This window comes from Nostoc sp., assembly GCF_036918245.1.
Classification (GTDB): Bacteria; Cyanobacteriota; Cyanobacteriia; order Cyanobacteriales; family Nostocaceae; genus Nostoc.
In genome coordinates this window covers 1-115343 of sequence record NZ_JBALEF010000080.1, presented here as the reverse complement: position 1 = coordinate 115343, position 115343 = coordinate 1, and the positions used below count along the sequence as shown (strand labels likewise).

General features: G+C 42.2%; 84 protein-coding genes and 3 pseudogenes (1 of these 87 running past the window's edge). 40 read left to right on the top strand and 47 right to left on the bottom strand.

Features of this window, described 5'->3' with window-relative positions; translation table 11 throughout:
* A pseudogene (locus tag V7L12_RS22430) lies at positions 1 to 950 on the bottom strand (calcium-binding protein); its annotated part reaches 694 nt to the left of the window's first position; the annotation flags it as partial.
* A 1000-nt stretch (positions 951 to 1950) separates the two neighbouring features.
* On the opposite strand from V7L12_RS22430, the gene V7L12_RS22425 reads away from it, so the two are divergent.
* Positions 1951 to 2196, top strand: a complete 246-nt coding sequence (locus V7L12_RS22425) for a hypothetical protein (RefSeq protein ID WP_335087623.1) — start codon at positions 1951 to 1953, stop codon at positions 2194 to 2196.
* On the opposite strand, the gene V7L12_RS22420 is transcribed toward V7L12_RS22425, so the two are convergent.
* Positions 2170 to 2307, bottom strand: a complete 138-nt coding sequence (locus V7L12_RS22420) for a hypothetical protein (protein WP_442947912.1) — start codon at positions 2305 to 2307, stop codon at positions 2170 to 2172. The genes V7L12_RS22425 and V7L12_RS22420 overlap by 27 nt on opposite strands.
* Positions 2308 to 2673: 366 nt before the next feature.
* On the opposite strand from V7L12_RS22420, the gene V7L12_RS22415 reads away from it, so the two are divergent.
* The gene (locus V7L12_RS22415) at positions 2674 to 3180 is read left to right on the top strand and encodes a DUF1993 domain-containing protein (protein WP_335087621.1); all 507 of its coding nucleotides are present in this window, start codon (positions 2674 to 2676) and stop codon (positions 3178 to 3180) included.
* Positions 3181 to 3623: 443 nt separating this feature from the next.
* Here the strand turns inward: V7L12_RS22415 and V7L12_RS22410 are convergent, their stop codons facing one another.
* Both V7L12_RS22410 and V7L12_RS22405 read right to left on the bottom strand, forming a co-directional pair.
* Positions 3624 to 4319, bottom strand: coding sequence for a pentapeptide repeat-containing protein (locus V7L12_RS22410; protein ID WP_335087619.1), 696 nt, complete (start codon positions 4317 to 4319; stop codon positions 3624 to 3626).
* 164 nt (positions 4320 to 4483) lie between these two features.
* A complete protein-coding gene (locus V7L12_RS22405; protein WP_335087618.1) occupies positions 4484 to 5272 on the bottom strand; it encodes a tryptophan-rich sensory protein in 789 nt (262 codons plus the stop codon).
* 331 nt (positions 5273 to 5603) lie between these two features.
* Here V7L12_RS22405 and hisD point away from each other — a divergent pair, with 331 nt between their 5' ends.
* Positions 5604 to 6884 carry a histidinol dehydrogenase gene (gene hisD, locus V7L12_RS22400; RefSeq protein ID WP_335087616.1) on the top strand — a complete coding sequence of 427 codons (1281 nt, stop codon included), beginning with the start codon at positions 5604 to 5606 and terminating at the stop codon, positions 6882 to 6884.
* A 27-nt stretch (positions 6885 to 6911) separates the two neighbouring features.
* On the opposite strand, the gene V7L12_RS22395 is transcribed toward hisD, so the two are convergent.
* Positions 6912 to 8438, bottom strand: coding sequence for an alpha-amylase family glycosyl hydrolase (locus tag V7L12_RS22395; protein WP_335087614.1), 1527 nt, complete (start codon positions 8436 to 8438; stop codon positions 6912 to 6914).
* 83 nt (positions 8439 to 8521) lie between these two features.
* On the opposite strand from V7L12_RS22395, the gene V7L12_RS22390 reads away from it, so the two are divergent.
* The 8 genes from V7L12_RS22390 to V7L12_RS22355 all read left to right on the top strand — a co-directional run bounded on the left by V7L12_RS22390 (position 8522) and on the right by V7L12_RS22355 (position 23169).
* Complete coding sequence (locus tag V7L12_RS22390) at positions 8522 to 8647, top strand: hypothetical protein (protein ID WP_335087612.1); 126 nt, start codon at positions 8522 to 8524, stop codon at positions 8645 to 8647.
* Positions 8648 to 9089: 442 nt separating this feature from the next.
* On the top strand, positions 9090 to 11396 hold the full coding sequence (locus V7L12_RS22385) for a TOMM precursor leader peptide-binding protein (protein WP_335087610.1): 2307 nt from the start codon (positions 9090 to 9092) through the stop codon (positions 11394 to 11396).
* Between the two features lie 148 nt (positions 11397 to 11544).
* A complete protein-coding gene (locus V7L12_RS22380) occupies positions 11545 to 11865 on the top strand; it encodes a hypothetical protein (RefSeq protein ID WP_335087608.1) in 321 nt (106 codons plus the stop codon).
* A 509-nt stretch (positions 11866 to 12374) separates the two neighbouring features.
* Entirely contained in the window at positions 12375 to 12851 is a 477-nt protein-coding gene (locus tag V7L12_RS22375; RefSeq protein WP_335087606.1) for a hypothetical protein, read from the top strand.
* A 693-nt stretch (positions 12852 to 13544) separates the two neighbouring features.
* Positions 13545 to 14636, top strand: coding sequence for an amidohydrolase family protein (locus tag V7L12_RS22370; protein WP_335087605.1), 1092 nt, complete (start codon positions 13545 to 13547; stop codon positions 14634 to 14636).
* A 28-nt stretch (positions 14637 to 14664) separates the two neighbouring features.
* Positions 14665 to 15720: a hypothetical protein gene (locus tag V7L12_RS22365; protein WP_335087602.1), complete on the top strand. Its 1056-nt coding sequence runs from the start codon at positions 14665 to 14667 to the stop codon at positions 15718 to 15720.
* Between the two features lie 106 nt (positions 15721 to 15826).
* Positions 15827 to 21625, top strand: a complete 5799-nt coding sequence (locus V7L12_RS22360; protein ID WP_335087600.1) for an AAA family ATPase — start codon at positions 15827 to 15829, stop codon at positions 21623 to 21625.
* Positions 21626 to 21786: 161 nt separating this feature from the next.
* Complete coding sequence (locus V7L12_RS22355) at positions 21787 to 23169, top strand: AAA-like domain-containing protein (protein ID WP_335087599.1); 1383 nt, start codon at positions 21787 to 21789, stop codon at positions 23167 to 23169.
* Positions 23170 to 23272: 103 nt separating this feature from the next.
* On the opposite strand, the gene V7L12_RS22350 is transcribed toward V7L12_RS22355, so the two are convergent.
* The 9 genes from V7L12_RS22350 to V7L12_RS22310 all read right to left on the bottom strand — a co-directional run bounded on the left by V7L12_RS22350 (position 23273) and on the right by V7L12_RS22310 (position 44448).
* Positions 23273 to 25936, bottom strand: a complete 2664-nt coding sequence (locus V7L12_RS22350) for a CHAT domain-containing protein (protein ID WP_442947911.1) — start codon at positions 25934 to 25936, stop codon at positions 23273 to 23275.
* A 33-nt stretch (positions 25937 to 25969) separates the two neighbouring features.
* Entirely contained in the window at positions 25970 to 29137 is a 3168-nt protein-coding gene (locus V7L12_RS22345; protein ID WP_335087598.1) for an S-layer family protein, read from the bottom strand.
* A gap of 249 nt (positions 29138 to 29386) precedes the next feature.
* Positions 29387 to 32773, bottom strand: a complete 3387-nt coding sequence (locus tag V7L12_RS22340; protein ID WP_335087596.1) for an S-layer family protein — start codon at positions 32771 to 32773, stop codon at positions 29387 to 29389.
* Positions 32774 to 33684: 911 nt separating this feature from the next.
* Positions 33685 to 38256: a two-partner secretion domain-containing protein gene (locus V7L12_RS22335; RefSeq protein WP_335087594.1), complete on the bottom strand. Its 4572-nt coding sequence runs from the start codon at positions 38254 to 38256 to the stop codon at positions 33685 to 33687.
* 200 nt (positions 38257 to 38456) lie between these two features.
* Entirely contained in the window at positions 38457 to 39959 is a 1503-nt protein-coding gene (locus tag V7L12_RS22330) for an HlyD family efflux transporter periplasmic adaptor subunit (protein ID WP_335087592.1), read from the bottom strand.
* A 25-nt stretch (positions 39960 to 39984) separates the two neighbouring features.
* On the bottom strand, positions 39985 to 42204 hold the full coding sequence (locus V7L12_RS22325; RefSeq protein WP_335087590.1) for a peptidase domain-containing ABC transporter: 2220 nt from the start codon (positions 42202 to 42204) through the stop codon (positions 39985 to 39987).
* 336 nt (positions 42205 to 42540) lie between these two features.
* Positions 42541 to 42975 (bottom strand): hypothetical protein, encoded by a 435-nt coding sequence (locus V7L12_RS22320; protein WP_335087589.1) that lies wholly within the window; start codon positions 42973 to 42975, stop codon positions 42541 to 42543.
* 345 nt (positions 42976 to 43320) lie between these two features.
* A complete protein-coding gene (locus V7L12_RS22315; protein WP_335087587.1) occupies positions 43321 to 43863 on the bottom strand; it encodes a hypothetical protein in 543 nt (180 codons plus the stop codon).
* Between the two features lie 240 nt (positions 43864 to 44103).
* On the bottom strand, positions 44104 to 44448 hold the full coding sequence (locus V7L12_RS22310) for a glycine zipper 2TM domain-containing protein (RefSeq protein WP_335087585.1): 345 nt from the start codon (positions 44446 to 44448) through the stop codon (positions 44104 to 44106).
* 337 nt (positions 44449 to 44785) lie between these two features.
* Between V7L12_RS22310 and V7L12_RS22305 the strand changes: the two genes are divergently transcribed.
* The 7 genes from V7L12_RS22305 to V7L12_RS22275 all read left to right on the top strand — a co-directional run bounded on the left by V7L12_RS22305 (position 44786) and on the right by V7L12_RS22275 (position 52210).
* The gene (locus V7L12_RS22305) at positions 44786 to 45988 is read left to right on the top strand and encodes a sigma-70 family RNA polymerase sigma factor (protein WP_335087583.1); all 1203 of its coding nucleotides are present in this window, start codon (positions 44786 to 44788) and stop codon (positions 45986 to 45988) included.
* A 58-nt stretch (positions 45989 to 46046) separates the two neighbouring features.
* Complete coding sequence (locus V7L12_RS22300) at positions 46047 to 47198, top strand: DUF1822 family protein (protein ID WP_335087581.1); 1152 nt, start codon at positions 46047 to 46049, stop codon at positions 47196 to 47198.
* A gap of 680 nt (positions 47199 to 47878) precedes the next feature.
* Complete coding sequence (locus V7L12_RS22295; protein WP_335087580.1) at positions 47879 to 50257, top strand: CHASE2 domain-containing protein; 2379 nt, start codon at positions 47879 to 47881, stop codon at positions 50255 to 50257.
* Positions 50258 to 50317: 60 nt separating this feature from the next.
* A complete protein-coding gene (locus V7L12_RS22290; protein WP_335087579.1) occupies positions 50318 to 51133 on the top strand; it encodes a DUF928 domain-containing protein in 816 nt (271 codons plus the stop codon).
* Between the two features lie 12 nt (positions 51134 to 51145).
* Positions 51146 to 51523 carry a hypothetical protein gene (locus V7L12_RS22285; RefSeq protein ID WP_335087577.1) on the top strand — a complete coding sequence of 126 codons (378 nt, stop codon included), beginning with the start codon at positions 51146 to 51148 and terminating at the stop codon, positions 51521 to 51523.
* Positions 51524 to 51607: 84 nt separating this feature from the next.
* The gene (locus V7L12_RS22280; protein WP_335087575.1) at positions 51608 to 52003 is read left to right on the top strand and encodes a hypothetical protein; all 396 of its coding nucleotides are present in this window, start codon (positions 51608 to 51610) and stop codon (positions 52001 to 52003) included.
* A gap of 45 nt (positions 52004 to 52048) precedes the next feature.
* Positions 52049 to 52210: a hypothetical protein gene (locus V7L12_RS22275; RefSeq protein ID WP_335087573.1), complete on the top strand. Its 162-nt coding sequence runs from the start codon at positions 52049 to 52051 to the stop codon at positions 52208 to 52210.
* Here the strand turns inward: V7L12_RS22275 and V7L12_RS22270 are convergent.
* From V7L12_RS22270 to V7L12_RS22260, 3 genes are all read right to left on the bottom strand, one after another.
* Positions 52207 to 52611 carry a type II toxin-antitoxin system VapC family toxin gene (locus V7L12_RS22270; protein WP_109007385.1) on the bottom strand — a complete coding sequence of 135 codons (405 nt, stop codon included), beginning with the start codon at positions 52609 to 52611 and terminating at the stop codon, positions 52207 to 52209. The genes V7L12_RS22275 and V7L12_RS22270 overlap by 4 nt on opposite strands.
* Positions 52612 to 52628: 17 nt before the next feature.
* Positions 52629 to 52910 (bottom strand): hypothetical protein, encoded by a 282-nt coding sequence (locus tag V7L12_RS22265; protein ID WP_322691165.1) that lies wholly within the window; start codon positions 52908 to 52910, stop codon positions 52629 to 52631.
* A 120-nt stretch (positions 52911 to 53030) separates the two neighbouring features.
* Positions 53031 to 53945 carry a PIN domain-containing protein gene (locus tag V7L12_RS22260; RefSeq protein WP_335087570.1) on the bottom strand — a complete coding sequence of 305 codons (915 nt, stop codon included), beginning with the start codon at positions 53943 to 53945 and terminating at the stop codon, positions 53031 to 53033.
* An 87-nt stretch (positions 53946 to 54032) separates the two neighbouring features.
* Here V7L12_RS22260 and V7L12_RS22255 point away from each other — a divergent pair, with 87 nt between their 5' ends.
* Positions 54033 to 54641 (top strand): Uma2 family endonuclease, encoded by a 609-nt coding sequence (locus V7L12_RS22255; RefSeq protein ID WP_335087569.1) that lies wholly within the window; start codon positions 54033 to 54035, stop codon positions 54639 to 54641.
* Positions 54642 to 54659: 18 nt separating this feature from the next.
* On the opposite strand, the gene urtD is transcribed toward V7L12_RS22255, so the two are convergent.
* From urtD to V7L12_RS22230, 5 genes are all read right to left on the bottom strand, one after another.
* Positions 54660 to 55406 (bottom strand): urea ABC transporter ATP-binding protein UrtD, encoded by a 747-nt coding sequence (urtD, locus tag V7L12_RS22250; RefSeq protein ID WP_335087567.1) that lies wholly within the window; start codon positions 55404 to 55406, stop codon positions 54660 to 54662.
* The gene (urtC, locus tag V7L12_RS22245) at positions 55381 to 56496 is read right to left on the bottom strand and encodes an urea ABC transporter permease subunit UrtC (protein ID WP_335087565.1); all 1116 of its coding nucleotides are present in this window, start codon (positions 56494 to 56496) and stop codon (positions 55381 to 55383) included. The genes urtD and urtC overlap by 26 nt, the downstream gene beginning before the upstream one ends.
* Before the next feature lie 27 nt (positions 56497 to 56523).
* Positions 56524 to 57684: an urea ABC transporter permease subunit UrtB gene (urtB, locus tag V7L12_RS22240; protein ID WP_335087563.1), complete on the bottom strand. Its 1161-nt coding sequence runs from the start codon at positions 57682 to 57684 to the stop codon at positions 56524 to 56526.
* A 102-nt stretch (positions 57685 to 57786) separates the two neighbouring features.
* The gene (urtA, locus tag V7L12_RS22235; protein ID WP_335087561.1) at positions 57787 to 59103 is read right to left on the bottom strand and encodes an urea ABC transporter substrate-binding protein; all 1317 of its coding nucleotides are present in this window, start codon (positions 59101 to 59103) and stop codon (positions 57787 to 57789) included.
* 367 nt (positions 59104 to 59470) lie between these two features.
* Entirely contained in the window at positions 59471 to 59893 is a 423-nt protein-coding gene (locus tag V7L12_RS22230; RefSeq protein WP_335087560.1) for an ester cyclase, read from the bottom strand.
* 190 nt (positions 59894 to 60083) lie between these two features.
* Between V7L12_RS22230 and V7L12_RS22225 the strand changes: the two are divergent.
* Positions 60084 to 60218, top strand: a pseudogene (locus V7L12_RS22225) (IS701 family transposase); the annotation flags it as partial.
* 3 nt (positions 60219 to 60221) lie between these two features.
* Here V7L12_RS22225 and V7L12_RS22220 read toward each other — a convergent pair.
* On the bottom strand, positions 60222 to 61124 hold the full coding sequence (locus V7L12_RS22220; RefSeq protein WP_335087558.1) for a LysR family transcriptional regulator: 903 nt from the start codon (positions 61122 to 61124) through the stop codon (positions 60222 to 60224).
* Positions 61125 to 61454: 330 nt separating this feature from the next.
* On the opposite strand from V7L12_RS22220, the gene V7L12_RS22215 reads away from it, so the two are divergent.
* The 5 genes from V7L12_RS22215 to V7L12_RS22190 all read left to right on the top strand — a co-directional run bounded on the left by V7L12_RS22215 (position 61455) and on the right by V7L12_RS22190 (position 65022).
* Positions 61455 to 61757 carry a muconolactone Delta-isomerase family protein gene (locus tag V7L12_RS22215; protein WP_335087556.1) on the top strand — a complete coding sequence of 101 codons (303 nt, stop codon included), beginning with the start codon at positions 61455 to 61457 and terminating at the stop codon, positions 61755 to 61757.
* Positions 61758 to 61812: 55 nt separating this feature from the next.
* Positions 61813 to 62436, top strand: coding sequence for an NAD(P)-dependent oxidoreductase (locus V7L12_RS22210; protein ID WP_335087554.1), 624 nt, complete (start codon positions 61813 to 61815; stop codon positions 62434 to 62436).
* Between the two features lie 131 nt (positions 62437 to 62567).
* On the top strand, positions 62568 to 62870 hold the full coding sequence (locus V7L12_RS22205) for a muconolactone Delta-isomerase family protein (RefSeq protein WP_335087552.1): 303 nt from the start codon (positions 62568 to 62570) through the stop codon (positions 62868 to 62870).
* A gap of 510 nt (positions 62871 to 63380) precedes the next feature.
* The gene (locus V7L12_RS33315) at positions 63381 to 64736 is read left to right on the top strand and encodes an alpha/beta hydrolase fold domain-containing protein (RefSeq protein ID WP_442947910.1); all 1356 of its coding nucleotides are present in this window, start codon (positions 63381 to 63383) and stop codon (positions 64734 to 64736) included.
* Between the two features lie 91 nt (positions 64737 to 64827).
* Positions 64828 to 65022, top strand: a complete 195-nt coding sequence (locus V7L12_RS22190; RefSeq protein WP_335087877.1) for a hypothetical protein — start codon at positions 64828 to 64830, stop codon at positions 65020 to 65022.
* Positions 65023 to 65716: 694 nt separating this feature from the next.
* Here the strand turns inward: V7L12_RS22190 and V7L12_RS22185 are convergent.
* From V7L12_RS22185 to V7L12_RS22145, 9 genes are all read right to left on the bottom strand, one after another.
* Entirely contained in the window at positions 65717 to 66856 is a 1140-nt protein-coding gene (locus V7L12_RS22185) for an NAD(P)/FAD-dependent oxidoreductase (protein ID WP_335087550.1), read from the bottom strand.
* Positions 66857 to 67741, bottom strand: a complete 885-nt coding sequence (locus V7L12_RS22180; protein ID WP_335087860.1) for an isopenicillin N synthase family dioxygenase — start codon at positions 67739 to 67741, stop codon at positions 66857 to 66859.
* Between the two features lie 4 nt (positions 67742 to 67745).
* A complete protein-coding gene (locus V7L12_RS22175; RefSeq protein ID WP_335087548.1) occupies positions 67746 to 69782 on the bottom strand; it encodes a bifunctional metallophosphatase/5'-nucleotidase in 2037 nt (678 codons plus the stop codon).
* A 52-nt stretch (positions 69783 to 69834) separates the two neighbouring features.
* The gene (locus tag V7L12_RS22170; RefSeq protein WP_335087547.1) at positions 69835 to 72828 is read right to left on the bottom strand and encodes a UPF0182 family protein; all 2994 of its coding nucleotides are present in this window, start codon (positions 72826 to 72828) and stop codon (positions 69835 to 69837) included.
* 11 nt (positions 72829 to 72839) lie between these two features.
* A complete protein-coding gene (locus tag V7L12_RS22165; protein ID WP_335087859.1) occupies positions 72840 to 73244 on the bottom strand; it encodes a type II toxin-antitoxin system VapC family toxin in 405 nt (134 codons plus the stop codon).
* A gap of 2 nt (positions 73245 to 73246) precedes the next feature.
* The gene (locus V7L12_RS22160) at positions 73247 to 73462 is read right to left on the bottom strand and encodes a hypothetical protein (RefSeq protein ID WP_335087545.1); all 216 of its coding nucleotides are present in this window, start codon (positions 73460 to 73462) and stop codon (positions 73247 to 73249) included.
* Positions 73463 to 73521: 59 nt separating this feature from the next.
* Complete coding sequence (locus V7L12_RS22155; RefSeq protein WP_442947909.1) at positions 73522 to 73716, bottom strand: DUF1902 domain-containing protein; 195 nt, start codon at positions 73714 to 73716, stop codon at positions 73522 to 73524.
* 128 nt (positions 73717 to 73844) lie between these two features.
* On the bottom strand, positions 73845 to 74303 hold the full coding sequence (locus tag V7L12_RS22150) for a transposase (RefSeq protein WP_442947908.1): 459 nt from the start codon (positions 74301 to 74303) through the stop codon (positions 73845 to 73847).
* A 637-nt stretch (positions 74304 to 74940) separates the two neighbouring features.
* Positions 74941 to 79143 (bottom strand): nSTAND1 domain-containing NTPase, encoded by a 4203-nt coding sequence (locus tag V7L12_RS22145; protein WP_335087543.1) that lies wholly within the window; start codon positions 79141 to 79143, stop codon positions 74941 to 74943.
* Between the two features lie 67 nt (positions 79144 to 79210).
* Between V7L12_RS22145 and V7L12_RS22140 the strand changes: the two genes are divergently transcribed.
* Together V7L12_RS22140 and V7L12_RS22135 are read left to right on the top strand one after the other, a co-directional pair.
* Entirely contained in the window at positions 79211 to 79588 is a 378-nt protein-coding gene (locus tag V7L12_RS22140; RefSeq protein ID WP_335087541.1) for a CU044_2847 family protein, read from the top strand.
* Positions 79589 to 79606: 18 nt separating this feature from the next.
* Positions 79607 to 79729: a hypothetical protein gene (locus tag V7L12_RS22135; RefSeq protein WP_335087539.1), complete on the top strand. Its 123-nt coding sequence runs from the start codon at positions 79607 to 79609 to the stop codon at positions 79727 to 79729.
* 248 nt (positions 79730 to 79977) lie between these two features.
* Here V7L12_RS22135 and V7L12_RS22130 read toward each other — a convergent pair whose 3' ends face one another.
* Positions 79978 to 80451: a hypothetical protein gene (locus V7L12_RS22130; RefSeq protein ID WP_335087537.1), complete on the bottom strand. Its 474-nt coding sequence runs from the start codon at positions 80449 to 80451 to the stop codon at positions 79978 to 79980.
* Between the two features lie 465 nt (positions 80452 to 80916).
* Positions 80917 to 84108, bottom strand: a complete 3192-nt coding sequence (locus V7L12_RS22125) for a WD40 repeat domain-containing protein (protein ID WP_335087535.1) — start codon at positions 84106 to 84108, stop codon at positions 80917 to 80919.
* 682 nt (positions 84109 to 84790) lie between these two features.
* On the opposite strand from V7L12_RS22125, the gene V7L12_RS22120 reads away from it, so the two are divergent.
* The 5 genes from V7L12_RS22120 to V7L12_RS22100 all read left to right on the top strand — a co-directional run bounded on the left by V7L12_RS22120 (position 84791) and on the right by V7L12_RS22100 (position 92279).
* On the top strand, positions 84791 to 86920 hold the full coding sequence (locus V7L12_RS22120) for an N-acetyltransferase (protein WP_335087533.1): 2130 nt from the start codon (positions 84791 to 84793) through the stop codon (positions 86918 to 86920).
* 11 nt (positions 86921 to 86931) lie between these two features.
* Positions 86932 to 87426, top strand: a complete 495-nt coding sequence (locus V7L12_RS22115) for an ASCH domain-containing protein (protein WP_335087531.1) — start codon at positions 86932 to 86934, stop codon at positions 87424 to 87426.
* A gap of 160 nt (positions 87427 to 87586) precedes the next feature.
* A complete protein-coding gene (locus tag V7L12_RS22110; RefSeq protein ID WP_335087529.1) occupies positions 87587 to 89995 on the top strand; it encodes a GH116 family glycosyl hydrolase in 2409 nt (802 codons plus the stop codon).
* 551 nt (positions 89996 to 90546) lie between these two features.
* The gene (locus tag V7L12_RS22105; RefSeq protein WP_335087527.1) at positions 90547 to 90666 is read left to right on the top strand and encodes a hypothetical protein; all 120 of its coding nucleotides are present in this window, start codon (positions 90547 to 90549) and stop codon (positions 90664 to 90666) included.
* A 1142-nt stretch (positions 90667 to 91808) separates the two neighbouring features.
* On the top strand, positions 91809 to 92279 hold the full coding sequence (locus tag V7L12_RS22100; RefSeq protein WP_335087855.1) for a HetP family heterocyst commitment protein: 471 nt from the start codon (positions 91809 to 91811) through the stop codon (positions 92277 to 92279).
* Positions 92280 to 93147: 868 nt separating this feature from the next.
* Here V7L12_RS22100 and rpe read toward each other — a convergent pair.
* Complete coding sequence (gene rpe / locus V7L12_RS22095; RefSeq protein WP_292863437.1) at positions 93148 to 93855, bottom strand: ribulose-phosphate 3-epimerase; 708 nt, start codon at positions 93853 to 93855, stop codon at positions 93148 to 93150.
* A 215-nt stretch (positions 93856 to 94070) separates the two neighbouring features.
* On the opposite strand from rpe, the gene V7L12_RS22090 reads away from it, so the two are divergent.
* Together V7L12_RS22090 and V7L12_RS22085 are read left to right on the top strand one after the other, a co-directional pair.
* On the top strand, positions 94071 to 95666 hold the full coding sequence (locus V7L12_RS22090) for a S8 family serine peptidase (RefSeq protein ID WP_335087525.1): 1596 nt from the start codon (positions 94071 to 94073) through the stop codon (positions 95664 to 95666).
* Between the two features lie 399 nt (positions 95667 to 96065).
* Positions 96066 to 97397 (top strand): serpin family protein, encoded by a 1332-nt coding sequence (locus V7L12_RS22085; protein ID WP_335087523.1) that lies wholly within the window; start codon positions 96066 to 96068, stop codon positions 97395 to 97397.
* 196 nt (positions 97398 to 97593) lie between these two features.
* On the opposite strand, the gene V7L12_RS22080 is transcribed toward V7L12_RS22085, so the two are convergent.
* Complete coding sequence (locus V7L12_RS22080) at positions 97594 to 98235, bottom strand: hypothetical protein (protein ID WP_335087521.1); 642 nt, start codon at positions 98233 to 98235, stop codon at positions 97594 to 97596.
* Between the two features lie 231 nt (positions 98236 to 98466).
* On the opposite strand from V7L12_RS22080, the gene V7L12_RS22075 reads away from it, so the two are divergent.
* Entirely contained in the window at positions 98467 to 99675 is a 1209-nt protein-coding gene (locus V7L12_RS22075) for a NupC/NupG family nucleoside CNT transporter (RefSeq protein WP_335087519.1), read from the top strand.
* 59 nt (positions 99676 to 99734) lie between these two features.
* Here V7L12_RS22075 and V7L12_RS22070 read toward each other — a convergent pair whose 3' ends face one another.
* The 4 genes from V7L12_RS22070 to V7L12_RS22055 form a co-directional block, all read right to left on the bottom strand.
* A complete protein-coding gene (locus tag V7L12_RS22070) occupies positions 99735 to 101471 on the bottom strand; it encodes an ABC transporter ATP-binding protein (RefSeq protein WP_335087517.1) in 1737 nt (578 codons plus the stop codon).
* A gap of 130 nt (positions 101472 to 101601) precedes the next feature.
* Positions 101602 to 102819, bottom strand: a complete 1218-nt coding sequence (locus V7L12_RS22065; protein ID WP_335087515.1) for a lipid-A-disaccharide synthase-related protein — start codon at positions 102817 to 102819, stop codon at positions 101602 to 101604.
* Positions 102820 to 103152: 333 nt separating this feature from the next.
* The gene (locus tag V7L12_RS22060; protein WP_335087513.1) at positions 103153 to 103698 is read right to left on the bottom strand and encodes an RNA 2'-phosphotransferase; all 546 of its coding nucleotides are present in this window, start codon (positions 103696 to 103698) and stop codon (positions 103153 to 103155) included.
* Between the two features lie 68 nt (positions 103699 to 103766).
* Entirely contained in the window at positions 103767 to 105083 is a 1317-nt protein-coding gene (locus V7L12_RS22055; RefSeq protein WP_335087511.1) for an amino acid permease, read from the bottom strand.
* 380 nt (positions 105084 to 105463) lie between these two features.
* On the opposite strand from V7L12_RS22055, the gene V7L12_RS22050 reads away from it, so the two are divergent.
* From V7L12_RS22050 to V7L12_RS22040, 3 genes are read left to right on the top strand one after another with little or no spacing between them, the layout of a single operon-like run.
* Positions 105464 to 105652, top strand: coding sequence for a hypothetical protein (locus tag V7L12_RS22050; protein ID WP_335087509.1), 189 nt, complete (start codon positions 105464 to 105466; stop codon positions 105650 to 105652).
* Between the two features lie 4 nt (positions 105653 to 105656).
* On the top strand, positions 105657 to 106079 hold the full coding sequence (locus V7L12_RS22045; protein WP_335087507.1) for a putative toxin-antitoxin system toxin component, PIN family: 423 nt from the start codon (positions 105657 to 105659) through the stop codon (positions 106077 to 106079).
* Positions 106080 to 106085: 6 nt separating this feature from the next.
* Positions 106086 to 106304: a toxin-antitoxin system HicB family antitoxin gene (locus V7L12_RS22040; protein WP_100897403.1), complete on the top strand. Its 219-nt coding sequence runs from the start codon at positions 106086 to 106088 to the stop codon at positions 106302 to 106304.
* Positions 106305 to 106586: 282 nt separating this feature from the next.
* Here V7L12_RS22040 and V7L12_RS22035 read toward each other — a convergent pair whose 3' ends face one another.
* A complete protein-coding gene (locus V7L12_RS22035) occupies positions 106587 to 107564 on the bottom strand; it encodes a threo-3-hydroxy-L-aspartate ammonia-lyase (protein ID WP_335087505.1) in 978 nt (325 codons plus the stop codon).
* 208 nt (positions 107565 to 107772) lie between these two features.
* Between V7L12_RS22035 and V7L12_RS22030 the strand changes: the two genes are divergently transcribed.
* Complete coding sequence (locus V7L12_RS22030; protein WP_335087503.1) at positions 107773 to 108585, top strand: SDR family NAD(P)-dependent oxidoreductase; 813 nt, start codon at positions 107773 to 107775, stop codon at positions 108583 to 108585.
* Positions 108586 to 108808: 223 nt separating this feature from the next.
* Here V7L12_RS22030 and aroF read toward each other — a convergent pair whose 3' ends face one another.
* On the bottom strand, positions 108809 to 109909 hold the full coding sequence (aroF, locus tag V7L12_RS22025) for a 3-deoxy-7-phosphoheptulonate synthase (RefSeq protein WP_335087501.1): 1101 nt from the start codon (positions 109907 to 109909) through the stop codon (positions 108809 to 108811).
* A 59-nt stretch (positions 109910 to 109968) separates the two neighbouring features.
* Here aroF and V7L12_RS22020 point away from each other — a divergent pair, with 59 nt between their 5' ends.
* A complete protein-coding gene (locus V7L12_RS22020) occupies positions 109969 to 110196 on the top strand; it encodes a hypothetical protein (protein WP_335087499.1) in 228 nt (75 codons plus the stop codon).
* 51 nt (positions 110197 to 110247) lie between these two features.
* Here V7L12_RS22020 and trpD read toward each other — a convergent pair whose 3' ends face one another.
* From trpD to V7L12_RS21995, 5 genes and pseudogenes are all read right to left on the bottom strand, one after another.
* Complete coding sequence (gene trpD / locus V7L12_RS22015; RefSeq protein ID WP_335087854.1) at positions 110248 to 111363, bottom strand: anthranilate phosphoribosyltransferase; 1116 nt, start codon at positions 111361 to 111363, stop codon at positions 110248 to 110250.
* A 191-nt stretch (positions 111364 to 111554) separates the two neighbouring features.
* Positions 111555 to 112784, bottom strand: a complete 1230-nt coding sequence (gene trpB, locus V7L12_RS22010) for a tryptophan synthase subunit beta (protein WP_335087497.1) — start codon at positions 112782 to 112784, stop codon at positions 111555 to 111557.
* Between the two features lie 71 nt (positions 112785 to 112855).
* Entirely contained in the window at positions 112856 to 114082 is a 1227-nt protein-coding gene (locus tag V7L12_RS22005; RefSeq protein ID WP_335087495.1) for a tyrosinase family protein, read from the bottom strand.
* 129 nt (positions 114083 to 114211) lie between these two features.
* Positions 114212 to 115045, bottom strand: coding sequence for a tryptophan synthase subunit alpha (gene trpA / locus V7L12_RS22000; protein ID WP_335087493.1), 834 nt, complete (start codon positions 115043 to 115045; stop codon positions 114212 to 114214).
* Between the two features lie 48 nt (positions 115046 to 115093).
* Positions 115094 to 115343: pseudogene (locus V7L12_RS21995) on the bottom strand (hypothetical protein); the annotation flags it as partial.

The window sequence follows — 115343 nt, the reverse complement described above, 5'->3', positions numbered from 1 at the left end:
TTACCAGATGACCGAGAGTCGTAGTCTTGGTAGTTACCTCCTTTGTAGTAGCCAGAGATGGAGAGATTATCATTGCCATCGTCCCCAGAGAGCAAATTATTGCCTGTTGAACCGCTAGCACTCAAGTTATCGTCACCTGCGCCACCGTTGAGGGTGTTCTTACCAGACGACCGAGAGTTGTATTCGTAGTCTGGGTAGCTAAAGCTCTCGTAGCCAGAGATGGAGAGATAATCATTGCCATAGCCCCCAGAAAGCAGATTATTGCCAACAAGGGAGTCATTACCCGTACCACCAATGAGGGTATCATTACCCGTACCACCAATGAGGGTATCATCACCCGCACCACCTCGCAGCAAATCGTTTCCACTCAAGCCATCGATTTTGTCATTACCGCCTTGACCATTAACTACATCATTTGAGTCCTCTAACCCCGTAATGTTATTGTTGAGGTCATTAAGAAAAGTTACTGTGTTCTTGATGCCCAGGCTAGTATCAGTAGAGTTGGAATCGAGGACATTAAAGCTGTCGGTGATGACATTTTGCCCGTCAAACAGGATATTACCAAAAGCTGGTTTTGCTCCAGACGCTTTCAGATTCTCCAAGTTTTCTAGTTTGAAGTTTTGCAGGATAACTATGGCATCAGCATTCCCTTCAAAGGTGATTTCTAGATTGTTGTCATTCTGGGTCAGCAGTAAATTTTGAGCAGTTAATCCTGCACCCTGGAATTTGATCGTGTCCACTTCAGCAATAACTGCTGCTGTCGGGTTAGTTCCTTTACCTATGCCACCGAAATCAGTGATTGTATCAGTGCCGTCGCCTAAGTTGTAAACAAATTTATCCTTGCCACCGCCACCAGTTAAAGAATCATTCCCAGTACCACCGATGAGAGTATCATTCCCAGTACCACCCTGTAGTAAGTCGTAGCCGCTGGTTCCAATGATATTTGCCATAATTTTTACCTATCTGATTCCATTTTTTCAGTAATTTCAGTTCTCAACCTTGAATTTAGTACTGTTTTCGGGCACAAAATACTTACCGAAATTGACGTTTTCGGCATACTTTATACATTAAGAATTAGGAACAGTAATATTCATCAAAGATTCACCCTATGAAAAGGCTTTTCAGTAGCACTGATTTTTTCTCAAACTATCTAAGTCGAATGGCACTGTACAAATTAATCAGGGTGTAAATTCAAGTCAATAGTTAACTACTGACAAATAAGAAAATTTTTATACCCTCGTTCTGAGAAATTCTGCGTGCATATCTACCTTGAAAATACAGAATATCTAAATAACCTAACACTAACCATATACTACCGTATTTACTTAGATGTCTCTTGACTCGCCCTTCTCTACGAGAGGCTGCGCCAACGGGTTCGGGAGTGACGCTCGTTCGCCTTTGGCGTCTCACCTTCTCCCAAAGGGAGAGGCTAACGCCAAGGGAGAAGACTCGCTAACGCTTCGCTATCGCAAGACGCTCCTGCGTCGCTAATGCGCTAACGACGGGAACCGCCATTGCTCTTAGCGTCTCCCCTTCTCTTAAAGGGAGACGCTAACGCTTTTCCTTCTCTACGAGAGGCTGCGCCAACGCAACGCTACACGAACGCGGAGCGTCTCGTAGAGAAGGGAGAAGACTGCGACTCCCTCACCGCTTTGCGTCTACGCTTTGTATTGGTTCAATTCTTGCGTAGGCGTAGCCCGTCGTAGACATCGCTTTTATGTTTAATATAGCGGTTCTCAATTGCATGGAATACAGACCTAACAAGAACAGCCCCTTCCCTAAAAGGGAAGGGGAGCGAGCGCAAGCGTCCGGTGCGTCAGCCTAAACAAGGGGCTGTTGCTTGATAAGGTCAATCCGCAATGCGTTTAGATCCCCCTAAATCCACGCCACTTGCTCCACTTGGGGAGACTCCAAAATTCAGAAGACTGGCGAGGTAGAGGAATTCGCAAGATGGTGGAGATAGAGCAAGCACAGCGCGATCGCAACCTCAACACAAGTATTGCTATTGTAGGTATTGGACTAGCAACAAGCCAGATTGCATCCTCTGTCATTGTCGCTCAACAAACCCCACCTAAAGATATTCCTTTCTACCAAACACAAGCTTTTTGGTGTAGTATTGGCACAGGTGCGATCGCCAGCCTTGTTTTCTGGATTATTCTAACCAAAATCCTACCTTGGCTTCGTCATGAAATTTAGCCGCGTCATAAACAATTCTCCATCAATAATTTCATCACGAATCCATTCGTTATCGGGTAACGCTGCAACATCTTGAATTGTCCAGCGAACACCGCTTGCAGTTTGGCTCATGACAGTGTTTTTTAGTGTGAGGGCTTCGATTGTTATCGGACAAAAGGGGCGATGCCTGCGGCGGGCGGGTACGCCTACGCAGTTATCTTCACTGATTAAGTAGGACAGGTCTTCGGCTTACAGCAGTTTTCATGTATTTGAACCACACCTGTCGTAGGGGCGCAAAGCCTTGCGCCCCTACGGCGTGGTCTATTTACCTGAAAATAGCTGTAACTTAGTGATTACATTCCTTCTGATAATTTTAACCCCTAAACACTGACAACCAAGCCTGTAAATCAACCACACCATCAACACGGCTGTGATTGCCCTAGCGCCAGCAATCTTACTGCAATTCAAATCACCCAACAAAACCCAGGATAAATATCAATGACCATATCAATGTACAAAGCTTCAATACCCGTGTCTATTCGCACACTGAATAATCTTACAAACATTCTTGAAAAAGGTGCTAGTTATGCAGAAACAAAAAAAATAGATCCTTCTGTGTTAATCAATAGTCGTCTATCCCCAGATATGTTTCCATTATCGAAACAAGTACAAATTGCCTGTGACATCGCAAACAGAGGTGCTGCACGACTAGCAGGGATAGAAGCACCCAAGTTTGAGGACGATGAAACTACATTCCCCCAACTTATTGACCGCATTCAAAAAACTATCTCTCATTTAAATACATTTAAACCTGAGCAAATCGACGGTTCCGAGGAGAGAGCAATTACCCTAGAGATGCGTGACAATACTTTATCTTTTGAAGGAATGCCATATCTGTTCTATTTTGTTTTACCAAACCTTTATTTCCATGTCACAACAGCATATGACATTCTTAGACACTGCGGTGTAGAACTTGCTAAAATAGACTTTCTTGGTCAGCCTTAATCGGAGCAATATCTAATGTCTTCATTCCTATTCGGTATTGCATGAAATTCTCGACTCGCTTTCAGGGTGTTTCAAAAGTATGCCAAGTCTGGATTAACTTGGAGGACGCGTGTACGTCTGTGCTGTATGTAGTTCGAGATGGTGGTTGGTGTAAATCAGTTATCACTCAGGTGTTTTAGCTTACAAACGATCGCAATTTTTTCGAGAATTTCCGAGCAAAACTTGCGAGTCCGATCTTGTTTTAGTTAGTAGAAATCGACTTCTTGGGATTGTGGGGAAAAGTTTTTTATTCTTCAACATTTCCCTTTTCCCTATCTTAGATTTAGCTGGCGGCTCTGATGCTAATGATTATCCCCTAGTAGTGCTAAAAAATCGTTTAAAGAATGGCAATCCTACCTGGACTTGAGGTAAAACTTATTAAAGGTAATACTGGAGTTTGGCGATCATTGTTGAGCAAAAGCCAAGTCACTTTCAATTAACTTGGCATTTGTTAGGTTAGCCCCACTCAAATTGCACAAGTGAAACTTTGCCCCTCTTAGGTCTGCTAGTGACAGATTAGCTCCTGTTAAATCAGCACCAGTGAGGTTGACTTCACTTAAGTTAGCACTACTTAGGTTAGCCCCCTGAAGTGAAGCTTGTTGCAAGTCTGCCTCACTTAGGTTTGCCCTCATCAAGTATGCTTTACTCAAGTCGGCTCCACTTAAATTCGCTTGAGTTAGGTCTGCTGCTGTTAAATCAGCTTTACTGAGATTGGCTTGACTTAAGTCCGCCCAACTCAAGGAGGCATAACTTAGGTTAATTTCACTCAGCTTCACTGATGCAAGTACTGCACACCTCAAATTAGCATTAACAAAATTCCTTTCTCCGATTGCATAACGGCGTAAAATTTCATCAGTTGTTACTCTGTCTAAAACAGCTTTTGATGCGCCTTGGTAACACCATGTAGCTTGTAATAGTTTGGCAGCAGTGTCAACAGCTACCTCATCACTAGAAGCCACAATTACACCATTGCAGCCATCCCATTGACCGTTAAGCATCAGGGCAATCTCATTAGCGGTAGCAATTGAGTCAAATAGTAAAACAGATTCTTTATGCCGTTTTAACCAGTTATTCCAACCAATCGAGAGAATATTTTTCATTTCTATAAATTTTGGTCTTCTCAGACGATTACAGCTCTAACTATCTATTCTGGCTAATAACAATCAGACTGGTGTGTGTAACAACCGACCATTATTGTGCGTGCTTAACGAACGTTTGCTAAAAGTTCTCTCTTGACCAACGCTGGGCGGGTATGTCATTACACTTAAATATGTTCTTGTTGGGTGCGTAAGCTGTTAATCGTAGCGGTTAAAACTAGGACAATTACCAAAACCAATACGGTATTTCTGAGCATTGAGTTATCAGAATGCTTGAGTGCGATCGCCACCAATGCCCAGAGTGTAACTCCTGCATAAGCAATATCTCGACGCTGGATAACAATAACTGCTGCAACTGCTGTTGCTATCAATACCATAATCAGAGTCCAGATTACAGCAGAAATCCCCCAACCGTTCCACCTGTGAAAATCCAAGGCAGACGCTACGTTGACAATAGTCGCCACGCTAATCCAGCCTAGATAAATGCTAATCGGAAAGTGAATACACCATTTTTTCAGCCGAGGTACACGCGATTTGCCAATTTCTAACTGCACATAGACAGCAATTAGCGGCAACACAATCAAGAGCATTGCAATGACAGAAAGAGCAAAAAACCGAGACAAAAACAGATACACCCAGATACTTTGAGCAACACAGGCAATCACCAACAGATAACCTGTCTTACGTAAATCAGGCTCATGGCGTTGGTTAGGTAGAGCTTGGTATACCCCAAAAGCAAACAACCCAAGGTAAATCAGCCCCCAGATAGCAAAGGCGTAATTGGCAGGGATAATCAGGACATTTTTAAACAAAGTATTGGAAATTTCCCCGATGCTAAGTCCATTCAGCGGAAAAATGTTCGATACTACGTTGATAACAAAAGCGCCAAAGATTGCAGCCAAAGTAACAAGCTGCCGCCAAAGATCCCGGTAATTGCTTCTTGTGGACTGTTGCATAGGATGTTAACTGATAATCGAATGGCACTAAGAAAGCCCAAAGACTTATTGTATCCTCGTTCCCAGCCTGGAGGCTGGGAACGAGTTCCGAGAGGCTCTGCCTCTTGTCAAGAAAGAGGAGGCGGAACCTCCGAGAATGGTTTCCCAGCCTCCAGGCTGGGAACCAGTTGGGGCAAGGGCTGCATCTTAACTTAGTGCCATTCAACTCATAATCTTTTGTGCTTTTAGCTTACATCTGAAAAAGAGTGATGCATATAAGCCACAGTCATATTGAGCAAGTTAATCAGGAGTTAAACTAATTATTGACCTCACTGCTTTTAAGGTACTGTCCATGCAGCTACTTCAAACTACCGACAAAGATTTTTCTGTCAAATTCAAAACTCTTGTAAGCGATCGCCGGGAAGTTACAGTTGATGTTAGTGGGACAGTACGTGAGATTCTAGCTGATGTCAAAGTGCATGGTGATGCCGCAGTCAAGGACTATACTAGCCGCTTTGATCGCAATAATCTCCAGTCTTTGCATCTAAGCGAAACCTTTATTGCCGAACACGCGGCACAATGTCCTGCCAATGTCTTGGCTGCGCTGGAATTTGCTGCTAAAAGGATTGTGGCTTTCCATGAAAAACAACTACCGCAAGATATTGGCTACACCGATACAGTCGGGGTAAAACTGGGATTGAATTGGGTAGCGCTGTCGCAAGTGGGAATTTATGTACCAGGGGGACGGGCTAGCTATCCGAGTTCTTTGTTGATGAATGCCTTACCAGCTAAGATTGCTGGTGTTGAAAGAATTGTTATGACAGTACCGATGCCTGGCGGTGAGATTAATCCTGTCGTATTGGCTGCTGCTCAAGTTGCTGGTGTTACAGAAATATATGGCATTGGTGGGGCGCAAGCGATCGCAGCATTAGCTTATGGTACAGAAAGCATTGCCCCGGTGGATAAAATTGTTGGCCCTGGTAATGCTTATGTTGCTGAAGCCAAGCGTCAAGTCTTTGGCACAGTTGGCATTGATAGCATCGCTGGCCCTTCAGAAATTTTAGTGGTAGCCGACAGCCAGAACAACCCAGATTGGATTGCCTGGGATTTACTATCGCAAGCAGAACACGATCCTAGTGCCCAGTCAATCTTAATTACTGATTCCGAAATCTTCGCGCAACAAGTAATAAAGGCTGTTGAGAAAATTCTCGCCGATTTACCCACCAGAGAAGTTGCCAGTGCTAGTTGGCAAAATTATGCAGCCGTGATTCTGGTCAGCGATTTAGCCGAGAGTATACCACTGCTGAATCAACTAGCTCCTGAACATGTGGAATTGTGTACAGATGACCCGCAATTGCTTGCCGATCAAATTAAGTGTGCCGGGAGCGTGTTTTTAGGACGCTATACTCCAGAAGCGATTGGCGATTATTTAGGAGGCCCCAACCATGTACTGCCAACTGCCCGTTCTGCCCGCTTTGCCTCTGGTTTGAGTGTCTACGACTTTCTCAAACGAATTACTTTTTTAGAATGTGACAAACAATCATTACAGACAATAGGCAAAGCAGCTGTCACCTTAGCAGAGGCAGAAGGTTTGCCAGCCCATGCAGGTAGTGTATCTGTACGCTTGCAATAAAAAGCTGAGAAGAGATGGAGGGAGCATCTACATTTGACATTGATTAAAAGGTTCTCGAATAAAATAGAGTGCATCGCGTTTTTGAACTTCCATACCGCCTCTATTCCAGCTTCCCCAACGAGTTATAAATTTTTTCTTGCGATCGCGACGTTCAATAGCAACAGTAAAATTATTACGGAGTTCCCGATAACATCCATCCAAATTCGTCAAGGTCAAATCTAGTGCTGGGATATTAAATTTATTCTCCCCTTTATTGACAACAAAAAATCCTTCACTGCCCCGCTCCATTAGCAATACAGTCGGACTATCAATGGCTGCTAAAACATTTTCTTTGGTATTTTTTCCCTGATTGCCTCGTTGATGCATAATTTGGCGGAATTTGACACCATATTTGATAAAAGCAGCATCTCTATTATCCCAGTTCAGTATTAAAGGAGTGCCACTTTCTCTCGCCAGGATATATGCTGTTGCGAGGAAAGAGTCAGAAGGATCGCTATAGGGGTTAATGGCATTGGAATTAATCTCGCGGATCGTATCGTGGTTTCTGCCAAAAGTGACGCTACGCGGATCGTTTATGCCTGTGGGAACTCGCAGAGAACGCAAATCTCCACCAAAGCTGAAGGCATTTTTCATTGAATTGTAGAGAACAAAATCTGTGACAGCAGCAATCCAGTTATAATTTTCTGCACTGGTGTCGCCATCTGTGATTACCTCAAGATAATTCCATGCTTTTCCTTGACTTTGTTGATCCACATAACCAATGTACTCTTTGACAACATCTGCTGGGATATGCTTGGCAGCATCAAACCGAAATCCATCAATTCCTAAATCTAGCAATTTTTTTAAATGAGTTTTTTGAATTTTTTTAACATTATTGGTAAATCTCAATTCAGGAAGTCCACCTAACCAACAATTAATTTCTGAATCTCTATTGCCATCACTATAATTAATGCTACAAGGTTTTTTACCTGGACGGTTTGAATCCGAATTAAAGTCATTTATAGAAAGACCTGGAAATTTAGTTAAATCTTCAAAATCATCATTGCCATCTAAATTAGCCATGTGATTGAAAACAACATCAGCAATTACTTTGACCTTACAACTGTGGGCTTGACTAATAAGTTTTTTTAAATTTAAGAGTGAACCTCTACCTTCGATAATGCTGTAGTCTACAGGTTGATAGCGTGCCCACCATTCTGGAGCAGGATTAGATTTTTGGGCTGGAGAAATTTGAATGTGAGAATATCCTTGCTTCCCTATTTCACAGACAAACTTTTCGATATCAGTGTACTGCTGGTCAAATGCATGAAAAATCGCAGAAGGTTTTTCTCCTGCTAATGTCTTAATCGGGTAAATACAAGTTGTGCAGATTACAACTGCACAGATGAAGATATTTTTCATCAAAGATATTACTCCTAAACTGTATCGTGTTTTACTATGCCATAAAGTTTCCTGGGAAAACCTCAAATTATTCTCCGTCGATTTCTGCGATCGCGTTAGCAGGCTGGGGGAGAAAGAGAATTTAGAAGAAGCTGCCGTACTGTATTGAAGCACTTGGGGAAGTTGAAGCAACCGTATTTGACTGCGTTTGAAGAAGAACTTTTGAGTTTCATAGAGGAAAAATTCTCATTGCAGATATGACTAACGCCCACACAGGATCGCATCAAGCAATCTACCAGCCACAATACGGTTCAGGAACTGAAGCTAAACAACTGTTGGCGCAGCAAATAGAGATACTCGTGAATGTGCTGATGCTTTTCTAGGGCTAAGAGGATGGTAAAAGCTAAAGTTAACTGATACAGGCGAGCTATTCCATTGCTTTTTTATAAGAAGTTATGAGTTTTTATATGAGTTTTTATATTAGCTTTTAAAATGATTTTAATAAAAAATTATGTAAAAATAAATTTAAAGTTACCTAAAATTCATGTGTTATGGCAATAAAAATATTAACTGAGCCAATAAGAAGGTTAACTATAGACTTACAAGAAGTGATACTAACGGTTAAAGCATTATTGTTTAGAGTGATAGGAATACAAACATCAGATAGCTTGTTATTTGATTTAGAGTTTAAATATTTATAAATTTAAAATTCTCAAAATAACTATAAGAAATTTAATTTAACTAATTATTTTTTAAAGAATTAACTACAAGATAATTCTGCTAAAATGACACTTAAATTAGTAAATAAACAACTAATAAATATCAATGCAACCTAAACCCAAATTCAATCCTTATTACTCTATCGAAACTATAGAAACAGACAATGTATTTTTGTTATCGGAGAGAGAAAAAGTCTGGTTAAGCGATCGCCTTTCTTGTAGTTTAGCTGCTTTAATCGATGGCGATCGCAATATTGACGAAATTATTGATACCATTCAACAGTCGCTACTACAAGACTCAAAATCTTTACAGTCAGCTACCACCTTCTTCCAAGAAGTTCTGAATGTAAGTATTAAAGCCCAATATGCTTTATTACAAATGCAACAAAAGGGCTATATTCTTCAAGAAGATAACTCTCTGGCATCGCACTTAGATATCTTCTGTCATCATCTTAATATTGCTCCCACAGTAGCCCATCACAGATTGCAATCGACTAAAGTAGCAGTAAAAACATTAGGTTCGGTTGCTGCATCTGACTTGATTGCTGTGCTTGAGTCTCTCCAAATTCAAGTAGCAGACCAAGGTGATTTGACAGTAGTTTTAACCGATGATTATCTCAATCTTGAGCTAGATAAGTTCAATCAACAAGCCTTAAAATCCCAATCTCCTTGGATGCTAGTTAAGCCATTAGGGACAGTAGTCTGGATTGGCCCTTTATTTAATCCTCAGAAAACAGGTTGTTGGAACTGTTTAGCTCAACGTTTGCGAGATAATAGACCGATTGAAGGGTTTATTCAGAGACAAAAGCACATTTCTTCCCCTTTAACTCCTCCTTTAGGATTTTTGCCATCTACAGTACAAACTGCTTTCGGAATGGTAGCTACAGAGGTGTTTAAGTGGATTGTCCAAGGGGAAAATCAACAATTAGAAAGCAATTTGATTGCTTACGATGCGATCGCACTGCAAACTCAAAATCATCGCTGGGTTAAGCGTCCTCAATGTTCTAGCTGTGCAGAGATGGTAAATGGGTTAACCAACAACCCCCTACCTGTTGTTTTAGAACACCGCCAGAAAACCTTTACCGTCGATGGAGGACACCGTATTTGTTCGCCACAAGAAACTCTCAGGAAATATCAACATCATATTAGCCCCATTACTGGCGTTGTGCGAGAACTAAATAAAATTCCTGGGAATGGATTAACTCATAATTACATCGCTAAACATCATTTTATCAGTGTTTTCGACGATTGCGCTAGTTTGCGCCAAAATTTGGGGGGTAGAAGTGCGGGGAAAGGTAGGACTGACTCTCAAGCGATGGCTAGTGGTTTTTGCGAAGCAATTGAGCGATATTCTGGGGTGTTTCAAGGGTATGAAATTCGAGAAAAAGCCAGTTACCAACAAATGGGGGACAAAGCGATTCATCCCAATGTTTGTATGAACTTCAGCCAACAGCAATATCAAAATAGAGAGCAATGGAATGTTGAGTGTCAAGGTTGGTTTCAAAAAGTCCCTGAACCTTTTGATGAAGAAAGAGAAATTGACTGGACTCCTGTTTGGTCTTTAACCCATCAGGAATTTAAGTATCTGCCAACGGCTTACTGTTATTATGGCTATCGACCGGACTATAAACCCGACTGTTGGGCTGATTCTAATGGATGTGCGGCGGGTAATACTCTTGAAGAAGCTATTCTGCAAGGGTTTATGGAGTTAGTAGAGCGAGATGCTGTCGCCTTATGGTGGTATAACTCTTTGCAAAAGCCGCAAGTGGATTTAGATAGTTTCGACGAGCCTTATTTTCAAAGCTTGAAGCAATATTATCAAACTATTAATCGGGAACTTTGGGTTTTAGATATTACCAGCGATCTGAATATTCCAGTTTTTGCTGCTGTTACTCGAAGAAGCGATCGCTCTGTAGAAGATATTGTTTTGGGTTATGGCGCTCATTTCGATGCCAAGATTGCTATTAGTCGAGCTTTGACTGAAGTTAACCAAATTTTACCTAACGTTTTATTTGCCAAAGCTGATGGAAGTACTCAATATCCCCCGTCAGCAGATGGCTTGGCGGTAGATTGGTGGAAAACCGCAACTTTAAGCGATCAACCTTATTTAGTTCCAAGCCAGAGAATTGCTGCTAAAGTCAGTGGCGATTATCGCGAAGTTGCAAGTGACGATTTACTCGAAGATGTCAAGCTCTGTCAACAAATCGTTGAGAACAATGGTTTAGAAATGCTGGTTTTAGATCAGACTCGTCCTGATATTGGACTGAGAGTTGCCAAAGTCATCGTTCCGGGAATGCGCCATATGTGGAAAAGGTTAGCACCCGGACGGCTTTATGAAGTCCCGGTGAAAATGGGTTGGTTGCAAGAACCACTGACACAAGAGCAACTCAACTCTTTTCCCATGTGGATGTGAGTTTTCCCCTACTGAATGATGTTATTTTTCATGAGTTTTTCTATGAGTTCTGGAATGAGTTTTATGAGTTTCACAGCTAAGAGAAAAACTAATATCAAAGGTAGTTCACTACGATTGAACCACATTAACTTACTTCAAGGAATTAAAAATGACCACAGGCATTAAAGGTTGTAATAATGAATCAAATGCAACTATCTCATTTGTTAATACCGAACATGCTGCAGATAGTCAAGTTGTAAGTCCAAGATCATATACTGAAGTATATGCATGGATTTCTCAACATAGAGAAAAGCCACTCAAGGTTCAGACGGGTAAGGGTGTTTGTTCTCTCTGGGATGGTAATTGGAAGATTAATGCTCAATGGGACGACGGTTCAAACGAATTTACATTAGCTAATGTTAAGAAAAGTCCTCAAGATTATCGAATGCTAGTTAATGAGGCTGGCAATATATCTATTACTGAACGTTAGGTATCATGTAAAAATAACTTGTACAAATCTTATTTAAAATAGGCTAAAAATATAGTCTATATAAAAAGCATTCAAGTTGTTTTTACACGATTCCTTAATAACAGAATTGAACAAAATCTTATTTAGGAAAATATAAGATTTGTTCAAATTGACTCTTGCTTCCTTCCTACCCGAAGATTACCACTTTATAGCGGATTTCAACTGAGTGAAGTACATCTATAAAGGCGAACGGCTGTTCACCCTTAGAATTTGGTGTGCGTCAAAGACGTGAAAGACAAGAATAAATAAGATAAAGAAGATCGGTAATCTTACATCGGGAAGCAATATAGTTCAGTTAAGGATAAGGTAAGTTAGGTTGACGTAAGGAAACCTTACATAAAACGTTTATTGTTGGGTTGCGTTAAGCTTAACTCAACCCACACTGTGTAAGGTTTTTGACTCTAACTGAATTGTATTGCACCGGGAAGGGAATAGTTTAGAAATAAAAAATCAAAAAGAAGAGGTGTTTCATGCATTATCTAATACAGTTATTGTTGAGATTCTTGCTAGTTGTTTTACTGATAGTAGGAACAGTTTCTAATGCTCCTTCTGCAAATGCACAACCTCAAGACGCTGACTGTGCCTTACACACTATTGGATATTATGCTGGATTAAGTCCATCAGAAGTCGCTGACCGTACTGGCGTTATGGAAGGACCCGCCCATGATGAAGACACCATAACAGGAATGTTGACCCGTCTACATTTAGGTAATGGTGTACATCCTCACTTTCGTTCTAGGCAAGAAGTTTATAACTATATGCTGGGGCAAAATGGTAATGCTGCATACGTTCTTGGCTGGGTTCCGCAGAATGGAGTTGGTCATGTAATAAATGCCAGAAGGTACAATTCAAATCTTACCTTTATGGATTGTCAAAATCTAAATAATAATCAACCCCCTGATGATCCTAGCTACACTTACGTTCTTTGGTTTGTACGACATGAGTAAAATACCTGATATATCATTGAAAGATGTAGTACAAATTTGGCGTCAGGTAATTGTTCTGAGGGTAACGAGAGAATAAGGGTTGTAAGCAATTTAACCGGAGGGCGCACCGCGCCCAAACCAATCGCGGCGAACGTCACAACTTTGTATACTACAATTTTGTACACCTCATTTCAACTTAACTTTGTACGCTCGAATAGTGGACTAAGTTGGCGATTGGACGATTCATCGCCCAGAGGGTGATCGCCACTTGCCGACACATTCCACCTTTGCCCTACCACCAAGTGAACAACAGCGTGACTGTCCAACTTGAGCGCGTCCTAAGTACAACTGTAGCAAAGCTGCCTATAGCAAATTGTGATACTAAGAACTAATTGAACTAACTGTAGGGCTGAAATGAAATTTTTAATTTCAGTCCTAAATTTTAGAAAAATGAGATTTTCTCATGATTCAGCATATGTAGCAACTATTCGTTCTACCGCAGATTTTAACAATTTTTTATCAGAGATAGATAAGGCTTTTAAACTTGATGGTACTACCATCAAGGCTATTTCACAGCTTATTTGATAAAAATAGGACTCACGCAACTGACACGAAAAACTCTAAGATGTCTGAAGCTACGAAAAAATTTCAGCGTAGTAATCAGACTTGTAGCATTACCCACCAACTCCCAATTCTGAGCCAGATTGATTACAGATGATGCTAAACGGATATTCGATTATTGATGCTGATTCCCACGTAATTGAACCTCCCAGTATGTGGGCTGAGTATCTCGAACCAGAATTTAAACAGTTTGCTCCCTCAGCAGACATGAAAATTCAAGGGGAAGACATTGTAAAAAAAGTCTCTAGGCAAGTTCGAGATAAGGCAAATAAGCAGATGATGTCAGCTCATCCTAATGCTTATTTCCAAGGCTACAAAGTCGAGTCTCACCTTCAAGAGATGGTGCTGATGGGGATCGATCTGGCATTCCTTTATCCAACTTATGGATTGTGGCTTTGGGCGATCGATACTATGCAACCGGAAGTTGCTGGCGCTTTTACCCGCGCTTACAACAATTGGTTAAAAGACTTTTGCAGTTATGCTCCAGATAGATTGAAGGGGGTAGGAGCAATTAATCTGCATGCACCAGAGTCAATGGTGCATGAATTGCATAGAATTGTTGATTTTGGCTGGAAAGCGGTGTTTTTACGCCCTAACCCCGTCAAAGGAAGACTATTGAGCGACTCTGCTTACGAGCCTTTTTGGACAGAATGCGAACAACTAGGCATAGCAGTAGGTATTCACGAAGGGACTCACAGTCGTTTGCCAACTACTGGTACAGAAAGGTTTAACACTCGTTTTGCTACCCATGCTTGTTCTCATCCGATGGAACATATGATGGCTTTATTAGCCTTGATTGAAGGAGGGGTATTAGAACGTCATCCAAAGCTGAAAGTGGCTTTTCTGGAGTCCGGTTGTGGCTGGCTTCCCTATTGGCTATGGCGACTAGATGAAGAGTATGAAAATTTAGCTTGGGAGGATACAATTCATGATAATGTCAAAATCAAGCCATCAGAGTATTTTCGTCGTCAGTGCTTTATTGCCATAGAGCCTTCAGAACCATTACTGGCTCAGGCGATCGAATATATTGGCACGGACAATTTAATCTTTGGTTCGGATTATCCCCATATGGATCATAAGCCGAACATTGTTGCAGACATGGTAAAGCTTGAGAAAAAATTATCGAAAGAAACTGTGCAAAAGATTCTTTGGGATAATTCTTGTCGTTTTTACAATTTGTCTTGAATTAAAGATTATATAGGAGTAAAAGACAATGCCGGCACAAAATCCAGATCCAATACGATCAAAACAAGTGTTTTTTGACAATACCTATTACCAGATACTATTTGTAGAACCTAATAAAGACAAGAGAGTAACTACAAGCATATTGGCAAAAACAAGAGGTAATGTTTCTGAAGAACCACAAACGCAAGAAAATCACCCCGAAAGTTTTAATCAGTTTGTACTCGATGAACAGACAGTCAAAAAACTAAAAGGTTATCGTAGCCAAGAAAACGAGCCAGAAGATCGACTATCTTCATACTTACCTTCGCCAGGAATTACTTTTCAAAAAGAATTTATCAACTCATGGTTAAAGGAAAAAAATAACCAAACTCAGTTAGGTAATTTTTATATTCCAATGCGGACTCTGCTGCATGCTCGCAAGCTATCTCAGTTGATTGCTAAAACTTGGTGGGCTTATTTGACAGCGAAGAAACTTGATTTAGTAACGGAAAAACCTATCGTGTGGGATAATTTTACTGCTGGTAACTGGGATAAAATTGAACCTGATATTCTGGATGGTCTGATAGCTAGGGAAATTTTCCTTTTTGGTGGGGGAGATCCTCCTGACATTATTGAAAATGAAGAGGTTTACTTTCCTTTAAAGTCTCAAGAAGAACCTTCAAAACAGCCAAGAGTGATGATTTTGCCTAACAGCAAATGTTGGCAGGGAGTTTCTTTGTCTCTCTTATTAGCTGGGCAAGCATATTACAAAATACGAGGTAAATACCACCAAATTGCCCAACCGATTTTTAGTACAGGTGAAATAGTTTTGAACTATAGTTTAGAGGTAGATTGGAATAAGTTTACTGGTGATATCAAAGAGATTATTATTAGCAACGAAAAACCTTGGGTAGCTTATCATGCTATTATCCCCTATCCTCCCATACCATATGGTGTTGATGAGGGCAATGTTGAAAAATGGGCAAATGCAGAAGATGATGGTGGAGAGTTTCCTTTTTATAGCAAGAATAAGAAGGGTGAATATTTAATAGACGTGGAATATTTTAGGTCTCCCTATAACTATATTCCATTCACTTGTAGTTAATTTTTCAAGTTACTCCTTGAAAATAGGTTGTAGCTTAAAATGTAGGCAAAATGATAAAATCCTGGAAAGCCTGTAAAAAAGGATTCCAGGTTTTTTCAACCTTCTTATGGATCGACAGTCAGACAAGATTAAAACAGACTATCAGATTACCCAAAAAATCTATGAAAGTGCTAATTCATTAGTCTATCGAGCTATCCTTAAGTCTAACAACCACCCAATTATTCTAAAGATTCTCAAGGAAAACTACCCCATCCCCTCAGAATTAACTCGATATAAGCAGGAATATGAAGTCACCCGCTCCTTAAATACGGATGGAGTAATTAAAGCATACAATTTGCAGCGATATGAAAATAGTCTAGTCATGTTTTTAGAAGACTTTGGTGGTGAATCTTTAAAACTATTAATGGGTAGTCAATGCCAATTTACTCTCAAAGAATTTCTCACTATTGCCATCAAAACTACTGAGAGTTTGGCGGTTATTCACGCTGCCAATATTATCCACAAAGACATTAACCCCTCTAATATAGTTTATAACCCAGAAACCGAACAACTCAAAATCATCGATTTTGGTATTTCCACCTGTTTATCGCGGGAAAATCAGACAGTTGGCAATATCGAGCTATTAGAAGGAACTTTAGCTTATATTGCTCCAGAGCAAACTGGAAGAATGAACCGAGGGGTAGATTACCGCAGCGATTTTTATTCTTTGGGTGCTACCTTCTACGAATTGCTGACCAATAAACTACCTTTTGCAACTACTGACCCTATAGAATTAGTTCATTGTCATATTGCTCAACAACCTGTTCCCCCACATGAACTTATAGAAACGTTAAATTCAACGTCTCAACCAATACCTAAACCCGTTTCAGACATTGTGATGAAACTGTTGGCAAAAACCCCAGAAGAACGATACCAAAGTGCATGGGGAATCAAAGCCGATTTGGAAACCTGTAGGGAACAGTTACAGAATTTAGGGCAAATTGACGGGTTTTGTTTAGCAACTCAGGATATTTGCGATCGCTTTGTCATTCCTGAAAAGCTTTATGGTAGGGAAGAAGAAGTTACACAACTATTAACTACTTTTGAGCGAGTTAGTCAAGGCAGCAGTGAGATGATGCTGGTTTCTGGTTATTCAGGAATTGGCAAATCTGCTTTGGTTAATGAAGTTCATAAACCAATATTACGCCAGCGAGGGTACTTTATTAGCGGAAAATTCGACCAGTTGCAGCGAGACATTCCCTATGCGGGGATTACTTTAGCATTTCAAGACTTAATACGGCAGTTACTTACCGAATCTGAAGCCGCACTACAAACTTGGAAACGAGAACTTTTAGCAGCTTTGAATCCTAATGCTCAGGTTATCATCGATGTCATTCCTGAATTGGAACAAATTATCGGCAAACAGCAGCCAGTTGAGCAATTAGGAGCAACTGAGGCTCAAAATCGATTTAACTTATTCTTTCAAAGGTTTATTACTGTTTTTGTTCAAAAAGAACACCCCTTAGTTATCTTCCTCGACGATCTACAATGGGCAGATTTGGCATCTTTGAAGTTAATTGAGCTATTGATAACCGATGCTGATAGCCAATATCTATTGATAATTGGAGCTTACCGAGATAATGAAGTTGATGCGACTCATCCTTGGATGCAAACCTTAGAGCAAATTAAAAAAGAAGGTGCTAGGGTCAACAATATATTGTTGCAACCATTAGAACTAGAATATATCAATCAATTAATTACCGATACTTTAAATTGTTCCATAGAAAAATCCAAATCTCTAGCAGAATTAGTAAGCAAAAAAACTCAAGGAAATCCTTTTTTCCTAACTCAATTACTTTATTTTATGTATAAAGAAAATCTTTTGTATTTTGATTATCATAATTATTTTTGGTGCTGGAATATTGAGAATATCAAAAGAGTAGAAATAACTGATAATGTCGTTGATTTAACTATCGCTAAGATTACCAAGCTGGATAAAAAAACTCAAAAAGTTTTGCAATTAGCTGCCTGTATTGGCAATCAATTTAATTTAGAAATTCTTTCCGTAGTTAATAATAAATCTCAAATAACTACAGCTAGAGAACTTCAAGCTGCACTAGAGGTAGGTTTGATTTTACCTCTGAGTAATGACTATAAAATACCTCTAATTTGGAATCAGGAAGAAATATCAAAAAATAATTCAGAAACATCTGATGTTTTTATTCCCAAAATTCCTAACTATATTCCCTACAAATTTTTACACGATCGAGTTCAACAAGCTGCCTATGCTTTAATTCCAGAAGAACAGAAAAAAATAGTTCATTTACAAGTAGGTCGTCTGCTTCTGAAAAATATTCAAGAATCTGAGTTAGAGGAAAATATTTTTGCTATTGTCAATCATTTAAATGAAGGAAATGAATTAATTATCGAGCAATCTGAAAGAGATAAATTAGCTAAATTAAATTTGCAAGCTGGTAAAAAAGCGAAAGCATCAACAGCCTATCAACCCGCCCTAAGATATTTAGAAACTGGGTTAGGGTTATTATCTTCAAATAGTTGGAAAGAACAATATAAATTCACTTTAGAGATTTATGAAGAAACCTTAGAACTTATCTACTTGAATGCTAAATTTGAGCAAGTTGAAAATTTTTCTGAAATCATATTAAAACAAGCTAAAGAAATTTTAGATCGCGTCAAGGTTTATCAAATAAAAATATCATATTATTACACTATATTTCAGAGCGATAAATCAATCACTACCGCTTGTGAAATTCTACAAGAACTAGGAATAAATATCTCTAATCAAGTTGTTGATATAAATACAAAGCTTGAACAGCAACAGAAATATATTACATCTTTTTTGAAAAACAAAAACTTTAAATATCTAATTAATCTTCCTCCAATAATCGAGCCAGAAAAACTATCAGCTATACAAATATTACAGCAGATTGCATCAGCTACAAATACAACAAATTTTCCATTATTTGTTGAGGTCATATTAACTCTAGTTGATTTATGCATTAAATATGGAAATTCTCCTCAATCATCTAGTATTTATGTCACTTATGGAGTACTTTTATGTGCAAGCAAACTAGATATTAATTCTGGCTATGAATTTGGCAGAATGTCTCTTAATTATTTAGAAAAAACTAATAATTCTAAATCTAAAATTTTTGTTTTAGAAGTGTATTACGGACAAGTATGGCACTGGAAAAAATGGATTGGAAATATATTAGCACAAGACAAATTACTTAATGGATTTCGCCAAGGGATAGATATAGGAGAGTATGAATATGCTTCTTATGCAGCTATCAACTATTGCTTAATCAAGTTTTTAAAGGGAGAAAATTTAGAAGAGGTTTGTCTATCTTGCGAAAAATATACTATTATAATTGAAAAATTTAAGCAATATTTTAGTTTTTATAATATACAAATTTTTTATAACTTGACAACAATGTTGTCACAAACAAATAACAAAACTCCAATAATAATTAGGAGATTCCAAAAAAAAGAAAATGAATATTTGAAAGAATGGACAAATCAAAATAATGAATGGTTATTATTTTGTGCATATTTTTCTAAGACAGTTTATTTTTATATTTTAAAAGATTACTTTAGTGCTTTTAATAGTAGTTTTAATGGAGATAAATACTTAAAAAGTACAGCTGCATATTTAACTACACCACAACACAATTTTTATTATTCTCTTTCCTTAATTGCTCACTATCATAATTGCAACCTAGAACAACAAAAAAACATCCTAGAAAAAATAGAAAAAAATCAGTATAATATGAAAATATGGGCTGGTCATTGCCATGCCAATTTTCAAAATAAATACGACTTAGTAGAAGCAGAAAAAGCCCAAATATTAGGAGAAAATTGGCAAGCTCAAGAACTTTATGAAAAAGCAATTCAAGGTGCTAAAAAATCTGAATTTATTCACGAAGAAGCCATCGCTTACGAACGTGCAGCAGAATTTTATCTCTCTCTAGGTAGACAAGAAATAGGGAAACTATACTTAAAAAATGCCCATCATTGTTATAGTTGCTGGGGTGCAAAAGCCAAAGTTAAAGCTCTAGAATCGGAGTACCCACAGTTTCTAATGGATATAAACGACCGAAAAGAAAACCAAAGCATTAATACAACTGAATCTACTGCTAGTACAAATTCTCAAGCGCTTGATATCGTCACAGTTACCAAAGCATCTCAAGTATTAGCTAGCGAAATTAAACTAGACCAACTGCTGGCTAAGTTAATGAAAACTGTAATTGAAAATGGAGGTGCCCAAAAAGGCTTTCTGATACTGGAAAAAGATCATAAATGGGTAATCGAAGCTGAAGGGACAGTAGATTCTGATGATGTGACTCTACTGCGATCGCTTCCCATTGACTCTGTAGATGGCGATCGCCAGACACCTATCCTACCAGTTGCGATCGTTAACTATGTTGTCCGTACTCAAGAAAATGTAGTTCTTAATAACGCTACCGAAGAAGAACAGTTTATCCGCGATCCCTACATCGTCGCCACTCAACCAAAATCAATTCTCTGTACTCCTTTATTAAATCAAGGCAAACTAAGCGGTATTTTATATCTAGAAAACAATTTAACCACAGATGCATTTACCAGCGATCGCATTGAAGTTTTAAGAATTCTTTCTGCTCAAGCTGCTATCTCGATTGAAAATGCCCGTCTCTACGGACAGTTAGAAGATTACAACCGAAATCTAGAGCTGAGAGTAGAAGAGCGCACTCAAGAACTCTCACAAACCCTAGAAATTCTCAAAGCCACCCAAGCCGAACTGCTCTTTGAAAACGAGTTACTCAAAAGTGGCGAACAACCCTCTACCTTTGACTATCAAGTGGGAGGAAGTTTGCCGATGGATGCTCCTACTTATGTTGTGCGTTCAGCAGACCGTTGTCTCTACAAGGCGTTGAAGCGCGGGGAATTTTGTTACATTCTCAATCCTCGGCAGATGGGCAAGTCAAGTCTGATGGTACGCATGATACACCATCTCCAGCATGAGGGGTTTAGCTGCGGGGCGATCGATCTGACCCGTATTGGTAGCGAAAACGTCACGCCTGACCAATGGTACAAAGGCTTAACAGTAGAGCTATGGCGAAGTTTTGGTTTATTAAGAAAGGTTAATCTAAAAACTTGGTGGCAAGAGCAAGGAGATATTTCTCCGGTTCAGAGGTTGAGTCAATTTATTGAAGAAGTTTTGCTAGTTGAAGTTGCTCAAGAAAATGATACTATACCTAAAAACTTGATAATTTTTATCGATGAAATTGATAGCTTCTTAAGTTTAAAATTCCCAGTTAATGACTTTTTTGCGCTAATTCGCTCTTGCTATAATCAGCGTAGTATTAATCCAGAGTATCGACGTTTAACCTTTGCTCTTTTTGGAGTAGCTACCCCTGGTGACTTAATTACTGACCACCAAAGAACGCCTTTTAACATCGGTCAGACCATTCAATTGGAAGGGTTTAAAGAGCATGAAGCGCAACCTCTACTTCAAGGATTGACCGAGAAAGTGAGCAATCCTCAAACAGTTTTAAAAGAAGTGTTAGCCTGGACTAATGGCCAGCCCTTTTTGACTCAAAAGCTCTGTAAATTTATCCGCAATTCTTCATCTCCTATTTCTACCAACAGAGAAGCCGAATGGATTAAAAATTTGGTGCGAGGGTCGATAATAGACAATTGGGAATCACAGGATGAACCAGAGCATTTAAGAACCATCCGCGATCGCCTTCTGAAAAGTAAACAATCCGTTCGGCTACTAGAACTCTACCGTCAAATCTTGCATCAAGGAGAGATTATTGCAGTTGATAGTTCAGAGGAAAGAGAATTGCTTTTGTCAGGGCTAGTAGTCAAGCAACAGGGAAAATTGAGAGTTCAGAACCGTATTTATGAATCTATTTTTGTTTGATTTACGAAAATTTTTGTTTAATCTGGAAAGTGAAAGAAGAAGTCTATCCTTCTGGATAATTTAATTTGTCTAAGCAATACTGTTGTACTAATAAATGGCAGATATTGTGTTACTTGCGTAATTCCTGTTATCTTTATTAGTAGCATTTGTCTGTAATCTCTATGAACCTTGATAGTCTGTTTGAGATTGTTGACCGCCTACTAATTGAGAGCCACAATCGCCCCCTTAATTCCACAGAAAATCTGGTTTTGCGTGGGATTTGGCAGTATAAAACTTATAACCAAATAGCTATAGAGGCAGGTTATAGTCCTGGTTACTTTACCAATGTTGTTGCCCCAGAGTTGTTTGGGCGACTCTCTGAGGTCATTGGCCAGCGCGTAACCAAGAAAAACTGTCAGGTGCTGCTGGAATCTTATGCCATCATTGAAGCAGCTCCAAATACAAAACTTTTGAAACAAGACCTGACGCAATTTCCCCCCACAGTTAATCAGGATACGTCACCTTGCTACCCCAGCGGCTCAGTTTCTCTCGCCTCTCCCTTTTACCTCAAACGTTCTTACCTTGAGGAGCAAATCTATCAAGAAATTAAGAAACCAGGAGCGTTAATCAGGATCAAAGCTCCCAAAGAAATGGGCAAAACTTCACTGCTGCTGAGGATTCTTGACTATGCCAAGCACCAGGGTTACTGCACTATCAGCTTGAATCTAGAACAAGTCGAGCAGACAATTCTGAGCGACTTGAATCAACTTTTGCGCTGGTTGTGTGCCAATATCGCCCGCCAGCTTCAGCTTCAACCAATGTTAGACGAGTATTGGGATGAAGATTTGGGAAGTAAAGTTAGCTGCACCGTCTACTTTCAAGAATATCTACTAGAGTCAATTAATACTCCCCTGATCTTGGCGTTGGATGAAGTGAACCATATTTTCGAGCATCCCCAAGTAGCGAAGGATTTTCTACCTCTGTTGCGTTCTTGGTACGAAGAAGCGAAAAGACTGCCCATTTGGCAAAAGCTTCGTTTACTCGTGGTTCACTCAACAGATATTTATGTTCCTCTTGAACTTAATCAGTCTCCTTTCAATGTAGGGTTACCGATTCAGTTAGACAACTTTAGCCAAGAAGAGGTACAGCAGTTAGCCCAACGCTATGGACTCAATTGGACAGATGGAGAAGGAGCTAGACAATTAATAGCAATGGTCGGGGGACATCCGGCACTAGTACATTTAGCTCTCTATCATCTGAGTCGAAAGGAGGTAACTCTGTCGCAACTGGTAGAAACTGCTCCCACTGCTAGCAAAATTTATTCTTATCACTTGCAGCGTCACTGGACAACCTTGCAAAAACAGCCTGAGTTAGCACAAGCTTTTGATAACGTTCTGAATGCCAATGAAGCTATTCTCTTAGATCCCATCCTTACTCACAAGTTAAGCAGTATGGGGTTGATTAAACTTTCTGGATCTGAAGCGATCGCAAGTTGTGAATTGTATCGGCGATTTTTTACGAAAAAAGAGCAGCATTTGGCGTTGCAGAATAAAAATATGAATTAGTGCGATTGCTATGGAATGTCCAAGATGTGCATTAATCCGCATTCGCAAAAATAGTAAACAAAGCTTTTGTCCTTTGCAAGTTTTTGCAACACAACCGAATTTGTCAAAGCCAGTTACCAACTAAAACATAAGGTGCCCAGTAACCAGGACGACTGTAATTGGGATAATCTTTTAACAACTTTACTTGGGCACGACGCAAGGCTTCAGCCTTTGTCACCTCAGTTTTAACTAACTCACGATAAAATTCACCAATTAAGATAGCAGTAGATTTATCACTGATATACCATAGTGAAGCCAAGGTACTACGGGCGCCAGCTTTTATGGATGCTCCTGCTAGCCCTAGCGCAGCGCGATTGTCACCAGTAGCAGTTTGGCAAGCACTTAACACCAGCATTTCCAAAGCTTCTGAGCGAGTTTGATCCCGACGGCGCAGTAGGCTATCAAATTGCGTAACGTTGATCGGTCCATCATCTGCAAGTATAAAAGTATTCTCAACACTGGAGCTAAATTGACCGTGGGTTGCCAGATGTAACACATTAAATGGTACAGTATTTACCTTACTCTCTAGGTTTTTGCTGTTGAAGTCTCGATCTAGTAACTGGGTGGTAGAGGCGATCGCTTGGGAAATAGAGTTGAATTCTGATTTAATTTCTGGTAGCGGTGGAAATTGCTGTTGAAAGCCTTGTGGTGGTTGCACTAACCCGGCAGCTAGTACATTGAGTTTTGTTTGTGTCAAGGGTTTGAGTGCAAGTAACTGAAGTCCCAAGCTGAGTGCTACAGCGTATTTTTCTACCAGATATTGCTGACCGTCATACAATATAGCCATTGGCACATTTCGCAATATTCCATCCAGTACAAATACAAGGGTTTTGACGCCACTATCTTTTAAATCTGACTCAATTTCTTTGATTAACCACCCATAGACTTCCTGTGATAGCGCCTGCACTTCCTCAGTCCGGTCGGGTTCTAATAGATACTCTCTAAGTTCTCTGATAATACCTTCTACCTCGTTCTGTGACTTATTTACTGTATAATTACGCAGTGGTTGTTTAGGAATTTTGACAATCACTTGGAGTTGATCAGGCAGAATAATTGGATAAATGATTGCGGCTGTGGGATTATCTTTATCTACTATTGTGTCAAGCAAAACAGTTTTGGCATTAATGCAAGCTTCCCGGAAAAAGTCGTCTAATTCCGCCAGTTGCAGTGCTTCAATCCTCTGTCTAGCTTTGTCTAGGGTTGGTTCGCTCGGATGAGTTTGCTGAAACTGCAACAATAATTCTACGGACTCTCGATATACAGGTTCTACACTTTCTTTAAAGGAAAACTGGACATCTCGATTCACAACCACTAAGTCATTACGGAGAGTCTGCAACTCACCGATCGCAGTATCATAGGTGGCAATAGCGCCCTCAATCTCTCCCTGCTGTTTTAACAAGCGTCCTAACTGCCAATGCCAACGATAAGCGATATCTGGAGCATTGATTGTTTGGGCTATGTTTAGTGCCTGTTGGGTAAGGTTCTGGGCTATTGACCATTGTTTAGTTTTTTCGTATACACTGCCCAGAGTTCCAAGAGCAAAGCTCTCGGCTCGTTTATCTGCCAAATCTTGAGCTTGTTGCAAGGCTCTGACGCAGATTTGAGCGATCGCTTCGGGTGTAGTCCCGAATTTCATCAAGCTTTGAGCTAGATTAATCTGGGCATAAATAGTTGTCACAGAAGCAGGTAGTTGTGCCAGTTGAGTTTGGATTTGCGGCAATAGTGTCTGCACAGCGGCTGTTTGTCCCGTGTTCACTAGTAAGTTCAACTGATTAACTTGAGCCTGAACTTTGCTAATCGGGTTAGGAGCGATCGCAGCAGCTTGCTGATAAAACTTTATTGCACCCTTAAAATCTAGCTGTACTTGTGCCGTGTTGCCTAAACTGAATAAAGCCGCGCTCACATCCTGGGGAGAATTCAATTTTTGGGCAATTTTCAAACTTTGCTGTAATACCTGACGGGATTGATTCAAATCTCCTGCTAATTGTAGAGCATTACCGAACGACCGTAATTCTACTGCTTTGGTAATAGAGTTAGGTTTTGATTGTAACTCCGACTGCAATTGAGTCAAGATTGTCAAACCCCGACGGTAAAATCCTAAAACTTGCCATGCTTGTGCTTGATTGATGCGATCGCGGGTAATGCCATTGCGATCGCCTAATTGCTTATAAGTGACTTCCGCACGTTGCCAGGTGTTAAGTGCCTGTTCAGCTTGTCCTAAGTCTAGTTGAATACTACCTTGAATATCTAGGATTGGAGCCAAAACCTGAAGATTTTGGTCATTAGAGGATTTTTCGAGCAACTTCAAGCTATCTGTAATTGCCTGTTGCGCTAGTGGTAAATTACCCAGTTTTTGATATGCCAACGCCAAATTACTTAATGCTACAGCTTGCCGCAATTCATTGCCCTGGCTGCCATAACTTTTAACTGCTTGTTGCAGAACTTTAACCGCTTCTGCAAACTGTCCTGCTTCATACAGCACTTTACCCTGTTGCAGCAAGTCTTGTGTTTGTGCAGTAGAATTTTGGATTGACACTCTAAGAGTTGCGATATTTTGTGTTTCTATAGTTGCAGCAACAGGAAAAGCAGTAACGCACAAAAAAGCTGTCACCAGAACCAAGAGCATGAAAACAGGCAACTTATGGATTTTAAAGGGATGAATCAACCATATATTAAATCTGTCACATATCCGTTGCCACTGATTATTTTTATAACTCTTGAGTTTCATCGTAATTCCTCCCCCGACTCTTGAAGTAACGAATCATTGACTACAGGACATAGCAGAAGGAATAGAAGAACTTTGTGCATATTGAGCCACAAGAATAACATCACCATTAGCATCGACAATCCATCCTTGAGCCTCCACAATCGGATCGGTAGATTTGGTCATAGATGCAGTAGATGATTTATCCGTGACTCTGGCTGTTGCTTGTGCGGGCAAATCTACCCAACCAGTAATCACTGCTCGTCCCCGCAACGGTTCATTAGGACTTTGAGGTAATCCACCGCGTCCTGTAGCGATAAAACGACTAGCGTTTTGTCTTCCTCTGGGAGTGCAACCTTGGGCAATTTGTTGGGATGCATCCACAAGGTTAGAGGGTAGTTGAATTAAGCCGCGACTAGGGTCAGTATCTGGAGTGTTGATAGTTACCTGACCGTTTAACGTAGGACTTGTCTGGGAAATTGCCGTGATGCTACTTGGAAGCTTTTGAAGGTCGAGTTGAGCTAGGTCGTTAGTTCCCAACAGTCGCACCAAGTCTTCTCGACTCAGCACTGTCATACCAAAAATACCAGTAGCATTGATTGTGACTTTGCCACCAGAGCCTTTGAAGGCATTGGCGGTGATGTTGCTATTTTCATTGGGAACGGCGACGAGGAAAGGAGTGTTAATGGTAATGTTGCCACCATTACCACCAGCCTGGGCAATGCCTGCGGTGCTTGAAATCAGACTTTCACGGCGCAGCAGGAAGATATCTTTTGCTGACACGACAATATCTCCTCCGTCACCAGATGTAGTTAAAGATACAATACCACCTTCATCAAGACGGATAGAGTTTGCCTCGACTTTTACGTTGCCTGCCTTTCCTTCTCCTAATGAACTGGCACTCAGAAAACCACTATTTAAAGAAAGGGAGCCAGTTGTGATATTGATGTTACCCCCGTCACCAACTGCCCCAGATTCTACACTACTAAAAGCACCACTATACAAGCCATTACGACCTACACCAGCAAAGGTAACGGTGTCATGAGCATCAATATTGACATTGCCCGCATTTCCCCTTCCAAAAGTGCTGGCAGCCAGTTGAGCGCCATTAGTAAGCGAAAGGGATGCTGTGGTGATGTTAATGTCTCCACCCCGACCCTTGCCATCATCATCTAAAGTACTGAAAGCAATAGTATCATCTCCACTCAAGGAAACGGTTTGTTGGGCATTAATTATGATATTACCTGCATTACCATTACCGTCACTACTACTAGCTAGTTGAGCGCCATTGGTAAGAGAGAGCGCTCTTGTAGTGATGCGGATGTCTCCACCCCTTCCTTCGCCTGTCTTTTCTAACGTACTCAAGGCACGACTTCTATTACCATCCAAAAACACAGCATCTTTTGTATCAATTATGATACTTCCTGCATTTCCCTGTCCAAAGGTACTAGCAAGGAGTCGAGCATTATTACTGAGAGAGAGTGATTTGGCACTAATGTGGATATCTCCTCCCTGTCCTCTTCCTTTTTCTTCCACCGCGCTAAATATAGCACTGTTATCAAAGGAAACGGTATTGCTAGCATCAATTGTGATATTACCTGCATCACCCTGCCCATAAGTGCTACTGGCTACTTCAGCGCCATTAGTAAGTGAAAGCGTCTCTGTAGTGATACTGATGTTTCCTCCCCTACCCACAGTATTAGATCCCAAAAAACTAAAAACGCCACTGGTAGAACTTTTATCTATACTTACGCCATCAAAGGAAACGCTACCACGAGCCTGGATAATCACATTGCCTGCATTACCAAGTTTTCCTGAGTTTTGATTATATATATTCGCTCCGTTGACTAAAGAAACTGACGCTGCGTTGATGTAGATATTACCTGCATCACCTACACTCTCCGGCTCTACATTACTAAATACACCCGTAATATTAGGCTTAGGGCTATCGAGAGCATTGAAAACAATGGCACCTTCGGTTGAAATCGTCACATTCCCCGCATTTCCCTGTCCTAAACCACTGGTACCTATGTAGGAGCCATTGATAAATGCAACCCTATCTTGAGCTTGAAGCGTTACATTTCCAGCATCTCCCTGCCCAAAGGTACTGGTTAGCACAGTAGCTGCATTTGTCAGCGCAAATGATCCTGCCGTTATGTTAATATCCCCTCCCTTTCCAGCTGTGCCGAGCATAGCGTTAGAAATCAGGCTACCATCCCTAAGATTAACTGCTCCTGTTGCATTGACCTCAATGTTTCCTGCCTTGCTATCAGTCGAACCCAACCTAAATCCTATTCCTGCCCGCAGACTGCTTCTTTCTGAAAGCTCCAAATTTCGAGCGTTGATTGCAATACTGCCACCATTATCTGTACGAACATTTATTTGAGCACCATTAATCAGTGATACATCTGCTCGTTGTACCCTTTGAGGAAAACTCAAACTTAGGTTATTGCCATCAACATTCAGCCCAACTGTTCCTGCACTTGCCAATCCTCCCAACTCTACTCGCCCACCAAAAGCATTTAACCTTCCACCATCCATGCTGATGTTGCCACCCATTAGTAGCAAATTTTGACCATCTGCTACACGTAAACCAAAGGCATCAAAGCCGGACTTGTTGAATCCTGCTAGGGCGACTGAATTATTTTGAATCGGTGCAGCAGTAATTTGATTGAATAGCAAAGCGGAAGGATTAACTGTTAGTAATGAGGAAGGAGTCTGAGGATTAGTTGCACTAAATTCCAACCCATCACCAAACACAAAAGAATTCGCCGTACTCCCTACAAAAGAACCCGCTACATCCAGTCGTGCATTGTTCCCAAATAAAATGCCATTGGGATTTATAAAAAACAAATTTGCGCCACCATTCACCCCCAAAGTGCCAAGAATATTGGAGATATTACTTCCTGTCACCCGTGTCAGAATATTGGAGATTCCCGTGGGATTGGCAAAATAAACTCGTTGGGATTCTCCGACATTGAATTCCTGGAAACTATGGAACAGGTTTGCACCGCGAATTACTCCACCATCAATCCGGTCAGAAGCACTACCTTTGATATTGACATTGAGAGTGATTATTGAAGAGTTATTACCCAATGTTCCATCAGGGGTAATCTGGGCTAAGGCGTGATTTTCACAACAAAATATGACATGAGCAAGCACTCCAATAATACTAAAAACTCCTAATAAATCTGAGTGCCAATTTCTCTCTTTACAGGTTGTCATATCAGAACCAGCCTCGCTTGCTCATTTCCTACCTGTGAATATGCAATTTTCTTACACCACGGCTTCGAGCCACATATTCAAGGGTTTTCTGCTAGCCGTGCTGATAAATTTTTCTACAATTAATTCCAGCAGATATTTTAACTAGATCAAAGTAAAGTTTTTAAAACTTAAAGTTAGGTAATGCATCTGATTGTTTTGATCGCTCTTGGGTTTCATCGTAATTCCTCCCCCGACTCTTGGAGTAATGAATTATTGACTACAGGATATGGCAAAGGGAATAGCAGAACTTTGTGCATATTGAGCCACAAGAATAACATCACCCTTAGCATCAACAATCCATCCTTGAGCCTCTACAATCGGATCGGTAGATTTGGTCATAGATGCAGTAGATAATTTCTCTGTGACTCTGGCTGTTACTTGTGCGGGCAAATCTACCCAACCAGTAATCACTGCTCCTCCCCGCAACGGTTCATTAGGACTTTGGGGTAATCCACCGCGTCCAGTGGCGATAAAACGACTGGCATTTTGTCCTCTTGTGGGAGTGCAACCTTGGGCAATTTGTCGGGATGCATCCACGAGGTTAAAGGGTAGTTGAATTAAGCCGCGACTAGGGTCAGTATCTGGACTGTTGATAGTTACTTCCCCACTCACTCCCAATTCTGAACTCGCTGTAATGTCGCTGTTTGCAGTTGGGCTTTTTTGCGGAAGAATACCGAAAATCCCGTTTGTTGTAATGTCAACTCTACTACCAGATCCAGTGAAGGCGTTAGCGCTGATATCGCTATTTTCTTTGGGAACGGCGACAATGAAAGAGCTATTAATAGTGATATTACCGCCATTGCCACCGAATTCGCGACTGCCGGCAGTGGTAGAAATTTGACTATGATTGCGTAGTAATAATAAGTCTTGCAACTTCAGGGTAATATTACCACCATTCCCCGATCTGGTTATGGCGGCGATCGCTCCTTGATTATCCAGGCTAAGAGAACGAGCTTGGATCTCAAGGTCGCCTGCCGTCCCCGATCCGGTACTACTGACAGTGACTTCACCTCCATCCCGGACACTCATCTGCTCAATTTCAAGCTTTAAACTTCCCCCACTACCTGTACCTTCTGGCGTAACCGCAGCGCTGATTTGGCTGTTAAAGTTACCATTTGGTGATTTTCCAACGACTTCCACAGATTTCGATGCATGAATTCGCAATCTACCTGCATTGCCCTGTCCAGCAGTTCCAACCGATACTATTGCACCACCTCTTACACTCAAGCGATCGGTTTCAATTGTTAAATCGCCACCGTTGCCTCTGGGTGGAATAACTGTTTCGTCTGCGTCTAGTTCAATACCTGCATTGATACCTGTAGCAAAGAGGTTATCAATAGGTGTATCAAATACCTCTACCTCAGAAGCACGAATTGTGAGATTACCAGCGTCGCCTTGACCAAAAGTAGCAACTTGCACTTTGCCTCCATGACTGACACTCAAGCGTTTTGTCTCAATGGTCAAGTTGCCACCGCGACCCTCACCTTGAGTGTTTACCTGAGCAAATAAGCCAGCAGGATTTTCAATATTAGATGTAAACGATTTGATTTTTCCACTGATTTCCACTGACTCGGCAGCATGAATAGTCAAATTTCCTGCAAACCCTTTACGGTAAACACTGCTTCCCACTTGACTATCAATGATATTCATAGTGACAGTTTCAATGTTTATATTGCCAGCATTCCCTTGTCCAAAAGTACTGGCAGATAGTTGTCCTTCTCGGACAATCAACTGATTGGTATTAATTGCCAAATCTCCTGCTGTTCCTGTACTCGATGTTTGAGTCAACAAGCTGCTGGGAAAGGGAAATAGACTATTACTATTAGTAGCACGTCCTATCAGTTTAACTGATTGGGAGGCATTTACTGTCAAACTTCCTCCAGCCCCACTACCGTTAGTTCGAGCTGAAATCGCTGCTCCATCTTGGATTAACAACTGATTGGTGTTAATCGTAATCTTTCCTGCCGACCCTGTGCCATAGGCGTTAGAACTTATTTTGCTAGGATACCATCTATTAGGAAACTGTGGAAGAATAGCAGTACCGACTAACTGCACTGATTCGGCATTTACTGTTATACTCCCTCCAACCCCTTTACCTTCGTTATCGGTTATGATTCCGGCTCCATTTTGGATAAGTAACTGTCTAGTGTTAATCGTGATGTCTCCGGCGTCTCCGACTCCATTAGATGCAGCAAATATACCAGTAGAACCTAAGTAAGGATTATCTGGAATACCGATTAGTTGTACTGATTCTGAGGCATTCACAGTCAAATTTCCTGCCACACCTTCACCGGAAGTAGAAACCGAGACTTGCCCCCCATCTTCGACGAGCAACCTAGATGTATTAATTGTTAGTTTTCCTCCTTCTCCTGTCGCGCCAGAACTACTCTGAGTAAACAAGTCGCTGCCAAACTGGCCACTAACTGTCAAACCTGCCACTTGTACAGACTCTGAGGCATTTACTGTTAAATCTCCTGCCACGCCTGCATTGTATGTACCAGATGAAATCTTTCCTCCTGCTAACATTTGTAACTGTCTTGTGTTAATTGTCAGGTTTCCTGCGTCTCCTGTCCCAAAAGTTTCAGCAAATAAACCACTGCGAATTCCAGTAGGTGACTCTCCAACGACTTGCACTGATTCGGAAGCATTTACACTCAATCCTTTTCCAGGTAATGCTCCTAAAGTGCTGGCTTCAATCTTGGAACCTCCATTGACTGTAACTCGTTTACCCCACACCTGAATAGCGCCGCCACCTTCGCCACTGGTACTGATTAAGGCTTGATTACTAAGTGATATATCGGCTTTAGCTATATTATCAGGAACAATCAAACTCAAATTATTACCATCCACATTCAGTCCGACTGTCCCCTCACCTGCAATTCCTGCCAATTCCACTCGCCCACCCGGAGCATTCAATTTACCTTCGTTGAGGGCAATTTCTCCACCTACTAATAGCAAACTCTGACCATCTGGTACTCGTAAACCAAAGATATTATCTCCTACTGGTGCAATTGACCTGTTTTCAATTCTGCCAGCCTGAAGTTGATTGAAGAACAACGCCGAAGGATTAACTGTTAGTAACGAGGAAGGAGTCTGAGGATTAATTGCACTAAATTCCAACCCATTGCCAAACACAAAAGAATTCGCCGTACTTGCTACAAAGCAACCCGCTACATCCAACCGTGCATTGTTCCCAAATAAAATGCCATTAGGATTGATAAAAAACAAATTTGCGCCACCATCCACCCCCAAAGTGCCAAGAATATTGGAGATATTACTTCCTGTCACCCGTGTGAGAATATTTGAGATTCCTGTGGGATTAGCAAAATAAACACGCTGCAACTCCCCCACATTGAATTCCTGGAAACTATGGAACAGGTTTGCACCGCGAATTGCTCCACCATCAATGCGGTCAGCCGGAAGCCCTTTAATATTGGCATTGGATGTTATTGAAGAGTTATTACCCAATGTTCCATCAGGGATAATCTGGGCTAATGCGTGATTTTCATAACCAAATATGACATGAGCAAGCAATCCAGTAATACTCAAAATTCTTAATAAATCTGAGTGCCAATTCCTATCTCCACAGGTTGCCATATCAGAACCAGCCTTGCCTGTTCATTTCCTACCTGTCAGTATGCAATCAATTTATTGATAAATTTTTCTATAATTAATTTCAGCAGATATTTGAACTAGATGAGAGTAAAGTTTTTAAAACTTAAAATTAGGTAATAGACATAGGAGTGAAATTAAATATGCGTTTATTTTTTTACCCCACCCTAACCCTCCCCTTATAAAGGGGAGGGAACTGGATTTTCTGGTTTCCCCCCAATGCATCGGGGGGATTAAGGGGGGTGATTAAAATCACAGTCAAACACTTTTCAAACATCCTCTAATACCATTTCTTTGTGAGGCTGCGCCAAACCCTTTTAACTTCTTCTTTCTTTGTGTCTTTTGCGTCCTTTGTGGTTCGTTTTTCTTTCTTATCCTTAAACATGGTTTAGCGCATCTTCATACAGAATTGGTATAAGGCTCCCTGAGTCAGATTAGTTTATTTATTACAAAAATCCTGAATGGCTTTATGTAAATTCTTGGGGTTTGCCCGAATTCAATCAACGACTGTCCAAATTCAATCAACGACTGCCCGAATTCAATCAACGACTGTCTAAATTCAATCAACAACTGTCCGAATTCAATATAGGAATTTAGCAAACTTGCTTTTATTAAACATAAAAGCGATGGCTTTGCCAACGCCAAGGGCGAACGCAAGAATTGAACTGATACAAAGCGTAGACGCTATATCGGTGAGGGAGTCGCAGTCTTCTGCCTTGGCGTTAGCCTCTCCCTTTGGGAGAAGGAAAGACAGCTAGTAGGGGCGGGTTTCCCGACTTGAGGAGCCACTGCGTTGCGTATTTTCCCCCCGTTGAAGCAAGTGGCGTGCGACACTGATTGTTTTTATGACTCTTGGGTTTCATCGGAATTCCTCTCCCGGCTCTTAGGGTAACGAATTATTGACTACAGGACATGGCAGAGGGAATAGAAGAACTTTGCTCAAATTGAGCCACAAGCATAATATCACCGTTACCATCAACGATCCATCCTTGAGCCTCCACAATCGGATCGGTAGATTTGGTCATAGATGCAGTAGATAATTTATCCGTGATGGCTGTTGCTTGTGCGGGCAAATCTACCCAACCAGTAATCACTGCTCGTCCTTGCAACGGTTCATTAGGACTTTGGGGTAATCCACCGCGTCCGGTGGCGATAAAACTACTGGCATTTTGTCCTCTTCTAGGAGTGCAACCTTGGGCAATTTGTCGGGATGCATCCACGAGGTTAGAGGGTAGTTGAATTAAGCCGCGACTGGGGTCAGTATCTGGACTGTTGATAGTTACTTCCCCACTCACTCCCAATTCCGAACTCGCTGTAATGTCGCTCTTTTCGGTTGGGCTTTTTTGCCGGAGAATACCGAAAATACCGTTTGTTGTAATGTCAACTCTACCACCAGATCCAGTGAAGGCATTAGCAGTGATGTCGCTATTTTCTTGGGGGACGGCGACAATGAAGGGGGTATTGATGGTGATGTTACCGCCATTGCCACCGAATTCGCGATTCCCGGCAGTGGTGGAAATTTGACTGTTGCGACGGAGTAGTAGCAGATCCTGCACCGTTAGCGCAATATCTCCACCTTGACCTCTGTTTGCTATTGCCGAGAGGAAAGCCTTATTGTCGAGGGTAAGAGAGCCTGCTTGTACCTGTAAGCTGCCACCCTTTCCGATTCCTTGGCTATCTACGGCGATACCCGCACCATCTGCGATCGCTAACCGCATGGGGTCAATGAAGATACTACCACCATTTCCACTAGAGCCAGTCGCGGTGTTGGCAAACAACCCTGCTTCTGGGCGAACAGGATCAATTGTAGCCTTGGCTTGCTCCTCACCAAAAACTTTAGCAACAGAGTTAAAGCGATCGCTGAAGGTGGAATCACTGCCTGAAATAGTGATCCGGTCTTTTACTTTGACGTTGATGTTACCTGCATCGCCGCTGTTGAAGGCAGTGGTCAGAAATTGTCCACCATTTATTACTTCAAGCACATTAGCATTAACAGTGATATTACCACCCTTGGAGCCGCTTTGGCTGCGGGCGCTCAAAACCGCCCCATCTGATACACGTAAGATACCAGTAGTAACGCCCAGTTCACCACCTTGTCCACTGGCTCCTTTGCTGGTGTTGGTAAACAACCCACTAGAGAATCCGCCTGCACGACCATCTTCAAGGACTGGGAAGGAAGCAACTCCAGAGAGTTCAACAGAATCTGTTGCATTGACCAAAATATTTCCTGCATTTCCCCGTCCTTGAGTGCTAGCTGCTAGTTCAGCGCCACCCGTTACAGAAAAAGACCGGGATGAGATGTCGATATCACCACCCTTGCCTACTCCTCCACGGTTTACAGTACTGAAGATATCAGTGCCACTACCTGCCAGAGAAACCGAATCTTTAGTTTGCACAAATACGTTACCAGCATTCCCCTGTCCACTAGTACTCGAAATTAGTGCAGCGCCATTGGTCAAAAAGAGTGAGCCAGCAGTAATATCGATCTCGCCACCCCTGCCTACCGCTTCAGAAGATACATTACTGAGGATACCAGTGCCACTGCCTACTAGAGAAACCGAATCTTTCGCTTGGAGAAATACGCTACCAGCATTCCCCTGTCCATCAGTACTGGTTGCCAGTTGAGCACCATTGGTCAAGGAGAGTGAACCAGCAGTAATATTGATATTGCCACCCTTGCCATTGCCCACAATTCCTCGATCTGGTATCAATCCCAAAAGTCCGAAAGCCTTGGACTGGCTAGCTGAGAACCCTCCCACACCGCTGTAAACGCTGCTTGGTACAGGGATACCACTTATTTCCCCCACACCGTCCAATAAAACTGCACCATCAGCTTTAATAGTTACGTTTCCTGCATTTCCCTGTCCACCAGTGAAGGTATTCAATTGAGCGCCATTGGTTAGAGAAAATGAACCTGCGGTGATATTGATGTCGCCACCATTGCCAATGCCCACACTTCCTAGAGTTGCTACTGCTATCACCCCGCTGTAAGCTCCGCTACCTCTAGGAAAGCCATCTATTACCCGCACACCGTCAAAGGAAACTGCACCATCAGCTTTAATCGTCACATTTCCTGCATTCCCCTGTCCAGGAGTGGCAGTAAGTAGAGCAGCGCCATCAGTTAAGGAAAGCGAGTCGGCGGTGATATTGATGTCGCCCCCCGTTCCTACTCCTACAACATTGCTAGAGATGAAACTGCCACTTGCAAGCGAGACTCTACCCGATGCCTGTACAAATACGCTGCCTGCATTCCCTTTTCCAAGGATGCTGGTAACTAGAGCAGCTCCATCAGTTAAGGAAAATGTCTTAGCTTTAATATTGATATCGCCACCATTGCCGACTGCTCCACTATTTACACTGTTGAGCATGTTGCTATTTGTGAGAGAAACTGAGTCCGACGCTTGCACAAAAATGCTGCCGCCATTCCCCTGTCCAGAGGTGTTGGCAGACAGGAAAGCGCCATTAGTTAAGGAGAGTGACCCAGCGGTGATATTGATATCACCACCATTGCTGCCGACTACTTCTTTTGCTACATTACTGCTGATAAAGCTATTGTTTGCAAGAGAGACTCTACCCGAAGCTTGCACAAATATGTTACCGGCATTCCCCCGTCCATATGTGCTGGCAAATAGGTTAGCGCCATCACTTAGAGAAAGCGCCCCAGCAGTAATACTAATATCACCACCATTGCCGAGCGCTTCATTTTGTACACTGCTGGCAATGATGCTATTCATGAGAGAAACCGAGTCAGACGCCTGCACAAACGTATTACCTGCATTCCCCCGTCCAAGGGTGCTAGCAATTAGTTGGCCATCAGTTAAGGAAAGTGTCTTAGCTTTAATATTGATATCGCCACCCAAGCCTTCTGCTTCACTTCCTACACTGCTGAGGATGTTGCTATTTGTGAGTGAAACCGAGTCAGACGCCTGCACAAATACGCTGCCGGCATTCCCCTGTCCATATATACTGGCATCCAGTTTAGCGCTATTAGTTAAAGACAGCGACCCAGCAGTGATATTGATGTCACCCGCATTGCCTATCGCTCCGTTGTCCACATAGGTGTAAACTGCACTGAGACGTCCGTTATTCACCCCATCAATAGTGACAGCATCACGGACATCAATATTCACATTGCCAGCATCGCCACGCCCAGCAGGGGGATCAGAAGTTCCCCGAACGAAAGCATTCAGTTGAGCGCCATTGGTTAAAGACAGTGACCCGGCGGTGATATTGATGTCGCCACCAGCTCCGACTGCTCCTGTTTCTACAGTGCTGTCGATGTGACTATTTGCCAAAGAGACAGGACCTGATGCCTGCACAAATATGCTTCCCCCATTCCCCTTGCCAAAAGTGCCGCTCTCTAGATAACTACCATTGCTAAGAAAAAGTGACTCAGCATTAATACGAATACTACCACTGTTACCATCTGCATTATATACTGAGTCCCAGATTGAACTTGCATCAACTTTGATTGCTCCCATTGCGTTGAGTGTAATATCTCCTGCCTGACTATCCACAGATCCTAAAGACGGTCGTATTCCTGCCACAAGCTCGCTCCCTTCAGCAATATTTAGATTTCGCCCGTAGATGGCAATGTTGCCGCCATCCCCAGCAGCGACATCTAATCTAGCTGCGTTAGTAACAGACACATCTGTTCGCTCTACTCCGTCAGGAAAACTCAGACTCAGATTATTACCATCCATATTTAGTCCAACTGTTCCGCCTGCTGCTAATCCTCCTAACTCCACCCGCCCACCAAAGGCATTTAACCTCCCGCCATCCATGCTGATATCGCCACCAACTAACAGCAAACTTTGACCATCTGGTACACGTAGACCAAATGTATCGAAGCCTGATGGGTCTAATCCGGCTGGTGCGACTGAGTTGTTTTGAATTGGTGCAGCGGCAATTTGATTGAATAGTAAAGCAGAAGGATTAACTGTTAGTAATGTAGAAGGAGTCTGAGGATTAGTTGCACTAAATTCCAACCCATTGCCAAACACAAAAGAATTCGCCGTACTCGCCACAAACGAACCCGCCACATCCAGTCGTGCATTTTTCCCAAATAAAATGCCATTGGGATTGATAAAAAACAAATTTGCGCCACCATCCACCCCAAGTGCACCAAGAATATTCGAGATATTACTTCCCGTCACCCGTGTGAGAATATTTTTAATTCCTGTGGGATTAGCAAAATAAACTCGCTGGGATTCTCTGACATTGAATTCACGAAAACTATGGAACAGGTTTGCACCGCGAGTTGCTCCACCATCAATCCGGTCAGCAGCACTACCTTTAATATTGACATTGGGAGTGATTTTTGAAGAGTTATTACCCAGTGTTCCATCAGGGGTAATCTGGGCTAAGGCGTGATTTTCACAACAAAATATGACATGAGCAAGCACTCCAATAATACTAAAAACTTCTAATAAATCTGAGTACCAATTTCTATTTCCATAGATTGCCATGTCACAACCAGCCTCGCTTGCTCATTTCATTCCTGTGAATATGCAATCAATCACGCCACGGCTTCGAGCCACATATTCAAGATTTTTCTGCTAGCCGTACTGATAAATTTTTCTACAATTAATTTCAGCAGATCTTTTAATTCGATGAGAGGAAAGTTTTTAAAACTTAAAGTTTAGGTAATGGTTCCCAAAATAAAAAGTTATAAATCACTAATCAACCTCGCCTTACGGAGAAAGAATTGCAGCACTGTTTCTTCACGGGAAATAATATCAACCCTACCCTCCATGCCCAATTGAATGTGACACTGGTTTTTCCCTTTACCTAAAACCAAAGTTTCTGGTTCAATTGTGACTTCATAAAAAGCACTAGGGGCAGTAGCTTTTGGGCTAGTAGTCCCATTCATAGATGCATTTGTGCCATTCTTTTGAGGAGCGATCGCATCTGGAGAAATCGTCTGCACTTGACCATTCAGAGTACCATAATCTGGGTAAGGACAAGCGCTGACCCGCATTTGGACTTTTTGACTAATTTTTAACTTACTTTGCTCATCAGATGCCACCGCAGCTTTCAAAATTTGAGGCGCATCAGTGGGGACAATTTGCAATACTTCCTCGCCAGCACGCACAGTTTGACCTGGGTTTCGCAGATTGAGTTGAGAGATGATACCATCAGCAGTAGCTGCGATCGCGGTTTGAGCTAAATCTATTTTGGCTTGTTTGAGTTCGCTAGTATCCCGTTCTAACTGCTTTTCAATTTCAATCCGTTGGTTAATTAAGGCTTGGCGTTCCTTTTCTATTGTTGCTTTGTTGCTTTCCCCTCCAGCTTTTTCTTGAGCGATTCGCTCAGTAGCAACAGTTACTTCTGCATTAGTTGGATTTACGGCAACTTGGGCGCGTTGTCTTCTGGCAATCACAGCAGATACTGCTTGTTGTAACCGTTCTATTGTCTGTTTTTGCGCCTCCACTGCTGCTGCTTGCGCCTTTACCGCTTGCTCTTGCTGTTTAGCAGCTAATTGTGCTTCTTCAAATTGATCCTGGGATAGCGCCCCTTGGTTAGCTACACTCTCATATCGCTTCTGTTTTGACTGGGCTACACCCAAGGCAGCTTCAGTAGCATGGAGATTTGCTTGTGTTGTTTTTAACTGTGCTTCCCCAGCCAGCAATTCTTTCTCAGCTATTTTGACGTTGGCATCAGCTTCTTGGAGTTCGGAAACAGTGGTCAGATTTTTATCTTGATATTCCCGACGACGACCGCTCAATTCGGCTTGGGCGCCAGTAATAATCCGGTTGATGCGGTCAGTTTCGGCTCGAATCTGGCTATTAAGGGAACTAATCTGGGCATTAATTTGCACTAGTTGTAACTTAGATTGTTGAATACTAGTTTGCAATTGGCTCTTTTTAGTTTGCAGACGGGAGTCATCGATAGTTGCGATCGCATCTCCTTTTTTGATAAGTTGATTTTCTTTGACATAAATGTGCATAACCTGACCTTCAGTCGCCGCTTGCACAATTCGCAATTCACCCGCCGGACGTACAACCGCCTGTGCTTGGACTGTAACCTTATACTTACAAATTGCAGCAAGTGGCACAGCTAATCCGAGAACGCAGAGAATAAACATGCCGCCCCATGTTGTCCAACGAGTAATTGGTGGGAGAAATTCGTTTGTTTGAATTGGGGGGAGAAAATTTGTGTTGCTAACCATGATGTCTTACGAATTACGAATTATCTTAATTAATGGTGGCAGTCTTGCCGTTATGATGAGCCGGGGAAGATATTAGCGCCAAACCATTATGAGAGGTAAAAATATCATCTAAGAAATCTAAATGTTCGCCAGGTAAAGAGCGCAATTCTTCTGGTGTACCTTGGATTTTTAAGCGTCCTTGTTCTAAAAATACAATTAAATCTGCCCTCTGTATCACCTTGGGACGGTGACTAATTAAAATAGTCGTTTGATTGTGACGATAGGATAAAAGTCTATCTAGTACTTGTCTTTCGCTTACTGGGTCGAGCGCCCCCGTAGATTCATCTAAAATTAAGATTGGTGGCTGAGTAACTATGGCTCTGGCTATGGCTAATCTTTGGCGTTGTCCACCAGAAAGATTTGCCCCAAATTCTCCTAAAACAGTTTGATATTTATCAGGTAGTTTGCTAATAAATTCATCTGCACCTGCAATTTGACAAGCTTTGACAATTTCTTCAAAACTAATATGGGGATAGCTAAATTGGAAGTTATCAATAATCGAACGACTCCAAAAGTGGGGTTCTTGGGGAACTAATACCACTTGTTGCCGCAAACATTCTAAGGAGAGGTCTTGCTGATTATAAAAACCATAACGAATATTGCCAGACTCGACTTTATATAAGCCAGTCATCAATTTTGCCAGGGTACTTTTACCACAGCCAGATTTGCCAATTAAAGCAATAACTTTACCGCCAGGAATAGTTAAGGAAAAATCTTGTAGGAGGTCAACTCTACCTGCGTGATGAAAGTTAAGTTCAGTGCAAGTAATATCTGCATGACCAGGAATTTGTGCCCAAGGCTTTTTAAAATCATTTTCGGATTCTGGGGTAGCGTCAATAACTTCTGTCATGCGTTGCAGGACTATCTGGGCTGTGATAAACTCATCTACTAAGCCGATGGCAGCACCTAAGAAGCCAAGAAAGTTGCCACTCATGCCGTTATATGCCATTAATTGACCGATTGTTAAGGTGCGATTAATGACTAAATAACTACCCATCCAAAGGATGCCAATACTAATGAAGGTGGAAAGAATGCCAGTAACTGTACTGCTATACAGTCCCAATTTCATCATACTCCAGCCCAAGTTGGCGAGGCGACCATAATTTCCTTGGTATTCTGACCAAGCTTGGGGAGTGGCTTGGGTAGTTTTTAATACTTGGATGCCGCGAAATGTTTCTACTAAAAAGCCTTGGTTTTCTGTACCAAAAACAATTAAATTTCGGGTTTTCTGCCGCATTGCTGGTAAGAAAAGCAGGTTAACACCCGTGACAATCATAAATGCAACTATGGAAGCTAGAGTTAGTTCCCAACTGTAAAAGAGCATAAAACCCAAGGAAATTACAGCAATAAAGAATTGACTGGGTAATCCGAGGACAATTTGGGAAACTAAGTTATTGATGGCTTTGACATCGGCAATGCGGCTGACAACTTCCCCGCTGCGTCGTCCTTCAAAGTAGGATAGGGGTAAATGTAAGAGTTTGCGTCCGTATTCTAGAATTAGTCCTAATTGCAATCTTTGACCGAAGTGACCGATGAGGTGAGATTGGACTAAACTAATGGCGCTTCTAATTAAGTTCATGGCGATAACGCCAATGGCCACAGTAGTTAGTAGTTGGGTATCACCTCGTACTAAGACATCATCGGTGAGGAGTTGCATCATGAAGGGAGATGCCAAAGAAAGTAGTCCAATGGCGATGTTAATGGCGATCGCTTGAGCGAGAATAGAGCGATAGGGCCAAACCCGTTGCAGATATCTTCCCAGACCACCAATTTTATCTGATTCCTGTTGATAAAAACGACTGTCGTCTGGAGTCAGCAGTAACATTACGCCATTACCCCAACCCGCCATTAATTCTTGACGGGTAAGATGACGAATACCAACACCAGGGTCGGCGATGACGTATTTTTTGGCTTTTTGTCCGTATAATACAACCCAATGGTAGCCTTTCCAGTGGATAATTGCTGGTAAAGGAGCTTGATCTAATTGGTCGATTACTTGGGGACTGGCTTTAACTTGGCGGGCGTTGAATCCTAGTACTTCTGCACCCCGCTTCAATCCCAGCAAGGATGTTCCTCTAGCACCTGTGCCTACGGCTTCTCGGATGCGGTTGAGGGTAAATGTGCGCCCGTAGTGTTTGGCAATCGTGGCAAGACTTGCAGCACCGCAGTCTTCTTCACTGTGTTGGAGGACTATTTGGTATTTCATCTTCTGGTGTGATGATTGGCGATAAAATACAATCGAGTCTTGTGACCCGATTGTATTGAGTGTTTAGTTTTTCCATTCAAACGTTTGACTGCTTGGGGGTATAGTCAAAAGTAGTTGGTAAGAGCGATCGCTTGGCAGTCCCTTTCTTTATCGGAGATGTCTATTAGGTCTAACTGAGTAGGGACTCTTTAGCCCGCATTTTTCACAAGCTTGAGGGGCAGAGGGGAAAGAACTTATACAAGAACTCTCCCCTGCTCCCCTGCTCAAGACCACAAGTGCAGGCTTTGAGAGATGTGGTCAGAAATCCGGGTTTAGGATGTCAGACAACCAATTCAGTTAGACTTCGTAAAATTCATATCTCCTTCCTGGTGCTAGCTCCTGAGTCCTATTTTGTACCCCTGGTGCCAGTAGATCGAGATCCCAACTTGCTATAGCTTGTGGATCTCGACCTAGAAAATTTGAAACTTGCCCTGGGGCAATGAAAAGATTACTGCCAGCGTTAGCAGCATCATAGGCTAAGTCATAAGACAAATTGTAGCCAGTGCTATTTGTTATTTGAAGAACCGTCGGGTTGGCTGTAAAGGCCGCAAGAGTCTGAAAACCTTGTTTCAAAGGCACGCTGGCCCTAGCTGGACCGACATCTCTAATTAAAACTGTAAACTCTCCTCCCTCAATCATTGCTCCTTGTTCAGGAGTTAATTCGGTGAACAGTTGTTCTTGACCAACAACAGAATAGTTAGAATTAGAGGTGATATTGTCGATATTTGACATTATTTTTCTCCTTGATTGTAATTGACTTAAATTTCTGGAAATAATTTTCCAGATCAACTTGTTACTTCGAGGTTCAAAATAAAAGTTGGCTCAATGACTCTGTAATTAAGTTTTAATTTCAATTAAAAAGTCACCAAATAGGCATTAATTAAATGCCCCATACAGAGATAACTGGATAAAGTTTAATTCACCTTGTTTGCACCTTTTTTTAGTATTTAGTAGGTGAATCTCTCTGCATATCACTCTTGACGACGGCTTTTAGTTTTTATGCACTTGGATCAGAAAATTTTTTGAAAAATCTGTATAATCCTTACGCAGCAAGGAATTAGCTTTTGGCTATATATATCAAACAATAGCAATTACCGCTCCAGCTAAACCTACTACCTTAATTGCTCCATCAAGTACACCCCCCAAATCGAGATTTGCCCCAGCATTCCAAGACGAATTGTAGCTACTCGATATTCCGCCCCAAGCAGCAGCTAGCGCTGGATTAGTACCGGATACACCCCAATTATCATCTCTAGAACCAGCCTCAAAAGTGCCATGAGTTCGCCCCGTATGCGAGAACGTAAAAACTGAACCATGTACGTCATCTTTAAGTGCAAAAACAAGTGATGTATCATAGCTAGTAGCGCCACTATCATGGAAATTACCTGTAAAGCTATAACTTCCATCTGGAAACAAACTCAGGTGAGCATGGCCTCCTACTGGAACTCCATTATTAAAACTGATAGTACCTGTATCCAGCTCTATGTTTGGTAGTAAAGGATCTGGAGGTGGGGGAGGCAAAGGAGCTGAAGGTGAGGGCGCTAATAAGTCGTTGGGTATCCGGAATATATCGTGGGAAGCTATATTTACCAATCCAAAACTGTTGCTGATACTTGTCATATTCTCTCTCCAAAATATGTTAAGACTAGACAGACAGACCTCAAAATTCATGTGACCTGTTTAGGGTATGTCTGCAAATTACAAAAAGCTATAATCGGGGTAGCAGAATCTTTCGGAATTTAGTTTGCTACGAACTTGTGAAATTCTGTACTTAGACTAGAGGAGATTGATCGAGTCATTGCTGCTGCTAAGTCTATGGTTCGCCACGGGCAACGCAATGAACTGCTCCTTGGAACGAGTTCAAAATAATGAGCCAATAATGCCTCCAATGACTGATCCAACAGGCCCTCCAACAACGCCTCCAACCACTGCTCCAATAGTTGTTGTATCCCCGTTTTCAATGTTGTTTCCAACAACTGCTCCAGCAGCTGTTCCAACTGCGCCTCCAATGGCACCTCCTATGGGTCCTCCAAGGGCGGTTCCAGCTGCTGTTCCAGCTGCGCCTCCAATGGCACCTCCTATGTCCTCTCCGTAGCCGCCCTCTGCGTTTTGATTCCGCAAACCTCCACTGACAGCAGCAGATTCTTCGGAAGTTAATTCAGTGAGGAAACTAAAATCTTGTAAGTAGCTTTGATTGGTTAACATGGTTTTTCTCCTTTTTGAATTAGGTAATGCAGAAAGAATTGGGTAAGTTTTAACAAGTTGCATATTTGCGGAATCAATTTGCGGCTATAAGCATCGAAGTTTTGTTCTTGACGAAATCATCGAATGATTCAGCAAGTCTCCAAAGGGAGCATCTTTTTCGTGATACTTACTAAATGAATCTCTCTGCATATCACTCTCTACGACGACTTTGAGTTTTTATGCACTTGGATGAGAATTTTTTAAAATCTGTAAAATCCTTACGGAGCAAGCAATTAGCTTTTGGCTATATGGCTGTATAATTAAAATCAGCTATGTTTCAAACAGCGGCAAGTATTCCATGCAACCCCGACAGGGCATTGTTGAAATCTTTTCTACCTTTGTGCAATTTGATCTAGACCAATTTAGTGGTTGGGCAACAGATGCCAAACTGCGGCGCAGTATGAAAGTTTGCCTGGAGGGGACATCAACTGAGGAATCAGATACCTTTTGGGCACTTTACTGGTATAGAGTTTGGCAGACACAATCTAGTGCTGTGGCACTTGCACATATTTCTGCTTATTTACAAGAGGTGTGCTATTGGACTGCCAGAAAATTCGCCCTTAACTTTCCCACGCAGTCGTCTGTAGCAGACTGTTTTCAGATGGCGATCGCTCATATTAACAAAATACTCAAAACTTTTAATCCTGAATACAGTTCGCATTTAAAAGCCTACGCACAACTAGCTTTTGAATCGATTATCAAAGATGCAGTGCGCTTACAGCGAGAAGCAGATATTTGCTCAGACTGGGCATTATTGCACAAACTCAGCCGCAAACGACTAGTGCAGTCATTACAAAATGCCGGATTTAATGCCGAAAGCATCGAGAGTTATGTTTTAGCCTGGGAATGCTTTAAGGAACTCTACACAGGTGACAATACAAAAATTCGTCAGCTTGCCAAACCAGATGCTCGGACTTGGGAAGCTATTAGTCATCTTTATAATACAGAACGTTTCAGCCGATTGAGTTCACCCACTGCCGCAGTCAATCAGCAAACCATAGAAACCTGGGTATTATCTGCTGCTAAAGCTGCCCGTACTTTCCTTTATCCTAAGTTTGTTTCCGCAGACGCTCCCCTCAAAGAAGATGAGGGTAATTTATTAGATATATTGCCTGTAGATTTGCAAACATCTTTACTAACGGAAATTATTGAACAGGAAGAAGCTGCGAATATGCGATCGCAGCAAACTCAGTTAAACCAAGTTTTGTCCCAAGCGATCGCTGCACTTGATGCTGAGTCCCAAAAAGTACTACAAGCTTACTACGTTCAACAACTGACTCAACAAGAAATCGCTGCACAATTAGAAATTAAGCAATATACTGTTTCCCGTCGCCTTAGCAGCATTAAAAAATCATTGCTTTTGACTCTCACGCAATGGAGTCAAAACACCTTGCATATTTCCCTTAAATCCGATGTAGTAGATGCCATAAACACAAGTTTAGAGGAATGGCTCAAAGTCCAATACAGTCATACTCAGATTCAACGAGCAGACAAGAAATAATTTTGTCTCTCTCCTCTCCCTAATATGGTCTTTATATGAAGCCATTCTCAAATTATTTATGTTGAACCTACCTCCCCCATTCACCATTGACTCACAGCATTTATACTTGGAAATTATCCAATCTTCAGAGGCGCAAGAACAACCATACTCAACAGCTGGTGCTTGTCAACGTGGGTGGATAAATCAAAAATGCTTGCAAGCATTTTTGCCTTGGTTCAAGGAAGAAATTGCTCCCACCGCCAGGGTTTACCCTAATAGTGCGGCATTGCCGAGTTTTTGGGAAGTAGTCAATGGCACAGCTATTACTTTCGATCGCGATCGCCTTGTCTTAATTCCCACCCTGGCGATGGATGACGATGAGTTGCGCGTACCGCAGGAATGGGTAGATATACCAGAATGGGTTGCTGACTATTACATAGCAGTACAAGTTAATCTTGATGATGGCTGGATGAAGATTTTTGGCTATACAACCCATCAAATTCTGAAAACAAAAGGGATTTATGATGCTGGCGATCGCACTTACAGCTTGGAAAGTGAAGATTTAATTCCAGATATTAATGTGCTGTGGGTTACACGCCAACTCGCTCGCTCAGAAGCCTTACGTGCCGAGATTGCACCTTTAGATTCTATTGCCAAAATCCAGGCAGAAAACCTTTTAGAAAGATTGGGCGATCGCGATGTGAAATTCCCGCGTTTGGCAGTTCCATTTTCACTCTGGGGTGCGCTCTTGGCACATAGCGGTTGGCGAAAAAAGTTGTATGAACTGCGTCAGGGTTTACTCATACAGCGATCGATTCCGCAATGGTTACAGACAGGAGTAGCCAATTTAGCTCAACAGTGGGGATGGGAAAAAAGAGAATTCGTTCTAGCACCTGCCAGAATGCGGAGTGCAGAACCAGTTCTCGGCTTGTCTCGGCAAATAATAGTTGCAGAGCAAACATACGAGTTACGTATTTTCCCAAAAAGCGCTTCTGAGGAATATATTTGGCGTTTTGAATTGCGAAGTACAACTCTTGATGGTCAAATTCCGGCTGGGTTTAAGCTCCGACTACTAACGGAAGACTTACAAGCTTTTGAAAATAATCAAGATACGGCAACAACTCCTGTAGATATGTTGTATTTGGAAGTAATTTTGGAACTAGGAGAAGGATTGGTTTGGGAAATAGAACCCACACCTGAAGACTATGACCGAGAGATTTTGCGGTTTTAAGTGTTACCTTCAAAAATCTTCACGTTTAGCCTCTATTATTTACTCTTACACTGAATTTAACTACACACAGCAAACCAATTCGTTTAGCAACCAAGATATATACAGCAGGGTGTAAGGGCACGGTAGTCCCCATAGGTATCAATTTAACCTGAAACCCTCGTCAAGACGTGATATTGAGTTCATTTGCTTATGGTTACTCACAGCGTCACCCCACCTCGGTTTTGTCTAAAGCCAAAACCGCCCCTCCCCGATGCCTTGGGGCTACGGTGTACACACAAGTCAAATTACCCCCCTCAATCCCCCCTTGTAAAGGGGGGAAGCCGGAAATCGAGTTCCCTCTTAAAAGGGCTGGTGAATTGTCGCCCACTAACTAACCTTGCAAAGGGGAGAAGCCGGAAATCGAGTTCCCTCTTAAAGGGGCTGGTGAATTGTCGCCCATTAACTAACCTTGCAAAGGGGAGAAGCCGGAAATCGAGTTCCCTCTTAAAGGGGCTGGTGAATTGTCGCCTACTAACTAACTTTGCAAAGGGGGGAAGCCGGAAATCGAGTTCCCTCCCCTTTCCAAGGGGAGGGTTAGGGTGGGGTAAAACGTATGTGGGACATGTGTTTCGGCTTAAGTTGACACCAATGGTCAGTGCCCTGCCCCTACGGGTGTACTCAACATCTAGGGAGAACTAGCTGTGGACAAGTTAATCATCTTAAAGTTAGGGGAGGGAAACTTTGAACAAGGGTTTACCGTGACTCTACAGATTGGCGATGAAAATGTCCGCCCGACTGTGGAAATCACAGGCGAACTTCCCCCCAACCCGGAAATTCTCCGCGATTATCACCGTTGGCAATCTATTTATCGTAATTTAAAGTTGCCATCTCGTCCGATTGGTTTACCTAAAGAACTTAACCAAGTCCCCAGCCTAGAATACTGCCAGCAGGTGAGTGAAGAATTTAAAGTAAGTTTTAATACTTGGCTTGCTTCCGATTCCTTTCGTCCTATCCGCGAGAAATTGTTAGAAAAACTCATGCTTGCGGATAATATTCGGATGCTTTTACAAACCAAAGACCTCCGATTACAGAAATTCCCTTGGCATCTTTGGGATTTGCTAGAACGCTATCCCCAGGCGGAAATAGCCCTGAGCGCTCCTGCCTACGAACAAGTCAACCTTAACCGCATAGCAACTACATCCGACAAAGTAAAAATCTTAGCGATTTTGGGTAACAGTCAAGGTATTGATACCAAAGCAGACCAGGCGCTACTTAATTTGTTACCCAATACAGATATTACTTTTTTAGTTGAACCACAATGCCTTGACCTGACTGACCAGCTATGGGAGCAGAATTGGCAGATTCTATTTTTCGCCGGACATAGTTCCACTCAAGAAACGAATCAAACAGGAAAAATCTACATCAATCAAACAGAAAGTCTCACAATTAGCCAGTTAAAGTATGCCTTGAAAAAGGCAGTAGAACGAGGTCTACAACTAGCGATTTTCAATTCCTGTGATGGCTTGGGATTGGCATGGGAGTTTGCAGATTTACATATTCCTCAAATTATCGTGATGCGAGAGCCTGTACCCGATCGGGTGGCGCAGCAGTTTTTAAAGTATTTTTTGTCAGCCTTCGCGCGGGGAGGCTCGTTGTATTTAGCCGTCAGGGAAGCACGAGAAAGGTTACAGGGACTAGAAAACCAATTTCCCTGCGCTACATGGTTGCCTGTCATCTTTCAAAATCCGGCTGAGATGCCATTGAATTGGGGGAAATTGTTTAGAAATACACCCAATCTTCCTACATCTTTGTCTCAAACCACGCCTGTTAGAGGAATCACAAATCGGCTTGGCTTCTCATTAATCTTACTGGCGAGCATAATAGTAACTGGAATATTAATCGGGATACGGTATTTGGGTGTGCTGCAACCATTAGAACTAAGTGCGTTTGACCAACTGTTACGCTTGCGCCCTCCCGAAAAACCAGACTCACGCCTACTGATTGTGACTGTGACTGAAGAAGATGTGCAGGCGCAAAAACCGGAAAAACCTCAAGGTTCGTTGTCAGACAAATCACTTGCCCAACTGTTAGAAAAATTAGAGGCATATCAACCACAAGTTATTGGTTTGGATATATACCGAGATTATCCAGTGGATAAGAATTATCCAGCATTAGCAGAAAGGATGCGAAAAAGCGATCGCTTTGTGGGGGTGTGTCAACTCAGCGATTCTCAAGCCGGAAAACCAGGTGTAAAACCACCCCCAGAACTTTCTTCACAGAATCTCGGTTTTAGCGATATTGCCGTAGATTCAGATAATGTCGTGCGTCGCCATCTGTTAGCGTTAACTCCTTCGCCCTCATCTGCTTGTACTGCGCCCTATGCCCTAAGCGTTCAACTGGCGCTGCATTACCTGTATACGAAGGGAATTCAGTTGCAGTTTACCTCTGATGGCGCGTGGCAATTAGGGAAGGTGACATTTAAACCAATAGAAGCTCATACCGGAGGTTATCAAGGAGTTGATGCTTTTGGACACCAAATTTTATTAAATTATCGTTCTTCTCCCTCACCAGAAGCGATACCTTCGGTAGGCTTCGCCAACGCACCAAGTATGACCTTACAACAAGTGCTAACGGGTAAGCTAAATGCCAATGCAGTCAAAGACAAAATAGTAATTATTGGCACAACAGCAGAAACTTTTCGTGATTACTCGTTAACTCCCTACACCACTCCTCAAGGCAAATTACAGGCAATACCAGGAGTCTTTTTACAAGCCCAGATGATCAGTCAACTGCTCAGTGCTGCTTTGGACGGAAAACCTCTGTTGTGGACTTGGCCGCTTTGGGGTGAGGTAATTTGGGTTTGGGGTTGGTCTTTTTTAGGCGGTTTGTTTACTGCTTATCTGCACCGATTCATTTACTTAAGCTTGGCAGGAGGAATAGCCATTATCAGTTTATACGTTAGCTGTTTTATATTTTTAATTGTATATAGTTGTTGGGTTCCCCTCATTCCTGCTATGTTGGCTTTAGTAGTTAATAGTTTAATAGCTACAACTTACTTAAACATAAAATTTAAAAATTAATAATAACGCCAATTTGAAGCATGAAAATCGCTGTTCAGCAAGCAAGAGTTAGAAAATTTTATGAAAATTTATTGGCAACAAATACAAGTAATCGCTGCATTCGGAATGACTTTGTTGGGAATTATCAGCTACTCTCCAATGATTTCGATGACACCAGCTGCGGCCATTCCTCAGAAATTTTCGCCTCCTCCGCCTCCTCCAGACAGGGGTGCAGCAGGCAATCGTGGAGGTGCTGCAAGTCGTGGTTGTGGTGTTAGTAATCAGTCTGTTATTGCACTTGTACCTATATACGAAGAGAGGCTCAAACAAGGACAAACAGAAGCTGTTTCTGTTACTAAAGTTTGGGGTTTGACGAATGAGGAATATCCAACTTTTTGGTTTTTTGTCCCCTATAAAAAATCTACAATTGATTCCATCGAGTTTGTTCTCAAAGATGAGTCAAATAAACCAAGTCAAACTCTTTACCGAACAATAGTAACAATACCAGAAGTACCAGGAATTATTAGCATTCCCTTAAGCGCAAATACTCCCCCATTGCAAGTAGACAAGATGTATCACTGGTTTTTGAAGGTAAAAGTCATTTGCAATCCACAACAACCCGTAGAACAGGAGTATGTAGAAGGATGGGTGCAACGGGCCAATCTAAATCCTAAATTAGTAGATAGCTTGAAGCAAGCAACTCCTCAGCAACGGGTAAACCTTTATGCCCAGAATGGTATTTGGTACGATGCTTTGACTACTTTGGCTGAATTACGTCTTAGCAAACCTGAAGATCCAACTCTAGCGGTGGAGTGGATGAATTTGCTTAAATCCGTAGATTTAGAGAGTTTAGCTAAACAACCTCTGATAAAATGTTGCCAAGCCAATGCAAAGTAGGAGTGCAAGGACTTGCGCCCCTACCATGTGGTCTATTTACCTAAAAAAAGCTGTAAGTCTGTAGCGACTACTCTCAAGTCTGTAGCGGCTACTCTCAAGTGTGTAGCGGCTACTCTCAAGTGTGTAGCGATTACTCTCAAGTCTGTAGCGATTACTCTCAAGTCTGTAGCGATTACTCTCAAGTGTGTAGCGACTACTCTCAAGTGTGTAGCGATTACTCTCAAGTGTGTAGCGATTACTCTCAAGTCTGTAGTCACTACTCTCAAGTCTGTAGTCACTACTCTCAAGTCTGTAGTCACTACTCTCGTGTTTCCTACCTTTTGCCTCTTGCCTTCCTATATGAGTGATTATATACCGAGATATTACTGGTATAAGCTAAAAATTTTATGATCGGAAATTGCGATTTATGCTGAACCGGAATCGGGTTTAATTGAGGCAAGCTAGCTCTAGAAGTATCTTATAAGAGCAAATATTATGTCTCGTCAAAAACGTACATCCCGCATTCTAGAAAAAGCTGAATTAAGAGCATCTGGAATGAAATCCATTGTTCCAAGCATTAAATTTGATGAAGATTATACTTTAGAAAAACTGATTGAGTCAATCGAACAGTTACGTAACAAACTTGATGTTCATAATAGCGCTCTGGCTATAGTTGACTCTTCTTTAACAGAAGTTGAAGAGATGGAAAAAAACTTGAGGCAGCTTTCTGAGAAAATGTTAATGGTGGTTGCGATCAAGTACGGCAAAGACAGCGCTGAATATGAAATGGCGGGTGGTGTTCGCAATAGCGATCGCATCCGCAAAATGAGATCGAGCCGCTTAAAAAATATTGCAGAACAAGCATCAGATAAGAATGGGAAAACTGCATAGAAAATGAGATAATACCATTTTGGATTTTGGATTTGAGATTTTGGATTGAACAATCTAAAATCTCAAAGGTGTTTCTACCTCTGGCTGAAGCAAGCTTTTTATCACAATTGGGATGTCCAAAATTTTCCATTTGATCGCCAGACATTAGAAATTGCTATGGAAGATATAGAGATGAAAATTTCATACAGAGGTGCAGCGCAGTGTTAGCCTGCTGACCGCAACAAACGAGTAAAACCTTCTTGCTCAAAGTGTTTATCAGTTGTTAATGCCTCCATAATTCCTTGCCTACGCATCAACACAAAGCTTACAGCATCACATAATGAATAGGTTTTATCCTGTCTTGCTAACAATAAATCTATTGCTTCTTGATGTAGCGGCTCATCAACCCATACAATTTGAACGTTTGAATTGTTGATCAGTTCAAGGCTGTATGACAGTACAATTGAACGGGAAAAGCCTCGAACCAATGCTAGAGCCACTAATTCTGCTAGAACATAGTTGTGCGTAAGCCGAGTTCTGCTTGTAGTAGCAATCAGTTCAACTGCCCTTTCATGTTGTGGCTCATCTTTATGGAGAAAGCAGAGCAATCCTGACGTATCAAGCAGCATAATCTACATTCCAATGCTTAAAAGTCATTGGTGTAAGCTTTTGCCAAGTCAGCATCAATGCTTTCGTTATCTATACCTGTGGCATAACCCAAGCTAATTGCACCTGCATAACTAAGTAACCGTTGACGTGCTTCTTCTGGCTGAACTTCTGGTTGTAGCTTTGCACCAGTCAGAAGACCATGCTGCCCATCAAGAGATGTCACAATCAATTCTGCTACCGAAAGCCCGATGGCATCAGCTTGCTGCTGCAAAGCTGCATAGACATCATCACTTAATTCCAGTGTTAGCAGTTGGCTCATAAGAATAAACGATTTCAACTAAAGCTAGGGCAATTATAGCTTTTTTCCACAAATACTCGGTCGGGTGCGGGTGCATGGGCATTGTTAGGCTGCTGGAAGGCAATGTTAAAAGCATTTCAATTAATCAAAGAAATCCCCTGTGTCTAGCAATGCTCCACATCTTGCACAAACCAAATGCCAAGAGAGACCGCCACCAAACTGAGAATGAAACCATCGCCCTTCGTTGTCATTGAAAATATGTCCCTCTGCACTAATGCAAGGCGATGAAGCATATCGGATCATTCGTAAACCGCTTTCAAAAATATCAAATTCATCTGGAGGAATATCTTCAAGTTCTATTTTCTCTAATGCTTTATAAGGATCTATGTGGTAATAGACATTATTTTTGGAAAAAATGATGAGATTTTCATGAGGATCACGATTGTCCTTACTTGAAGAAAAATCTGTGTGGTTGGCTGTTACAAAATGGAAATAATCTTTATTGTCAATTGATTCAGTTTCTTTAACCCAGCTATCGAATTGAAGATAGATCACAGTATCTGCAACTGAATTTTTGTTTTTATGGCAAGGAGCTTTTTTGTCAAGAGCAATTTGAGCAGCATTCGTTAATATTTCAATAGAACTAGACAATCTTATAGTGTTTTTATGACCAAAAATACTTTCGATTATGCCTAGCGTTTTTACAGCTTCTTTACCATCTGACTTTATCTTTTCATTAGCTTTCTCTAGAAGAAACAGAAAAGTTGAACGCTCCGAAAGATTAAGATAATCTTGAATCTTTTTGGCATTCTTGAGGTGACTTGTTAACGAGTCTGTGTATTTGCCAACAATAGTATCTTGATGACGACTGTACTCTTCAACAGTCACATTAGAAAGCAGTATTTTTAATTTATTTTGGTTAAGACCAGATAGAATACTCTTCAACAAAGAACGTGATTCTGGTTTTGGAGCTAAAAAATCTAACCAAATACATGTATCGAAAAGAATATATTGCATGGTTACACGGCATAAACCAATTTTTATGTATGCTATCATACTACAAAAAGTGCGTATATAATTACTGACTGTTTAGCTAACTGGAATATATAGCTCATACTTCATAATAGATGCTAGCCAAAGCAAATGACCCAAACGACGAAAACCCAAAAACTGCTGACCTTTGAAGAGTATCTTACCTATGACGATGGTACAGACACGCGCTATGAGTTGGTGGATGGAGAACTAGTCGAGATACCACCAGAAAGTCAGGAAAATAGCAATCTGGGAAGATTTTTATTCGTTGAACTACTAAAACATTTCCCATTTTATTTAGTTGCTTACAAGGATACAGAAATTGAGGTGGCAGGGCGACGTGCGAGATGTCGTTTACCTGACTTAATGGTTCATACAGAAGAATCTTATGCTGCTCTTATCGGTGCTACTCGTGCTACCCTCACCCGTGATATGCCGCCGCCTGTGCTAGTGATTGAAATTGTTTCTCCGGGAACAGCAAACCGTGTTCGTGATTATCGCTACAAGCGGACGGAGTATGCCGCTAGGGAAATATTGGAGTATTGGATTGTTGATGCACAGATGCAACAAATTACGATTTGCCAGTGGGTAGAAGGACAGTATGAGGATAAGGTATTTACAGGTGCGACTTGCATGGAATCATTAGTAATTGCTGATTGGACGCTAACAGTAGAGCAGGTGTTTAACAGTGCAAACAGACCAGAATCAGCAGGTGAATAGAAAGTGCAATTGAGTTTTTCATTCTTCCTGTTTTCCTAAATATACTTCAATCACACGAGAGTCATTTTGTACTTCCTCAAAATTACCTTCGCACAGCACAGAACCTTCATGTAATACTGTTACTTTTTTGGCAATTTGACGCACAAATTCCATATCATGTTCAATTACTAAAATTGAATGACTCTGCGCTAATGCTAAAAGTAATTCGCCGATGTTGTAAGTTTCTTCATCTGTTAAACCCGCAACGGGTTCATCAACGAGTAATAAATCTGGAGACTGTGCTACTAACATCCCAATTTCTAAACGCTGCTTTTCTCCGTGAGAAAGTAAACCTGCTCTGATATCGGCTTTCGGTGTTAAACTGATGGTTTCTAATAATCCTTTAATATTATTCTTTTCAACAGCATTAGAATGTTCAAACAAAGTAGAAAAGACATTTTTCTTCTTGTTACTGGTAATTTCTAAATTTTCACGGGGCGTTAAGTTCAGGTAAATTCGGGGTGTTTGAAACTTGCGCCCAATTCCTAATCGGGCAATTTTATATTCAGGTAAAGAACGCAGATTTCTTCCTTTGAATAAAACTCGCCCCACGGTTGGCTGAACTTTCCCGGTAATTACATCCAAAAACGTCGTCTTTCCCGCACCATTAGGGCCAATTACTACTCGTAACTCACCCACATCCATGCTAAAATTAAGCTGATTTAAAGCCTTAAAACCGTCAAAACTAACAGTTACGTTTTCAGTTTCCAATATTTTCGCGTTCATGTTGCACTTCAGGGTCTTCTTCCAAGGTGGGATATGTAGCAATTTCTTGACGACGGTGGAAAAGAGAAATATTCTGACTACGCAACCATCCCACTATGCCGTCAGGAAGGACTGTGACGACTATCAAAAATAGTGCGCCTTGGAAAAATAGCCAGATTTCGGCAAATTGTTCGCTTAAAAAAGTGCGGGCATAATTTACTAACAAAGTTCCGACAATCGCCCCAATTAAAGTAGCGCGTCCGCCGACAGCTACCCAAATCACCATTTCAATCGAAAAAGCAATATCCATTGCTCTGGGTGATACAGAACCACTTTGAATGGTGTAAAATGCTCCTGCTATACCTGCGATCGCACCAGAAACTGCAAACACCACCACCTTAAAATCTGTAGGGTCATAGCCAGAAAATCTTACCCGACTTTCATCATCACGAATCGCTATCAACAACCTCCCAAAGCGTCCAGTTGTCAACCAGCGACAAATCCCGTAGGTGATTGCGAGAAACACTACCGTCAGCGTGTAGAAAACAAACTGCGTTTTGGCATCGCTGACCGTTGCTCCAAACAAGGTTGTAAAATCTATCAGTCCGTTCGTACCGTTGAAAAGTTTTTGCTGACCGTTAAAAAAGTTGAAAAATACAATAGTTCCAGCTTGAGTCAAGATAGAAAAATAAACACCCTTGAGACGATTTCGGAAAACCAAATATCCCAACAATCCCGCCAATAACCCTGGAATTAGTACCACCAAAGCTATTGTCAAAGGAAAAGAATAAAAAGGTTGCCAAAATGCAGGAAGTTCCGTAACTCCATAAAGACCCATGAAATCAGGCAATTCTCCAGTAGGGACTTGCAGTTTCAGGTACATTGCGATCGCATATCCACCCAAACCAAAGAAAATACCATGTCCCAAACTTAATAAACCAGTATACCCCCAAATCAAATCAATACCTAAAGCTGCGATCGCCAGCGACAAAAATCGCCCCAACAAATTCAGGCGAAACTCCGTAAGCAGCAGTGGCATAATGATAATCAGGAAGAGTGCGATCGCGATCGCCACCCCAACTTCGATTAATAATCCCCCCTTCTTTCTCATTCTCTGTGCCCTCAGTGTCTTGGCGGTTTAAACATCAACAGTACGTCCCTTCTGCGGAAAAATCCCTCCAGGCTTCCACTGCAAAAACACAATAATCAGCGCAAATACCATCACCTTCGCCATACTCGTCGTCGCAAAAAAAGTAAACAAATCTGCCAAAGGTTTAACAGGAGTCAACAACAAAGCCAGAGTTCCGGAACCAATTAAAAAATTAGCCGTACCAATACCCAACGCCGCCACAATCGTCCCGGCTAAATTCCCCACACCTCCAACGACAACCACCATAAAAGTATCAATAATATAGTTTTGTCCCGTATTTGGCCCTACAGAACCAAGCAAACTAATCGCACATCCCGCCACACCAGCTAAACCAGAACCCAGTGCAAAAGTAATCGCATCCACCTTTTGAGTTGGGATACCCAAACAAGCACTCATACTTCGGTTTTGCGTCACCGCCCGAATTCTTAAACCCCAGCTAGAACGTTGTAAAAATAAGTAAATTCCCGCCACACAGATTATTGTTAAAGCAATAATAAATAATCTGGCAAAGGGTAATTGCACACCACCTAAAGATATCCCTGCTTGTAACCAAGTCGGTGCTGTTACATCTACATTTTGAGCGCCAAACCAAGGTTGAGTTACTGCTAACTGATAAGTTTGACTCAATAAATTGCCCGTTGTGATTGTCACCCCTAGCGATAATAAAAATATTACCGCTACAATCCAGTTACGAACTCTTCCTAAATCAGTGCGAGAATTTAAAATCCATAAACCTCCAAAAAACAGCAGAGAAAATAAGCCTATACCAATTATCAATACCCAATTTACACTGCGAACAAACTGCTGAAAAATTAAACTTACTCCCCAAGTTGCCAAGAGAGTTTCTAATGGGCGTCCATAGAGATAACGAATCACACCTTTTTCTAAAATTAATCCCACAGCAGCCGTGAATATAAATGCAATAATCAAAGCCAAAAATATATAGACTTCAAACCACAGCCCACCCAATTGTTTGCAAACATTTTGCACAACATAAGTTGTATAAGCGCCAAACATCATCAATTCACCATGCGCCATATTGATGACACCCATCAATCCAAATATAATCGCCAGCCCCAATGCAGCAATTAATAATACCGCGCCAATACTAATACCATTAAATACAGCTTCTAAGAATCCTGCTAACACTTTCCCTCCAACAGCTATCAGCTTTTTTTAGTCATCAGTCCTTTGTCCTTGGTTATTTATTTTTGACCAATAACTAATGACTAATGACTAATGACTAATAATTTAAACTTTCTTGTACTTACCACCCTTAGCAGGGTCACTCCAATCACAAGTAAATCCCTTAGTTTCTTTCACAAATTGATTCCAAGGAACTGGCTCAACTGGTGTAGGAGTAGCATAGACAATATCAAACAAACCATCTAGCCTTACTTGACCAATTCGCACAATTTTAGATATGTGATGATTAGCATCCATTGTCACTTTACCTTCAGGTGCATCTATGGTTTGACCATAAGCCGCAGCACTTACTTTCGCTATGTCTGTAGTACCAGCTTTTTGTACTGCTTGCTTCCACAAATAAACTGCAATGTATGCTGCTTCCATTGGGTCATTTGTTACCCGGTTTTCACCGTATTCTTTCTTAAAAGCTGCGACAAATTTCTTATTAGCAGGTGTGTCTACTGTTTGAAAATAGTTCCAAGCTGCATAGTGACCTTTGAGATACTCTACGCCAATTGCTTTGACTTCTTCTTCGGCAATACTGACAGACATGGAAGGATATCTTTCTGCTGTCAATCCAGCACCTTTTAATTGTTTGAAGAAAGCAACGTTGCTATCACCATTTAAGGTGTTATAAATCACGCCACCATTGGGCAAATTTTGCTTGATTTTAGTGATGATTGGTGTAACTTCTGTGTTACCAAGAGGTAAATAATCTTCGCCAACTGTTTTTCCGCCTAAAGCTTCTAGTTGAGCTTTAATAATTGTGTTAGCAGTCCGAGGAAAAACGTAATCAGAGCCAACTAAGAAGAATTCTTTGCCCTTATTTTTTAACAGCCAATCAACAGATGGTTCAATTTGTTGATTTGGCGCAGCGCCAGTATAGAAAATATTTTTAGAACATTCTTGACCTTCGTATTGTACAGGATACCAGAGCATGTGGTTTTTGCTCTCAAATACGGGCTTAACGTTCTTGCGGCTAGCAGAAGTCCAACAACCAAAAACTACAGCGACTTTATCTTGATCGATTAGCTTGGTTGCTTTTTCTCTAAAAGTATCCCAGTTAGAAGCGCCATCTTCGGTAATTGCTTCAATTTGTTTACCTAAAACACCACCAGCTGCGTTAATTTCTTTGATTGCTAATTTTTCAGCATCAACAACGCTTTTTTCACTAATAGACATCGTACCACTCAGAGAGTGCAAAATACCTACTTTTATGGTGTCACTAGCAGTAGCCGCCGCTGGTGAAGCAGCAGGAGGCGCAACTGGACTCTGTGTAGCAGTTGGAGAATTGTTCGCGCAAGCTTTCAAAAAAAAGCTGCTTCCAAAAGTTAAAGAACCGTAAATTATAAACTTGCGTCGGTTAAATTGTCTTCTCATCTTTTTATGAATTTTCTTCTTGAGGAATCAGCCCACTTATAGAAAGCTGACAATATCAATCTTTAAAGTGTGATATTAGTGCCATAGTTTACTAGTAAAAAGTGACGCCTTATACAAAATAGTTTGTTTTTGTAATAAAAAACAAACTATTTAAGATTAAGCTTTGTTAACTTTATAAAGATTCTCATATCTATGCAATACGTTATGGAAGAACATAACCTTTCTCTTCCACGAACATCTTCGATTCTAGACAGTTAAAAACTGCTATCTTTGTGCAAAATTATTGTCGATGCTGAATAGATACCTGGTTAATACAACAATAGTTTTAATCATTAAGTCAGGTTAAAATATTCCACCTACACTGCTATTACTCAGATACTCCTGGTTCAATGCGTGCCCCAAGCTGAAGAACCCGTCCAAGATCATCAGCGTTTCGCCAGGTTTCAATTATCTTTCCGTCGGCAATATAATGAATGAACGTAGCAGTGAATGTCTGTTGACGGCCACGACCTGGTATGCCAAGAAAACTCTCCTGGATGCAGGTATTAGTCGCGCGCACAACAACTTTGTCACCTTCAGCGATTACGTCTTCAATTGTCCATTTCTGTTTGATAGGCCCAAATGAACCAAAGAGTTTGCATACCCCTTCAGGGCCAAGGGGAAGCCCTGGTAAACCACCGTGCATTTTCCAAGTCGGGGCGGTTATCTCGCAAATTTCTTCGATCTTATGCTCGCTAATAAGTTCAATCCACCGTTGAGCAATTATTTTGTTGTCCTCAATGGAAGACATTGCTGCTGTTCCTCTACTGAAAATTAGGCGAACTCTAATTATTTATTTAGACAGACAAGATGCACTATTGTCAATTAACCAAGTATGAGATTGAATTAAAATCAGTGCACCACATATCCTTCTTCTGTCACGTTCCGAATATTATAAATAAAAGAATCCAAAGATGAAACTCTACAAGGTAAGTAGGGCAATGGATGTAGAATTACAAATCCTGAGACATTTGGCAAGAGATGCCTACCCAACAGTTGCGCTCGTAGATGGATATTGTGCAGAGTATAAAGACTTATTCAAAGAAGTAAGAAATTATGATTTTAATTTTCTGTATAGTTTATTTTCTGGAAGTCCCTTCGCGCATCTTTTGCTCAAGGAACTCTAGAAAGACCTTGACTTTCGTGAGAATATATTTTCGGCTAGGATAAAGTGCGTTAATTGGGACTGGAGCCAGTGACCATTGAGGCAAGACGTTTACTATATCCCCACCCTGTAACTTCTGCTGAAACAGAAATTCCGGCAGCAGCCCAATTCCTACTCCAGCTACGATTGCTTGATAAATGGGGGCAACGTCATTGCTGAGTAGTCGTGGACGAAAGGAGAGCGTTACTGTTTCCTGCTGTTCATTGTGCAATGTCCAGGTCACATTGTTCTGACGATGAGCCATACAAAGCAGCGCATGACTGGTCAAATCAGCAATTGCTGTTGGTTCGCCAGCGGTTTTGAGATAGATCGCGCTGGCAAAGAGTTTCATGCGATCTGTGCTAATCCGTCGCACGATCAGGGATGAATCGTGCAATTCCCCAATCCGAATCGCTAGATCGTATCCTTCTTTCACAATATCTTTGTATTCAGTCGTTGCATGGAGAATCACTTGAATATCGGGGTAGGTCAGCAGAAACTCCGGCAAATTGGGTGCGATAATAGACTGCACAAACAACACGGTGGCTGTCACTCGCATAATACCCTGCGGATGCCCCTGTAAGCTAGCGATCGCATCATCACCGTCATGTAACGCATCGAGAATGGGTAAACAGTTTTCGTAATACAGCCGTCCTTCTTCAGTTAAAGAAACCCGCCGCGTGGTGCGATGAAATAATCGGACTTTTAGCCGTTGCTCGAGCTCATTGACTTTCACACTGACGGTAGATTTAGGCAAGTCCAGCGATCGTGCTGCTGCGACAAATCCTCCCAGTTCCGCGACTTTGAGAAATACTAAAACAGCATTCAAATCGTCCATAACCTGCACTCCCTGCGATGAGAGTATCTGCACTCTGCTATTGTCCAATATTACAAACAATCAATTCATAAAAACCACCTTTATCTATACAAGTTGATTAATCATACTAGGAGATGTCAAGTACAGAGAAAACTTTAAATCGAAGCAATCGCACGTTATGAAATCAAACCTTGAACGAAAAATACCACGGTGGGTTCACATTGTTTTGAGCATCCCAGCGGACACTCAGTCGCCACCGAAATGAAAGCCTGTTTGAAAAACACCGTCCGTGTTACCCTTTGAACCTCTGATTCGATCGGAGTTTCCAAGCAAGCTAAATAGAGGTTTTATATGCAATATCTTGTTATCTTCACACCCAAACAGAAATTCGGAAGCGATGAAATGCCCTCTGACTTCCCGCAATTGTTACTCAAGGAAGAGGCGCGAGCGAAAGATCTCTACATGCAGGGACTTCTGCGGCAATCGTGGGTGCTGGGCAAGAGGGATCATGGCGCAGCCGTTCTCTTTGAAGCGGAGTCACCGAAGCATATGCAAGAGATAATCGACAGCTTTCCACTGATCGAGGCTGACTACTCTAATACCCAGGTCTTCCCTCTCGCCCCAGATCCTGCATTTGCAGAGAAGTCCCGATAAGGCCGCATTTCTCTGACCAGAAAACCCACTAAGCGTTACATAGGAGAGTTAAAACATGAAAGTCTTAGTCATAGGAGCCGCCGGCAAGACCGGTAGAGCTGTAGTCGAGCAGGCTGTGGCCGCTGGCCACCAGGTCACGGCCTTCGTTCACAAAGCCGATGAATACGAGGTTTCAGACGTTCGCGTCATCGAAGGTGACGCCACCGACAGTGTCGCAATGGACGCAGCAGTCCTCGGTCAAGACGCTGTTCTTGACACGATTGGCGGCAAAACCCCTTACAAGGCAACTACGCTCGAATCGAGCGCCGCCAACACAATTATCGCTTCCATGCAGCGAAACGGTGTGCGCCGTCTGGTGGTAACTTCAATGATTGGCGAAGGGGATAGTGAGGCGAATACCCCCTTTTATGAGCGTTTACTGGTTGCGACCTTTTTGCGCGGCGCTGACAAGGACAAAGCGGCAATGGAGTCCGCTGTCGAGTCGAGCGGTCTGGACTGGGTGATTCTTCGCCCAGCCCTCCTCAACGACGACCCTGCAAAGGGGAACGTTCGAGTTTTCGATGTCGAAACGGGCGAGAAGGCCCATAAAATTACCCGTGCCGACTTGGCTGACTTCATGCTTGCCCAGCTTGACACTAACGAATACCTCCATCAAGCCGTTACGATCGCAAATAGCTAAGAACTCTTCGGACACGCTCTCTTTTTGGGTCAGCAGCGTGTTGGTTGAGGCTTCGGTGTCTGCTTGACCACGCCGTATGCCTCCTTTCCTGTCCGGTTTTTACAACCAAGTAAGCTAAATAGAGGTTTTATATGCAATATCTTGTTATCTTCACACCCAAACAGAAATTCGAGAGCGATGGAATGCCCTCTGACTTCCAGAAACAGGAACTCGAAGAGCAGGCGCAAGCGCAAGTCCTTTACGCGGAGGGAGGTCTGCGTCAAGTGTGGGCACTGGACACGAAAAATCGCGGCGCAGCCGTTCTCTTTGAAGCGGAGTCACCGGAGCATCTGCAAAAGATGATCGACAGCTTTCCGCTGATCAAGGTTGATTACGCTGACTACCAGATATTGCCGCTCGCGCCGTATCCTGCATTCGCAAAGAAGTCCGTCTAATCGCACCGCCTAACAATGCGCTCCAGCGAACGGAGGCTGGCGATCGGGCTTTCTCTGTTTGTGGGCCGAATGGCACTTTTGTAAAGGTGAAACCTCGTCAGGGCTGGGTGTTGGGGGTGGCTGAGTGGGTGTAGGAAAAAATCAAGAAAATTAGAAACAAGTGTGAAGATTAATAAACTTCTTTGCTACGTAACGCTGGCGTGAACGTCACTACACCCAACACCTGACATCCTACACCCGCTCATCCTTATAAATAATGGATTTGCTTTTATCTTAGTGCCATTCGTTTGTCGGTCCTTGTGTTGTCAGTCGCCGTCGCTGAGCTTGGGTTCGTTAGCCCGTCTTCACTGGTAAAAAGAGCGCAAACTGCCAAGCGGTACCCGAACGAATTGTTACCAAGCAATGGAGACAAAAGATGCAGTCCGACAATGAGAAGCTTGAACACAGCAATGCTTATGCAGCCGAGATCCACCATCCGCTTGCCGAAAAGGATGGTGGATCTCGGCTGCGATGCGGACGGAGGTTGCTCCCTCCAAAGGCAAGCTGAGTGGATCGGCTGCTCGCGGTGCCTTCGACGAGATCCAGGAGAAAACCCCGGACGCGCCGGGTGTAAGCTACGAGCAAGGTGTAGTCGGGGGTGTGCCAGGCGTTTGGTGCCACCCGCAGAACCCACGTCCGGGCGTCGCTATCCTTCATCTTCACGGAGGAGCCTATGTGCTAGGTTCGGCGCACCCGTATCGGCATCTCGCCGGTCAGGTCGCCGCGCGTACGAGCGCATCCGCGTTCGTCGCAGACTACAGGCTCGCGCCGGAACACCGCTTCCCAACCGCCTTGGACGATGCGAAGGCGGCTTATCGCGGACTCGTCGAACAGGGCGCCCAGAAAATCGCGATCGTCGGAGACTCAGCCGGTGGCAGTCTTGCTCTCGTCCTGTTGTCAGTCGCACAATCCGATGCTCTTGCACGCGGTGGCGTCGCCCCATCCGCTGCCGTTGTGATGTCACCCTGGACGCATCTGGCCTTGACAGGACTGAGTTTACAGGATCACGCAGACGACGATCCACTGTTGACGAGGGAGGTGCTGTCAATGGCGAGCGCCAGCTACTTGAACGGGCACCGCCATTCTTTAAGCCTAATCCGGTACGCCGACGACTTCGTGATACTGCACGAAGATTTAACCGTTGTCCAAAGGTGTAAACAAGTAATTGCTGAGTGGTTAAACGGCATTGGACTTGAATTGAAACCAAGTAAAACGCGCCTAGCCCACACATTGAATAAACATGATGGGCAAGACGCAGGGTTTAACTTCCTGGGGTTTTATATCAGGCAGTACCCAGTAGGGAAATATAACACGGGTTGTAATTCTCATGGGAAACCACTTGGATTCAAGACGCTCATCAAACCCAGCAACCAGAAGCTAAAGCTACACTATGACAGTATTTCTGAGGTAATAGAGCAGCATAAAACAGCCCCACAGGCTGCGCTGATAACCCACTTAAATCCAATAATCAGAGGATGGGCTAACTATTACCGCACTGTCACCAGCAAGGAGATATACTCCGAACTGGGGAATAAAGTGTACAAGAAGCTAAAAAGCTGGGCACAAAGACGCCACCCGAATAAAACAGGGGTATGGATAGCCAACAAATATTGGCAAACCATAGGCAATGATAACTGGGTATTCGCAACCAGGCAAGAAAGGAAAAACCCCTTGCGGTTACAAAAGCATAGCGCCACGGGAATCGTGCGTCATGTGAAAGTTAAAGGCGATGCTAGTCCCTATGATGGCAACCTAGTTTACTGGAGTTCAAGAATGGGCAAAAACCCCGAAGTCCCTAAAGATGTGGCAACACTCTTGAAGCGATAAAAAGGAAAATGCGCCCACTGCGGACTATATTTTACAGAATCATCAGTGATGGAAGTTGACCATAACATTCCTAAGTCGAAAGGCGGAAAGAATGAATATAAAAACTTACAACTACTTCACCGACATTGCCACGATAAAAAGACCGCTAGTGATGGTAGTCTCGGCACAAAATCTGGCTGCAACAGTGCCAAGCCTAATCCCGCTAAATCGGGTAACAGAGGTACTTATGACAAGAGCCTTATTACTGAGGAGCCGTGTGATGCGAAAGTATCAAGCACGGTTTTGAAGACGAGCGGTTCTCGTGAGGGAATCGCTTAGTTTAACACGCACGTCTTCCCGGGGAACGTCGGAACGCTGAACGCAGCTGAGGCGGCTTTGGGCATGATAGCTGCCTTTCTGAAGGGTAAGCTAGGTACCTGCTGAACAAGCACCACATAGTAGAGACGGGTTAATGACTGGAGTTTAGACTAAGCAATGCAAAACTAACTAGCAGGGCTGAGTTAATCAGAGACTTACCGAAAGTATGAACAATCTTTGATATTAGACTGCAACAGATGGTTCTTTCTAGGGTGCTGTTGCTGTTTTTTTGACGATTAGGATATCGGTTTTTGCGTAGGCGAGTTTTTCCTGGAGTCCAGCCTGGAGACTTTCCGCGAGGTTTGGGTGGACGGGTAGGAGTACCAATCAACGCTAAGAGCTAATATCATGTCCGCTTGATACTTATTAAACCCGAATCACCCCACCCCGCCAAAGCTAGGCTTCGTCTCCCCTCCCCGCTTGCGGGGAGGGGATTAAGGGGTGAGGTGTAATGACTAGGGGAATCATAACTAATTATGCGGACATGATATAATTTGTAAACTAGAGTAAAGTCTTTGTCTCGTCAGGGTTTTAGGAATTTGAGCCAATCAAGCGTTGATTCTCTGAAAGTCATACCCAGCAATGAATTGGGTATCCTTAAGATTTTCTTTACGAATCAGTTCTTAGATTAGTATTTTTGTAATAATTTCATCTTCCTTGCCAGTTGCAAAATTAGCAAAGCGCTTTGCCAAAGGTGGTATAAGTACTAGAGGATTGCTAAACCCAGAGAAAACATGAACGCCTTTAAAACCTGGGATAGCACCAATTAAGGGGAGTTGATTGCTACTGAATGCCACTAAGCAATGATACCAAGTCCCTGGTAAATTCTCCAATGCTGGTAAAATTTGACCAACACTTTTCCGCAACCATTTTTCGCTTACGTCTGAGTTTACCTTGGCATGAGGATCTGCGATCGCACGGCTAATTTGACCGATGCGGATACTACCATCTTGAAACTGAATCACACCCACATCTAAAATTGGCAGTAGTAACTCATTACCAAGTTCATCCCATAATTCATCAACTTGAGTAGATTCAGCTTCTAGTTGAAACCGTTGCGGATTGGCTGGCATAACTAAGGTGCGTAACCTGACATCAACGGGTGGGGTTTCAATGATTTCTTCGTGGGTAAAATACAGCTTAATGGAAACACCAGCAGATTTGAGAAGCTGGCGGCTGAGTCCACCCGCACAGATGACAACGTTAGCGCTGTGGAAAGTTGCACTGGTCGTTTGTACACCATCTTGCAATACTTGCAATACTTGGGTAATCTGCATTTCACCCCCAGCACGCTCAAAGGCTTGGATGTAAGCTTGTGCTGTTTTTTCTGGATGAATATGACCGTGTTTGACAGTTAAAGCACCAGATATCACCTCTCGATTTAGCAGCGGTTCCAACTCACAAGCTTCTTGGATATCGAGTAAACGCGGTGGAATGGCAAACTGATTATATGATGCAGCAGTTGCTTCTGGGTCGCTATGGGCTGAAATAGTCAGTAATAAATCTAATTCCCGAAATTGGATATCAGCGTCTAACTCTTGAGATAGAATATGGTAACGTGCGATCGCTTCTTCGCACAATCGCTGAGTTAGTGGTGTAGTACCCGACCAATAGGCCAGCCCACCATAACTATAGCGAGTTGCATTCTGTGGTCTGCTGTCTTGCTCCAACAAAAGTACACAAAAGCCAGTTTTAGCCAGTTCATAAGCAAGTGTAGCACCCGTAATTCCACCGCCAACCACAATCCAGTCGTAGGTTTTCATCTAATATGTTGCTTGTAAACGTTGTAAAAGATATTCTCCCGCAAGGATAGGAGGATAGATAGGCAATTGTTCTTTCTGGCAACTCTCCAAACAAGTAACTTCTGTATCATCATTAGGATGACAGAAAAAAGCCATAGAATACCGAGACTGATTTACCCTATTATCACTGGGAATCATTACTCGATGCTTGGTTGAGCAAAACAGATGATTTGTCCATCGTTGCATTAAATCGCCAGTATTGACTATGACAGTATTAGGAATTGCAGGCGCGGCAATCCACTCTCCAGATGCTGTCTGTACTTCTAACCCGCCAATGTTATCTTGGAAAAGTAAGGTAATACTGCCATAATCGGAATGCTCACCAGCACGCACTTGTCCGGGTTTCGCTGGTGTCTGCGATGGGGGATAGTGTAATAGTCGCAAGGTATGATTTTGTTGATTATGTCTGATAGTAAAAAAATCTTCTGGCAATTCCAACGCCAACGCATAAGCTTGTAATATCGTGTTAGCAAATTCTGTACAACTATCATAAAAGGTGACAATAGAAGCATCTATCCCCATAGCCGCTTGTTTGTTTACATTAAACGCCTCTTTTAAGTCGCCTGGTTTATTGGGGTCAAGACGTTCTCTCTCAATCCCAACGTAACCCATATTATTAAATTCATCACTCCAAGCTTGTTTTTGCTTAACTTCTAAAGGTAAATTGAAGAAAGATTTGCTGTGAGCGAATACTTCCTTGATTAAGTCTTTTGATATTCCAGAATTTTGTAAGTACACGAAGCCAATTTCATGACAAGCTTCATAGATTTGTTTGATGACAGCTTGTCGATTTATTGCGTTGCCCTTAGTAAAATTAGTGAAATCAATTACTGGAATTCTGACCATTGATTCAAAATACCACATCTTTACGCAACTTCAGATTTTGAATGCGAGTATCTTTGCTAGCTGGTACATCTTCCTGAGCAAATGGAATCTGCTTAAAGTTAGTAGCTAGATATTCTGCTAATGCATCTTGTTCAGAACCATCAGCAGCAAAGGTAGCTAAACCTGTGCGTTTAGCATCTTTTGATATCAAATTAACCTGTTCTGTTTTCGGAAAAGGATAGCCATCACCACCACTTGCTAGGAAGTTTAAGGTGACAGTGCGGAAGATGCGATTAGAGTCACCCACTAACTCTGCATTTTTCACTACTACATCAATAATTTTGCCTTTTCCATCTTTGATAGCCAGGGATTTAACACGCTTACCTGCTGGCATATTTGGGTCAAAGCTAAAGGCTAATCCCGCCACTTGGGGAAAACTACCGGGGGTAGCACCCGGTGCTATACCTGCTACACTGTGTTCAATTATTGCTAGTAGTTCTTCAGCATTCAAAGTAACTAAAGTCAAGCTATTGTTAAACCGTAAAGCATTGGTGATATCAAGTTGGGAAATTTCTTTTTCTTTCTTGCCTGCTACAGGATTTGCTTGGGGTGGTAGTTTGATAACATCCTGTGAACGAGTCGAACCTGGAGGAAAAGTATATATACCGATATTGTCACGGATACCACCACCATTTTTAATAGAAATGACAGTTTTAGGATCGTATCGTTTGGCGATCGCTAAATTAGCTTCGGCTGTCAAATTCCCGAAATTGGTTTCTTGGGTGCGGACATCACCCCGCCAGCCGTTAAGGAAAACGTTGGTTTTCCCAAAAATCTGACCATCTTGGGCAATAATTACTTTTTTGAGTGCTTCTGTAATCGCGACAATTTTGGCATCGGGTTTCCCACCCACAGCTGCTACACCTTGGGAATCAGTCGCATAAGCACCGCTGATTTTGGGGTCAATACTTTTAGGAATAATCACTCCATTGGCATCAAAGTTAACTACTAGACGACCAACATAGCGATAGTTACCATCGGTATTAACTACAGCTATCGGATTACCATCTGCGGCTTTTTTAATAATTGGATAAGTTCCAGCAGATTTATCACCCACTCGCAGACGGTCTGTTTTGTCGGCTAGTAAGGTATTGGAACCACCAGCAATAATAATATCTACTCCCTTGAGTAATGTTGCTAGCTTTTGCTCAATGGCAATTTGCTGCATGTGTGCCAATAAAATGACTTTATTAATCTCTGGATTTTTTGTCAGGAGTGAATCAACAGAAGTTTGAATTTCAGCAGCCAAAGCGGTGATATCTGCGGCATCACGGTCATTAAATTCTTTAGGCAACACAGTCACACCACCGGGAGAAGAAATAGTCCGCAGTGTGGGAGTTGTCGCCCCAACCACAGCAATTTTTTCACCATTGACGGTAATGATAGTGCTGCGGGCAATTTTATTCGGAATTTTACTTGCCTCTTGTCCATCAGCAGTAACTAATTTTGCCAGGTCTTTATCAGTGCTAAAGTCTAGATTTGTGCTGAGATAGGGAAATTTTGTACCTGGGTAATCTTCTTTAGCACGGAGTAAGTCGGCAACAACACCCGTACCTAAGTCAAATTCGTGATTACCAAAGGCGATCGCACCAAACCCAAGAGCATTTAGAATTAAAATATCTCCCCGTCCCTGACCACCAAAAGCTGTGTCACTGGCAAATAAGAAGGGACTGGGAATATAAGCATCTCCAGATGAAAGGATTAAGGTATTAGGATAATCAGGTTTACCATCACGATTAGTATCCTGATTTTTGAGTGCATTCAACACCGCTGAAAAGTTGGGTGCATCCTTCAGCGCAGGGACACCTGCTTCTTGGTCGGAAGTATGTAAAAGTTGTAGTGTGAACCCTGACTTCTGTGCTGTTTTAACTTGCACCACACCACCAGTAGTTCCTAAAAATAAAAAGATGCCAGATATAATCAGCCAACTTAACTGGCTAGTTCTTAAATCTCGGCGATTAAACTTACTGAAAAATCGACTTCTCCGATCTAAAAAAGACATAATAAATTTTCTAGCTCATCAGTGGTGAATAACTTTTTAGTCTTAAAATCGCTTAACCTGGCGGGGCTGCTTCTTCAAAGGGACGGATAATCGCCGGGGCTGGTGTAACTTCTGGTTTAAAGATTCCCTGCAATGCTTGTTCTAAGGTTTGCGCCATGACAATCCGGTTTTCGTAAGCCACTACTACCCGTACCAAGGTTGGCAGACTGTTCTGTGTGGCTTCTAGATAGATTGGCTCGACATACAGCAGCGATTGCTCAATGGGAATTACTAGTAGATTGCCTTGAATAGCTCTCGAACCCTGGCGATTCCACAAGGAAATTTGCTGAGAAATTACTGGGTCTTGGTTAATTCGCGCCTCAATTTGCTCTGTTCCGTAAATCAGGCGTTCTTTAGGAAAGACATATAACACCAACTTACCGTAGTTTTTGCCATCCGATCGCGCCGCTAACCAAGCAATTAAATTAGTCCGTTGTTTGGGAGTATAGGGTAGAAGCAGAATAAATTCTTCAAAGTCTACAGTGGGTAGACTAGTAATCAAATAATACGGATCTACTGGACGGGGTTCACTACCATAGATTTCATTCGGAATTTGCCACTGGTCTTCCCGGTTGTAAAATACTTGAGGGTCGGTCATGTGATAGATCATCAACCGCTCAGATTGAAGTTTGAAAAAGTCCACCGGATATCGGGTATGACTGCGGAGATTGACTGGCATTGTACTGAGCGGTTTAAACATATTGGGAAATATCGCTGACCAAGTGGCAATGATTGGATCGCTTTGATCGGCAATGTAAAACTTCACAGTGCCATGATAGGCATCAATCACTACTTTGATAGAATTGCGAATGTAATTGATACCATCGCTACCAGTGTCTGAGTAGGGATAGCGATCGCTCGTTGTGTAAGCATCAACAATCCAATAAAGATAACTGGGATTACTTGGAAAATCTTGATTAGCCGCAGCAGCAACTAAATAGGGGTCGCTGTCAAATTTCAGGAAGGGTGCGATCGCTTGAATTCTTTCCTTGACATTTCGTCGCAGTAGCACTCTTGTATCTGGCAAAAAGTCCCGCGTTAGCACCATCTGCCAATCTTTCAAATACATCGCAAATAGCCACCGTCGCCATGCTGAACCGATTTCAACACCACCTAGACCCTCGTAAGAGTTGTAAACATTATCACTACCGCTAGGATAGTCTAGCTCTCTAACTTTTGTGCCAGTCATTACATAAGTATTGGTGATTTCACCGTAATAAATCCGGGGTTGCCCAATCGGAATACTTTGACGAACGGCTTCACTGGAAGTTGTGAGAGCGCTACTATTACCGCTAATATCTTTAACAAAATATTCTGGTAGCCCACCCGGCCCAACTGTATTAACTGGACTAACAGTAAACCCGAAACCGTGGGTATAAATTAAATGGCGATTAACCCATGTTTGAGCTTCCTGTGGTACGGCGCTGTAATCTAATTCTCGTGCGGCAATCAGTACCTGCCGCCGTTCTGTTGATTCAACTGCTTCCTGCTGCGTTACTGGCGGCTTTTGGGGGGCAGGTGGTCGAGGTGAAGTTTCATCTGTTTTGAGAGTATATCGATCAATATCGGCATCGGGGAACTGATAATACGGGCGAATTTGTTGCAGTTGACGGTTAGTTTCTAACAGTGGTCGCTCATCCCACAGGCGAATATTCCGAATTGTCGAGTCATTCTTTTGAATATCAGCTTCAGTCAGTGTTCCTTGCGGGTTGAAGCTTCTAGAATCGATCGCCTCTAAATCGAATGCTTGACGAGTTAAGGCAATAGTCCGCTGAATGTAGGGTTGCTCTCGTTGCAACTCATTAGGTTGGACAATTAAATATTGCACCACAGTAGGTAAAACAACATCAGCAGCTGCAACTAATATTAGATAAACCCCTAACCCGTAAAATACAAAGCGACGATACTGAGATTTGGGTTTCCAGAAAAACGTTCGCCAAAGTAGATAAAAGGCGATCGCTACTGCCACAATGCCCAAGATGGTGTAAGCTGGCAACTGGGCTGTGACATCGGTATAGCTAGCACCATAACTCACACCACGGCTAGAATACACGAGTTCATAGCGACTTAGCCCATAACTCAAAGCTACTACCAGCATCAACAAGCCACCCATACCGAATAAATGACGCTGCTGCTGGGGCGAAAAACCAGGGAAAATTCCCTGACTCAAACTATCCGCCGACAAGAGATAAGTGAGGGTAACGGCGACGAAGCCATACAAACATAATCCCATCAGCCACAGTTCTAGTAGTTCCCAAAAGGGTAAGGAAAATACGAAAAAGCTGATATCTCGACCAAATAAAGGCTCAGTGCTGTTGAAAAGGGTGGGGTGGAAATATTGCAGCACCTTTGGCCAGTGTCGGAATATGATGAAGGCAAAAATGGGACTGGAGAGAATTGCGATCGCAGTCAGTAAAAATTGAGGATAGATTAAGATGGCGATCGCTACTCCCCCAATTAAACCGAGATACCAGACTTGAGAGACAATCTGCCTCAAAAGTTGCCAGATTGTCTCCGGTCTAAATAGAGCGGGAATGGGTAGAATAGCCTGATTAACTGGAGAATGCCAGTAGAAAAGAGCAATTTGACCATAGTGAGCCAGCATTAACCCAATCAACAAGCTCAGTACCAGAGTTAAGGGTAATAACCAGTGTAATTTTAATGCTTGAAAGCCTTGCGGCCCAAGTATCCGGGTTTCGTTGCGTCTTAGATAATTAGGACTGAGAAAATTTGTGAATTCACTGTTGAGTTCTGCTGGCTCAATCTTTAGAGACTGGGAATATTTTAGCTGTTGTGCCAAAGCCAGGTTTAGCAGTAGATAGGCAGCAGTTATTCCAGCCACGACTACCCACAAAATACCACGAGTCAGCAGCCTCAACATAAATACTTGGAGATAGCCGACTTCTTGAAACCAAAAAATCTCTGCTCCCAGACGGGAACCCAAATCCAACAGTAGCCACAGCCCCAAGAATACAATTAATAGTCTAAAGCCCCATTTCCAATACATTAATAACTAATTTAAGAAGAACGCCAATTCTCTATTTGCAAGCTAGGTACTCTTTGAAATTCTCGAACATTAGATGTTACAACAATATGATTGTGAGTTAGTGCTGTTGCTGCAATCAGTACATCATAAGAACCGATAGGAGTACCTGTTGTTTTCAAAATACTTCTAATCTGGGCAGCAAGTTCTGCTTCTTCCACACCAAAAGGTAAAATTGTAATCGAACCTAATAATTCTTCAATCAATGATTGAATTTTCCAGGCACGTTGGGGATTGATTGCTAATCCATACTTTACCTCCATTACTGTTAAGGAGGAAATAAAAATATCTGTGGGAGTAGTAGACTTTAATAGGTTGAGAGTATTTTCTTCTCCCTTGACAAAATCACTAATTACGCAGGTATCGAGTAAAGAACCCATCATTACAACTGGATTTCGTTAGGTGGTAGCAGTTCGTCTCGGTATGACTCAAAAATAATACTTTCTACTACACCTTGATGTTGCATAATCGTTTCTGGCCAAGTCATGAGTTTTGTTTCTAAGAAAGTAACTAAGACTTTGCTTTCAATAATACCTTGTGGCGTTTGGGCTAGTTCGATTTTGCCATTTTTATAAATTCCTTCAATGGTTCGTAGCATTGTTGTTTAGCTCCTATCGAAATTCTAGTAGCATCTATTGCTGCTCTAGTGGGGCTTGGCTAATTGTATCGAGTGCTTGTTCCAGAATGATTATACATAATAAGTTCTGGAATTATTTCTCGCAGCTTTTGCGTCAGAACCTCAATCGTAGAAGCTTCTGTTACTAATCCAGGTACGTCATCACTAGTTGCTACCCAAACTTCTGCGTCTGAATCCCAAAATGCTTCAACCTTAAACGTGATTTGTGCCATCATTGAGTGCTTACAACGTAGTTCCAGTTTATAACATCCGAGTCATTGTCGGGGCACAACATTGTTGTGCCCCTACCACGTGTTGCATCCCAACCCGAATTCATATTTATGACATAACACACGATTTTAAATCAAAAAGAGATATCAAACAGGAAATCTTGATGATCAGAATTACGTTGCGGGTTTTCTGGATCATCTGCCCAACGTTGGGGATTATTTAAAATATATTGTTGGATATCATCTACAGATTTTTGCTCTCTTCCAATGTGTTCATAAAAATTGTGTTGCCAGATTGATTGTCCTTTGGTCTGCCAAATTATATTAATGCGTTTGCTGACAACGCCTTTATAGCTGCGAGTAACTGTAGAAATAGAACCAGGTACAGGTTTACCGAATTGTTCTGTGTTGCAGTCAAGATGTTGATTGAGGGCAGAACAATGTTGTGCCCCTACAGGTTTATCGGTGATGATTAAGATGCCGTGTAGATGGTTAGGCATGACTACAAAGGTATCTAATTCAATGTGGGGAAAATGATCGGGTATTGTTTGCCAGCAGTTGAAGGCAATATGACCTAAAGAATTTAATTGCATTTCGCCCTTAACTACATTACCAAATAAACATTGCCGTGCTTTGGTGCAAATGGTGATGAAATATGCACCAGGTTGGGTCTAATCGTACCTTTTCAAGCGAATAGAATGGCGGTGGTGTATTTGTGGATCATAGGGCATTGATTTATTACATACAGTTATTAGTAATGTGTGTTTATTTTAACTGATAATTTCTATTGCCATTGATATAAATAACGTAGGGGCACGGCATTGCCGTGCCCTCCTACCCATTTGGCATCTCAACGAGAAACAATATTGTTTTGCACAATGCATATTACATTTGAATGATACTAATTCCTCTACGGAAAATTACAAATAAAATCTTGGCTGCGGTGAACAGTTCTATCAGGGCACAACATTGTTGTGCCCCTACGCAAGATATTTGTGGTAGCTTTAGTTTGCAAGTTTGTGAAAATGGAATAGTAAGGTAAATATTTGCCTTTTAATCACCATCATTCACCCTTGGATCTCGGTTGTTGCAGTTCAAAGGTCGAACTTCCGAGTAAAAAGGTCGAACTTCCGAGTAAAAAGGTCGAACTGCCGAGTTCTGAAGGTGAAAAGTGGAGTTCCAAGGCTCAACATTGGAGATTAGAGGTTTATTTTTCCTATTTTCTTCTTATTAATCCCCGCTTTTAACTTCTTCTTTACTCCAAACATATTTACGGCAGACTTCGCAGGCGGCTTTTGCCTCCTCTGTTTGCGGATTGGTGAAGATGGGATGGTAACGCAACCTGTTGCAACACACTTGCAACCATGCACGCCAATCACCCCGCCACAATCGCACCGTGCCATCACTACCGCCACTGACAATGGTCTGCCCATCGGCGCTAATGGCGACAGAATTGACATTACCTTTATGACCACGTAATGGTTCAGCTAAGGGAAAACCTTGGAGGTTCCACAACCGCACTGTGCCGTCACCACCGCCACTGACAATGGTCTGCCCATCGGCGCTGATCGCAACAGATCTGACATTACCCTCATGACCACGCAATGGTTCAGCTAAGGGAAAACCTTGGAGGTTGCACAACCGCACCGTGCCGTCACTACCGCCACTGACAATCGTCTGCCCATCGGCGCTGATCGCAACAGAATTGACATTACCCTCATGACCACGCAATGGTTCAGCTAAGGGAAAACCTTGGAGGTTCCACAACCGCACTGTGCCGTCACCACCGCCACTGACAATCGTCTGCCCATCGGCACTGATCGCCACAGAATTGACCCAATCCTTATGACCAGGCAATGGTTCAGCCAAGGGAAGACCTTGGCGGTTCCACAACCGCACTGTACGGTCTTCACCGCCACTGACAATGGTGTGACCATCGGCGCTGATCGCAACAGAAGAGACACCACGCTCATGACCACGCAATGGTTCAGCTAAGGGAAGACCTTGGTGGTTCCACAACCGCACTGTGCCGTCACTACCGCCACTGACAATGGTGTGATCATCGGCGCTGATCGCGACAGAAGAGACACCACGCTCATGACCACGTAATGGTTTAGCTAAGGGAAGACCTTGGTGGTTCCACAACCGCATCGTGTAGTCACCACCACCACTGACAATGGTCTGCCCATCGTCACTGATCGCCACAGAATAGACCCAATCTTCATGATCACGCAATGGTTCAGCTAAGGGAAGACCTTGGTGTTTCCACAACCGCATCGTGTAGTCACCACCACCACTGACAATGGTCTGCCCATCGTCACTGATCGCCACAGAATTGACCCAATCTTCATGATCACGCAATGGTTCAGCCAAGGGAAGACCTTGGCGGTTCCACAACCGCACTGTGCGGTCTTCACTGGCACTGACAATAGTCTGCCCATCGCCGCTGATCGCGACAGACCTGACACCCTGCTCATGACTAGGCAATGGTTCAACTAAGGGAAGACCTTGGCGGTTCCACAACCGCACTGTGCCCTCACTACCGCCACTGACAATTGTCTGCCCATCGCCGCTGATGGCAACAGAATTGACACCCCATTCATGACCAGGCAATGGTTCAACTAAGGGAAGACCTTGGCAGTTCCACCACCGCACTGTGCCCTCACTACCACCACTGACAATCGTCTGCCCATCGCCGCTGATCGCGACAGACCTGACACCCTGCTCATGACTAGGCAATGGTTCAACTAAGGGAAGACCTTGGCGGTTCCACAACCGCACTGTGCCCTCACTACCGCCACTGACAATCGTCTGCCCATCGCCGCTGATGGCAACAGAATTGACACCCCACTTATGACCACACAATAGTTTAGTCAAGGTCTTCCCTTGGCGGTTCCACAACCGCACTGTGCAGTCTTCACCGCCACTGACAATCGTCTGCCCATCTTGGCTAATGGCGACAGAATTGACATTACCCTTATGACCACGTAATGGTTCAGCTAAGGGAAGACCTTGGCGGTTCCACAATCGCACTGTGCCGTCATAACTGCCACTGACAATCGTCTGCCCATCGCCGCTGATGGCCACAGAATTGACCCAACTCTCATGACCACGCAAAGGAATGGAGACTCTTACTTTATTCATCACCCGATTCAAACTGTTCTGAACTGGTGCAAGAATCTGCTGGGGTAATTTCTCCAAATTCTCACCCATAGCTTGAATTGCCAAAACTAGACTATCTAGGGGTTGGACAGTCAATAAATTCTCTACCTTAGTAGCTTTCTCTCGCAATCGTGATTCAGTGAGTGCCTTTTCTAATGTGGCAATCTGGTGTTGTTCATAAGCATCACTGCATTGATAAAAATTCTTCGCTTGAGGTGATGATAAAAACTCTAGCTTTTCCCAATTTTCTCGCACCTCTGCCAGCAATCCCCCCTGCATTAAGTATTTTTCATTCTCTCCTTTTCTCAACCACTCGCGTAATGCATCTGCTAACCTATCACTCAACCGCCGCAAATCTCGGTCTTGTTGTCGCCATTGGGCAAACCTCTCCCAACTCTCAATTAAAGCTTCATGGGCTAAATCAATCCACGCTTTTTCTTGTTCATCTTTCCCAGCTACCAGCAAACGTCCTTTCACCAATCCTTCATCTAGCAGTTCACTTAACGCTTCCTGCTGTTCTTGTTCATTACCAGCAATGCCTAACAGTTCAGTTTTTGGTTGGCGCTGTCGCGTATCCTTTTCTCCCTCTCCAGTTCGCAATAATCGCAGGAAAATTTGCCCAATCCAGTCCTTCTCTTGTTCATTTCGTTCTTGAGTCGGGGAATCCTGCTGATAATCTTCGTAAAGATAAACATTTTCTGCATGAAAATTCAGCGCCCCTGTCAATCCTTGGAAGTTTTCATACTGTTCTAGGGTGAGTTGATGCTTTTGTTGGTCGCGTTTTTCCCAGAGTTTAGTTAAAGCAAACTCCATCAACGGCAAGTATCCCGGTTCTTTACCAACATCTTCTAAAATTTTCAGTACCAGTCTTTCTTCAACACTATGACCTTGAAGTTTAGCTGGTTCGGTTATTGTCTCTTTTAAATCAACTCCAGTGATACGCGGCATCAAAACAAGCTGATTTTCAATCAATTTATTTAAAGACGGATAGTCTAAACATGGTTCGAGAAAATCCGATCGCATGGTAATCACAACTTTCAACTGCGAATCGGTCATCTCTACTACCTGAGTCAGCAATTCAATAAATCTCTGCTTTTGTTCAGCAACAGAGACAGTAAATAGTTCCTCAAACTGATCTACTACCAATAAAAATTTTTCTGCACCTGTGAGATGCTTCAGAATTTCAGGTAAAGGATTCGGTTCATTAGTAATCAACTCCCAAAGCAATTTTTCTTTTTTCGCCCCTGGAAAAAATGCCTTCAAAACTCCTCTCAATTCTTGCAAAGGCTGAAATACTGGCTTGATTGGCGGTAAAATTTGCCAGACACTATCATCTAATTCTGGAATCAAACCCGCCTGAACCACAGAAGATTTACCACTCCCGGAAGCGCCAATAATCGGAACAAAGGGCTTTTGTGCTAGTTTCTCCAGAATCTTCCTCACTACCTGCTTGCGCCCAAAGAAAAACCGTTTTTGTTCGGCTTCAAAGGCTTTTAAACCTTGGTAAGGACATTCTTCCTTTACTTCAAAGGTTTGAACTTGTCTTTGATTTTTGTGGGTAATTAGAGTAATGGAACGCCCCCAACCCATGCGGATTGGTTCTTGTCCACTGCTTTTGAGTTCTGTGGCAAGTATATCGAAAAGGCGATCGCCTGTCACCTGTCCGCGATCGTTAGTATTCTCAGGTAACAAACCAGCCAGCAAAGCTGTTGTAAAAATACTGTGTTGTTCGCTTCTTCTGGCATAGGCTTGTTGAAAACCTCTGCAAGCAGCAATAAAGTAGTAATCGCGCTGTGAAATAAAGGCGGTAAGAGTTTTTTCGATGAGATTGCGTTCTAAAAATTCACCGCTATGACAGCAATCTAACAGCACTACTAAACTACTCAAGTCGGAGTCTCTAATTAAATTGTTCAGACTCAGAAGACTAATTCCGCCTGTTTGTTCAATAATTTCCTTGCCTTGAGTGACAATTGTCAAGTCAGAGGTTGCTAGATATGCTTGTTGTGTTCCTAAGCTGTCAGATACGGTAATACCATGCCCTGTAAAGTAAATTAGAGCTTCGTTTTTAACTGCTTGTTGTTGCAAAAGTGTTTTTAAAGCTTCAGCCAACTTAGTTGTACTAACTTTCCCTTTGAGAACAGCGATATCCTCAAAATCACCATGCGCTTCTAGTACCTGCGCCACGGCTTCTGCATCCGTAGCTGGTTTTGTGAGGTTGGAAAGCTGATTTGTATAATCTGTAATGCCAACAACAAGCGCGTAACGAGCCATCTATACATATTTAAGTTGTCTGTTACAGAATAAGATAACGTAAATACACCTAAAATCTGAGGGCTTGATGTCGAACATAGAACGTTTAGTCTTTGAAGAAGACGGGGAAATCTATACAATTCTGTTCGAGTCAAAGGAAACGCCAAATATACCAGAAGTTATCACACCGGAGGTTGATGAGGAGAAAGAATCCTACGGCTTTCGGGAAGAGGCGTTTGTCAAGATTGAGGAAGTTCACCATCAAATTCGAGCTTATACCAAATATGCCATTGGCGCTTTTAAAAATTTAGGTGCTGCTGAAGTTGAAGAGGTGACTCTGAAGTTTGGCTTAAAGATAGGCGGTAAAACTGGTATCCCCTTCGTAACTGAAGGTTCGGCGGAGAGTAATTTTGAAATTGAGGTAAAGTGTAAGTTTCCTGAAAACAAGCAAAATTCCAGCACTTAAGGTTTTGCTTTAGCAGCGATGAGCTTTATACCTTCAACTCTGCTAGGAATTATGGAAGCGATGTTTCCTGCTGGCTACGCCTACGCCTTTGATTCACCATCATTGACCCTTGGATCTCGGATGTTGCAGTTCAAAGCATAAAGTTTGGAGTTAAAAAGGAGAGCGATGGCCTTCCACTCACCATCATTTACCTTTGGATCTCGGACGTTGCTGTTCAAAGCTTCAAATTCCGTGTTCTCATCTCGAAATTCCATGTTCTGAGGTTGAAGCTTCGAGTTCAGAACTCGGAACGCCGAGCAATTTACTCCAACATCCGAGTTCTTAGCTTCAATATTGCACCTAAGAAGTGCGTAGGCGTAGCCCGCCTTTAGACATCGCCGAGCTATTTTCTACAACGCTGCTGCTTGAGGCTTGGATTTCCGAGATTTACGGGTGAACCTTTGCCCCATTTCCTCAACTACTCCATCTAAACCAGCGCCTTGTCCACTAGCTTTGGCATAGTTATACACCTGCAACGCAGCTGCATAAGCTTCACTACCCACTGCTATAGATGTATCATCCAGCAACTCTTGTAATTGTGACAAAGACAGCAATACTGGATACAAAGCTTCAAATAATTGTACGTCTTTCCGCATCTTATTGAGGTCAAACGATCGCGGTAAAAACTCTGGGTTCTGTGTCGCTACTTCCAATGCTTTGCTGACAAAGGCACGGCTTTTATCTCCCATCTTGGGTAAAGCTTTCCGCTCCTCGTTACTTAAATCAATCAAAAATGGTAGTTTTTCTTTTATTGTAGCGATCGCTTGCAACACAGCATCTCTATCTGATTGCGCTAGTGTTGCACTAATTGGGGCTGTGGACATAGAAATTAGTCTCCAGTATGTTACTTGATTTTAGAGTGCCCACATATACAATTTTAATTTCAATAATACCAATAAAAATTCCAAATTAAAAAGGTGAGCGTTGTCAAAGTGCGGGTTACGCCTAAGCCTTTCACTCACCATAATTTATACCAATTTGAAAAAAGAATGCGACAAATAGACCATTTGTAGAGACGCGATGAATCGCGTCTTTACCCAAGGATGTGTTGCAATCATTAATTGAATTGGTATTACCCTTGGATCTTGGTTGTTGTAGTTGTGAACATAAAGTTCCGAGTTTTGAGCATGAACTTCCAAGTTTTGAAGGAGAAAACTAGAGTTCTGAGCCTAAATGTTGAAGATAATAAGTCTCTTTTTCGTATTCTCCTCTTTTTACCTACTGCTTTGATAGCCGTTTGCAATTGAGTTGAGTACAGACCTTCTTAGAGGCACGGCAATGCCGCGTTTTTACCCGCTGACTTTACTCCAAACATATTTTTGGCAGGTTTCGCAGGCGGCTTTTGCTTCCTCTGTTTGCAGATTGGTGAAGACGGGATGGTAACGTAACCTGTCACAACAGACTTGCAACCATGCACGCCAGTCACCACGCCACAAACGCACAGTGCCATCTTCACCGCCGCTAACAATCGTTTGCCCATCGGCGCTAATCGCAACAGAATAAACCCAACCCTCATGACCACGTAAAGGTTCAGCCAAGGGAAGACCTTGCAGGTTCCACAAACGCACAGTTCCATCATCACCGCCACTAACAATCGTCTGCCCATCGGCGCTAATCGCAACAGAATTGACAAAACCCTGATGACCACGCAATGGTTCAGCTAAGGTCAGACCTTGCAGGTTCCACAAACGCACAGTGCCATCAGTACCGCCACTAACAATCGTCTGCCCATTGGCGCTAATGGCAACACAATTGACAAAACCCTGATGACCACGCAAAGGTTCAACTAAGGCAAGACCTTGACGATTCCACAACTGCACAGTGCCATCATCACCGCCACTAACAATCGTCTGCCCATCGGCACTGATGGCGACAGAATTGACATAACCCTGATGACCACACAAAGGTTCAGCTAAGGCAAGACCTTGCAGGTTCCACAAACGCACCGTGCCGTCACTACCACCACTGACAATCGTCTGCCCATCGGTACTGATAGCGACAGAATAAACCCAACCCTGATGACCACACAAAGGTTCAGCCAAGGTCAGACCTTGCAGGTTCCACAACCGCACCGTGCCGTCAGTACCGCCACTAACAATCGTCTGACCATCGGCGCTAATAGCGACAGAATAGACCCAACCCTTTTGATCGTGCAAAGGTTCCGCTGAGGGAAGACCTTGGTGGTTCCAAAAGCGCACCGTGCCGTCAGTACTACCACTGCCAATCATCTGCCCATTAGTACTGATAGCCACAGACCTCACATTACCCTCATGACCACGCAAAGGTTCAGCTAAGGGAATACCTTGGCGATTCCACAACCGCACCGTACCATCAGCACTGCCACTGACAATCGTCTGCCCATCAGTGCTGATGGCGACAGAAGAGACATTACCCTCATGACCACGCAAAGGTTCAGCTAAGGAAAGACCTTGGCGATTCCACAACCGCACCGTACTATCAGTACCGCCACTGACAATCGTCTGCCCATTGGCGCTGATGGCGACAGAAGAGACATTACCCTCATGACCATACAAAGGTTCAGCCAAGAGAAGACCTTGGTAATTCCACAACCGCACCGTACTATCAGTACCGCCACTGACAATCGTCTGCCCATCGGCACTGATGGCGACAGAATTGACATTACCTTGATGACCACGCAATGGTTTAACTAAGGGAAGACCTTGACGGTTCCACACCCGCACCGTGCCATCAGCACCACCACTAACAATTGTCTGCCCATCGGCACTGATGGCCACAGAATTGACATTACCTTGATGACCACGCAAAGGTTCAGCTAAGGAAAGACCTTGATGGTTCCACAACCTCACTGTACCATCAGCACCGCCACTGACAATCGTCTGCCCATCAGCGCTGATGGCGACAGAATTGACATTACCTTGATGACCACGCAAAGGTTCAGCTAAGGAAAGACCTTGGTAATTCCACAACCTCACTGTACCGTCAGCACCACCACTGACAATCGTCTGCCCATCAGCGCTGATGGCGACAGAATTGACATTACCCTGATGACCACGCAAAGGTTCAGCTAAGGAAAGACCTTGGTAATTCCACAACCGCACTGTGCCGTCAGTACCACTACTAACAATCGTCAGCCCATCAGCGTTGATGGCGACAGAAGAGACATTACCTTCATGACCACAGAAGGGAATCGAGACTCTTGCTTTATTCACCACCCGATTCAAACTGTTCTGAACTGGTGCAAGAATCTGCTGGGGTAGTTTTTCTTGATTCTCGCCCATAGCTTGAATTGCCAAAACTAGACTATCTAGCGGTTGTAAGGGCAATAAATTCTCTACTCTAGCCGCTTTCTCTCGCAACTGGGATTCAGTAAGCGCCCTTTCCATCTCGGCAATCCGGTCTTTGTCATCGGCATCGCGGCGCTGGTAAAAATCCTCATCTTGTTGGGGTGATTGCAAATGGGGCTGCAATTGTTGCCAGCTATCCCTCACTTCTGCCAGCAATCCCTTTTGCATTAAATATTTGTCATCCGGCCTTTCGTTCAACCATTCCCGTCGGGTATTTTCTAATGTATCGCTCAACGGTCGCAAGTCTCGGTCTTGTTGTCGCCACTGGGCAAACTGCTGCCAACTTTCAATTAAAGCTTCATGGGCTAAATCAATCCAGACTTCTCCTTTTTCATCTTTCCCAGTAACTAATAAGCGTCCTTTAACCAATCCCGCTTCACCATCTAGCAACTCACTAAGTTGTTGCTGTTGATTGGCATCATCACCTGCAATATTTAATAATGTGGCTTTTGGTTGGCGCTGTTGGGTATCCTTTTCTCCCTCTCCTGTTCGCACTAACCGCAGAAAAATCTGCTTAATCCATTCTTTCTCTTGCTGACTGCGTTCTTGAGTTGGGTATTCTTGCTCATAATCTTGGTAGTGATAAACATTTTCTGCATGGAGATTTAACACCGCAGTTAATCCTCCCAACTTCTCATACTCTTGTTGGGTAAGTTGATGTTTCTTTTGCTCGCGTTTCTCCCAGAGTTTAGTTAAGGCAAACTCTAACAATGGCAAACTCCCTGGTTCTTGTTGAAGATTTTGGAGAATTTTTAATACTCCTGCTTCTTCAACACTATGAACCTGAAGCTTGGCAGGTTTGGCGATTGTCTCCTTTAAATCAACTCCAGTTAAAGGCGGCATAACAGCTGCCTGGGTTTGAATCACGTGAGTCAGAGAAGGATTATCTAAACAAAATTCAAGAAAATCGCCTCGCATAGTAATTACAACTGCTAACCGCGAATCATGAATCTCTACTACCCCAGTCAGTAGTTCAATAAATCTCTGCCGTTCTTCCTTATCTATACAAACTGTAAATACTTTCTCAAACTCATCTACCAGCAGCAAAAATTTTTCTGTGCTAGCCACAGCCTCTGCATCATTGATAGGTTTAGTCAGGCTGCCGAAACTATTGTCATTCTGAGCAATTTCAACCACAAGGGCGTATTGTGTCATTTTCTTTTGTTAAAACTATTGAAAAATTACCTCTGTGCTTTAAAATACCCAAATTTACTAGTGATTTACCCATTAGAGTTAAAAACTCTAGATTTAAAATTCAAGTAGCGGTTGAGCAATCTGCGGTAGAAGCACAATATTAAAGTCTTAGTGACTGGGATAAGCTCTATACCTTGTAGTCCGGTAGGGAATTACGGGAGCGATGTCTAAGGGTGGGCTACGGCTGACCCTTGGGTCTCGAACTTCCAAGTTCTGAGTATGAAGTTTTGAGTTCAAAGAGTAAGTGTTTGCTTTTTATTCACCATGATTCACACTTGAATCTTGGATATTGCTGTTCTGAGCTTGAAGTACAGAGTTCTCAAGGTAAGCGATCCCGCTTCACTTACCATAATTAAGGAAGTTATACCCTCGCCATTTGTAGAATCAAAACAATAACTGTTACAAGATTTTGGCTTATTGTAAGTAAAAACACTGTACCCATTAGTTTACAAACAGTATTTTTGAAAAGCAAGTATAATAAATAACTTGAAAGTTTGATGTAGTAATGCCACTTCTACTTGGCTAAGTATACTGATAACTAAAACTTTATCTGGCAAACTTTCAATCAACTTGACTTTTCAAAAATCAAATAGGATTACTATAAAAAATTAAGCACATCCTGAGATTTAGAAAGGTTACTTACATGGTAAAAGTGGAGTCGTTAAAGTTTAGCATTCAAGAAATTAGCCCAGATTCCGAGTATCTGGAAACTATAATGCGTTTAGGAGATGCCAATTCAAAAACTCTTGGATCATTACCGTATGGAGCTTTCCGTAGACTTGCTGGCGAAGGTTTTGTTCTCGGCTGTATAGCTTCAGAAGTAGGTTGTGTTGGGTATCTCCTTTACGGAATTAGTCGTCGTTCTTCTAGAGTAAAACTCACACATATTTGTGTAGCTCAAGAGTGGCGAGGTAAAGGAATTACAAAGTTACTTATCCAAGATTTAAGGAAAAGAACTCAGCATCTATACGGTATTCTTGCATCCTGTCGTCGAGACTATCAGCTAGATAGAATGTGGGCGTATCTTGGCTTTGTTCCTCTCCATGAAAGGCCTGGAAAAAGTAAGTATGGCAGCATTCTCACTGAATGGTGGTTTGATTATGGTCATTCTAATTTATTAACTACTCTTGCTTACCAAAAAACTGAATCTAGAATTTGTGTGGCAATAGACGCAAATATTTTCTTTGATTTAGTAGATGATGAGAATTTTGATGAAGAAGGCAAAGAATCTAAAGTTTTAATTGCCGATTGGTTAAAACCAGAACTGGAATTATGCCTTACTAATGAAATTAATAATGAAATAAGTAGGAATGAAGATAGTAAAAAACGGAAAAAATTACGTGAAGTAACTAGTAAATTTACTTTTCTTCCTTGCAGTCAAGAGGAATTTGATCAAGCCTGTAAGGCTATACGTAGATTTTTTCCAGAAGATATGAAAGATAGCGATCATTCAGACCTTCGGCAAATTGCAAGAGTTATTAGTTCAAGTATAAAAACTTCTTTTTTCGTAACACGTGATAAACGATTACTAGGAATTGAAACAGACATATATAAAGAATTTAATTTATTAATTATTCATCCTATTGATTTAATTATTAGGCTAGACGAACTCCGTAGAGAAACCGAATATCAGCCTGAACGTTTAGTTGGAACTGATATAGAAGAAAAGCGTATACACAGTGGAGATATAGATTCGGTAATTGACTTATTCTTAGACAATCCTCAAGGTGAGAAAAAATCTGATTTTAGAAAAAAGATTCGCCAATTACTTTCAAATACAGAACAATTTAAATGCTTTACAGTTGGTCGTCAAGAAGAAAAACCAATAGCTTTAATAGTTTACGATAGATCAGAAAATGGCGAGTTAAAAATTCCTGTTTTTCGCTTCAGAGATAGTAAGCTTACGCCTACTGTGTTACGTCGCTGTATCTTCAAGTGTTTTTCTACCGCTGCTAGTGAAGAAAGACAATTTACTAGAATAAGTGAAACATACTTGGAAGATATAACTATTGCTGCACTTCAGGAAGATAGTTTTATAAAAACTGAAAAGGGATGGTTAAGGGCTAACTTAGCTATAATGCAGAATGCAGCAGATATTTCTTCATATATTTCTAATATATGTCAAGAATCAGGTAAAGGCTATGAAAAATATTTTCCATTTGTAGAAATTTTAGCAAATCAAGAATTACTCAGTAAAACAGAGCTTATGGCAGATATTGAGCGGATACTTTACCCTGCTAAAATTGCTGATGCTGAAATTCCCACCTTCATTATTCCCATTCAATCATGGTTTGCTAAAGATTTGTTCGATAAAGAATTGGCGAGTGAAGTTTTATGGGGATCTAAAGAAGAAATAGCTCTTAAACGCGAAGTAGTTTACTACTGTGCAAAACGTGCAATGCAAGCCCCAGGTAGAATTTTATGGTATGTAAGTAAATCTGGTACTGGAAAAAATAGTTCTTATACTCTAAAAGCTATTCGAGCTTGTTCACGACTTGACGAAATTGTAATTGGGAAACCTAAAGAGTTATATAGACGCTTCAGAAGACTTGGAGTATTTAATTTCAAAGATATTTTACAAATAGCTGACAATGATCTAAACAAAGATATTATGGCTGTCAAGTTTAGTGATACGGAGTTATTTAAAAGCCCAATAATTTTGGAAGATATTAAAAAAATGTTAAGACGCAATATTTCAGTACAATCATCTTCCAAAATAACGACAGAAAACTTTAAAATATTATATAATATAGGAACTTCAAATACTATATAATAATGAGTTTAATGTCTCCAAATATACTTCTTTTATCTATCCACCACAAGTATGCAAGAATGATATTTGGTGGTGATAAGCAAGTCGAGTTTCGTCGTGTCAGACCTCGCTATTTAAATGAGGGTGATTTGATCCTCGTTTATGCGACATCCCCTGAACAGGCATTAGTTGGAGTGCTTGAAGTGGAAAAAGTTGTTGAAATGCCGCCGAAAAAACTTTGGAAAATTGTTAAAGATAAGGCTGGAATTAGCTATGAATGCTTTCAAAAATACTACGAAAACTCTCAAACGGGTTTTGCTATTTTCTTTAGAAAACCATTCAGTTTTGATTCACCGATTAAGCTTGAACAGTTAAGAGAAGAATGGTCAGATTTTCGACCGCCACAATGTTATCATTACTTAAAAGACAAAGAAATAAATCTTGTTCAATCTATAGCAAAATGTGATATTTTGAGCAGATCAGAAAAACTTAAAGTTTATCAAACTGAATTATTACCTCAAAGCTAAATACTTAAATATAAGAATATTAATATTTTAATCACTAATTTGATTTGATGTTATATATATCTTCTTCTTCCTGGGCTGCTAGTTACAAACAAACGACTTGAGAAAAATCTCACATCGCGCTAGTCTTCATTGACGTAACTGCACGCTGTAACATTAGGCGATGACAAATCAACTCTCTCCAGAAATTCCCTCTTGCACTTGGAGCCGTCCCATCGGCTTAGGCTGGGATAAACCTTATACCGTCCGCTATGCAAGTAATATCGATGATGGCCCTTGGCATGGTATGCCTTTAGGCGGCTTTGGTGCAGGTTGCATCGGTCGTTCTTCACGGGGAGACTTTAACCTGTGGCACATCGACGGCGGTGAGCATACTTTCAAAAACGTTCCTGCTTGTCAATTCAGTGTGTTTGAATCCAATAGCACATCTTCCCAAGCCTATGCTTTATCTACCCAAGCGCCTGATGATGGCACTCTCAAGGCTTGGCAATGGTATCCGACACCTCCCGACACAGAAAAGACGGGCAATTATCACGCGCTATATCCACGTAGCTGGTTTGTGTATGAAAATGTATTTCAAGCACAGTTGACTTGTGAGCAATTTTCCCCAGTGTGGGCAGGCAATTACCAAGAAACTAGCTACCCTGTGGCAATATTTCTCTGGAATGCTTATAACCCCACAGATGCACCGATTACTCTGGGCATTATGCTCACTTGGCAAAATATGGTGGGCTGGTTTACAAACGCTCTCAAATCTCCCGAAGTGCGGGTACGCGATGATGGTAGTCCGGTTTACGAATACCAACCACGCTGGGACGAAAGTCAAGGAAATTATAACCAGATAGTTGAAAATACAGAACAATTTGGCTGTCTTTTCGGTCGGGTTGGTAGCGAGCAACCTTTGCAAGAAGGCGACGGAACTTGGTGTATAGCGACGCTGAAACATCCCCAAGTGGAAGTATTTCACCACACTCACTGGAATCCTGAAGGTACAGGTGATGAGGTGTGGCAAAGCTTCGCCCAAGATGGCTCTTTGCCCAATTATGTTGATACTACTCCAGCAACAGAGAATACACAAATCGGGGCTGCGATCGCAATCCGTTTCACTCTCCAACCAGGCGAAACTCTGGAAATCCCCTTTGTCGTCGCTTGGGATTTGCCAATTACAGAATTTGCTGCCGGAATCAACTATTACCGCAGATATACAGACTTTTTTAGTAAAAGTGGAAACAACGCTTGGGCGATCGCATCGACTGCGTTACAAGAATACCAAACCTGGCGATCGCAAATTCAAACTTGGCAAAAACCCATTCTCGACCGGGAAGATTTACCCAACTGGTTTAAAATGGCTCTATTTAATGAGCTTTATGACCTCACTAGCGGCGGTACTCTTTGGAGTGCAGCATCAGAACTTGACCCCATCGGTCAGTTTGCGGTGCTAGAGTGCTTAGATTACCGTTGGTATGAAAGTCTAGATGTGCGGTTGTATGGCTCTTTTGCCCTGCTGATGCTATTTCCAGAATTAGAAAAGTCGGTAATTCGGGCATTTGCACGGGCGATTCCTCAAGGTGATGATACTCCCCGAATAATTGGCTATTACATGACAATTAAGGCAGAAAGCCCGATTGCCGTTCGCAAAGTTGCAGGTGCAACACCCCACGATTTAGGCGCACCCAATGAACACGTTTGGGAGAAAACCAACTACACCAGCTATCAAGACTGTAATTTATGGAAAGATTTAGGTAGTGATTTTGTCTTGCAAGTATACCGTGATTTTTTGCTCACGGGTGCTGACGATGTAGAATTCCTGGCAGATTGCTGGAATGCGATCGTTCAAACCCTCGACTACCTGAAAACTTTTGATCTCGACGGCGATGGGATTCCGGAAAATTCTGGTGCGCCTGACCAAACCTTTGATGATTGGCGGTTACAGGGAGTCAGCGCCTATTGTGGGGGGTTGTGGTTGGCGGCGCTAGAGGCTGCGATCGCAATTAGCGATATTTTATTAACTTACCAGACAGGTAACACAACGGAGTTGACGGCGCAAAAATCCACTTATGAAACTTGGTTACAACAATCTCTTCCTATTTACCAAGAAAAACTCTGGAATGGGGAATATTACCGACTTGATAGTAAAAGTGGTTCCGATGTGGTGATGGCAGATCAATTGTGCGGACAATTCTACGCCCGTCTGCTGGATTTACCTGATATTGTACCAAGCGATCGCGCCATTTCTGCTCTAAAAACTGTTTATGACGCTTGCTTTTTTAAATTCTGCAATGGTGAGTTTGGTGCTGCTAATGGTGTTCGTCGTGATGGTTCACCAGAAAATCCCAAAGCTACTCATCCCTTAGAAGTTTGGACGGGGATAAACTTTGGGCTGGCGGCTTTTCTCGTGCAGATGGGCATGAAAGATGAAGCCTTGAGGTTGACGCAAGCTGTGGTGCAGCAAATTTATGAAAATGGTCTGCAATTTCGCACCCCGGAAGCTATCACCGCAACTGGTACTTTTCGCGCTAGCACTTACCTGCGGCCAATGGCGATTTGGGGAATTTACTTAGTTATTAATTGATTGACTATCAAAGCGGTTCTCGTTTTGATGCAACACACGTAGATGCCATTGGTGTCAACTTAAGCTAAAATCTTCTGACTGTATGAGTTTTGCCCCCAGCCCTTCTCCCAATATTGGGAGAAGGGATCAAATTCTCCAGTTCCCCTTCTGCCAATATTGGAGAAGGGGTTAGGGGATGAGGGCAACCCTAGAACCCTTACTCTTACCTAACTTCTACCTTAAGTTGACACCTATGACAGATGTGCGCCCCTACGAACGGTCGTATTCCACGTTACCAAATTTAACCTGTCTTCATCTGAAAAAGCAAAGTTTAGATTTGCGATTTTATTTTCCGAGTGTTTCCGGAAGCGAAGGAAAATTTCAGTAATGGTAAGAGTTGAAGCATTGAGACTTTAAGACTAATGTTTCAAAAAATGCAAATATTACTAGCTTTAGCTATAAATATTGCTAATAGTTCCCAGACTACTTCACAATCAAAAGCTAGGTTATGACGTGCCTATTCCTTTACTCAACAGCAAAGTTCATCAGATTGTAGCGCTGCGTGTTTAGCAATGATTAGCCAACACTGGAGCATACGCTTAAACCCCTACAGCTTGCGTAACTTAACGCCAGTAATTCTTACAGGTGCATTTCACCATTTAGTAGAAGCAGCCCAAACTTGCAGGATGTGAAGCGCTATCAGTGAGGACTAGTCTTATTAAGGTGGACTCATACTATAACCTTTGGATAGCTCATTGTCAAGTAATTCATTGTGTAGTTGTCTGGAGAGATAAAGGCGATCGCATATTCATTTTTGAGCTTATACCACCATTTAGCCCAATTGCTACTACATTTGTAATCTCAATTTTATAAATTTGTTAGATATTCATACATATATAAATCACTGCTGAATCAACTTAATAATATTTTGTGTTGATTAGCTTTATATCTATTCTTAAATTCTTTAATATTGTACAGACTTAGCTTACTACATTGTTTTGAGAAAAGTTATCCATTTGCGGATATTCTTCTTGACTCAGCTAAGGCTCGTTATAACTATCTATATTATCACTAACCAGTAATTTGATTTTACAACTGGTCTATTTTATGATTACTGGCTGATCGTTATAAAATATTTACGAGCGGTTGACAGCAATTATATTTAGATACGCTAAAGCCGTAGTCTTTGCAAACCAATAAAGACAAGTCTAATAAGTATTATTGTCTAATCGAACTTATTGAAAAATAGGTTCAATCCTATGGCGGTGAACGGTTTGATTCTCTCTTAACTAATATTTCTACAAGTTGTTTTACATTCTATTTAATGGTATTGTTTTCTAGTTACTCGACAATAATAAAGGTTTTAAAATGATATTGGGTGAGGGGTAACACCCCTCAAGAATTAGCAAAGTAGGACAAAAGTAAAAGCTGCACAATCCACAAGTAAGTATCGGAATATATTCAGTAAATTTGACCTATAAATATACTAGATTAGTAGATGACATTAACGAACAAAAATAGTATAAATACGACTGGTGTTGTTAACGCTCAAAGATAAATATATTTTCTCTCTTAGTCTAAAAAAATATGCAAACTTCCCGGAAATTGCCTAATTCAACAGTAGTAAGAAATATAAGCGTGTGAACCAAGAAAATTTATTTACTTATGGATTTTTATCCCTTGTAAACATCAAACACCGCTCCAGTGCTGATAATTTGCCACAAGCAATTCAAGATTTGCAAAAAGGCTAGTGCAGTCTGTACACCTCAATTGAAACATCAACAATCGCAGATAAGAAAATAGTTCACTTCACCCAAAATAACTAAACATTATGATGAATCAAGACATTGCTGGTATTAGTAGTAACTTAGATAAGACAGTGAAAGCTCAACAATTTGACAAAGTAGTTGAAGCAATTCTTGCTGGAAAGTATTCCTGGGCATGTGTTTTAATGCTGCGATTTGGTGGTTATAATCCTCTCCATTACATTCCATATCGTACCTACAATCGATTGCTCAAAGAGAACTCTCAAGCAGATAGGACAAAACAACAGCAAAGTGAAAATCTAAAAATGCTGAAACATGCTCATGATTCCCAGTCTGATAATAATGTGCCATCAAGCTGCTTAAGCAAAATTAAAGACGTAGCTTATCTAGAAGTAGTTAGAAAGCAAAAAGCCGAAATCCGTGCTGGTAGTTTAGACCAGAGATTGACACAGCAAATTAACGAACATCAATCAAGCAAATCGCCATTAAAACCAGAAAATGTTCAAGACATTTCCTTGAAATCTTGTGGATTCAATTAAAAAGTATTTGGAATCAATAGATTCTGTTCTAAAGTTGATTGATTATCTGAAAGCCTGTTATGCTAATTTGAAATTTATAGCATGACAGGTTTTCTATAGCAGTCATTAATTTGATAGAATTTTGCAAAAATCTGCCAAAATGGCAAATATATACTAATGATATTGGTAAACTAATAACAACTACAATTTAAACTAAAATAGAGGTGATTTGGCAAGCAAGTTAATTTAAAAAATAAAATCAACGATTAGTTCTAACTATGAAATAAATCAAACTGATTACAAAAGTAGTCAGCATTTCATGGAGTAAATAACTCCTAGACCAAGACCAATAATCCAACCGTTGCTACTGGTGGTTCTTTTTCTGAGGAAGTCTGAGCACAGAGAATTTGGAAAGGTGGATTCCCCCAATCAAAATTTTACAAAGCTTTCGCTGACTGCAGACGGTGCGAGCAATGCTTATAAAACTTTCTATCCTGTGGTTGGTGTTGCTTTAGTTAATAAAGCAAACGCTTAACATCAATTCCAGGAACGGAAATAGAAAAGTTACGGTGAAATTATTGTCCTTGGCTGGTAGAACTAGTAGCTCATACGCTTCTCTTTCGACTATTGTAATCCTAGTCCTCCCAACCTGGATTATCTTTGGTTTCTAAACTTTCAATTTATATACAACTACTGGAAGTTCAAAACTTGAATAGCTTCCAGTTTTTTATCTGTATATAAAAATAAATAAGGTAGGCAATTTGCCCACCTTATTTTTTGTGAAGACTAGGGTGAAATTAATCTATAACCCTTGTAGAGACGTAGCACCGCTACGTCTCTACATTCTTTTTCACTTCCATGTTTAATGATTGGTTAATTCAAAAACGAATTAAACCTTAGCTAATTCTGGAGTAGGACTCTTGCTGTTGCGAATTGCTGTAATAGCCTCAGCATAATCTTTTGCGTTAAACACAGCTGAACCAGCGACGATCGCATTGGCTCCCGCTTCTAAAACTTGCCAGGTATTATTTGCCTTCAGTCCCCCATCTACTTCAATCCACGGGTCAAGACCACGTTCATCACACATTTGGCGTAGCTTGCGGATTTTGGGTAACACACCAGGGATAAAGCTTTGACCACCAAAACCAGGGTTGACGCTCATAATTAGTACTAAATCGCACAAATCTAAAACGTATTCAATTAGTTCTAGAGGGCTACCAGGATTAAGTACAACTCCAGCTTTCTTACCAAGCTCTTTAATTTGCCCCAAGGTGCGGTGCAGGTGTGGAGAAGCATTATGTTCGCAGTGTACGGTGATATGATCGGCACCCGCCTTAGCAAAATCCTCTACATACTTTTCTGGCTCCACAATCATCAGATGGACATCCAGTGGCTTGGTTGTAATCGGACGAATCGCCTCCACAATCAGAGGGCCTATCGTAATATTAGGTACAAAACGACCATCCATTACATCAACATGAATCCAATCTGCTCCAGCCGCGTCTATGGCGCGAATTTCGTCACCCAGACGACTAAAATCGGCTGATAGGATAGATGGAGCAATTACAATGGGCTTTTGAGATAGGTTTTGGGTCATGGCTAGTGGATTTTTAAGCGTCCTCGTCTGTACGCATTGTAACAAAACATTGAGCAAGACTCATAATTTTGATCCCGGTTTTTTGTGAGCAGGGGAGCAGGTGACAAAAGTTTAGAACTTGCAACAAGTCTTTCCCTTGTCCCCAATTCTCCTTATCCTCTTCACCATGCCCAATGCCCAATGCCCAATGCCTAATGACAAATGACTAATAACTAATGACTAAAAAACTAACCTGGATATTTTGGGGATTAACTGCTTCTTGTCTGAGTGGGCCGGTAATTGCTTCAGCTTTAGAATCTGGACTAGGAACTAACGGCATTGATGCTCTAAAGCTACACAAACCTCCTTATAATTTAATCGGCCGTAAGATTGCTATTGGTCAAGTGGAAATTGGTCGACCAGGAATGTTTGGGTGGGATAAGGCGGTATCTAAAAATCGTACTATATCTGTAGCAGCGGTTTTCTTACGCAATGGTCCAGCTAAGTCTAATACTGGTGTTGACCCCCACGCCTACAATGTCGCTGGTGTGATGGTGAGTCAAGACAAAGCTTTGCCAGGAGTTGCTCCAGGAGCGCGATTGTATTCATCAGCGGTGGGTTCCACTAAAAATATGGGTCAGCCAGAAGAGTGCTTGTCGGCACAGCACATAGCGCTCCAAAATGGTGGCGATGTCCGTGCGATTAACTTTAGCTTTGGGGAACCTCTGAGCCGCGATCCTCGACCGGAAGCTACTTTAGACGGTAATGCTTTACTAACTTTATGTGTTGACTGGTCTAGTCGCGCTCATGATGTTTTGTATGCGATCGCTGGCAACCAGGGGAAAGGCGGTATTCCTATTCCTACAGATAATTTTAACGGCATAAACGTGGCTTTTTCATCCCGCCGAGGGGGAGTTTTTAACAAAGTAGACGTGGCTAATCTGGCGGGTGTTAACCAAGGGGTGAATGGAAGACTAGCTGGAAGGGAATTTGACCTTGATGGGCGTCGCGCTATCAGTTTAATTGCTCCGGGGAATAATATTCCTTTGCTCAATCCCGATGGCAAATTGAACAAGGTTACAGGTACAAGTTTTGCAGCACCTCAAGTTACAGCTACTGTTGCTCTGTTACAAGAACTTGCAGACCGACAAATGCGGACAAAACAACTCCACTGGAGCATTGATTCTCGGCGTCATCAAGTGATGAAAGCTGTATTGCTAAATTCAGCAGACAAACTTCTAGATAGCGGCGATGGCTTAAAGTTGGGAATGACTCGGACGCTAATTGATAAGCAAAATCAAAACTGGCTAGATTCTGATGCTTATAAAGATCCAAAGATTCCCTTGGATGCCCAAATGGGAGCAGGTCATTTAAATGTATTTCGCGCTTATCAGCAATTTAGTGCTGGTCAATGGCAGGCATCAGCTGCGGTGCCGGCTATTGGTTGGGATTATCGCACAGTTAATGTTGGAGCATCTGTTGACTATATATTAGCAAAACCTTTAAAGCAGGGAAGTTTTGTTGCTGTCACCCTGAGTTGGGATCGATTGGTAGAACTCAACGATAAAAATAAAAACCAGCAATATGACGTAGGCGAAAATTTTCGCGATCGCGGTTTGAATAATCTTGACCTCTACTTGGTAAAAGCTGATGCTCAAAATTCTGATGCTGGTGCTGTTTGCTCCTCAATCAGCCAAATTGATAGTGTAGAACATATTTTCTGCCCCGTTACTGCTACTGGAAATTATAAAATCCGTGTCCAGTTTCGTCAAAAGCTCAATGAAGCGACTCAACCTTACAGTTTAGCTTGGTGGAGTGTACCTATTAATTGAAATAAATTAGCACAAATATCTGTGTAAAATTACAGCGTTTTTCTCGTTCCCATATCGAGCATGGGAACGAGATTTCGTGCCTCTGAGAAACATTATTCGATCTATAAAAACCTCACAGAAGTGATTATTTTATGATTACGTAGCTTACAATACGTTTATACGTAAAGATAAAAATTCTTAAAAATCAAAATTTTTTATAACTCGTCTGTATGGCCGTCTCAATAAGGAATTAGCAACTCCACAAGTTGTGTTTAATTCCTCTAAGCTACTAATTTGCTGTTACGAAAACTGTAACAGTCCCATTTTTCTGTTGGAGTAAATGCAATAGTTAGTCATTGACACAATATCTGCGTCAACTCTGAGAACAAATCGGGAATCTTTGGCAAGTGAGGTAGCAGAATGAATCGCCATAAATTGAGTGATGCGAAAGAAAAATTCCTGCAAAGACGTTACGGTGTTAGCCTGGGCAGACGTTATGCGCTGGCTGCTGCAAGTGTTGTTCTATTCAGTGTATTAGGGTGTTCTCAAGTAGACAGTAATAAAAGTGCCCTTGCCCAATCTAGTTTACCTCAGCCAGAAACTCCATTGCAAAAAAAAACAGCCAACACTGATACAAAAATCGTTGAGTCTAGCAATAAGTTTGGCTTCAAACTATTTTCAGAAGTTCTGAAAAACGATCGGGGTGAGACAAATATTTTTATCTCACCTTCGAGTGTTGCGATCGCTCTTGCTATGACTTACAACGGCGCTAGCGGCTCGACTCAACAAGCAATGGCAAAAACCCTGGAATTACAGGGGATGAATCTACCAGAAATCAACTCTTCTTACGCGGCGGTATTAAAACAGCTTTTAGACAATTCAGATACGAAAGTGCAATTGAAGATTGCTAACTCACTTTGGGCAAATCAAGATGTGAGTTTTGCGCCAGACTTTCTCAAGAGAACCCAGGACTTCTATCAAGCCAAAGTCAGCAATTTAAACTTTAAAGATGCCGCCGCATCTAGTATTATCAATAACTGGGTCAAAGAAAATACTAACGGCAAAATCACCAAAATAGTTGAACAAATTGAACCCAGTCAGGTATTATTTCTGATTAATGCTATATATTTTAAAGGTAATTGGAGTAACGAGTTTGACAAAAAGCAAACTGCTTCATACCCTTTTTACATCACATCTGGCAGGCAAAAACAACAGCCAATGATGTCACAAGAGGGTGATTATAGATACTATGAAAGCGAAAATTTTCAGGCAGTTAGTTTACCTTATGGAAAAGATGGTAAGATAAGTTTTTATATATTCTTACCCAAAAAGAATTCTAACCTCAAAGCGTTTTATCAAACCTTGAATGTTGAGAACTGGGAAAAATGGATGACTCAGTTCAACAATCAAAAAGGGTTTATTCGCCTACCCCGCTTCAAAACAGATTATGATATTACACTCAATGATGCTTTAAAAACTTTAGGTATGGGGGAGGCTTTCAGCAACAAAGCCAATTTTTCTGGCATGGGTAAAAATTTTGCCATTAGCCAAGTTAAGCATAAAACTTTTGTTGAAGTAAATGAAGAAGGCACCGAAGCGGCTGCTGCTACTTCAGTGGGCATAGTAGCAACATCTTTGAGACAAGAACCAGAACCATTCCGAATGATTGTTGATCGTCCCTTCTTCTGTGCCATTAGAGATAATCAGACGGGAAACATTTTGTTTATGGGTTCAATTATCGAACCACAATGAGGAGGTAAGAGGGATTGAAGACTTTATCTTTTTAATCGGGAACTTCCAAAAAATAAAATCCTCAGTGAATATACAGCAGATTTCAAGGAAAGTGAGGTACACAAGCTAAGTCTGTTACCCAGGTATAAAGCGTGTTTTATTCCTGAATTCTGCTGTAAATGATTAATTTGCATTCACTATATGTGGATAATACTTTTTAGAAGTCATTATCCGTAAAGGGAACTATGGATGGTGAAAATCTTTTTAGTGATGGGGAAAATTCTAACCTCGCGGCATAATCATCTGTTTGTGATAGTTCCAGTTCAATTGTTTGCTGCTCTTTTTCATCAAAAAGCAACTGAATTTGATAACTTGTCCAGAATTGTTCACCTAGTTCATCTTCTAAATCAAAAGGCTGTTCTTCATCACCCCATATATTCGACCAAAGGACTATTTGATTAGCCCGAAAATGGTTTTGACCTTTTGCATCTCCAACTACAAAATATACTTCGACATTTAAATCAAATCCCAAATCATCGACTTCTACCTCTGCTATCTGACAGCTAACGACCATTAAACTATCTGGGTTAATATCTACTACCTGCCGTTGGCGTTGTAATAATTCTTGAAATACAAAATTAGGTAATAGCTTTGAACTCTCCTCAAGTAGGTTTTTTTGAGCTTCTGGGGAGTAACGAGTTTTTAATTCTTGTGTGATTAAATTTAAAATATCTTCACTGCCTAAATTTACGACTATCTGTTTATTTGCGGGATTCAGGAAACATCCTTGATTAAGATTAATGTGTTTTTTAATTGGCATGGTTCTGTAAAATCCTTTTAAGGCGATCGGATAATTCACAAATCAAGCTCAAACAAAGGTAATAAATATTACTTTAGCTTCTGTTCTATATTTTTAGCAAGACGTACTTAACAGCAATTGTATCCTTTAAATCATAATTATAAATGACTATGATTGCAGATATAAAAAATATTCATCGGCCTAATAATTGACTAAAAAGCCACAAAAAAGGTGAATTTTTGTGTATGCTCTTTGACTAAGTGCCTTAGTGATACATTTCCGGGAGTAATCATGGAACATGCCATTTCTGCGTTGGGAATTTTAGTTTTTATCAGTATATCCTACGCCTTTTCTGTTAATCGTCGTGCGGTGCGTTGGCGAATAGTGACGTGGGGTTTGGGATTGGAATTTGTGTTTGCACTAGCGATTCTTAAAACTCCTTGGGGTTTAAATGTGTTTAAATCTCTGGGAGATATTGTCAGCCAATTTTTAGCATTTTCTGATGTTGGTGCCAAATTTGTCTTTGGAGAAAATTTTAAGGATCATTTCTTTGCTTTCCAAGTGCTGCCGACAATTATCTTTTTCTCTGCCTTCATCAGTGTCTTGTATTACTACGGTATTTTACAGCGAGTCGTAAACGTGATGGCGTGGGTAATGATGAAGACGATGAAAACATCGGGTTCTGAATCTTTATCCTGTGCAGGTAACATCTTTTTGGGCCCAACAGAGTCGGCGCTGATGGTTAAACCTTATATAGCGAATATGACGCAATCGGAACTCCATGCCGTGATGACGGGTGGTTTTGCCACAATTGCCGCTGGAGTACTAGGAGCATATCTTTCCTTTGGCATCCCCGCAGAACACCTGATTGCTGCTTTCTTTATGACTGCTCCCACTTCGTTGGTGGTATCAAAATTACTTTACCCAGAAACAGAAGTATCAGAGACGGCTGGCAAAGCAAAAGCGTATGTAGAAACCAATTATGTAAATGTAATTGATGCTGCTACTACCGGAGCAATTGACGGCGTGAAGCTAGCAGTTAATGTTGGGGTGATGATTATCGCCTTTTTAGGATTATTAGCTGCCCTGAATGCACTTTTGGGATGGTTAGGGGCATTTGTGGGCTTACAGCAACTCTCATTACAGTGGATTTTGTCTTTTCTCATGGCTCCCGTAGCATGGCTGATGGGCATACCTTGGGCTGATTGTCGGCAAGTTGGGGCTTTATTGGGTACAAAAACAATTTTGAATGAGTTTATTGCTTTTTTGGATTTGAAGGCACTAATTGAAAGTGGAAAAATCTCTCAACGTGCAGTAATTATTGCGACTTACGCATTATGTAATTTTGCAAATATAGGTTCAATTGGCATTACCATTGGTGGGATTGCGGGGATAGCACCTAATCGCCAGCATGACTTAGCTCGTATGGGTGTAAGGTCAATGATTGGCGGATTGTTAGCGGGTTTTATCACCGCTTGTATTGCTGGGGTGTTGATTTGAAGAAGAATTTTCTAAATACAGATTTTATCAAATGAGCGAACCGACAGTTTGGCAATCCCCTACTCATCTGTAGAGTAGAACTGTTGGGCGTAAAAACGGGCATACCGTCCTTCCTGAGACAGGAGTGAGGTGTGAGTACCAGCTTCAACCACCTGTCCTTGTTCTATTACAAGAATGCAGTCAGCCCGACGAACGCTGCTCAAGCGATGGGCAATAATAAACACGGTACGGTTTTGCATCACTCGTTCCAGTGCTTCTTGAACTAGTGCTTCTGATTCCGAATCTAGGGCAGAGGTGGCCTCATCCAGGATGAGAATTCGAGGATCGTTGGCAACTGCTCTAGCGATCGCTAATCTTTGGCGTTGTCCTCCCGATAGGTTAACTCCACGCTCTCCCACCCAGGTCTGATAACCCTGGGAAAACTGGGTGATAAAAGAGTGAGCGTTGGCAATCTTTGCTGCTGACTGAATCGCTGCTAAATCTAATTTTTCCTGACCGTAACCGATATTTTCAGCGATCGTTCCCGAAAAAAGGGTAACATCTTGGGGAACAATGCCAATTTGATGGCGCAAGCTGGTAAGTGTGACATCACGGATATCAATATCATCAACCAGAATTTGACCCCTCTGAGGGTCATAAAAGCGAAGTAAAAGGTTAATTAACGTCGATTTGCCTGCTCCAGAAGAACCAACCAAGGCAATGACATCACCAGGAGAAGCGTCTAGGCAGAGATCCTTAAGAACTGGCTGGTCGGGATTGTAGGCGAAATCAACATGACGATACTCTACCTTGCCCATAACTCGTGGCATTGCCTGAGCATTCGATTTTTCGCTGATACTAGGTTCCTTCGCCATCAGTTCAAAGATGCGTTCAACAGAAGCTTCGGTCTGTTTGTACTCGTTGTAATTGCTAATCATCATGTCGATTGGCTGAATCAGTAAAGCCACAGCAGCTAAGAAACTGATAAACCCTTGAGCAGTCAGCTGATTCTGAGAAATCTGCCATCCTCCTAATAAAAACAGCAGTATAATACTAACTGCTTCCAAAAAACCGACAACAGGAAACTGAATGGATTTGAGTTGTAGAGCGCGATACTTAGCTTGGCGATTGATTTCTGCTTCTTGATTGAATCGCTTTACTTCATATTCTTGTGCTCCAAAAGCCTGAACAACGCGAATCCCGCTAAATACTTCAGTTAGCATCGCCGACAAATTGGAAACCTGATTTTGGCTCTGGCGAGATAGCACGAGTAATCGCTGACCAAATTGCCCGATTAACCAAGCCATTAAAGGAGCCAAAATCAAACCCGCAAGAGTCAGCGGCCAATTCAGGTAGAGCATGTAAATGGGAATTACAATTAACTGCAACAAATTGGAAAGAAACTGATGGGATAACTTGTCTACAATCTCGCCCACGCGATCGATATCTTCAGTCAGGCGATAAGTCAGGTCTCCCGTCTGTGTGGTTTCAAAGTAATCTAATCCAAGTTTGTGCAGGTGAGCATAAACGCGCTTACGCAAGTTTAAAACCATGTTCAGAGTAGCAGCGATCATAAAGACATTCTGCCCGTATTGACAAAGCCCTCGAACCAAAAATACTAAAGTGGCTAGTCCGAGCCAGTAGGCAATCTGGTTAACATTTCCCTGGCCAAGATAAAAAGAGACCTGACCTGCTAAATAGGGCACTGCTAGGGTGAATAACACAAATCCTAAAATACAAGCTAATCCCCGAATTAACAGCGGCCATTGGGGCCACAGATAAGGCAACAGTTGCCAGTAACTAGAGCGGACTTTCATAGGTAAGTAAGAATTCAGGAGTCAGGAGTCAAGAGTCAGGAGTCAGAATTCAGAATTGAGGTGCATTACGGCGTTAGCCTACCACACCATGTTACCCAACCATGCTGACTCCTGAATTCTGGCGCAATTTCTACTCAGTTTCTCCTAGAGAGTTTAGTAGAAAGCGGGCAATTCTCTCAGATGCGCCGGGTGGGCCAAATCGCTCAGGGCCATTTTCTTTGCACTTAGCGAGGTAGTCTGAATCTTCTAAAGTTTCAACTACTCGTTTAGCTGCTTGCTTGAGAATCTCAGGGGTTGCTGGCTTAGTGCCGATGGTTTGGGCAGAAATGCCCAACAGCCGCGTTTGCGCTTCTGCAAATTGATAGGTAAATTGAGGGCCCTCTCCAGGAATCTGGATGATAGGTTTCCCGATCGCTACAGCTTCCTCCACTGCCAAACCTGCCATACCAATAACGAGAGTAGAGTAACATAGGATGTCACTGAAGGCATCTGAATAACATCTCACTTCTACAAGCGGTGATTCCTCAGCAGAACTTCCTGGAGGAGAATAGGTGAGTATGCCTTGATTCAGTTGCCAACCTTGACTTTTAGCAATGTCGTCTAATTGCGCCATCAAATCCGGTATCAAAGCTGCACGAAATTGTAATCCTGACTCAGGCATCACCTTGGCGATTTCTACTACCAGTTGCAACTGCAAACAAAAATTTCGCGCAGCTTCAGGCATCCGTGATCCTGGTAGGAGAGCGATCGCTCTCTCGTCCGGTTTCAGGTGCAAGTCTTTGCCAGTAGGGACGAGCCAATCTAAAGCCGGAATGCCAGCACACTGAGCTTTAGTTAAACCTTGCCGTTGGAGGTCATAAGCCGTATGGGAATCCTTGGTGAAAACTGCCAGACATCTGGAAGAATTAAGGTCGTGCCACAAAAGCGGATTGAGTCGTAACCGCCCTTCGTAGAGGGCAGAAAGACAAGAGATAAAGGAGACGAAGGGGCGCTTTGTTAAGTAAGCAAATGTCTGGGAGACAAAATCCCCAGTAGACATAATTAAATCGCAGTTGGGAGCATACTGCAACACCGCTTGTAACTGTCGCCAGGTTAATCCAATCAATCCCGATTGAAAATCTTTGAGCAAGTAGAGGCGCTTCATGTAAAAGAATCCCCCAGAGGGCATTGTTTGTGTGGGCCCAATAATGGGAATATCCAAGCTGCGGTAAGCTTTTCCTTCCCCCACAATCGGCATTGCCGCCATCTCAATAGAAGGACACAATTGGCGCAGGGTCTGAATAACATGAGAGGTGTGGTTGTCCTCTCCGTGGCCGTTACTGATAAACAAGATTCGCTTAGAAGGCATCTTGGGGTTTGGATAGGTCTAAAATGCTTGTTTGGTGAGATTTTTAACCTACATTGGGTGAGTAGGCTAAGAGATTGATAGTATTTTTACTCTTGAGAGTTTGTAATTTTATAGACAAATCTACAAAGTTACTTTTTCAGGTGCAAACCGGAATGGAATTACTGCTAATCCCTGTTTTTGCAAACGCTAATCTATCAGAGAATACAGTATTAGGAGTACAAGCGCTATGGGTACATTGATCTGAGTTCAATTCCAACATGCAGTAATTGTTGCAACTTCCGCATTATGCAACTTCTTTGCAAATATCGTTTCAATATTCTGTTTTGTTAAAATTCAAATTTTTTGTAGATACTCAGCTGGTACACATTCGACTAACCAAACACTATTAGCAGAACAATAGAAGATGTAACCTGCCTGATGCATTGCCGCAGTATTTACAGTAAAAACCACTGGTTTTCCATGCCTGGCACCAACAGTTTCTGCTGTTTCTATATCCTTTGATAAATGGACATGATGTCGCGACATTTTGCAAAGTCCTGTTTGCAGAATTAACTCTACAGATTTGCGTCCCGTGCCGTGATAAAGCTGATCTGGAGGAACAACAGCTTCTAAGTGTAAATCGACTTTTACACTATGTCCTTGGTTCGCCCGAATCAGATTACGTGTAGAATCAAAAGAAAAGCGTTGTTTCTCGTTGAATTCAACTACCACCTGTAATTCCTGGCGGGTAATCGGAAACTTGTTTTGAGCACAAGCGGTAAGTAAGTCATCAACAGCAACCCAACCACCAGGAGAAAGTTTAATTCCAATGGCATCTGGTGTATGTCGCAGATATTTGCTGAGATATTTGCTGATTTTGACGAGTCGAGAATCACTCATTGGATTGTGGTTAGCATATTTATACTACAATTATAGTTTTCTGTAACACAGAACTTTTATTGATGGTTTTATTTTGTGTAAATTGACATAATTTGTCTTCCCATCATGGCTAATGCCACTCCAATTATCACAATAAGTGTCACCTTGCCGCCAGGAACGAGTGATTGATTTGTGCTATGTGAGTTTTCTTGTTCTTGACGTTGTTTCCAACTCATTAATGCCGGAATAATTCCACCTAGAACTGAAACACTAAATGTTCCAGTGTAATCTAGGGCAGTAAAAAAGATGCTGGGGTTAAGCGTTCCGAGAGTCATCGGAGGGAAAAGAACCAGCGAATAGAGGGGTAAGCGGCTAGAGAGTTGCCACTGTGCAGGTAGGAAAATATCTTTAAACAAATCCAGCAACCCGTACACAAATCCAATGAATGAAGTGACGATCGCAAATTCTGAAAAAATGGATACTAGCACTCCTAACCATTGCCCCGCACTACCTCCTCGGAGAATTTGTAGTGGATCAAAAACACTTGTACCATCAGATGTGCTATTTAGCATATTGGGACTGACGCTTCCTAAAATTACGGCATTCCACGCCAAGAACATAATTAGAGGAATCACAGAACCAATAAAGATGGACTGACGAATTTTGCGGGCATCCCCTTCGAGTTGCGTCACAATTAGCGGCACAACGTTTTGGAAAAACAGTGCCACAGACATCACTGAAATGGCACTGCCGAGGGCACTCCAGTTTTGAAATAATAGTTGGGCACTCTGAATATGCCTTCCTCCCAGAAATAATAGTCCTAAGAAGGAAACAATGACAATTCCGACAAAGGCGCTGTTTAATTTCTCAATAAATTTTTCTCGCCCAAGATACATAATGCCGCCAAATAAGAGCGTGAAAGCCATTGTGCCCACCCACGTAGGCAATATCTGCATACCCCAGACTTTTGCCGCCGCCGTTCCTAAAATCTCTCCGCCTTCGGTGATGTATGCCACCAACAGAGCATAGTGCATGAATAAATATGCACCGCCAGCAATTCGCGCTCCCAGCTTACCAAGGATTTTCTCAACAACTCCTAAAAAACCTATACTTGAAAGCCCTTCTGTTCGCATCGTGTTTAAGGTAACTTCTGCAACCAATAACCCGGAAACTAGAGCGTAGAGCCAAACAGCAATTAGTCCAGATGTGGATGGCACAATACCAGATGGCAGGGTAACAGCTGGTAGAGCGAGAATCCCAGCCCCAACGGTGGTTCCTGCAATCAATGCAGTACTCCCCAATACACTACCCGGTTGATGATTGAGTTTGTTTCCATCAAATTCGAGATGAGAAAACAACCGAGTGACTTGCTCTGAATTTTTTAGAACGGTCTTTATGGTAACCATACTGAATATCCGTACCTAAACCAAACAATATTAACATACGTAAATATTATTCGTAAAAGCCCTGATGTTCTTGGTTTTTCAAGCAGATTTTTTTGGTAAATAAGCGATCGCTAGTTCATTCTCAACACAAATTTTGGATTATAAATGTCATTTGTAGCACTTTACTAATTAAATAGACCACGCAGTAAAAAACATTGTCCCTATATACAGATGTAGTTTAAATAAATGAAAACTTGTCTAAGAAGACGTTTGAAAAATATTATTGCTAACATTAAAACCTCAGAAACTCGCCCACCTTAAGCCCTTCACCAACAGTGCGATCGCTAATTTGACACAATTGCTAAGAGTGCGTAGGCACAGCCCGCTGTAGGCATCGCCATTTGGAAATTGGGAATTTAGCTTTTGCGAAAAATGGCGGTGCGATCGCTTATTTGGCAAAGTTGCTCAGAGTTGGTAGACGCAAAGCTGCTTGTCGCCAAACATCACCCGATATTGAAAATATTTATCTCTGGCGATCGCTTTTGAGTCTTTTGGCTAGAATGTTGCTGACAGCGTATATGCTATCATAGCTAGATGGCGATTAAAATTGTAGTTGATACCAGCGTTTTTATTAGTGCGCTGATTAGCTCTAAAGGTTCTAGTAGAGAACTAATCCGACGCTGTTTAAAAGGAGAATATCAGCCTTTGATGGGAAATGCTTTGTTTTTGGAGTATGAGTCAGTCATTCATCGCTCAGAAATTATCGCCAAATGCTCTTTAACTACTGAAGAAGTTTCTGCTTTACTTGCATCATTCATGAGCGGAAGTCAATGGGTTTATATCTATTATTTATGGCGACCTAATTTAAAAGACGAAGCTGACAATCACTTAATTGAATTAGCAGTTGCCGGAAATGCTCAAATCATTGCCACTCACAATGTCAAAGATTTCCAAAATGCTGAATTGTTATTTCCTAACTTATCAATATTAAAACCTGAAGAAATTATTAGGAGTTAAGCAAAAATGGCAACTTTAACTATTCGTTTACCAGACGATAAGCATAATAGATTGAAAGAACTTGCTCAAGCCAAAGGCATCAGTGTCAATAAATTGATTGAAGAACTTTCTACCATAGCTCTAGCAGAATTTGATGCCCATACAAGATTTAAAGCAATGGCTGCAACTGGCAACCCAGAAGAAGGCTTAAGAATACTGGCTAAACTTGATGCTCTGACAGAATAGAGCTTGTAGGGCGATTATGAAAACACTAACCGGAGGCGATCACCCACATCAGCCCCATTATCAAAAGTGCTTAGGCGTAGCCCATCGTAGACATTGCCTACATGAACCTCATTACCAAAAGTGCTATCGTTGATTTGACACAGTTGCTAAAAGTGCGTAGGCGCAACCCGCCGTAGGCATCGCCCCTAGTAAAGTAGCAGATGCGTAGGCGTTCGCGTAGCGTCTCGTAGAGAAGCCCATCGAAGATATCGCAGGAACTAGCTGTACGCTCTCTCTATGTTTTCAATCCAATCCCACAGAAAACAATTTACCAACTTGCGCCAAATCTACATTTCCACCGCTGATGATGACACCAATCCTCGCCTCTGGTGCTGTCACCACACCTTCGAGTAAAGCAGCAGCAGCTAATACCCCAGTGGGTTCAACTACAATTTTCAGACGTTCCCACAAGAAAAACATGGTGCGAAGAATTGCTTCTTCCGATACTGTCACCATATCATCGACGTAATGCAGTACTAAGGGGAAAGTAATTTGACCAAGGCTAGGAGTCCGCGCACCATCGGCGATGGTATCAGGATTTTTGACTGTTTGCAGGGTTTTGGTGTGAAAGGAGCGGGTAGCATCGTCGGCAAGGGCTGGTTCTACCCCGATTACTTTACAATTGGGTAGAAGTGCTTTGGCTGCGATCGCACACCCTGAAAGTAATCCGCCACCGCCACAACAAACTAATAGTAAGTCCAATTCACCAACTTCTTGGATCAGTTCTAAAGCAGTTGTCCCCTGTCCGGCGATTACATGGCGATGATCGTAAGGGGGAATGAGTGTCAAAGAGCGCTCATCTGCTAAATTTTGAGCTAATTCTTCTCGGTTTGTTTCTTGGCGATTGTACAAAATTATCTCTGCACCATAACCACGAGTAGCAGTTTGTTTGACAACGGGAGCATCATCAGGCATGACAATAGTGGTGGGAATATTTAGTAATTGTCCAGCTAAAGCGATCGCTTGGGCATGATTTCCTGATGAATAGGTGATAACGCCTGTTTGTTTTTCTGCTACCGATAGTTGGGCTAGCGCGTTGTACGCACCTCTAAATTTAAATGCCCCCGTGCGTTGAAAGTTTTCGCACTTAAAGAATACTTGGCTATTGGTGCGATCGTTAACGATTCTAGAAGTCAGCACAGGCGTGCGGTGGGCAATCTCCAAAATTCGCTCTTGTGCTGCTTGCACGTCAGTTATATTAACGGAATGATACTGTGGCATTGATGAGGTTATTAAATATTCTTGCTCTTGTTTATATAGATACAGTTTTTTATATTTGCGTTTAATATGCTTGATTGAAGCATATTTGTTTCAGGTGGATAGCATCATTTTTTGTCTGCATAGAAATAGCTACAGCAAACATTATATATTGCTGTAGCTAAATTTATAAAACTTAAATTAATTCATTTACGTTCGCTATTTTTTTAGCATGAATAAAACATCTGAAAGTCGGCAAAAAAAAACTGCTCTAATTACAGGAGCAGCTAGTGGCATAGGCTATCAATTAACCCAGATTTTTGCTCGTCATAGTTATAATCTTGTGTTAGTAGATAAGAATGAACAAAAACTTAGTGAAATTATAGATGAATTACCCCCAAAATTTGGCATTTCCGTCAAAATTTTTGTTAAGGATTTATCTATCCCCACATCTCCAGAAGAAATTTTCACAGAACTACAGCAAGCATCTATCAAGATTGATGTGCTAGTTAACAATGCTGGCTTTGGTACTTATGGAGCATTTAGTGAAACAGACCTCAGCATGGAACTGAAAATGCTACAGGTAAATATGGTCAGCCTGACTCATTTAACTAAGTTGTTCCTCAAAGATATGGTCGAGCAAAACTATGGAAAAATATTAAATGTGGCCTCAGCGGCTGCTTTTCAACCAGGACCTTTAATGGCAGTTTATTTTGCTACTAAAGCCTATGTATTATCATTTTCAGAAGCGATCGCGAATGAATTAGAGGGTACAGGTGTCAGTGTGACTGTTCTTTGTCCAGGGCCAACAGCATCGAAATTCCAACAAAATGCTGCAATGGAAAATTCCAAGATTGCTAGCGTTAACAGAATGATGAATACGGAAACCGTCGCTAGGATTGGTTATCGGAGCTTAATGAAAAACAAAACTGTTGTTGTTCCTGGAATGAGAAATAAGATATTGACTGAAAGCGTCAGATTTACGCCCAGAAATTTAGTCACAAAGGTTGTTAGAAGTATGCACGAACTTAAAAAAAATAGGTAGTTCAATATCCTATACTATTTTAAAGAAAACCCGACCAACGGATTTTTCAGATGAAAAAATCTGTTGATCGGGTTTAACCATTTGCAAAAAATCGGTTTATAGTCCAATACGCTTGGGTTAAGGGTTATTGGCGTAGATAATTGGTCTTTTAAGACGCGATTTATCGCGTCTCTACAATCAGAGTTTTGTTGCTCATTCTGAACTGTATTGGTTTATGGTCTATCTACTTTGATAGTTCTGGCGTGAAGAGAATGCGGTTGTCATTAATGCTATCAAATGTAGGTGTAGGCCAACGATCGACTACTTTGCCCAGAATTGACATTTCTTGAACTAAGCGGTCAAATTTATCAGGGGTGAGAGATTGGGGCCCGTCAGATAAAGCTTTAGCCGGATTGGGGTGAACTTCAATCATCAAAGAATCTGTACCAGCGGCGATCGCAGCCATTGCCATCGATGGAACATATTCAGACCTACCAGTACCATGACTGGGATCAATCATAATTGGTAAATGGGTAAGCGATCGCAATACTGGAAGCACTGATAAATCTAAAGTATTGCGGGCATATTTACCATCAAAGGTTCTAATTCCTCGTTCACAAAGAATCACATTGGGATTTCCAGATGCCAAAATATATTCTGCCGCCATCAGCCACTCGTCAATTGTGGCAGACATACCCCGCTTCAGTAGCACAGGTTTATCTTGAGCGCCTACCTTTTTCAGCAACGAAAAGTTGTGCATATTTCGCGCTCCGATTTGGATGATGTCAGCTGTTTTCGCTACTGCTGATAAATCGGCAGCATCCATCAGTTCTGTGACGATACCCAAACCAGTAGCTTCCCGCGCTGCTGCTAACAAATCTAAAGCGCTTTCACCATACCCTTGAAACGCATAAGGTGAAGTACGAGGTTTGTAGGCTCCGCCACGCAGAAACTGCGCTCCAGCTGCCTTCACCCGCTTTGCCGTTTCGACAATCATCGCTTCATTTTCAACGGAACAAGGCCCAGCTACCACCACAATCGGATGATGTTCGCCAAAATAGACATCACCGTTAGGTGTCGGTACAACAACCTCGCTGGCTTCTCCATGTCGAAATTCTCGACTTACCCGCTTGAAAGGTTGTTGCACTCGTAATACTTGCTCAATCCAAGGGCTGAACTCTTGAACCTGTAATTTATCGATGCTAGTGGTATCACCAATTAGCCCCAGCACAACTTTATGAGTGCCAACGCTTTTTTCTACTGTCACTCCCCAAGTTTCACTCAGTTCTTGGCTGATGCGAGTAATTTCTTCAACAGGTGTACCGCTCTTAAGTATGATAATCATCTATTTTTCCTTGTGTATAAGTTTGGGTGGGCTAATCTTTACAGGTCGATGCATTAAGATTGCAGGTCGATGCATTAAGATTGCAGGTCGATGCATTAAGATTGCGGGTTGATGCATTAAGATTGCAGGTCGATGCATTTACATTGCGGGTCGATGCATTAAGATTGCAGGTCGATGCATTTACATTGCGGGTCGATGCATTTACATTGCAGGTCGATGCATTGGTATTGCGGGTCGATGCATTTACATTGCAGGTCGATGCATTGGTATTGCGGGTTAAGGTGTAAGGCATTAGAAGACTTGCGTGTACACCGTAGCTCCTCGTAGGAGAGGTTTGTCTAGCGCAAAAATTCTGCGAGTTGTTCTAGTTTTGTCCAAGCTGCGCCGCTTTGCAGAATTTCCTTGGCAAGGGCAATACCTTTAACACAACCTGCTAAAACATCAGTTTCCCCATGAATGGCTTCACCAACTTGCAGGGCTAGGGCTGTATTTAAAGCGACAACATCCTGCTGCGCTTGAGTGCCTTTACCTTGCAAAACTGCCTTCAAGATTTCGGCATTTTCTTGGACATCTCCACCGTGCAATGCCGCAGTGGGTGCAAAACTCAAACCCAGTTCTTGAGGATTCAGGGTCAGAGAACGCACTTTTTTATCTTGGAGTACAGCCAAGTCAGTGACATCTGCCAAACCAGCTTCATCTAAACGCTCCCGTCCGTGAAGTGCGATCGCTTGCTGACATCCCAGTTGGGATAAAGCTTGAGCAATCTCTTCTAGTAAAAGCGGGTCATTCACACCAATAATTTGCCCTGTCGGTCGCATCGGATTTACTAGCGGGCCGAGCAAGTTAAAAACAGTCCGCACCTTCAAAGTTTTTCGCAAAGTAGCGATCGCTTTTAGTGCAGGATGCCAGCCGGGAGCAAACAAAAAGGTGATTCCAACTTCGCCAACTGCCGCTTGCACTTTTTCAGGAGTGGCGTTGAGATTTATACCCAAAGCTTCCAACACATCAGCGGAACCAGCTTTGCTGGATGCCGAACGATTGCCATGTTTGGCAACCTTTACCCCAGCAGCAGCGGCCACAAAGGCAACAGCAGTGGAAATATTAAAGGTTGAAGCACCATCTCCACCAGTTCCACAGGTGTCAATTAGGGGGACTGGGGATTGGGTACACTTCGACAAGCTCAGTGCATCGCTGGGTACTGGGGATTGGGATTGCAAGATACTAGCCATGCCAACTAATTCTTGTGCAGATACGCCTTTAGCTTGAATTGCAGCTAAAATCGCTCCTGATAGCGCTTGGGGAATGGCATCTGTGAGCCAACCTTGCATCAAATCCGCAGCTTGGGAAACTGTCAACGATTGCCGATTCAGCAACTGTTCTAATAAAGCTGGCCAGTTGTATAGATCAGGAGAGATGGAGATGTTTTCAGGTGGAGTTTGAGTTAAAGCTATCATATTGGTCATTTGTCATTGGTCATTGGTCATTGGTCATTGGTCATTGGTTATTGGTGATTGGTTATCGGTCACTTGTACTGAGAGAACGCGAACAGCCCCTCCAGGAGTTGCCGTTGGCGCAGCCTCTCCAAGAGTTGTATTGGTCATTTGTCATTTACGAAGGACAAATGACAAATGACAAAAAGAGAAAATTAAGGAAGAAGGACTTTGGCGACGGTTTGCACGTCTTTGTCACCTCTGCCGGAACAATTGATGACGATGCGGAGATTGCCTGTTAACTGGGGACAAAGGGTTTCTAGATAAGCGATCGCATGAGCAGTTTCTAAGGCTGGAATAATCCCTTCTAATTGCGAAAGCCTTTGAAATGCATCTAAAGCCTGTTTATCAGTCACACTGTAATACTCGGCGCGACCAAGATCCATTAAATAACTATGCTCTGGCCCAACACCGGGATAATCCAATCCGGCACTAATTGAATGGGCTTCGATTACTTGACCGTCATCATCTTGCAGTAAATAGCTCATTGCACCGTGCAATACACCTACTTTTCCTTTTGTCAAGGTAGCAGCGTGTTTTTCTGTGTTTACACCTTCACCCGCAGCTTCCACTCCAATTAGACGCACCGAAGGTTCATGCATAAACTCACTGAATAAGCCGATCGCATTGGAACCTCCACCCACGCAAGCCAGTAAAATATCTGGTAGTCCTCCCCATTTTTCTTGGCATTGAGCGCGAGTTTCTACACCAATTATCACGTGGAAGTCACGGACAATCATCGGGTAGGGATGAGGCCCAGCAACAGAACCCAGGATGTAATGAGTTGTTTCTACATTCGTCACCCAATCCCGAATTGCTTCAGAAGTCGCATCTTTGAGAGTTCCTGTACCTGCTTCTACTGGTCGAACTTCTGCACCCATTAATTTCATGCGAAACACATTCAGGGCTTGGCGTTCCATATCCTGGACGCCCATGTAAATCACACATTTCAAACCAAATCGCGCACACACAGTTGCAGTTGCTACGCCATGTTGACCTGCACCTGTCTCGGCAATAATCCGTTGCTTACCCATGCGCTTGGCTAGCAAAACCTGAGCCAAAGCATTATTTATTTTGTGAGCGCCTGTATGATTTAAATCTTCGCGCTTTAAATAAATTTGTGGCCCTGTGCCATCTGGTCTAGCGTAATTTGCTGTCAGGCGTTCAGCAAAATATAATGGGCTGGGTCGTCCGACATAATCACGCATTAAGTTTTGCAGTTCTGCTTGGAAACTCGGCTCATTGCGATATTGATGATATGCGGTTTCCAACTCGCTTAATGCAGGCATTAAGGTTTCCGGGACATATTTACCGCCGAATTTTCCAAACCTGCCCAAAGAATCTGGTTGTACAGTTGCAGTTTTGATATTTTGTATGCTTACCACTGTTTAAAATCCTTTCACTTTCAAGTATTTTTTAGTTTCGTTCTAACTTTTTAGAACTTATGCCATTGAAATCATCTTTGCGTTTTCTTTTCCCCGGTTTGGTAGGTATAGCCCAGTTCCCGGTGATTCAAAACGTCTATAGGGCGCACCAAATCGTTAGAGTCAAAATTTGGTAATAGGGATAGTAAATCTCCTAGCGTCGTAGCTTTGGGGGTAGACATACCGCCGTCCCAAGGCCACATTAGGTCTTTAAGATTGTGTCCATAAGGCTGACCACCATCAGCAGGATAAAAATCGCTACCTTGATGACCGTTTTCTTGCCATTCAGCCCAGAGGCGGTCTACGTTGGCATGATGCAACCAAAACACTGGGTCATAAGGCGAACTTGGTATATTGCTCATCGTACCCAGACCCTTAAACTTTATGGGTCTTGTGCTAGCGTCTATCTGTACACCACCAACTAAACCATGAATGTAGTTGTGGATGAATCCTCCTGGGGTGACTTTACCCTGCTCATCTACAGAAATAAATCCTTCCAAAGCAGGGCGAAATAGAGAATAGTCATTAAGACTCAGGGCACGCTCAACATCTTTTTTGGGCACAGGATAATCACTGGCAGGAGGTAGTCTTAGAAAGCGTACAAGTGATGTACCTAAAGATATTCCGGTATCTGTGTCAATATTTAATGCTGGATTTATAACCCAGCCATTTGCAGCCGAAAAAGCCCCAGGCACAGCGCCGCCTGTAAAGTTTCCCTGATTTGGAATTTTGATGGTTACTCCTTGACCGTTGGAGCCAAGAAAGTCATCGTTAAAAATTACATCAAGTGCTTTAGCGTCTGTCCAATCCCAGTATGGCAGACTAACAGTTGGATCTACTGCTTGCAGAGCTTGTTCAAATCTGCGAATATATTCTCGATGCCAAGGGAAAAATGCAGCATTTTCATGAGCCAATTCTTGGACGGAACCATCGGAATGCCCTTTATGATTATGAATCAAGCGTGTTGCCCCTAGATGTATGGCAACGAATTGGTCGTAAATACTGAGCTTGCTACCTGCGGGAATTACTGTTTTTAAGGTTTTGATCGCCTTGACTAAGGCTGTTTTCTCTGCTGATGTTAGGTCAGTTACGTTCTTTCTTACAGTTAGATAACCCTGTTGTCCTGGTAAATTGTAATTCCAATGGTATTTGTATTGTCCGTGGTCAGTGCGATCGTGGGCAAAGACTGTAAGCGCACAGGTGCTAACTAGAAGTACGCTATAGATTAAAATTTTGAAGGATTTCAGCAGTAGTTTCATTGTCTTAATCGAAGCAGAGGAGCAGGGAGGCAGAGGGGCAGAGGAGCAGAGGGGCAGAAAGAGAAATAATTGATACTAATTCTTTATTCCCTATTCTTCATTCCCTACTCCCTAAATTTGCAAGTGAATTTATCGCACCTTTTGAAGAGATGGACTTTCGCGCTGACTTTCTGTGATGGCTGTTTTAAGTTCTCGACAAAATTCTTTCACGGCTTGCAATCCTTCTGTTGGGCTACCTTCAGCTAAACGTTTGACAAAGGCGCTACCAACAATCACTGCGTCTGCTCCCCATTCCATGACTTGATGTGCTTGTTCTGGTGCGGATATGCCAAAACCAACGCCAATGGGTTTATTGGTGACGCTTCGCAACTCGGTAATTAAATGCTCTACGCGGTCTTGGATTTGAGTGCGGATACCTGTAACACCTGTAACACTAACTAGATAGATAAAACCCTGAGATTGACGAGCGATCGCTTCAATTCTATCTTGAGAACTGGTAGGAGCTACGAGTAAAATTACCTCAATTCCGAAAGATGCAGCAGTTTTGATTAATTCTTCTGCTTCTTCCAAGGGTAAGTCTGGTACTACCAATCCCTGCACCCCAGCAACGGCAATTTGCGCCAAAAACGACTTAATACCCCGGTGCAAAATGGGATTGTAATAAGTAAATAGAATTATCGGCGCTTTTAAGCTAGGAATCACTATGTGTAACATCTCTAGCACTTGCTCTAATTTCGTGCCTTTTTGCAAAGCGCGGGTTGCTGCTGCTTGAATCACAGGCCCATCTGCGAGAGGATCGGAGTAGGGAATGCCCAACTCGATGAAGTCAGCACCGTTGCGATCTAAGATACGTAAAGCTTCGGCGGTGGTTTCTAAGTTAGGATCGCCTGCTGTGATAAAAGGGATTAAAGCACACTGTTGGCGATCGCGCAAAGTTTGAAAGGAATCGGAGATAGAGGTCATGCTGAAAAATAGTTAATGATTGGTTAATAGTTTTGGAATAATTAACACTTAGCAATTAGCGATGCCTATGCTAAATTTTTTCTTAAAGAGTCTTTGATACTCGTGAATGAGGCTTTTATCTCCGTTAACGAGTCTTTGATACTCGTGAATGAGGCTTTTATCTCCGTTAACGAGTCTTTGATACTCGTGAATGAGTCTTTTAGCTCCGTTAACGAGTCTTTGATACTCGTGAATGAGTCTTTTAGCTCCGTTAACGAGTCTTTGATACTCGTGAATGAGTCTTTTAGCTCCGTTAACG

Bases quoted from the DNA above. Each gene is read 5' to 3' on its own strand.
- V7L12_RS22425 (WP_335087623.1), top strand. From the start codon at position 1,951: ATGGTGGAGATAGAGCAAGCACAGCGCGATCGCAACCTCAACACAAGT.
- V7L12_RS22420 (WP_442947912.1), bottom strand. From the start codon at position 2,307: ATGAGCCAAACTGCAAGCGGTGTTCGCTGGACAATTCAAGATGTTGCA.
- V7L12_RS22415 (WP_335087621.1), top strand. From the start codon at position 2,674: ATGACCATATCAATGTACAAAGCTTCAATACCCGTGTCTATTCGCACA.
- V7L12_RS22410 (WP_335087619.1), bottom strand. From the start codon at position 4,319: ATGAAAAATATTCTCTCGATTGGTTGGAATAACTGGTTAAAACGGCAT.
- V7L12_RS22405 (WP_335087618.1), bottom strand. From the start codon at position 5,272: ATGCAACAGTCCACAAGAAGCAATTACCGGGATCTTTGGCGGCAGCTT.
- hisD (WP_335087616.1), top strand. From the start codon at position 5,604: ATGCAGCTACTTCAAACTACCGACAAAGATTTTTCTGTCAAATTCAAA.
- V7L12_RS22390 (WP_335087612.1), top strand. From the start codon at position 8,522: ATGACTAACGCCCACACAGGATCGCATCAAGCAATCTACCAGCCACAA.
- V7L12_RS22385 (WP_335087610.1), top strand. From the start codon at position 9,090: ATGCAACCTAAACCCAAATTCAATCCTTATTACTCTATCGAAACTATA.
- V7L12_RS22380 (WP_335087608.1), top strand. From the start codon at position 11,545: ATGACCACAGGCATTAAAGGTTGTAATAATGAATCAAATGCAACTATC.
- V7L12_RS22375 (WP_335087606.1), top strand. From the start codon at position 12,375: ATGCATTATCTAATACAGTTATTGTTGAGATTCTTGCTAGTTGTTTTA.
- V7L12_RS22370 (WP_335087605.1), top strand. From the start codon at position 13,545: ATGATGCTAAACGGATATTCGATTATTGATGCTGATTCCCACGTAATT.
- V7L12_RS22365 (WP_335087602.1), top strand. From the start codon at position 14,665: ATGCCGGCACAAAATCCAGATCCAATACGATCAAAACAAGTGTTTTTT.
- V7L12_RS22360 (WP_335087600.1), top strand. From the start codon at position 15,827: ATGGATCGACAGTCAGACAAGATTAAAACAGACTATCAGATTACCCAA.
- V7L12_RS22355 (WP_335087599.1), top strand. From the start codon at position 21,787: ATGAACCTTGATAGTCTGTTTGAGATTGTTGACCGCCTACTAATTGAG.
- V7L12_RS22350 (WP_442947911.1), bottom strand. From the start codon at position 25,936: ATGAAACTCAAGAGTTATAAAAATAATCAGTGGCAACGGATATGTGAC.
- V7L12_RS22345 (WP_335087598.1), bottom strand. From the start codon at position 29,137: ATGACAACCTGTAAAGAGAGAAATTGGCACTCAGATTTATTAGGAGTT.
- V7L12_RS22340 (WP_335087596.1), bottom strand. From the start codon at position 32,773: ATGGCAACCTGTGGAGATAGGAATTGGCACTCAGATTTATTAAGAATT.
- V7L12_RS22335 (WP_335087594.1), bottom strand. From the start codon at position 38,256: ATGGCAATCTATGGAAATAGAAATTGGTACTCAGATTTATTAGAAGTT.
- V7L12_RS22330 (WP_335087592.1), bottom strand. From the start codon at position 39,959: ATGGTTAGCAACACAAATTTTCTCCCCCCAATTCAAACAAACGAATTT.
- V7L12_RS22325 (WP_335087590.1), bottom strand. From the start codon at position 42,204: ATGAAATACCAAATAGTCCTCCAACACAGTGAAGAAGACTGCGGTGCT.
- V7L12_RS22320 (WP_335087589.1), bottom strand. From the start codon at position 42,975: ATGTCAAATATCGACAATATCACCTCTAATTCTAACTATTCTGTTGTT.
- V7L12_RS22315 (WP_335087587.1), bottom strand. From the start codon at position 43,863: ATGACAAGTATCAGCAACAGTTTTGGATTGGTAAATATAGCTTCCCAC.
- V7L12_RS22310 (WP_335087585.1), bottom strand. From the start codon at position 44,448: ATGTTAACCAATCAAAGCTACTTACAAGATTTTAGTTTCCTCACTGAA.
- V7L12_RS22305 (WP_335087583.1), top strand. From the start codon at position 44,786: ATGCAACCCCGACAGGGCATTGTTGAAATCTTTTCTACCTTTGTGCAA.
- V7L12_RS22300 (WP_335087581.1), top strand. From the start codon at position 46,047: ATGTTGAACCTACCTCCCCCATTCACCATTGACTCACAGCATTTATAC.
- V7L12_RS22290 (WP_335087579.1), top strand. From the start codon at position 50,318: ATGAAAATTTATTGGCAACAAATACAAGTAATCGCTGCATTCGGAATG.
- V7L12_RS22280 (WP_335087575.1), top strand. From the start codon at position 51,608: ATGTCTCGTCAAAAACGTACATCCCGCATTCTAGAAAAAGCTGAATTA.
- V7L12_RS22270 (WP_109007385.1), bottom strand. From the start codon at position 52,611: ATGCTGCTTGATACGTCAGGATTGCTCTGCTTTCTCCATAAAGATGAG.
- V7L12_RS22265 (WP_322691165.1), bottom strand. From the start codon at position 52,910: ATGAGCCAACTGCTAACACTGGAATTAAGTGATGATGTCTATGCAGCT.
- V7L12_RS22260 (WP_335087570.1), bottom strand. From the start codon at position 53,945: ATGATAGCATACATAAAAATTGGTTTATGCCGTGTAACCATGCAATAT.
- V7L12_RS22255 (WP_335087569.1), top strand. From the start codon at position 54,033: ATGACCCAAACGACGAAAACCCAAAAACTGCTGACCTTTGAAGAGTAT.
- urtD (WP_335087567.1), bottom strand. From the start codon at position 55,406: ATGAACGCGAAAATATTGGAAACTGAAAACGTAACTGTTAGTTTTGAC.
- urtC (WP_335087565.1), bottom strand. From the start codon at position 56,496: ATGAGAAAGAAGGGGGGATTATTAATCGAAGTTGGGGTGGCGATCGCG.
- urtA (WP_335087561.1), bottom strand. From the start codon at position 59,103: ATGAGAAGACAATTTAACCGACGCAAGTTTATAATTTACGGTTCTTTA.
- V7L12_RS22230 (WP_335087560.1), bottom strand. From the start codon at position 59,893: ATGTCTTCCATTGAGGACAACAAAATAATTGCTCAACGGTGGATTGAA.
- V7L12_RS22220 (WP_335087558.1), bottom strand. From the start codon at position 61,124: ATGGACGATTTGAATGCTGTTTTAGTATTTCTCAAAGTCGCGGAACTG.
- V7L12_RS22215 (WP_335087556.1), top strand. From the start codon at position 61,455: ATGCAATATCTTGTTATCTTCACACCCAAACAGAAATTCGGAAGCGAT.
- V7L12_RS22210 (WP_335087554.1), top strand. From the start codon at position 61,813: ATGAAAGTCTTAGTCATAGGAGCCGCCGGCAAGACCGGTAGAGCTGTA.
- V7L12_RS22205 (WP_335087552.1), top strand. From the start codon at position 62,568: ATGCAATATCTTGTTATCTTCACACCCAAACAGAAATTCGAGAGCGAT.
- V7L12_RS33315 (WP_442947910.1), top strand. From the start codon at position 63,381: ATGCGGACGGAGGTTGCTCCCTCCAAAGGCAAGCTGAGTGGATCGGCT.
- V7L12_RS22190 (WP_335087877.1), top strand. From the start codon at position 64,828: ATGAATATAAAAACTTACAACTACTTCACCGACATTGCCACGATAAAA.
- V7L12_RS22185 (WP_335087550.1), bottom strand. From the start codon at position 66,856: ATGAAAACCTACGACTGGATTGTGGTTGGCGGTGGAATTACGGGTGCT.
- V7L12_RS22180 (WP_335087860.1), bottom strand. From the start codon at position 67,741: ATGGTCAGAATTCCAGTAATTGATTTCACTAATTTTACTAAGGGCAAC.
- V7L12_RS22175 (WP_335087548.1), bottom strand. From the start codon at position 69,782: ATGTCTTTTTTAGATCGGAGAAGTCGATTTTTCAGTAAGTTTAATCGC.
- V7L12_RS22170 (WP_335087547.1), bottom strand. From the start codon at position 72,828: ATGTATTGGAAATGGGGCTTTAGACTATTAATTGTATTCTTGGGGCTG.
- V7L12_RS22165 (WP_335087859.1), bottom strand. From the start codon at position 73,244: ATGGGTTCTTTACTCGATACCTGCGTAATTAGTGATTTTGTCAAGGGA.
- V7L12_RS22160 (WP_335087545.1), bottom strand. From the start codon at position 73,462: ATGCTACGAACCATTGAAGGAATTTATAAAAATGGCAAAATCGAACTA.
- V7L12_RS22155 (WP_442947909.1), bottom strand. From the start codon at position 73,716: ATGATGGCACAAATCACGTTTAAGGTTGAAGCATTTTGGGATTCAGAC.
- V7L12_RS22150 (WP_442947908.1), bottom strand. From the start codon at position 74,303: ATGCAATTAAATTCTTTAGGTCATATTGCCTTCAACTGCTGGCAAACA.
- V7L12_RS22145 (WP_335087543.1), bottom strand. From the start codon at position 79,143: ATGGCTCGTTACGCGCTTGTTGTTGGCATTACAGATTATACAAATCAG.
- V7L12_RS22140 (WP_335087541.1), top strand. From the start codon at position 79,211: ATGTCGAACATAGAACGTTTAGTCTTTGAAGAAGACGGGGAAATCTAT.
- V7L12_RS22135 (WP_335087539.1), top strand. From the start codon at position 79,607: ATGAGCTTTATACCTTCAACTCTGCTAGGAATTATGGAAGCGATGTTT.
- V7L12_RS22130 (WP_335087537.1), bottom strand. From the start codon at position 80,451: ATGTCCACAGCCCCAATTAGTGCAACACTAGCGCAATCAGATAGAGAT.
- V7L12_RS22125 (WP_335087535.1), bottom strand. From the start codon at position 84,108: ATGACACAATACGCCCTTGTGGTTGAAATTGCTCAGAATGACAATAGT.
- V7L12_RS22120 (WP_335087533.1), top strand. From the start codon at position 84,791: ATGGTAAAAGTGGAGTCGTTAAAGTTTAGCATTCAAGAAATTAGCCCA.
- V7L12_RS22115 (WP_335087531.1), top strand. From the start codon at position 86,932: ATGTCTCCAAATATACTTCTTTTATCTATCCACCACAAGTATGCAAGA.
- V7L12_RS22110 (WP_335087529.1), top strand. From the start codon at position 87,587: ATGACAAATCAACTCTCTCCAGAAATTCCCTCTTGCACTTGGAGCCGT.
- V7L12_RS22105 (WP_335087527.1), top strand. From the start codon at position 90,547: ATGATTAGCCAACACTGGAGCATACGCTTAAACCCCTACAGCTTGCGT.
- V7L12_RS22100 (WP_335087855.1), top strand. From the start codon at position 91,809: ATGAATCAAGACATTGCTGGTATTAGTAGTAACTTAGATAAGACAGTG.
- rpe (WP_292863437.1), bottom strand. From the start codon at position 93,855: ATGACCCAAAACCTATCTCAAAAGCCCATTGTAATTGCTCCATCTATC.
- V7L12_RS22090 (WP_335087525.1), top strand. From the start codon at position 94,071: ATGACTAAAAAACTAACCTGGATATTTTGGGGATTAACTGCTTCTTGT.
- V7L12_RS22085 (WP_335087523.1), top strand. From the start codon at position 96,066: ATGAATCGCCATAAATTGAGTGATGCGAAAGAAAAATTCCTGCAAAGA.
- V7L12_RS22075 (WP_335087519.1), top strand. From the start codon at position 98,467: ATGGAACATGCCATTTCTGCGTTGGGAATTTTAGTTTTTATCAGTATA.
- V7L12_RS22070 (WP_335087517.1), bottom strand. From the start codon at position 101,471: ATGAAAGTCCGCTCTAGTTACTGGCAACTGTTGCCTTATCTGTGGCCC.
- V7L12_RS22065 (WP_335087515.1), bottom strand. From the start codon at position 102,819: ATGCCTTCTAAGCGAATCTTGTTTATCAGTAACGGCCACGGAGAGGAC.
- V7L12_RS22060 (WP_335087513.1), bottom strand. From the start codon at position 103,698: ATGAGTGATTCTCGACTCGTCAAAATCAGCAAATATCTCAGCAAATAT.
- V7L12_RS22055 (WP_335087511.1), bottom strand. From the start codon at position 105,083: ATGGTTACCATAAAGACCGTTCTAAAAAATTCAGAGCAAGTCACTCGG.
- V7L12_RS22045 (WP_335087507.1), top strand. From the start codon at position 105,657: ATGGCGATTAAAATTGTAGTTGATACCAGCGTTTTTATTAGTGCGCTG.
- V7L12_RS22040 (WP_100897403.1), top strand. From the start codon at position 106,086: ATGGCAACTTTAACTATTCGTTTACCAGACGATAAGCATAATAGATTG.
- V7L12_RS22035 (WP_335087505.1), bottom strand. From the start codon at position 107,564: ATGCCACAGTATCATTCCGTTAATATAACTGACGTGCAAGCAGCACAA.
- V7L12_RS22030 (WP_335087503.1), top strand. From the start codon at position 107,773: ATGAATAAAACATCTGAAAGTCGGCAAAAAAAAACTGCTCTAATTACA.
- aroF (WP_335087501.1), bottom strand. From the start codon at position 109,909: ATGATTATCATACTTAAGAGCGGTACACCTGTTGAAGAAATTACTCGC.
- trpD (WP_335087854.1), bottom strand. From the start codon at position 111,363: ATGATAGCTTTAACTCAAACTCCACCTGAAAACATCTCCATCTCTCCT.
- V7L12_RS22005 (WP_335087495.1), bottom strand. From the start codon at position 114,082: ATGAAACTACTGCTGAAATCCTTCAAAATTTTAATCTATAGCGTACTT.
- trpA (WP_335087493.1), bottom strand. From the start codon at position 115,045: ATGACCTCTATCTCCGATTCCTTTCAAACTTTGCGCGATCGCCAACAG.